We start from the raw sequence: 112,876 nt of genomic DNA, 5'->3' as shown, positions 1-112,876 counted from the left end.
TGGCGTACGCATCGAGGACGACGTGGTAGTGACCAAGCAAGGCTGTGAAATCCTGACCGGCGGCGTGCCCAAGACTGTCGCCGATATCGAAGCGCTGATGGCGGCTGCGCGATGAGCCGGGTCAACCTGGCGATCATCGGCGGCGGCCTGGTGGGCGCCAGCCTGGCACTGGCGTTGCAGGCCGGGGCCAAGGCCCGGGGCTGGAAGATCGTGCTGATCGAACCCTTCGCGCCGGGCGACAGCTACCAGCCGAGCTACGATGCACGTTCGTCGGCGCTGTCCTTCGGCGCCCGGCAGATCTATCAGCGCCTGGGCCTGTGGCAGGACATTTCGCGCCGCGCCGAGCCGATCAAGCAAATCCATGTGTCCGACCGTGGGCGTTTCTCCACCGCGCGCTTGTCTGCCATGGAAGAGGGCGTACCGGCCCTCGGTTACGTGGTGGAAAACGCCTGGCTGGGCCAATGCCTGTGGCAAGGCCTGGACAAAGACGTGGTCAGCTGGCGTTGCCCGGCTGAAGTCACGCGCATGGAACCGCTGCCCGATGGCTACCGCCTGACCCTTAACGATGAAACCGTGTTGGAGTGCGACCTCGCCGTACTGGCCGACGGCGGCCGCTCCGGCCTGCGCGAGCAATTAGGTATCGGCGTAAAGACCCGCCCGTACAACCAGAGCGCGCTGATCGCCAACATCACCCCGAGCGAAGCCCACAACGGCGAGGCGTTCGAGCGCTTCACCGATGAAGGCCCGATGGCCTTGCTGCCGCTGCCGGACAACCGCTGCGCGCTGGTCTGGACGCGCATCGGCATGGATGCGCAGCGCCTGGCCAATCTCGATGAACGCAGTTTCCTCAGTGAATTGCAGGGCGTGTTCGGCTATCGCCTGGGCACCCTCAAACAGGTTGGCGCCCGTCATCTGTATCCGCTGACGCTGGTGGAAGCCGAGGAGCAAGTGCGCTCGCACCTGGCCATCCTCGGCAATGCCGCCCACAGCCTGCACCCAATTGCCGGGCAGGGCTTCAACCTGTCCCTGCGTGACGCGAATGCCTTGGCCGAGGCCTTGCTGGCCGGGCCGCAGGTGCCGGGTGATCTGGCCACCTTGCAGGGCTATCGCGAGCGCCAGCGCCTGGACCAGAAACTCACCGTGGGCTTCTCCGACCAGGTCACGCGCCTGTTTGGCAGCGCCCAACCGTTGGTCGCCCTGGGCCGAAACATGGGGCTGCTGGGGCTGGATTTGTTGCCGCCCGCCAAACGCTGGTTCGCCCGGCAGGCCATGGGCCTGGGCACGCGTCCCGATGCGTAAGTGGTTGATCGCGCGCCTGGGCAAGGCGCGGTTGTTGCGTTGGATCATGACCCTGTACCCGCCGTATCTGGGCGCGGGGGTCAGCGTTCAGCACATGAGCGCCGATTTTCGTCACGTCAAAGTGCGCATGGGCCTGGGCTGGTACAACCGCAACTATGTCGGCACGCAATTCGGCGGCAGCCTGTATTCGATGGTTGACCCGTTCTACATGCTGATGCTGATGGAGAACCTGGGCCGCGACTACATCGTGTGGGACAAGGCCGCGAGTATCGATTTCATTTCGCCCGGCAAAGGCCCGGTGTATGCCGAATTTTCCATCGACGAGGCCTTGCTGGACGAGGTCCGTCGACACACCGAAGGTGGCGAGAAGTACCTGCCCCACCTCAAGGTGCAGATTCATGACGGCTCCGGCACCCTGGTGGCACGGGTCGACAAAACCCTTTACGTGCGGCGCAAGCCGCCAGTGAGACAGGCTTAAAGCATGGACATGCGCGCAGATGTGCTGATTGTCGGGGCCGGAATGGTCGGAAGCGCCCTGGCGCTGGCGTTGCAGGGCAGCGGCCTGCAGGTGCTGCTGCTCGACGGTAGCCCGCTGAGCGTCAAGCCGTTCGACCGTGATGCGGCGTTCGAGCCCCGTGTGAGCGCACTGTCGGCTGCCAGCCAGCGCATCCTCGAACGCCTGGGCGTGTGGGACGGCATCCTGTCGCGCCGCGCCAGCCCTTATGGCGAGATGCAGGTGTGGGACGGCAGCGGCACCGGGCAGATCCATTTTTCGGCTGCCAGCGTACATGCCGAGGTACTCGGGCATATCGTCGAGAACCGCGTGGTGCAGGATGCCTTGCTTGACCGTCTGCACGACTGCGACCTGGGCCTGCTGGCCAATGCGCGCCTGGAGCAGATGCGCCGCTCCGGCGATGACTGGCTGCTGACCCTGGCCGATGGCCGCACGTTGCGCGCGCCGCTGGTGGTGGCCGCCGATGGTGCCAACTCCGCCGTGCGCCGCCTGACCGGCACCGCGACCCGCGAATGGGATTACCTGCATAACGCCATCGTCACCAGCGTGCGCAGCAGCCAGCCGCATCAGCGTACGGCGTGGCAACGCTTTACCGATACGGGTCCGCTGGCGTTCTTGCCGCTGGTGCGGGATGGTCAGGAGGATTGGTGTTCGATCGTCTGGTCGACCACGCCGGCTGAGTCCGAGCGCTTGATGGCGCTGGATGATGAAAGCTTCTGCCGTGAACTGGAGCGCGCCTTTGAAGGGCGACTCGGTGAAGTGATCAGCGCCGACCCACGAGTATGCGTGCCGTTGCGTCAGCGTCACGCCAAGCGCTACGTAGCCGAAGGCCTGGCATTGATCGGCGACGCGGCCCACGTCATCCACCCATTGGCGGGGCAGGGTGTGAACCTGGGTTTCCTCGACGCGGCGGTGCTGGCCGAAGTGCTGTTGGCGGCGACCGAGCGTGGGGAGCGCCTGGCGGATGTGAAGGTACTGAGCCGATATGAGCGTCGGCGCATGCCGCATAACCTGGCGCTGATGGCGGCGATGGAAGGCTTTGAGCGACTGTTCCAGGCCGATCAACTGCCGGTGCGCTGGCTGCGCAACGCCGGGTTGAAGATGGTCGACCAGATGCCCGAGGCCAAGGCCGTGTTCGTGCGTCAGGCTCTGGGCCTGACTGGCGATCTCCCGGACCTTGCGAAACCCTGATATTGAAATGCGATCCCTTGTGGGAGGGGGCTTGCCCCCGATGAGGCCATCAGCCTACAACTAATGTCCGTCATGCAACATCTGGTAACGCCTCTACCAAGCACTACCAAATGTGAGTCCTTATCATTTGCCCTCTTTTTGCAAATGAGAGACCGCACCCATGTTGGCACCCAAGCGCCTCCTGACTGCCCTGGCACTCACCCTGATCGGCAGCACCACCGTGCAGGCCGCCGACGAAGTGGTGGTCTACTCCTCGCGTATCGATGAGCTGATCAAGCCGGTCTTCGACGCCTACACCCAAAAAACCGGCGTGCAGGTGAAGTTCATCACCGACAAGGAAGCCCCGCTGATGCAGCGCATCAAGGCCGAGGGCGCAAACGCAACCGCCGACCTTTTGCTCACCGTAGATGCCGGCAACCTCTGGCAGGCCGAGCAGATGGGGATCCTGCAACCGTTCACCTCCCCGGTGATCGACAAGAACATTCCCCTGCAATATCGCTCGTCAAAACACACCTGGACCGGCTTGAGCCTGCGCGCACGCACCATCGCCTATTCCACCGACCGGGTAAAACCGGGTGACCTCACTACCTACGAAGCCCTGGCCGACAAACAGTGGGAAGGCCGCCTGTGCCTGCGTACCGCGAAAAAGGTCTACAACCAGTCGCTGACCGCCACCCTGATCGAAACCCACGGCGCGGCCAAGACCGAAGAGATCGTCAAGGGTTGGGTCAACAACCTGTCCACCGACGTGTTCTCCGATGACATCGCCGTGCTCGAAGCCATCAACGCCGGGCAGTGCGACGTGGGCATCGTCAACACCTACTATTACGGCCGCCTGCACAAGCAGAAACCGGACCTGGCGGTGAAGCTGTTCTGGCCGAACCAGGGCGACCGTGGCGTGCACGTGAACCTGTCGGGTATCGGCCTGACCCAGCACGCGCCGCATCCGGAAGCCGCCAAGGCGCTGGTCGAGTGGATGACCACGCCTGAGGCGCAGAAGATCTTTGCCGACGTGAACCAGGAGTTCCCGGCCAACCCGGCGGTGCCGCCGTCAGCCGAAGTGGCGACGTGGGGCAAGTTCGTGGCGGACACCTTGCCGGTGGAAGTGGCGGGCAAGCGCCAGGCTGAGGCGATCCGCCTGATGGATCGCGCCGGCTGGAACTGACACACTACGTGGCAAATGTGGGAGGGGGCTTGCCCCCGATAGCGGGATATCAGTTCACTCATCATGGACTGATCCACCGCCATCGGGGGCAAGCCCCCTCCCACATTGGATTGAGTTGAATTAAAGACATTCACTGAGAACTGACTTTGGCCCACCCCGCCCAACGCCGCTGGTACCTGCCGGTCTTCACCGTCGCCGCCCTGGTGCTGCTACCGCTGAGCGTGCTGTTGCTGTCCTGGCAAAGTATCGACAACCAGATCTGGTCGCACTTGTGGGAAACCCAGATGCCGCGCCTGCTGGGCAACACGCTCACCCTGGTGCTGGGCGTCGGTATCGGCGTGACCCTGTTGGGCGTCAGCCTGGCCTGGTTGACCAGCCTCTGCGAGTTTCCTGGTCGGCGCTGGCTGGATTGGGCACTGATGTTGCCGTTCGCCATTCCTGCCTATGTGCTGGCCTTTGTGTTTGTCGGCCTGCTGGACTTCTCCGGTCCCGTGCAAACCCTGTTGCGTGAATGGTTCGGCACCGGCTTGAGGCTGCCACGGGTGCGCTCCACCAGCGGCGTGATCATCGTCCTGGTGCTGGTGTTCTATCCCTATGTTTATCTCCTGGCGCGCACCGCGTTCCTGGCCCAGGGAAAAGGCCTGATGGAGGCCGCGCGGGTGTTGGGACAGTCGCCCTGGCGAGCGTTCTGGCATGTGGCCCTGCCCATGGCGCGCCCGGCGATTGGGGCTGGGGTCGCCTTGGCGCTGATGGAAACCCTGGCGGATTTTGGCGCGGTCTCGGTGTTCAACTTCGACACGTTCACCACGGCCATCTACAAGACGTGGTATGGCTTCTTCAGTCTTTCCAGCGCCGCCCAATTGGCCAGCCTGTTGCTGCTGGTGGTGATGCTGGTGCTGTACGGCGAGCGGCGCGCCCGGGGCGCCAGCCGGCCGAGCAATGAGCGGCCACGAGGCAAGGCGTTGTACCACCTGCGCGGGTTCAAGGCGGCCGCAGCCAGCAGTTGGTGCGGGTTGGTGTTCGCCTGCGCGTTTGTCATCCCGATGCTGCAACTGGTGGTGTGGTTCTGGCAGCGCGGCCGCTTCGATCTGGATGAGCGCTATTCGGGCCTGATCCTCCACACGCTTTACCTGGGCGGCATCGCGGCCTTGATCACGATCAGCGTGGCGCTGGTGCTGGCGTTCGCCAACCGCCTGGCGCCGACACGGACGATCCGCTCCGGCATCAGCCTGGCCAACGTCGGCTATGCCTTGCCGGGCTCGGTGCTGGCGGTGTCGATCATGTTGGCGTTCAGCTATCTGGACCGTGAACTGGTGGTGCCGCTCTCCGGCTGGCTCGGTGTGGCGGGCAAGCCATTGCTGCTGGGCAGTCTGTCGGCGCTGGTGCTGGCGTATCTGGTGCGTTTCCTGGCGGTGGCCTATGGGCCGTTGGAAAACAGCCTGGCGCGTATCCGCCCGTCCTTGCCGGAAGCTGCACGCAGTCTTGGTGTGAGTGGCCCACGACTGTTTTGCAAAGTGTATCTGCCGTTGCTGCTGCCGGGGACCTTGAGCGCTGCACTTCTGGTATTTGTCGATGTGCTCAAGGAAATGCCTGCCACTTTGCTGATGCGCCCGTTCGGCTGGGACACGCTGGCAGTACGGGTCTTTGAAATGACCAGCGAAGGCGAGTGGGCACGGGCCTCTCTGCCGGCGTTGACCCTGGTGCTGGTGGGCCTGTTGCCGGTGATCGGGCTGATCCGACGCTCTGCACGGCAAATCGGTTAGGTGCCAGTCCTACGGCTTGCGGCTACAATGCGCGGCATTCGGTGCGCTTCGTCTTTCGGAGCGGGTCGCTGGACGTGGCTGCAGGCCTTGTAATTCAAGGCGCTCAGCGCGGACAGCAGCTCCGCGCACCTTCGCCAAGCCCGGAAGGAGAAACCCATGGGACAGCGTACGCCTCTGTATGACCTGCATCTCGCCCTCGGCGCGAAAATGGTCGATTTTGGCGGTTGGGATATGCCTCTGCACTACGGCTCGCAAGTTGAGGAGCACCATCAGGTGCGACGCGACTGCGGGGTGTTCGATGTATCTCATATGACCGTGATCGATGTCAGCGGCCCCCAGGCCACGGAATGGCTCCAGCACCTGCTGGCCAATGATGTCGAACGCCTGCACGACTGCGGCTGTGCGTTGTACAGCGCCATGCTCAACGAACGCGGCGGCGTGGTGGACGACATGATTGTCTACCGTACCGAAACCGCTTATCGGCTGGTGGTCAACGCCGCCACCCGCGACCAGGACATGGCCTGGATGCACGCGCAACTGGGCGACTATCAGGTGCAACTGCATGAACGCCCCGAGTTGGCGATGCTGGCTATCCAAGGTCCCCACGCCCGGCAGACGATCGCCGAGCTGGTCACCCAATCGCGCAGCACCCTGATTCACCAACTCAAGCCCTTCGAAGGTCTCGCCGATGGTGACTGGTTTATCGCACGCACGGGTTACACCGGCGAAGATGGCCTGGAGATTGTCCTGCCTGCCGATCAGGCGCCGGGTTTTTTCAACGACCTGGTGGGCGCCGGTATTTCACCCATAGGTCTTGGTGCTCGCGATACCCTGCGCCTGGAGGCGGGCATGAACCTGTACGGCCAGGACATCCACCAGGATGTTTCGCCGCTGGCGTCGAATATGGCCTGGAGCATCGCCTGGGAACCTGCCGAGCGTAATTTCATTGGGCGCACCGCGCTGGAAGCGGAAAAAGCAGCCGGTGTGCAGTTCAAACTGGTCGGGCTGGTGCTGGAAGAGCGCGGGGTTTTACGTGCTCATCAGGTGGTTCGTATCGCCAATGTTGGCGAAGGGGAGATCACCAGTGGTAGTTTCTCTCCTACGCTGAGCAAATCCATTGCCCTGGCGCGTGTGCCGACGGCAACCGCTGATCGGGCCGAAGTGGAAATCCGCGGCAAGTGGTACCCGGTTCGAGTGGTCAAGCCGACCTTCGTGCGCCATGGCAAAACCTTGATCTAACCTATTTCCGGCAGGCCGAAGGCCGCTGACATTACTTCTTGAGGACACAGATTATGAGCGATATCCCTGCCGACCTGCGTTTTGCCGAAAGCCACGAATGGGCACGCCTGGAAGCTGACGGCACCGTGACCGTCGGTATTTCCGACCATGCTCAGGAAGCGTTGGGTGATGTGGTGTTTGTTGAGTTGGCCGAAGTGGGCGCCCAGTTTGACGCTGCTGGCCAGGCGGGTGTGGTTGAGTCGGTCAAGGCCGCCTCGGATATCTACGCCCCGGTTGCAGGCGAAGTGATTGCCGTCAACGAAGAACTGAGTGGCAGCCCGGAGCTGCTGAACTCTGATCCCTACGGCGCTTGGATCTTCAAGCTCAAGCCAAGCAACCCAGCTGACCTGAACAAATTGCTGGATGCTGCCGGCTATAAAGCCGCCATCGGCGAGTAAACACAGGTAGTTGAAACAATACAAATCAATGTGGGAGCTGGCTTGCCTGCGATGCAGGCACCGCGGTGTATCAGTTACGCCGCAGTGATGCCATCGCAGGCAAGCCAGCTCCCACAGTCGATTGCGGTGAGCCGGATTTTTCAGCCTGCTGCCAGTACCGCTTTTACGGCTGCCACCGACCGCTCCACATCCGCCTCTGTCATCGCCGTAAACATCGGCAACGACACGATCAAGCGCCCCACTTTCTCTGCCACCGGGAACATGCCTTCCTTGAATCCCTGTGCCCGATAAAGGCTCAGCAGGTGGATCGGCGGGTAGTGATAGCCAATGCCGACGCCATGGGCCTGCATCTGCTCCATGAACGTGGCGCGGGCCGGCAGACCGTCCTGACGTTCCGGCAGCACCAGTTGGAACAGGTGCCAGTTGCTATTCTCGAAGTCGGCAGGCGGCAGTTGTGCACCGTACTTCTCTTCAAAGTCACTGCCAAAGCATTGGAAGTAGTGCTGCGCCAGGTTCTGGCGGTGAGCGGTGATCTGCTCGATGTGGGCAAATTGCCCCAGGCCAATGGCGGCAGCGATGTCAGTCATGTTGAACTTGCCGCCCAGCACATCTACGTCCAGGCCGTCGAAGCCGGTGCGGGTAACACCCTGCAGGCGGTATTTTTCTGCCAGGCGCGCTTCTTCGGCGTTATTCAACACCAGGCAGCCGCCCTCGGAAGAGGTGATGTTCTTGTTGGCCTGGAAACTGAACGACACAAAATCCCCAGTGGCGCCGATACGCTCGCCATCCCAGCTGGAACCCAACGCCTGCGCTGCATCCTCGATGATGCGCAGGTTGTACTTGTTCGCCAGCGCATAGAGCATCGGCATATCCAGGGGCAGGCCGGCCAGGTAAACCGGGATGATCGCCTTGGTGCGCGGGGTAATCGCCGCTTCCACCTGGGACAGGTCGATATTGCGGGTCACCGGGTCAATATCGGCAAACACTGGCGTAGCGCCCACTTCCAGAATCACGTTGGCCGTGGCTACCCAGGAAATCGGCGTGGTGATGACTTCATCACCTGGCCCGATGCCAGCAATGCGCAAGGCAATCTCCATGGTGCAGGTGCCCGAGTTGAAGGTGCGCACCGGCCGACCGCCAAAGTACTCCGACAACTGAGCCTCGAAGGCCTGCACCTTCGGCCCGCTGGTGATCCAGCCCGAGCGCAGTACATCGCCGACCGCTGCAATGGTGGCTTCATCGATGGTGGGTTTGGAAAACGGCAGGAAGGGCAGTTGGCTCATGACGACGAAGGCATCCGTTTCAGGTTGGCGATGAGTAAGCGAAGTATCAGTACCGGCATGGTTGCACGGCTTGACTGAATATAGCCTGTCATCTGTGAATGAATCGTCACCATTGAGCCGAAGAATGCCACGTCGAAGGCGGCATTCTTCTTGGAAGATCAGAAGGCAAGCCGCGCTTCCAGGAACATGTTCTGCTCCTTGAGTTTGCCTTTGAGTTGCTCGTCCCGTGCATTTACACGGTTGGCAAAGGTGTTGTAGCCAGTTTCGACGTCGCCGAGGGCGGTGTAACGATAGCCAGCCCCTAGAGTGAGTCGCTCGCTGGCCTTGGCTTCCAGCCCAATGCCCAGGCTATAGGCAAGGTTATGTTGGCGGTTGCTGGCAAAACGACGGGTCTCAGTGGTTTGATAACCTTCGGACTCAATGCGTGCGATGCCCACACCGGCCATGCCGTAAAACGATAGCCACTGGTTGATCGGGATATCTTTATAGCCGTTGAGCATCAAGCGCTGGCTCTGCACATGCAGGCTGTTGACGTTGGCATTGAAGGGGGCCCAGTAGGATTTGAAGGTCGAACTGTTTGGCATCGTGTACTCCCCTTCCAGGCGCCAGCCACTGTCAAAGGCATACCCCAGGGCGAAGGACGCGACAAATGACTTGCTGCTATCCGGGGCATCCACCCTGTCGGTGACGCGCGGGCTGGTGAGCAGTGCGCTGGAGAGGTTCTGGCGAGCGCTGTTGAATTTGGCTGATCCGTACCAGCTTTCTGCCTGGGCGTAGGCGGTGGCAAATGCAGAGAACAGCAGCGCGTAGGCAATCTTGTGCATGGGCAGTGAGTCGCTTTATTAAAAAAGGAATCCTTAGCTTGCTGCCCTGCAGAGTGAGGCTCGACAGGACTTCTCTGTATGCAGTTGGGAAAACAGCAATGCTTGCGTAGTGCCCAGCGATGATGACCGTAGGAATTGAGGATAAAAAAATGCCGCTGTTAACAGCGGCATTTTTTTATTGCGCCCGAGTTATTCGGTGACTGCGTTTTTCGCGAGGATAGCGTTGGCCAGCTCCATGTCCGTGGCCTGCAGGCCAGGGTTGTCGGCGCGGACTTTCTGCATCGCGGCTTCCAGGTATGGGCCACGGATGCCGCCATCGCTGGCAACGAAGCTGCCTGCGTCGTCTTGGGCGGCGACCACCAGCTTGTGGTCCTTGAACGTCAGGTACGTCGAGCCGGTAGTGGCGCCCGAGGAAATGACATTGCGCCAGAAACTGTCGGCCATGGCTGATCCGACAGGGAGGGAAAGCACAGCAAGGGTTGCGACAGCATATTTGAGACGCATGATGGGTGACTCCGGGTGGGGTATCTGTACTTTATGATTGTAGTTAGCCCAACCGAGTTCCATCACTGACTAAACAGTTTCAACCCTTAATACCACGCCTTCCTGGCCAATCACCCGTACTTGAGCGCCTACGGGGCTGTCCGGGCCGGTCACCATCCATACGCCATCACCGACTTTTACCTTGCCCCGGCCATCCACAATCGCCTGGTGCACCACGAAGGTGCGGCCGATCAGCTCGGAGCCGCGTTCGTTGAGACCCGGCTGGTCGCTGGCCTTGGCGCTGCTGCGCTGACGCTTCCACCAGTACACCGCCGTCATTATCGACAACACGGCAAATAGCAGAAGTTGCCATTCCAGCCCCAGGGGAGGCACCAGAAACTTGATCACGCCCACGGCGGCCGCAGCGATACCCATCCACAACAGGTAACCGCCAGCGCCGAAGACCTCAAGAATCAGCAGTACCGTGCCCAGTGCCAGCCAATCCCAGAACGACAGATGCTGCAGGAAATCCCACATGGCGCTGGCCTCAGCCCTTCTTGTTGTCGAATGTTGCCTTGACGATCTCGCCGATACCGCCAACCGCGCCGATCACCTGGCTGGCCTCCAGTGGCATCAGGATGACCTTGCTGTTATTGGCCGAAGCCAGCTTGCCCAGGGCATCGATGTATTTCTGGGCGACAAAGTAGTTGACCGCCTGCACGTTGCCCGACGCGATTGCTTCCGATACCACCTGTGTGGCGCGGGCTTCAGCTTCGGCCTGACGCTCACGGGCTTCGGATTCAAGGAACGCCGCCTGCCGGCTACCTTCGGCCTCGAGGATCTGTGCCTGCTTCTTGCCTTCGGCAGTCAGGATCGCCGAGGCGCGCAGGCCTTCGGCTTCGAGGATCTGCGCACGCTTGATCCGTTCGGCTTTCATCTGGCCCGACATGGCGGCCATCAGGTCGGCAGGCGGGCTGATGTCCTTGATCTCGATACGGGTGATCTTGATGCCCCACGGCGCGGTGGCTTCGTCCACGGTCTTCAGCAGTTTTTCGTTGATGCCGTCACGCTGGCTGAGCATGGCGTCCAGCTCCATGGAGCCGAGCACGGTACGGATGTTGGTTTGCAGCAGGTTGCGGATGGCGTGCTCGAGGTTGTTGACCTCGTAGGCGGCCTGGGCGGTGTTGACCACCTGGAAGAAGCACACGGCGTCGATCTGCACGGTGGCGTTGTCGGCGGTGATGACTTCCTGGGGCGGGATATCCAGTACGCTTTCCATCACGTTGATCTTGCGACCGATGCGGTCCATGACCGGGATGATGATGTTCAAGCCAGGCTTGAGCGTGTTGGTGTAACGGCCAAAACGCTCGACCGTCCATTGGTAGCCCTGGGGGACCACCTTGAAGCCCATGAACAGGATGGCGATGGCCAAACCCACGAAAAGAAGCAGTACGGTTCCGATCTGCATAGCGATTCCCTATCTGATGGTGTCAGTGAAACGACGTTGGGCCGATTGTAACGGTGTTGTCACCGATAAGAACGGTTTCACTGCTTAACAAACGAAGGATTTGTTACCGAATCCCCGGGAGTCACCCGCAAGACTTCCGCCATCGTGGTGAGCCCCGCCGCGACCTTCTGCGTGCCGGCCATGCGCAAGCTGCACATGCCGTGGGTAACTGCGGCCTGGCGCAGGGCCTGCACATCGGCCCCAGGCGTGATCAGTGCCTTGAGTGCCTCGTTCAATACCATGATTTCGTAAACGCCGGCCCGCCCCTGATAACCGCTGTGTCGACATTCAAAGCACCCGACCGCTTCATGGGCGTCACCCAGAGACCGCTTGCAGTGCGGGCACAAAACCCGCACCAGACGCTGCGCCATCACGCCGAGCAAGGTGGCTTTGATCAAATAATGCGCAATACCCAGCTCCTGCAAGCGGCTGATGGCACTGGGTGCATCGTTGGTATGCAGGGTCGACAGCACCAGGTGCCCGGTCAGCGCGGCCTGGATCGCCATTTCGGCGGTCTCCTGGTCGCGGATCTCGCCGATCATGATGATGTCCGGGTCCTGGCGGAGCAGGGCGCGGATACCGCTGGCGAAGGTCAGGTCGATATTGTGCTGCACCTGCATCTGGTTGAACGCCGGCTCGACCATCTCGATCGGATCTTCCACCGTGCACAGGTTGACCTCCCGCGTGGCCAATTGCTTGAGCGTGGTGTAGAGGGTGCTGGTCTTGCCTGAACCGGTAGGGCCGGTGACCAGGATGATGCCGTTGGTCTGGCTTGTCATGGCTTGCCAGCGTTGCTGGTCATCAATGGATAAACCAAGCTGGTCAAAGCCCTTGAGCAGCACCTGTGGGTCGAAGATCCGCATCACCAGCTTTTCGCCAAACGCCGTGGGCAAGGTGGACAGGCGCAGTTCCACTTCTGCTCCGGTCGGGCTTTTGGTCTTGACCCGACCGTCCTGGGGCCTGCGCTTTTCCGCCACATTCATGCGGCCCAGGCTTTTGAGGCGGCTGACCACTGCCATCGTGACCTGGGGCGGGAACTGATAGACGTCGTGCAACAACCCGTCGATGCGAAAGCGCACACGGCCCTGTTCTCGGCACGGTTCAATGTGGATATCGCTGGCGCGCTGGCCGAAAGCGTACTGCAACAGCCAGTCGACGATGTTGACGATATGCGCGTCGTTGGCATCCGGCTCCTGGTCGCTGGCGCCGAGGTTGAGCAGTTCGTTGTTGCCCGGTGCCGCAACTTTTTGATCGGCGCCGCTGACGGACTTCGCCAGCCGGTAGAACTCGCCGATACAGCGCGTTATGTCCTTGGGGTTGGCAACCACACGCTTGATCGAGCGCTTGAGCACTTGCGCCAGCCCGGCTTCCCAACTGGTGACGTGGGGCTGGGCGCTGGCGACGGTGACCGTCTGCGCGTCCACCGCCACCGCAAGGATCGAGTGGCGTTGGGCGAACGCGTGTGACATCAGCGGCACGACCGTCGCCACATCGATCTTCAACGGGTCGATGCGCAGGTACGGTTGCCCGGCATGCTGGGCCAGCCATTCGGACAGGGTTTCCAGGCTGGGGCCAAGGGCTGCGATGCGTTCCAGGGGATGCAAGGTGTTGCTGGCCGGCAGCGCCGACAACTGCTGTGCAACTTCTGGGGTGATCAGTCGCCCTTCGAGCAAAGCCGGCAGCAGTTGATGCAGTTCCAAGCGTTGATCAACCGGCATGAAGGTTTTCCTGAGGGCAGTGGGCGTAAATCCCAGGCTAGCCAGCCCCTGAATATCTTCCTCCCGGCGTGTATTGCAGGTTCTTACTGAGCGACCGCCACCACTGCCAGAGGCCCCGCGGCATCAGCCGACCACACGTCCAGCGCGCACACGCTGATCAGGTTTCGAATCTTTTCACCGATCACCTGGGCACGGTGCCAGCTCAGGCCGTCCATCACGATGCCGATGTTCAGCAGGTCTTCTTCGCGGTTGACCGTGACCTGCTGCGGCGTGAGGCATTGCAGGGCGAAGTAGTTAAGTACCCGGCACAGCACATCCGGCTCCGCCTCGGCGACGATCTGGTAATGCGCCTGGCAATGGGCGCTGTTGACGGCCCATGCATCGACGCGGGTAGCGGGGTGGTTGGTTTCGACGGCGTGCATGGGAAAACTCCAGATTCGACTGGAGAAATTTTTACATTCGCGACGGGAGATTTCTTATCTAAGATGGGCCTGTTTTGTCAAAAATTGAATCAATCAATTCAGAATAAGTGCAATAGAGGGTATTTATATGCACAGCGAGTTGGACGCCTACGACCGCCGTATCCTGGCCCTGTTGCAGGAAGACGCTTCTCTCTCCAGCGCGCAGATCGCCGAACAGGTGGGCCTGTCCCAGTCGCCTTGCTGGCGACGTATCCAACGTCTCAAGGAGGAGGGCGTGATTCGCGGCCAGGTGACCTTGCTGGATCGCAAGAAGATCGGCCTCAACACGCAGATATTCGCCGAAGTGAAACTCAACGCCCACGGTCGTTCCAACTTCACCGAGTTCACCGACGCGATTCGCGGGTTTCCGGAAGTGCTGGAGTGTTATGTGCTGATGGGGGCGGTGGATTTTCTACTGCGCATCGTCACCTCGGACATCGAGGCGTATGAGCGGTTTTTCTTCGAGAAGCTGTCGATGGTGCCGGGGATTCAGGAGGTCAATTCGATTGTGGCGTTATCCGAGATCAAGTCCACGACCAGCCTGCCAGTATTGCGCTGACTGGACCGGCCTCATCGGGAGCAAGCCCCCTCCCACATTTGGAATGCATTTCAAATGTGGGAGGGGGCTTGCTCCCGATGGCGATCTCACAGACGCAACAAGGTCTTCCACGCCCGATTCTGATACACCGCAATCGCCTGATGCATCCGCGCGTCCAGCGACTCGTCCGTGATCGGCTGGTTGGCCAGTTGCACCAACTTGTTCAGCTCGCCGTACAAACGGTCCAATTCCGGAATGTCGACCACCTGACGCGCATGGTGCAGCCAGGCCTGGATGCGTTCGATGCGTGGCAGTTGCTCGGCCAGGTCTTCCGGCTGTTGCTGGTAGCGCGGCAGTTGCAGGGCGACGGCATCGTCGGCCAGCAGGCGCGGCAGCCAGTTGGTGATTTGCGCAGCGCCCTGGCGGTTGCCACGCACGTTGCGGTCGGCGGTCCAGGTGCGGGCGAGCAGCCAGCGCGAAGCGTTCAGTGAGAACAGGCCCCAGCGCACGTCGTCCAGTTCTTCGGCGAACTGTTCCGGCGCGGCTTTGCGGATGTCTTCGTCGTCATCACCGGCCTGTACCAGTGGGCGCCAGTCTTCCAGCAGGGCATCGAGTGCGCTGCGCAGTTCGCTGGTGGACTGACGTGGCGCCGCCTGGCCAAGGCTGCCGACCAGGGCACGCAGTTCGCCGAGGTTGTCGACCCAGTCTTGCAGCAGGCGCCAGTGGCCATTGAAACGGTATTGCTCGGCCAGGCGTTGGCTGCTGCCGAGCAGGTGCCACATGATCGCGGCAAACGCGTCGTCCAGCGGCATTTCGGCGTGCAGTTGCGGCGCCGGCAGGCTCAGGGAGTAGCTGCTGGCGTCGTACAGGCGGTAGCCGCGCTCGGCCTTGCTGATATCGCACGGCATCAACGCCAGGGTCGCGGCCAGTTCGGCGGCCAGTTCCAGCAGGGCAGACGGTTCGCCTTCGCGCAGTTCCAGTTCCAGCTCGCAGATTTCTTCTTTCTGCTTGCCGACCACCACGTGGCCCAGGTCCAGGGCGGCTTCGATCACCACCTTGGCCTTGCCACGGCCCCAGGCGATTTCGGCGCGCTCACGCACGAAGTCAGTGGTGAAGATCGGCTTGAGGGTCTTCTTGTCCAGCTCGGCCAGTTGATCGGGCCAGCATTCGCCGTCGAGCTTCTTTACATCGAGCTTGGCTTTGGGCAGTTCCCAGTTGTATTCATTACGTTCCGACAAGCCGGCGACGCTCTGGCCGCGGGTCTTGAGGGTCTGGATGATGTCGTCACCGTCTTTGCGCAGGCGCAGGGCGACTTTGGCCTGGGCCAGGTCGCGCTCGGGGGTGTCGAAGTACTGGTTCATCAACTCACGGCGTTCCCAGCCACTTTTGTTGCGTTTTTTCAGGAGCGGGTGCTCACGCAGCGCGGCGAGGGTCTCGCGGCTGACGCGGAGCTTGATTTCAGTTTCTTTTTGCATGGCCGGAACATCCAGGATCGGGAGCGCAGCCGGGGAAAAGAGTGGCTGCCAAGGTCGTGCAGTGTACAGGACTGAGCCCGGCAACGTGCCGCAACGGTTTATTGTGTCGTGCAGATGGCTCTATAGTGAGGTTCATCCGGGAAGTCGAGAGGCCGAGCATGCCGTTACCGTCCATGAAAGAGCAGTTTGCCGCGCTGATTGCTGCGCCATCCGTGAGCTGCACCCAGGCGTCTCTCGACCAGACCAACCGCCCGGTGATCGACTTGCTCGCTGGATGGCTGGGGGACTTGGGTTTCGCCATCGACATCCAGCCAGTCAGCCCCGGCAAGTTCAACCTGTTGGCCAGCTTTGGCAGCGGCCCTGGTGGCCTGGTGCTGGCGGGGCATAGCGATACCGTCCCCTACGACGCCGCATTGTGGAAGACCGATCCGCTCAAGCTGACGGAAGTTGACGGCCGCTGGGTCGGACTGGGCAGTTGCGACATGAAGGGCTTTTTCGCATTGGCCATCGAGGCGGTGCTGCCGCTGCTGGATCAGCCCTTCAAGCAGCCGCTGTTGATCCTCGCCACCTGCGACGAGGAAAGCTCCATGTCCGGCGCCCGCGCACTGGCCGAAGCAGGCCGCCCGCTGGGGCGCGCAGCGGTGATCGGCGAGCCGACCGGCCTCAAGCCGATTCGCCTGCACAAAGGCGTGATGATGGAGCGCATCGATATTCTTGGCCAGAGCGGCCATTCGTCGGATCCGAGCCTGGGCCACAGTGCCCTCGAAGCCATGCACGACGCCATCGGCGAACTGCGCGGCCTGCGCCTGGCCTGGCAGCGCGAGTACCGCAACCCGCAATTCAGCGTGCCGCAGCCCACCCTGAACTTCGGTTGCATCCACGGCGGCGACAACCCCAACCGCATCTGCGGCCAGTGTTCCCTGGAGTTCGACCTGCGCCCACTGCCGGGCATGGACCCCCAGGTGCTGCGCGACGCCATCCGCCAGAAGCTCCAGCCGTTGGCCGAGCGCCATCAGGTCAAGATTGACTACGCGCCGCTGTTCCCCGAGGTACCGCCCTTCGAGCAACCGGAAGACGCCGAACTGGTGCGGGTGGCGGAACGATTGACCGGCCATCGTGCCGAAGCAGTAGCGTTCGGCACCGAAGCGCCTTATCTTCAGCGCCTTGGTTGTGAAACCCTGGTACTTGGCCCCGGCGACATCGCTTGCGCGCACCAGCCGGGCGAATACCTCGAAATGTCACGCTTGACGCCTACAGTGCGTCTATTGCGGGAACTGATCGAACATTACTGCCTGAAACCTGCATAAATTAACCCCTGCCTGTTCGTACATAGAAGGAGAGTGAGCGTGTCGCCAAGCCTGTTCCGACGATAACCATCAGCCCGCCGTGCGCTTTCACGATTCATCCTTTTTCGGCTGCTTTTTATTACAGGCCCAGGTTCTATGCCCGACTACGTTAACTGGCTTCGTCACGCGTCCCCCTACATCAACGCCCACCGCGACTGCACCTTTGTGGTCATGCTGCCCGGCGACGGTGTGGAGCATCCCAACTTCGGCAATATCGTCCACGACCTGGTGCTGCTGCACAGCCTCGGTGTGCGACTGGTGCTGGTGCACGGTTCGCGCCCGCAGATCGAAGCGCGCCTTGAAGCGCGTGGCCTGACCCCGGCTTACCACGAAGGCTTGCGCATCACCGATGCTGCAACGCTGGAGTGTGTGATCGACGCGGTCGGCCACCTGCGTATCGCCATCGAGGCGCGCTTGTCGATGGACATGGCCTCGTCGCCGATGCAGGGCTCGCGCCTGCGCGTGGCCAGTGGCAACCTGGTGACGGCACGTCCGATCGGCGTATTGGAAGGCGTGGACTTCCACCACACTGGCGAAGTGCGCCGCGTCGACCGCAAGGGTATCAACCGCCTGCTGGACGAGCGCTCCATCGTGCTGTTGTCGCCGCTGGGGTATTCGCCCACCGGCGAGATCTTCAACCTGGCCTGCGAAGACGTTGCGACCCGCGCCGCCATCGACCTGGGCGCTGACAAGCTGCTGCTGTTTGGCGCCGATATGGGCCTGATCGATGAAAATGGCCGCCTGGTACGCGAGCTGCGCCCGCAGCAAGTGCCGGCTCACCTGCAACGCCTGGGCAAAACCAACTACCAGGCCGAGTTGCTTGATGCCGCCGCCGAAGCTTGCCGGGGTGGGGTCGGGCGCAGTCATATCGTCAGCTATGCCGAAGACGGCGCTTTGCTCACCGAGCTGTTCACCCGGGACGGCGGCGGTACGCTGGTGGCCCAGGAGCAATTCGAGCAGGTGCGCGAAGCGGCGATTGAGGATGTCGGCGGTTTGCTTGACCTGATCAGCCCGCTGGAAGAGCAGGGCATCCTGGTACGCCGTTCGCGGGAAGTGCTGGAGCGTGAGATCGAGCAGTTCAGCGTGGTGGAGCGCGAAGGCATGATCATCGCGTGTGCGGCGCTGTATCAGATCGCTGATTCGGACGCGGGCGAGCTGGCCTGCCTGGCGGTGAACCCGGAGTACCGTCATGGCGCACGTGGTGATGTGTTGCTGGAGCGCATCCAGGCCCGTGCCCGGGCGCAGGGGTTGAAGACCTTGTTTGTCCTCACCACCCGCACCGCCCACTGGTTCCGTGAGCGCGGGTTTGTGCCGAGCAGTGTGGACCGCCTGCCGTCGGCGCGAGCGTCCCTGTACAACTATCAGCGCAACTCCAAGATCTTCGAAAAGGCCCTGTAACCCCGGTTTCGGCAACGACTCAGGTCAAACAATGTGGGAGCGGGCTTGCTCGCGAATGCGGTGCATCAGAAACAGGGTCAGTAACTGACACTCCGCTTTCGCGAGCAAGCCCGCTCCCACATGGATCAGTTCACGGACTGATAAATTTGTCGGACACGAAAGCCGAGTAGTCCGGCAACACTGCTTCAACCTTTCCCTGTTCCTTCAAGAACTTCGCTGTTTCCCCAATCGCCTTCGCCGTGCCGCCTTTAAGCAATGCGTCGGTTTGCTGCGCCTGGGCATCCGGGAATGTCGTGCCGGCCAGCAGCTCAGGAATGTCCGCAGCATTTGAACCTGTCAGTTTCGCGATTTTCTGCACCGGCTCCGAATCCACGGTCCAGCCGTCTTTATGCGCCGTATACTCGGCAAACGCATCCAGCGTGACCTTGGCAAACTTGGCCACTACGTCAGGATGTTTTTCCGCAAAATCCTTGCGCGCTACCCACACCTCAAACGTCGGTGCCCCCCACTGACCCACCTGGGCCGCGTCTGTCAGGGTCTTGCCGGTCTTGCGGATTTCTCCCAGGGCGGGTGACCACACGAAGGCCCCGTCGATATCGCCACGTTTCCACGCGGCGGCAATCTCGGCCGGTTGCAGGTTGACGACTTTGACTTGTTTCGTATCCAGGCCCCAGTGCTTCAGTGCACCGAGCAGGCTGTAATGAGAGGTTGAGACAAACGGCGTGGCGATGGTTTTGCCGATCAGGTCCCGGGGTGCGTCAATGTGGCTGCCGTTACGCACCACCAATGCTTCAGAAGTATTGATCTGGGCCGATACGATGAACGCAACGATGGGTAGATTCCGTGAAGCCGCCGCGGCAAGCGGGCTAGAGCCGAGGTTGCCGATTTGCACATCGCCAGACGCGATAGCGGTGACCACTTCCGGCCCACTGTTGAAGCGGCGCCAAGCAATTTTCTCGCCAATGGCCTTCTCATAGAGGCCGTCGGCCTGTGGGACTTTGCTGGGATCGATGCCGGTTTGGTAGCCGATGGTCAAATCGGCGGCTTTGACACCAAAAGAAAGTATTAGTGACACAAAAACTGTAACAAATTGACGGGAGGATGTGCGTTTGGCCATGATGGCGTCGCCTTTTTGATCGTGGGTGACGTATGCAACCGTACGGCCACACTAATCGATCTAAAAAAGCGCTAACAAATACCTTTTAGGCATTAGCTTATGGAGTGGATCGTCTACCCTGTCGGGTCCGCATCATGAAAAGGCTTATTCCTGAATCGTATGAAAAAGAATGAAACAATTCTTTTTGGGTGTATGAAAAACTCATTACCCTGCAGGGACCAAATCAACTGCGCTTAGACGAAGGTAGTAGACACACAAGGTTACGATTGACTTGGTAGTCACTATCTGGCGCTAATCGCGCATCTGTGGATCGAGGGCGTCAGACCCGAGACCAAAGAAATACAAAAATTAGAAATGAGAGGAGCGGTACATGAAGAAGTCAACATTGGCGTTGGCCGTAGCTTTGGCTGCGATTGCCCAGCAGGCAAACTCCGCCGGTTTCATCGAAGACAGTAAGGCAACACTGGGGCTGCGTAACTTCTACATCAACACGGATAACCGTGATGGCGCTCCAGGCACCACCACTCGCAGCAAGAATGCTGAATGGGGTCAAGGCTTTGACCTGCGTTTCATTTCGGGCTACACCCAAGGGACTGTCCAGTTCGGCGTCGACGCCATCGGCCTGTACGGCGTGCGCCTGGATTCGAGCCGCGAAAACCATGGTAACTACAGTGGCACCGCTTCCGGCGGCACCGTGTTCCCAAGCGACGGCAACAAAGCTGTCAACGATTACGCCAGCCTGGGCGTAACCGGCAAGGTCAAGATCTCGCAAACCGAACTGAAGCTGGGCACCTTGCAGCCTAAGCTGCCAGTTATCGTGACCAACGATGGTCGTCTGTTGCCGCAAACCTTCCAAGGTGGCCAGATCACTACCAACGACATCAAAGATTTAACCCTGGTTGCCGGTCAGGTGGAGAAGGCCAAGGGCCGTAACTCCAGCAACAATGAAAACCTGTCGATCGGCGGTGCCAACGGTAGCTCCAACTACAATGCCGGCAAGTTCAGCAACAAGTTCTACTACGCCGGTGGTGACTACAAGCTGACCAAAGACCTGACTGCCCAGTACTACTACGGCAACCTGGAAGACTTCTACAAGCAACACTTCCTCGGTCTGACCCACAACTGGTCGATCGGCCCGGGCGTATTGAAGTCTGACCTGCGTTACTTCAACAGCTCCGACGACGGTGCCAACGGTCACGATTCCGCTTACTTCAGCAACGGTAACTACAACGGTTTCCGCGCGGGTAAAGGCAAGGTTGATAACAACCTGTACAGCGGTTTGTTCCTGTACACCGTTGCAGGTCACACCTTTGGTGGCGGCTACCAGGCGAGCAACGGCAGCAGCGACTTCCCTTGGTTGAACCAGGGCGACGGTTCGTCGGCTTACCTGACCACCGACATGCAAATCCAGAAGTTCGCCCGTGCCGGCGAGCGTACCTGGCAAGCTCGCTACGCCTACGACTTCGCCAAGGTTGGTGTGCCTGGCCTGACAGCCGGTGTTGTGTATCTCAAGGGTAGCAACATCGATACTATCGCCAACACCAATGCTCGTACCGAAACCACTGGCCAATCCGAGTGGGAGCGTGACATCACTGTTGCCTACGTTATCCCGGAAGGTCCGCTGAAGAACCTGGGTGTTGCCTGGAAGAACGCCATGTGGCGTACCGACCTGGCCGGCGTACGTGACCAAGACGAAAACCGCCTGATCGTCAGCTACTCGCTGCCACTGTTCTAGTAGCGTGACGCTGTTGTAAGCCTGTAAAGCCCTGCCCGGTGCAACACCGGGCAGGGTGTCTTGCTTTGAAGTCGGGCCAAACCCCCGCAGGCCCTTCCTGACCCCTCTTTGTACAGCGTCTCAAGGCCTTCTCGAACCTTGAAAACGATGTTGCTCCTCGTCTGCCCCCGCGTCCAATGAACAGATTTTTAATATTCATTTATCGTCTAGATAAATCGATATTTATTCTTTTTAAATCATCCAAAATCCATGCACAGTGGGCTCCATAAGTACTCACCAGGAGCCACACCATGAGCCTAAGACTGGGCGATATCGCCCCCGACTTCGAACAGGATTCCAGCGCCGGCACGATTCGTTTCCACGAATGGCTGGGCGATAGCTGGGGTGTGTTGTTTTCTCACCCGGCGGACTTCACGCCAGTGTGCACCACCGAGCTGGGCTTCACCGCCAAGCTCAAGGACGAATTCGCCCAACGTGGCGTCAAGGCCATCGCCCTGTCGGTCGACCCGGTGGACTCGCACCATAAGTGGATCGAAGACATCAACGAAACCCAGAACACGGTCGTCAACTTCCCGATCCTGGCCGACGCCGATCGCAAAGTGTCCGACCTGTACGACCTGATCCACCCCAATGCCAGTGACACCCTCACCGTGCGGTCCTTGTTCGTGATCGACCCGAACAAGAAAATTCGCCTGACCATCACCTACCCGGCCAGCACCGGGCGCAACTTCCACGAAATCCTGCGGGTCATCGACTCGTTGCAGCTGACCGACAACCACAAGGTCGCCACACCCGCCAACTGGCAGGACGGTGATGAGGTGGTGATCGTGCCGTCGCTCAAGGATGAGGAAGAGATCAAGAAGCGCTTTCCGAAGGGTTATCGCGCGGTGAAGCCGTACCTGCGCCTCACACCACAGCCTAATCGCTAACGCAGGACCTAATGTGGGAGCGGGCTTGCTCGCGAAAGCGGTGTGTCATGAAACGATGCATCAACTGAAAGTGTGCATTCGCGAGCAAGCCCGCTCCCACAGGTGTCCGTATTTCAAGTCTCACATAGCAGGGGTTTTCAGGCCGTTTCGACGGCCTTTTTTTTCGCCTGCATTTTGATATCTCTCATATGCATTTAAAGAATAAACAAATGAAAAAATAAGATTTATAGATATATGAATCTGCTGATAAGGTCTGTTCCATCTTGGCGCCATCGCCACACAGCGAACCGCCGACACCTGCTCAAGGAATTCCTGCATGTTGGTCGTAACACTTGGAGGCAGTCCCAGCCAGCGTTCCCGCTCCGGGGTGTTGCTGGATAAAACCCGTCAGTGGTTGCAAGACAAAGGCGTAGAAGTGGTGAGTTACCAGATACGGGACTTCCCGGCTGAAGACCTGCTGCATGCACGCTTCGACAGCCCGAAGGTCATCGACCTGCTGCAGCAAGTGGCCAACGCCGATGGCCTGGTGATCGCCACGCCGGTGTACAAGGCCTCGTTCTCCGGCGCGCTGAAGACCGTGCTGGACCTGCTGCCCGAACGCGCCCTGGCCCACAAGATCGTGTTGCCGATGGCCACCGGCGGCAGCATCGCCCACATGCTGGCGGTGGACTACGCATTGAAGCCGGTGCTGTCGGCGTTGAAAGCCCAGGAGTTGCTCCACGGCATCTTTGCCGAAGACAGCCAGATCGCGTACGGCGAAGGCAGTGCCCAGGCGCAATTGGTGCCGGTACTCGAACAGCGTTTGCACGAAGCCCTGGAAACACTTTACGGCGCCATGGCCCGTCGCCCGAAACCGCTGGACCCCCATGTGTTGAATGAACGCCTGTTGAGTGCTCGCTGGAGCATCTGAGCCTCACCGATATAAAAGAAACACTCACCTTACTCAGCCGCCAACGGCCAAGCAGGTGCAGCCAAAACCCCTAATCGCATTTTTGGAGAGAGCGCCATGCGCACTGTCATCTTGCGTCGTGGTCTGGTCGCACTGTTTGCTGCGGCTGTGTCCTTCGGCGCCATTGTTCAAGCTCAAGCGGCCGAGACCCTGCGGATCGGCTATCAGAAGTACGGCACGCTGGTGCTGCTCAAGGCCAAGGGCTCCCTGGAAAAACGCCTGGCCGCCCAAGGCGTCAACGTGCAATGGACCGAGTTCCCTGGCGGCCCCCAGCTGCTTGAAGGCCTGAATGTCGGCTCCATCGACTTCGGCGTGACCGGCGAAACCCCGCCGGTATTCGCCCAGGCTGCCGGTGCCGACCTGCTCTACGTGGCCTACGAACCACCGGCGCCGACCAGTGAAGCGATCCTGGTGCCGAAAGACTCGTCGATCAAATCCGTGGCCGAGCTCAAGGGCAAGAAAATCGTGCTCAATAAAGGCTCCAACGTGCACTACCTGCTGGTGCGCGCCCTGGAAGACGCCGGCCTGAAATACACCGATGTGCAAACCGTATTCCTGCCGCCCGCCGATGCGCGTGCGGCTTTCGAGCGTGGCAGCGTGGACGCATGGGTGATCTGGGACCCGTACCAGGCCGCCGCCGAGAAACAACTGCAAGCCCGCACCCTGCGTGACGGCACCGGCATCGCCGACAACCATCAGTTCTACCTGGCGACCAAGCCCTACGCCGAACAACATCCGGAAGTGATCAAGGCGCTGGTGGAAGAAGTGCGTGCGGTGGGCGAATGGTCCAAGGCCAATCCCCAGGAAGTCACCGAACAGGTCGCGCCGCTGCTCGGCCTGCCGGCTGATATCACCCTGACCTCGGTGAAGCGCCAGGGCTACGGCGCGCTGTTCCTGACCCCGGCAGTGGTCGCCGCCCAGCAGAAGATTGCCGACAGCTTCTACCAACTCAAATTGATCCCCAAGCCCTTGAGCATCAAGGACGTGATCTGGACGCCACCCGCCGCCGTGGCCAAAGCGCCGTAATCCGACTTCTTCAGGAGACAACTCCATGAGCCTCAATATTTTCTGGTTCCTGCCTACCCACGGCGACGGCCACTACCTTGGCACCGCCGAAGGCGCTCGCGCCGTTGACCACGGTTATTTGCAACAAGTGGCCCAGGCCGCTGACCGCCTGGGCTTCGGTGGGGTGCTGATCCCGACCGGGCGCTCCTGCGAAGACTCGTGGCTGGTGGCCGCTTCGCTGATCCCGGTAACCCAGCGTTTGAAATTCCTGGTCGCGCTGCGCCCCGGGATCATTTCCCCGACGGTGGCCGCGCGTCAGGCCGCGACCCTGGATCGTCTGTCCGGTGGCCGTGCGCTGTTCAATCTGGTGACTGGCGGTGATCCGGAAGAGTTGGCCGGCGATGGCCTGTTCCTCAGCCATGAGGAGCGTTATCAAGCCTCGGTGGAATTCACCCGCATCTGGCGGCGTGTGCTGGAGGGCGAGACCGTGGATTACGACGGCGAGCACATCAGCGTCAAAGGCGCCAAGCTGCTTTATCCGCCAATCCAGCAACCGCGTCCGCCGCTGTACTTCGGCGGTTCCTCCGAAGCGGCCCAGGACCTGGCAGCCGAGCAGGTGGAAATGGTGCTGACTTGGGGCGAGCCACCGGCCGCTGTCGCGGAAAAAATCGAACAGGTACGGGCCAAGGCCGCCAAGCTCGGGCGTACCGTGCGCTTTGGTATCCGCCTGCATGTGATCGTGCGTGAAACCAACGAAGAAGCATGGAAGGCCGCCGACAAACTGATCTCCCACCTGGACGACGACACCATCGCCCGTGCCCAGGCGTCTTTGGCACGCTTTGATTCCGTCGGCCAGCAACGCATGGCGGCGCTGCACGGTGGCAACCGCGACAACCTCGAAGTCAGCCCCAACCTGTGGGCGGGAGTCGGCCTGGTACGCGGTGGTGCCGGCACCGCGCTGGTGGGCGATGGCCGCACCGTGGCGGAACGCGTCAAGGAATACGCCGCGCTGGGTATCGACACGTTTATTTTCTCCGGTTATCCACACTTGGAAGAGTCGTATCGCGTCGCCGAGTTGCTGTTTCCGCACCTGGATATCGAGCGTCCCGAGCTGCCGAAAAGCGCCGGCTACGTCAGCCCGTTCGGCGAGATGGTGGCCAACGACATCCTTCCCAAAGCTGCGTCACAGAGCTGAGGTCGCACCATGAGCTATGAAAAACTAAGCCAGCGTGTGGCGCCCTGGATTCTGCCGGTGTTATTGCTCGCGATCTGGCAGTTGTCGGTGTCGGCGGGTTGGTTGTCGACCCGCATCCTGCCGGCGCCCAGCGCAGTGATTGCCGCCGGCGTGCATCTGGTTGCCAGCGGTGAAATCTGGACGCACCTGGCGATCAGTGGCTGGCGTGCCGGCCTGGGGTTTGTGATCGGCGGCAGCATCGGCCTGGTCCTGGGCTTTATCACTGGCTTGTCGAAGTGGGGCGAACGCCTGCTGGACAGCTCGGTGCAGATGATCCGTAACGTGCCGCACCTGGCGCTGATTCCGCTGGTGATCCTGTGGTTTGGCATCGATGAGACGGCGAAGATTTTCCTGGTCGCCCTCGGCACGCTGTTCCCGATCTACCTGAATACCTACCACGGCATCCGCAACGTCGACCCGGCGTTGGTAGAGATGTCGCGCAGCTACGGCTTGTCCGGGTTCAGCCTGTTCCGCCAGGTGATCCTGCCGGGCGCGCTGCCGTCGATCCTGGTGGGCGTGCGCTTTGCCCTGGGCTTCATGTGGCTGACGCTGATTGTGGCGGAAACCATCTCGGCGAGCTCGGGCATCGGCTACCTGGCGATGAACGCCCGGGAATTCCTGCAAACCGACGTGGTGGTATTGGCCATCGTCATGTACGCCATCCTCGGCAAACTCGCCGACCTGGCCGCTCGTGGCCTGGAGCGTGTATGGCTGCGCTGGCACCCGGCGTATCAAGTGAATAAAGGAGGTGCGGCATGACAGCTCAACAACCCCCGCGCCTGCTCAAGGGGATCCCCCTGGCAGTACGCAAGTTGCGCAAGGCCTTTGGCACGCGCGAAGTGCTCAAGGACATCGACCTGCACATTCCGGCCGGCCAATTCGTGGCGGTGGTCGGTCGCAGCGGTTGCGGCAAAAGTACCTTGCTGCGCCTGCTGGCCGGCTTGGACAAAGCCAGCGGCGGCGAGCTGCTGGCCGGCTCCGCACCCCTGAGCGAAGCGATTGAAGACACCCGGTTGATGTTCCAGGAAGCGCGCCTGCTGCCGTGGAAAAAGATCATCGACAACGTCGGCCTTGGCCTTAAAGGCGATTGGCGCCCCAAGGCGCTGGAAGCCCTGGAAGCGGTCGGCCTGGCCGAACGCGCCAATGAATGGCCAGCGGCGCTGTCCGGCGGGCAGAAGCAACGCGTGGCCCTGGCCCGCGCGCTGATCCACCAACCGCGCTTGCTGCTGCTGGATGAACCGTTGGGCGCGCTGGATGCCCTGACCCGTATCGAGATGCAGCAACTGATCGAAAACCTCTGGCAAAAGCACGGCTTCACCGTGTTGCTGGTGACCCACGACGTCAGCGAAGCCGTGGCGATTGCCGACCGGGTGATCCTGATCGAAGACGGCGAAATCGGCCTCGACCTGATCGTCGACCTGCCACGCCCGCGTGCCCGGGGCTCACATCGCCTGGCCGCGTTGGAAGCTGAAGTGCTCAACCGTGTGTTGTCCTTGCCGGGCTCGCCACCGGAACCCGAACCTGTTTCACCGCTGCCTACGCAACTGCGTTGGGCTCAATAACTCACTCGTCCCCTGAAGGAAGAACACCATGACTATTAAAGCCATCAACGTGCGTAACCAGTTCAAAGGCACCATCAAGGAAATCGTCGAAGGCGACGTGCTGTCGGAAATCGACGTGCAGACCGCGTCCGGCATCGTGACTTCGGTGATCACTACACGCTCGGTCAAAGAGCTGGAACTGGTGATTGGCAGTGAAGTGATTGCCTTTGTTAAGTCCACCGAGGTGTCGATCGCCAAGTTGTGATTTGCGGCGGTCTTGAGGCCGCCTTCGCGAGCAAGCCCGCTCCCACATTTGAACGCATTCCAAAGTTGTAACTCGGTCAACTGTGGGAGGGGGCTTGCTCCCGATGAGGCCGGCCCAGCCAACACAAAGCTCAGCGCTTGGGCAGGTAGGGCGGCAGGTAAAGCCCCACATACGCATCAAACACGCGCATCCCTTCCTCCGCCATGCGCGGCGTGATCAGCCCATGCTGATGCACCGAGCGCGCATACACGCGGTCGCTCAGCTCCAGCGCCAGCGCAAATACATCCACATCCTTTGGTAGCGTCGGCACTTCAAAGTGACGGTTGAACACGGTGAGCATCAGGTCGCCCAACTCCAGATCATGCTGACGATCCGCCTGGGTTACTTCGGTCAGCCCATGCTGTGCCAGGATCAACTGACGCGCCGCGGCGTCGTGCTCGTAGATGCTGAGCATGCGCTGTTCGACGATGCAGGACAGGTCGCGCCAGTGCTTGAGTGAGTCATGCTCGATGGGGGCCTGGATTGCCGCCCGGAAAGCGGCGTGCACATCGGCAGTCAAGGCTTCCAACAGCGCCGGCACACTGGCGAAGAAGTGATACACCGACGACGGCGGAATCTGCGCCCGCTCGGCCACGCCGTAGATCGACAAACCCGCCACGCCTTCGGCGGCCAGCAAGGTGCGGGCAGCGTCGAGGATCGCGTCGATCCGGGCCTGGCTGCGGGCGCGGGGTTTGCGAAGGGGGGCGGGGCGGGTGGTCATGGAAGTCTCCTACAAGGCAGCGGGCATTGTACGCAGAGGTCCATAGTTGGGAAGAGGGGCTTTTGTGGTGATGCGCAGCGGCCCCAATAAAAACGCCGCATTCTGACAGGCAGAATGCGGCGTCTGGTTTTAGGGCGGCTTCGCCACCCAGCGCGGGGCAAGCCCGCTCACCACATTTGATGCAGCCGTCGTTTAGACGGTATGCAAGTACCAGTTGTACTCAAGGTCGGAGATGGAGTGTTCGAACTCTTCCAGCTCACTTTCCTTACAGGCGACGAAGATATCGATGTATTTAGGGTCGATGTACTTGGCCATCACCTCGCTGTCGTCCAACTCACGCAGTGCATCGCGCAGGTTGTTCGGCAGGCTCTGTTCGTTCTGCTCGTAGCTGTTGCCTTCCACCGGTGCGCCAGGCTCGATCTTGTTGGTCAGGCCGTGGTGCACGCCTGCCAGGACCGAAGCCATCAGCAGGTAAGGGTTGGCGTCGGCGCCGGCCACGCGGTGTTCGATACGTACGGCATCGGACGAGCCGGTCGGTACGCGAATCGCCACGGTGCGGTTGTCCAGGCCCCAGCACGGCGAGTTCGGCACGTAGAACTGTGCGCCGAAACGACGGTAGGAGTTGACGTTGGGGCACAGGAACGCCATCTGGGCGGGCAGGGTCTCGAGCACACCGCCGATCGCGTGACGCAATGCGGCGTTCTGCTCGGGATCCTCGCTGGCAAAAATGTTCTTGCCGTCTTTGTCCAGGATCGAGATGTGTACGTGCAAACCGTTGCCTGCCTGGCCTGGGTAAGGCTTGGCCATGAAGGTGGTGTCCATTTCATGGTCGTAGGCGATGTTCTTGATCAGGCGCTTGAGCAGTACTGCGTAGTCGCAGGCCTTGATCGGGTCGGCCACGTGGTGCAGGTTCACTTCGAACTGCGCCGGGGCACTTTCCTTGACGATGGCGTCGGCCGGGATGCCTTGCTCTTTTGCACCTTCCAGGATGTCCTGGAGGCAGTCGACGTATTCGTCGAGGTCGTCGATCAGGTAGACCTGTGTCGAGTGCGGGCGTTTGCCGGAAATCGGCGAGCGGGGCGGTTGTGGGCGGCCGTTCACGTTCTCCTGGTCGATCAGGTAGAACTCAAGCTCGAAGGCGGCGCAGATGGTCAGACCGAGGTCGTCAAATTTGCTTACAACTTGGCGGAGCACTTCGCGCGGATCGGCGAAGAAAGGTTCACCTTCCAGTTCGTGCATGGTCATCAGCAGTTGCGCGGTCGGGCGCTTTTGCCAGGGTTCATTGCACAGGGTGTCGGGGATCGGATAACAGATTCGGTCAGCATCACCGATGTCCAGGCCCAGGCCGGTGCTTTCCACCGTAGAGCCGTTGATATCCAGGGCAAATAAAGAGGCAGGCAGGTTAATGCCCTTCTCGTAAACCTTGTGGAGGCTGGTGCGTTCGATGCGCTTGCCGCGCACCACACCATTCATATCCGCAATTAGAAGGTCTACGTACAGAACCTCAGGATGATCCTTAAGGAACGCGTTCGCTTCGTTAAGCTGAACGGCACGCGGGGGTACCGACATGATGCAACACCTTTGTTGTTAAAAATATCAATCATTGATCTTTTCTGGTTTCAGTCAACCCGAACGGCATGCCGAAGTCAAGCGAGGCCTTTTTTGCCCTAAAAAAGCGCCACGAAGGCTTTTTTGGGGCCTTTTGGGGCGGTTTTTTGGGTTTGAACGGCTTGGGACTCGCAGGCTTGAGCGGGCCGTGTTGTATTTTTTACGGGGGTGTTGTGTAAAAAAATGAACAAGGCTAAGCTCGATTCAAACCCATAACAGCAATAATACCGGGGTGCTTCATGTTTCACCTGCCGCCCAACGGCGTCTTGGCCTGCTTCAGCCAGGCTGTGTCATCCGTACATTCCTCCCGCGTGATAGCGCGCTCCCCGGCCAATATTCTTGACGCCCGGGCCGACCTCTTCTTTGCCTCTTCATCTGCCACCGAACGGCATGCGCCCAGCATGCTGCTCAAGATTGCGCACAACTTTGGCGTGAGGAATGCAACGCAGCAGCAAATGGCAGGTAAGCTCCTACCCTGAACGAAAAAACGACGCGGATGCTGCGTCAAACAACGCCTGGCCTTTAATGGATGCCAGGAAACCCAGCCCAGAGGCATTTATGAGTAACAACCTCGACCAGCTCACCGATTGGTTGAAAGACCACAAGATCACAGAAGTCGAATGCATGATTGGCGACCTCACCGGTATCACCCGGGGCAAGATCTCGCCGACCAACAAGTTCATTGCCGAAAAGGGCATGCGCCTGCCCGAAAGCGTTCTGCTGCAGACCGTGACCGGCGACTATGTCGAAGACGACATCTATTACGAATTGCTCGACCCGGCCGACATCGACATGATCTGCCGCCCCGATCAGAACGCCGTGTTCCTGGTGCCATGGGCCATCGAGCCGACCGCCCAGGTGATTCACGACACCTACGACAAGCAAGGCAACCCGATCGAGCTGTCGCCGCGCAACGTGCTCAAGAAAGTCCTCAAGCTCTACGCTGACAAAGGCTGGCAGCCCATCGTGGCGCCGGAGATGGAGTTCTACCTGACCAAGCGCTGCGAAGACCCGGACTTCCCGCTGCAACCGCCGATTGGCCGTTCCGGTCGCCCGGAAACCGGTCGCCAATCCTTCTCTATAGAAGCCGCCAACGAATTCGACCCGCTGTTCGAAGACGTCTACGACTGGTGCGAACTGCAGGAGCTGGACCTCGACACCCTGATCCACGAAGACGGCACGGCCCAGATGGAAATCAACTTCCGTCACGGCGATGCCCTGTCCCTGGCCGACCAGATCCTGGTGTTCAAGCGCACCATGCGCGAAGCCGCACTCAAGCACGACGTGGCGGCCACCTTCATGGCCAAGCCGATGACCGGCGAGCCTGGCAGCGCGATGCACCTGCACCAGAGCATCATCGACATCGCCACCGGCAAGAACGTCTTCTCCAATGAAGACGGGACCATGAGCCAGCTGTTCCTCAACCACATTGGCGGCCTGCAGAAGTTCATCCCTGAACTGTTGCCGCTGTTTGCTCCCAACGTGAACTCGTTCCGCCGCTTCCTGCCCGACACCTCGGCGCCGGTGAACGTGGAATGGGGCGAAGAAAACCGCACCGTCGGCCTGCGCGTACCGGATGCCGGCCCGCAGAACCGCCGTGTGGAAAACCGCCTGCCGGGCGCCGACGCCAACCCGTACCTGGCGATTGCCGCCAGCCTGTTGTGCGGCTACATCGGCATGGTCGAAGGCCATAACCCGAGCGCGCCGGTGGTGGGTCGTGGTTACGAGCGACGCAACCTGCGCCTGCCGTTGACCATCGAAGACGCCCTGGAGCGCATGGAAAACAGCAAGACCATCGAGAAATACCTGGGTCAGAAATTCATCACAGGCTACGTCGCGGTCAAGCGGGCCGAGCATGAAAACTTCAAGCGCGTGATCAGTTCGTGGGAGCGGGAATTCCTGCTCTTCGCCGTCTGATGCGCCGGGCGTGCCCTTTAAACGGCGCGCCCTTCACTGAAAAGTCTAGGAGATTGGTATGTCCAGCAACAACCCGCAAACCCGTGAATGGCAAGCCTTGAGCAGTGATCACCACCTTGCGCCGTTCAGCGACTTCAAGCAATTGAAAGAGAAAGGCCCGCGCATCATCACCAAAGCCCACGGCGTTTACCTGTGGGACAGCGAAGGCAACAAGATCCTCGACGGTATGGCCGGCCTGTGGTGCGTGGCGATCGGTTATGGTCGCGATGAACTGGCTGACGCCGCCGCCAAGCAAATGAAAGAACTGCCGTACTACAACCTGTTCTTCCAGACCGCACACCCGCCGGTGCTGGAACTGGCCAAGGCCATTTCCGACATCGCACCTGCCGGCATGAACCACGTGTTCTTCACCGGTTCCGGCTCCGAAGGCAACGACACCATGTTGCGTATGGTCCGCCACTACTGGGCGATCAAGGGCCAGCCGAACAAGAAAACCATCATCAGCCGCAAGAACGGTTACCACGGCTCCACCGTGGCCGGCGCCAGCCTGGGCGGCATGACTTACATGCATGAACAGGGCGACTTGCCGATCCCGGGCATTACCCACATCGCCCAGCCGTACTGGTTTGGCGAAGGCGGCGACATGAGCCCGGAAGAATTCGGCGTATGGGCCGCCAACCAGCTGGAAGAAAAGATCCTGGAACTGGGCGTGGACAACGTCGGTGCCTTTATTGCCGAGCCGATCCAGGGTGCCGGTGGCGTGATCGTTCCGCCAGACAGCTACTGGCCGCGCATCAAGGAAATCCTCGCCAAGTACGACATCCTGTTTATCGCCGATGAGGTGATCTGCGGTTTCGGCCGTACCGGTGAGTGGTTCGGTAGCGATTTCTACGACCTCAAGCCGCACATGATGACCATCGCCAAGGGCCTGACCTCGGGTTACATCCCCATGGGTGGCCTGATCGTGCGCGATGACGTGGTGGCGGTCCTCAACGAAGGCGGTGATTTCAACCACGGCTTCACCTACTCCGGCCACCCGGTGGCTGCTGCGGTGGCGCTGGAAAATATCCGCATCATGCGCGATGAAAAAATCGTTAACCGTGTGCACGACGAAACGGCACCTTATTTGCAGAAACGTCTGAGGGAATTGGCGGACCATCCGCTGGTGGGCGAAGTGCGCGGCGTGGGTATGCTCGGTGCCATTGAACTGGTGCAGGACAAGGCCACCCGCAAACGCTACGAAGGCAAGGGCGTCGGCATGATCTGCCGTACGTTCTGCTTCGAGAATGGCCTGATCATGCGCGCCGTGGGCGACACCATGATCATTTCGCCGCCGCTGGTGATCAGCAAGGCAGAAATCGACGAGCTGGTGACCAAGGCTCGTCAGTGCCTGGACCTGACTTTGGCGGCATTGCAGGGCTAAGTGCTAGGCTCAGAACGCAGCGGCTTTCGGGCGCTGCGTCTGAGTGGATAAAAATGGGGGCATTGGTTGAAAGCCGGCCCTCGAACTTGCCAGACTGTCGCCCTGTTTTGTTGCCCTTTGGCTGGGCCTCGAAACATATGAAGCTTGTGGCCCAAAAAAGAAAAAATTGGAGCATCACCAAATGAAGGCATTAGGTTTGAAGAACGCTGGCAAGACCCTCCTCGCCTTGTCCCTGATGGGCGCAATGGCGGGCGCGGCCCAGGCAGACGATAAAGTGCTGCACGTCTATAACTGGTCCGACTACATTGCACCGGACACCATCGCCAACTTTGAAAAAGAGTCGGGCATCAAGGTGGTGTACGACGTTTTTGACAGCAACGAAACCCTGGAAGCCAAGCTGCTGGCAGGCAAGTCCGGTTACGACATCGTCGTACCGTCGAACAACTTCCTTGCCAAGCAGATCAAGGCCGGTGTCTACCAGGAGCTGGACAAGTCCAAGCTGTCCAACTACGACAACCTGAACAAATCCCTGCTTAAAGCCGTGTCGGTCAGCGACCCGGACAACAAGCACGCCTTCCCGTACATGTGGGGTTCGATCGGCATCGGCTACAACCCGGAGAAGGTCAAGGCCGCGCTGGGCGTGGACAAGATCGATTCGTGGGACGTGCTGCTCAAGCCTGAGAACATCGCCAAGCTGAAAAGCTGCGGCGTAAGCTTCCTCGACTCGCCAACCGAAATGCTGCCGGTGGCGCTGCATTACCTGGGCCTGCCGACCGACAGCCAGAAGAAAGATGATCTCAAGCAAGCCGAAGCGCTGTTCCTCAAGATCCGTCCTTCGATCGGCTACTTCCACTCGTCCAAGTACATCTCCGACCTGGCCAACGGCAACATCTGCGTTGCCGTGGGTTACTCGGGTGACATCCAGCAGGCCAAATCCCGTGCGGCTGAAGCCGGTGGCAAGGTCAAGGTGGCCTACGACATTCCGAAAGAAGGCGCTGGCAGCTTCTTCGACATGGTCGCCATCCCTAAAGATGCCGAAAACGTCGACGCCGCCTACAAGTTCATGAACTACCTGCTCAAGCCGGAAGTCATGGCGTCGATCACCAACAGCGTACGTTTCCCGAACGGTAACGAGAAAGCCACTGCACTGGTCGACAAAGACATCACCAGCGACCCGGGCATCTACCCGCCAGCGGATGTGCAGGCCAAGCTCTACGCGATTGCCGACCTGCCGGCTGCAACCCAGCGTGAAATGACACGCAGCTGGACCAAGATCAAATCGGGTAAGTAAGGCTGTAACTCTGTAGGAGCGAGCTTGCTCGCGAAAATCGTCAACGATGACGCGGGCATTCAAGAAGAACGCGGCGCCAGTGAGTTTTTCGCGAGCAAGCTCGCTTCTACAAATTAAATGACAGAAAGTTTTGCCGGATCGGTTTATCGAGGGTAAGTTGCGCGCCGGTTTTGTTGCCGGGCAACAACTTTAAGGCCCAACTATTTAAGAGGACCTCCACTTGCCAATTTCTTTATTTCGCAAAGCCTTGCTGGTGGGTGCAGGTATCACGCTGACGTTGAGCGTGCAGGCCGCACCGACCGTGCATATTTATAATTGGTCGGATTACATCGGCGACGACACCCTGGCCAACTTCGAAAAGGCCAGTGGCATCAAGCCTGTGTATGACGTGTTTGACTCCAATGAGACCCTGGAAGGCAAGCTGCTGGCCGGGCGTACCGGTTACGACGTGGTGGTGCCGTCCAACCACTTCCTGGGCAAGCAGATCAAGGCCGGGGCGTTCCAGAAACTCGACAAGTCACTGCTGACGAATTACGCCAACCTTGACCCGGAGCTGCTCAAGCGCCTGGAAAAGAACGACCCGGGCAACCAGTACGCCGTGCCGTACCTGTGGGGCACCAACGGCATCGGCTACAACGTCGATAAAGTGAAGGAAGTGCTGGGCGTCGACCATATCGACTCCTGGGCGGTGCTGTTCGAGCCTGAGAACATGAAGAAGCTGGCGACCTGTGGCGTGTCGTTCATGGACTCGGCGGACGAAATGCTGCCGGCAGTGCTCAACTACATGGGCCTGAACCCTAACAGTACGAACCCGGATGACTACAAGAAGGCCGAAGAGAAGCTGCTGAAAGTGCGGCCCTACGTGACCTACTTCCATTCCTCCAAGTACATCTCGGACCTGGCCAACGGCAACATCTGCGTGGCGGCCGGGTTCTCCGGTGATTTGTTCCAGGCCAAGGCTCGCGCGGCCGAGGCGGGCAAGGGCGTGAACATCGCCTACGCGATTCCGAAGGAAGGCGGCAACCTGTGGTTCGACGTGCTGGCTATCCCCAAGGATGCCACCAACGTCAAAGAGGCCCACGCCTTCATCAACTATTTGCTGCAACCTGAGGTGATCGCCCAGGTCAGTGATTACGTCGGTTACGCCAACCCTAACCCAGGGGCGGACAAACTGATGAAGCAATCGATACGCACGGACGAAGCGGTTTACCCACCGCAGGCGGTACTCGACAGGACCTTTGTCAACTTCGAGCTACCCCCGAAAGTGCAACGCTTGATGACCCGTAGCTGGACCAAGGTCAAGACGGGCAAGTAAGGCTCAAACTATCCTGGGTTCGCCCGCCTCGGGCGCACCGCACTCTTTTTTTTCTGGGAGTTTCGTAAATGGCAGTTGCCTCCGGCGCCTATAAGAAAGCCCTCGAAGGGGACCAGACACCGAAGAAGGTGCTGGTCAAAATCGACCGGGTCACGAAGAAGTTCGACGAGACGATTGCCGTGGACGATGTGTCCCTGGAAATCAAGAAGGGCGAGATCTTCGCCTTGCTCGGCGGTTCGGGTTCGGGCAAGTCCACCTTGCTGCGCATGCTCGCAGGTTTCGAGCGCCCGACCGAGGGCCGTATCTACCTCGACGGCGAGGACATCACCGACATGCCGCCCTACGAGCGGCCGATCAACATGATGTTCCAGTCCTACGCCCTGTTCCCGCACATGACCGTGGCGCAGAACATCGCGTTCGGCCTGCAACAGGACAAGATCCCCAAGGCCGAGGTCGATGCCCGCGTGGCCGAGATGCTCAAGCTGGTGCAGATGAGCCAGTACGCCAAGCGCAAGCCGCACCAGTTGTCCGGTGGCCAGCGTCAGCGTGTGGCCCTGGCCCGTTCCCTGGCCAAGCGTCCGAAACTGCTGCTGCTCGATGAGCCCATGGGCGCCCTCGACAAGAAGCTGCGTTCGCAGATGCAACTGGAGTTGGTGGAGATCATCGAGCGCGTGGGCGTGACCTGCGTGATGGTGACCCACGACCAGGAAGAGGCCATGACCATGGCCGAACGCATCGCGATCATGCACCTGGGCTGGATCGCCCAGATCGGCAGCCCGATCGACATCTACGAGACGCCCACCAGCCGCCTGGTGTGCGAGTTCATCGGCAACGTCAACATCTTCGACACCCAGGTGGTCGATGACGCCGAAGGCCACGCGGTACTCAAATGTGCCGACCTGGACCGCGACATCTATGTGGGCTACGGCATCGCCACCTCGGTGGAAGACAAGTCGGTGACTTACGCGATCCGCCCGGAAAAACTGCTGGTCACCACCGAAATGCCGACCTGCGAGCACAACTGGTCCAGCGGCAAGGTGCACGACATTGCCTACCTGGGCGGCCATTCGGTGTTCTACGTCGAACTGCCGAGCGGCAAGCTGGTGCAGTCCTTCGTGGCCAACGCCGAACGTCGCGGCCAGCGGCCGACCTGGGGTGACCAGGTGTACGTGTGGTGGGAAGACGACAGCGGCGTGGTACTGCGCTCATGAACATGAAGAAGCTCAAGCGCCGCCTGCAACGAATAACGCCCAGTGGCCGTCATGCGGTCATTGGCATTCCCTTCCTGTGGCTGTTCCTGTTCTTCATGCTGCCGTTCTTCATCGTCCTGAAGATCAGCTTTGCCGAAGCCGACGTGGCGATCCCGCCGTACACCGAGATCTACACCTTCGTTGAGCAGAAACTGCAATTGGTGCTCAACCTGGGCAACTACGCGATGCTCGGCGACGACGAGTTGTATATCGCCGCCTACCTGGGCTCGCTGAAAATGGCGTTCTTCAGCACGTTGCTGTGCCTGTTGATCGGCTACCCGATGGCCTATGCCATCGCCAGTGCGCGCAAAGAGATGCAGACCGTGCTGGTGCTGCTGATCATGATGCCGACCTGGACCGCGATCCTGATCCGCGTGTATGCGTGGATGGGCATCCTCAGCAACAACGGCCTGCTCAATGGCTTCCTGATGTCCATCGGCTTGATCAACGAGCCGCTGCAGATCCTCAACACCAACATTGCGGTGTATATCGGCGTGGTCTATTCGTACCTGCCGTTCATGATCCTGCCGCTGTACGCCAACCTGGTGAAACACGACCAGAGCCTGCTGGAAGCGGCGTCGGACTTGGGTTCGAGCACCTTCAACAGCTTCTGGAAGATCACCGTGCCGCTGTCCAAGAACGGCATCATTGCCGGCTGCATGCTGGTGTTCATCCCGGTGGTGGGCGAGTTCGTGATCCCGGAACTGCTCGGCGGCCCGGAAACCCTGATGATCGGTAAAGTGTTGTGGCAAGAATTCTTCAACAACCGTGACTGGCCGGTGGCCTCTGCCCTGGCGGTGGTGATGCTGGCGATCCTGATTGTGCCCATCATCCTGTTCAACCGCAGCCAAGCCAAAGAGATGGAGGGCAAGATATGAAGCGCTTCAGTTTCTCGAGTTTCATGCTGGTGGCGGGGTTGTTGTTTATCTACCTGCCGATGCTGATCCTGGTGATCTACTCGTTCAACGAATCCAAACTGGTGACAGTGTGGGGCGGTTGGTCGATCAAGTGGTACGTGGGCCTTTTGGACAACACCCAGTTGATGGGCTCGGTGGCGCGCTCCCTGGAAATCGCCTGCTACACGGCGGTGGCGGCGGTGGCGCTGGGTACGTTGGCGGCCTTCGTGCTGACGCGCATCAGCCAGTTCAAGGGCCGCACGCTGTTCGGCGGGCTGGTGACGGCGCCGTTGGTGATGCCGGAAGTGATCACCGGTCTGTCGCTGTTGCTGCTGTTTGTGGCCATGGCGCAGATGATCGGCTGGCCCCAGGAGCGTGGCATCGTCACCATCTGGATCGCCCACACCACGTTCTGTGCGGCGTATGTGGCGGTGGTGGTGTCGGCGCGCTTGCGTGAGCTGGACCTGTCGATCGAAGAAGCGGCAATGGACCTCGGCGCACGGCCGTGGAAGGTGTTCTTCCTGATCACCATCCCGATGATCGCGCCGTCGCTGGCGGCGGGCGGCATGATGTCGTTCGCGTTGTCCCTGGATGACCTGGTACTGGCCAGCTTCGTGTCGGGGCCGGGTTCGACGACCCTGCCGATGGAAGTGTTCTCAGCGGTGCGCCTTGGGGTCAAACCCGAGATCAATGCCGTGGCCAGCCTGATCCTGCTGGCGGTGTCGCTGGTGACCTTCCTGGTGTGGTTCTTCAGCCGGCGTGCCGAAGAGATGCGCAAGAAGGCCATTCAGCAGGCCATCGAAGAAGCAGCGGCGGATGGCTGGCAGCAGCCGGACAAGCGCCGGGCGGCTGCACCGGTCTAAAGACTGGTGTGGGGCAATGTGGGAGGGGGCTTGCCCCCGATAGCGGTGTATCAGTCAATTGATTGGATGACTGACACACTGCCATCGGGGGCAAGCCCCCTCCCACATTTGATTGCATTTCAAGTCAACTATGCGACCCACGGCGACTTGCGGATCACTTCAACAAAATTCATCGGCTTGAACCCCGGCTCCTGATCCACCAGCACATCTGTCTTCACGTTGCCAAATGTGGTCTGCGGACGATGGCGCAAGCCGTCGGCAAACGCGCAGATGATGCACTCCTTGAACCCTTCACCGCGTGGATGCGCATGCACCACGGCTTCGCGCTGCACGCTGGAAAACGCGGCATAGTCCATGCCCAGCACGTCCATTTCCACACCGGCCGTCACCAGCGCCACGGTCGGGCGCAAATGTTGCGGCACACCCGGCGTGGTGTGCAGGGCGATGGACAGCCACACCTGTTCAATATCGTCATCGCTCAGCCCGTACGGCTTGAGGAACGCGGCCGCAGCGTTGGCACCGTCGACTTCGAAGCGCTCGTTGTCACTGCGATGGCCTTCCACCAGGCCCAGGTCATGGAACATCGCGCCGACGTAAAGCAACTCCGGGTTGTAGGCCAGTTGTTTGCGTTCACCGCTCAAGGCGCCGAACAGGAACACTCGGCGCGAGTGGTGGTAGAGCAGGTCGGATTCGACGTCGCGGATGTATTCGGTGGTGGCCTTGGCCAGGGCGCTGTCCGGGATCTGGATGCCGGCGATGGTGGTGTTCATGGTCGTTCTCCTCTGGAAAGATTCCAGTCTGGTCTTGTGCCAGCGAAGGGGCCATTGCGGCGAGGGAGCAATCCCGGCCAATGTGGTTGTACATCGTGCCAAAGGTGTATTCGGTCAAATGTGGGAACTGGCTTGCCTGCGATAGCATCGACTCGGTATACCTGAATGATCGAGGCGTCTGCATCGCAGGCAAGCCAGCTCCCACAGGGGTTCTGTGTTTATCCAGTTAGAGAAGGTGTGCCTGCTCATGAGCAAAACCGTCGCCATCCTGATCTTCCCCGGCGTCCAGTCACTGGACGTGACCGGTCCCATGGACGTGTTCTGCGAAGCCAACCGTTTTCTGCCGTCGCAGGACCATTACCAGTTGGAGGTCATTGGCGTTGGCCACGGCAGCATGGCCGCCTCCAACGGCCTTTCATTGCAGGCCCACCGGCATTACAGCGATGCCCTTGAGCCCTATGACCTGCTACTGGTGGCGGGCGGCCCGCAGTTGCCCTTCGAAGATTTCGGCGCCGAGTTCGATGCTTGGCTGCGGGGTGCCACGGCCCGTGCGCAACGTTTCGGCTCGATCTGCAACGGCGCCTTCATGCTGGCTCGCGCCGGGCTGCTGGACGGGAAAACCGTCACCACCCACTGGAACGATGCGGCGGATCTGGCGCGCCTGTGCCCCACGGCCCAGGTCGAAGCCGACCGCCTCTACGTGCAGGACGGTAATCTCTACACCTCGGCCGGGGTCACGGCGGGCATTGATCTGTCGTTGTATCTACTGGCCCAGGATCATGGGCCGGAAGTCGCGCTGAGCGTGGCCAAGCGCCTGGTGGTGTTCACCCAGCGGTCGGGTGGGCAGTCGCAGTTTAGCCCGTTTCTGACGCCCCATGCCGAAACCACCTCGGCGGTGGCGCTGGTGCAGTTGTACGTGTTGGCGAACCTGACCGGGGACCTGACCATCGCCGACCTGGCCAAGGCCGCGAACATGAGTGCGCGCAACTTTTCCCGGGTGTTTGCCCGCGAGGCGCGGATCACGCCGGCGGAGTTTGTCGAGCGCGCGCGGGTGGACGCGGCGCGGGTGATGCTCGAAAGTAGCCCCGCCCCGCTGAAGACCGTGGCCTATCAATGCGGCTTTCGTGACGCCCAGCACATGCGCAGTGTGTTCAACCGCCGGCTGGGCGTGACGCCGCAACAGTTCCGGCTTAACTTTGCGGCGCCGGTTTGAGCGTGTCGTAGGCTTCCAGCGCCCGCAGCGAGTAGATGTACGCCGCGCCGGCATTCAGCGAGATCGCGGTGGCCAGCGTGGCAGCGACTTCTTCGCGGGTGGCGCCAGCCTTGATTGCCGCGTCGGCATGCACGCCGATGCAACCGTCGCAGCGGGTGGTAATGGCCACGGCGATGGAAATCAGTTCACGGGTCTTGGCATCGAGGACGTTGTTTTCCTCGGCAGCTTCGCCCAGCGCCATGTAGGCTTTGACCATCTTCGGGTTGCTCTTGCCCAGCGCGCCAAAGGCTTTCTTCACGGTAGGCAGCAAGTCGGACCAGTTATTGAACATTGCGGTAACTCCTCAACGGGTTGGGTGGTGTGGAGCCAGTGTCTTCCGTTCGGGGGCGGCGTTATTGTTCAATCCGCTCATGTTTTTGACCGATGCTCGCAAATGAATTCGATCGACACGCTTATCGCGCTGGCTAACCTGCGCGGCAGTCTGGATCTGCGCTGCCAATTCCAGGGCGACTGGGCCTTGGACCATGCGCCGGAAAGTTTTGGCGTGGCGCCCTATCACATTGTGCTCAGTGGCATTTGCCGCGCCGAGTTGTCGGGTGGGCAGCAAGTGACCCTGGAGCAGGGCGATATTTTGCTGATGCCCGGCGGTGCCACGCACTTGCTGCGCAGCCAGGGCGCGCGGATCCGGCCGATGCAACCCAAGGTCATCGAAGGCGGTGTGCTCACGGTGCACCGCCTGGGCGGTGACCAGCCGGACCTGGACATGCTCTGCGGCAGCTTTCACTACAACCGCCAGTCGCTGCTGCTCGGCGCGTTGCCGGAATACCTGGTGGTGTCCAGCCGCGAGTGGCAGGGCGACGGGCAACTGGCGGCGTTGATCGCGTTATTGCGCAGCGAAGCGGACGGCCAGCAACTCGGCGCCCGCGCGTTTATCGATGCGTTGTCATCGGCGCTGTTTACCCTGATCCTGCGCGCCTGGCTCGCCCGTCAGGCCCCGGTCGCCGGCACTTTCGCGTTGCTTACCGACAAGCGCCTGAGCAAGGCCTGGCAAGCCATGCTGGCCGATCCAGGGTATGAGTGGACCATCGACAGCCTGGCGGCCGCTGCGACGATGTCACGCGCCACCTTCATGCGGGCCTTTGTGAAAGTCGCGGGCGTATCGCCGTGGGTGCTGCTGACCCAATTGCGCATGGAGCTGGCGTTCAACCTGTTGCGCCAGTCACACCTGAGCCTGCTGGATATCGCCGCCCAGGTGGGTTACCAGTCCCAGGCGGCGTTCAGCAAGAAGTTCAAGGAAACCTACGGCGAGGCGCCGGGGCGGGTGCGGGCACGGTAGCCGCTGTAGCGTATATCCAATGTGGGAGCGGGCTTGCTCGCGAATGCGGTGTGTCAGTCACTTGTGATGTAACTGATCCACCGCATTCGCGAGCAAGCCCGCTCCCACAGGTTGACCGCGTTTTAAGCGGTTATCTGGCGGGCAACAGCTTTAGCGTCCCGCGCGTATTGGCCGTCACTTCCTCATCGGTGAAGTGCGCCTGCTCGTAGCCCCCTTCGATGTAGGTTTCGGCCTGGTCGCTGTAGTGTCGGTCAAACGGCACGCCACTTTGCCCGACCGGGTTGATGGTCAACGCGTGGGCCACATCGGCGAAATCGATCAGGCGGCGGGTCGAGGGGCCGTAGGTGACCGGCCATGGCGCCGGGCCGATCATGGCCGACTGGTTGTTCGGCACTTCATGGGTGCCCGGCGCAGGGAACGGGCCGACGTTGAACACCTTGTCCAAAGGCTTCTGCATGCCCAGCGGATGAACGTGGGTCAGGGTATGTGCGGTGCCCCACTGCCATTGGCTCGGGTCATCGCCAAGGGTGGCCTTGAGGTGCGCGAGGCTGTTGTCCCAGGCGAGCTTGACGGCGTCGGCGCGCTTGCCGTCCCACCACGGTGAGTCCGGCGTGGCGGCCAGGCGTGGCAGGGCGGCGTCAATCACACGGGTGGTGAGCAGGGTCTTGAACATGCTGTCGCCGAGTTTCGGGTGGAAGGCTGCGTCCGCGAGGTTGAACAGGAACTGGTTGAACAGCGTGGCGCTGGTGGAGTCCAGCGGGTAGTCACCCTTCCAGCTGGCAAGCTGCTCCACCAGTTTCAGCTGCGCCGGGTCCTTGACCACCTCACGCAGTACCGGCAGCAGCGGCGCCAGCAGGCGCGGGCCGAAAGCCGTGGTGGTGCCCAGTTGCAAGGCCTGGCTGTTGTTCACATCCCATTTCACGCTCTTGTCGCTCAACTGTGCATTCAACTGCTGGCCACGGTCGGCCAGGTTGTAATAGCCGGGGATCTCCATGCCGGTGGGCGACACGGGCTGAGCGTTGGCTGACACCACATAACCGCGTGCCGGATTCTCTTCCTGGGGGTTGGCGGTGAAGGGGTAGAAGCCCAACTTGTCGGCTTGTTCGGTACTGCCATCGAGGATGAAACCGGGGTTGGCTCCGGCCGGGCGGATCGGCAATTGCGCCGCTGCCCACCAGCCGATATCACCCTTGGCGTTGGCCCACACGATATTCAGGCCCGGCGCGGAGACCTTGGCTGCTGCGGCTCGCGCTTTGGCCAGGGTGTCGGCGCGGTTGAGCTGGTAGAAGCCTTCGAGGATCGGGTTCTGGGTGTCGAGGAACGCCCACCACATGGCAATCGGGGTCTTGCCGGCGTTTTCGCCGAGCACGTCATTGATGATCGGGCCGTGGGGTGATTGGCGTAGGGTCAATGTTACCGGCGCCTGGCCCTTCACCGCGATCTGTTGCTCGGTGCGGGTCATGTCGACCCACTGGCCGTGGTACCAGACCTGGTTGGCGTTGTCTGGGTTGACCTTCTCGGCTATCAGGTCGAGGTCGTCGTTCTGGAACATGGTCAGGCTCCAGCCGAAATCCAGGTTGTGCCCCAGGAAAGCCATCGGCACCAGTGCATTGTGATAGCCATACAACTCGAAACCCGGCGCCGACAGCTGCGCCTCGTACCACACCGATGGCACCGAGAAACGAATATGCGGGTCACCCGCCAGCAACGGCTTGCCGCTCTTGGTGCGGTTGCCGCTGATGGCCCAGGCGTTGCTGCCTTCGATCTGCGGCAAGCCGTTGTCGGCCAGGGCCTGTTCGCTCAGTGAGGCGAGGGCGCCGAGGGTCTGCCAATCGCTGGCGGCGAGGTTGAGGGCGCCCTTGGGCTGCCAGTCGAGGTCGAAGACTTTCAGGTAGTCGCTGCCCAATTGGTCGCGTACGTAAGTCAGCAAAGGCTCAGTACGAAACGCGGCGGCAAAGCTGTAGGCCATATACCCGGCGACGCTGATGGTGTCTTCGGCGGTGAACGGCCGCTTGGGGATGCCCAGCACGTCGAACTCCATCGGGCGGGCGTGGCTGTCCTGATACTGGTTGATCCCGTCCAGATAGGCTTGCAGGGCCTTCCAGTGCGCAGACTCATGATCCAGTTGCGCCACATAGGTCGCGGCGCGGTCGCGAATGCGCAGGCTGCGAAACAGCTTGTCGGTCTCCAGCACTTTGGGGCCGAGCACTTCGGCCAGTTCGCCACGGGCCAGGCGCCGCATGATCTCCATCTGGAACAGACGGTCCTGGGCATGCACATAGCCGAGGGCGCGGTACAGGTCGGTTTCGTTCTCGGCGCGGATATGCGGCACGCCACGGTCGTCATAGCGCACCGTGACGGAGCCTTGCAGGTTGGCCAGCGTCACCGTGCCCTGGCGGGTGGGCTGTTTGCTATAGACGTACGCGCCTGCGCCAAGGGCAGCCAGCACGACCAGAACCGCGAACACCTGCAAGACGCGCTTCATGAACATTCCTTACCAAGAGAGAGGCGGGTTACGAGCCTTTTGGCCACGAACAATAGCAGCCCACTGCCAGGGTGTGAGTAGCATTTATCTGGCGTCCCGCGTCTAGGGCCTTGAGGATCGGCTCAATGAAGCTGTTGCTGGAGTTGCACGTGAGGCCCTCGCTGTAGGGGCCGAAATACGCGAGCTTGCCTGTGCGATCCCAGATCCCCACGGCTGGGCTGGCCGGCACCTGGTCGGCGCCGGGCAGGGCGCTGAGGGTTTTCATCGTGCGCAGGTTGTCGGGCAGTTGGCCGTGGCTGCCGGGTTTTTGCAGGGCATAGAACTCGACGCCTTGGGGTGCGTATTGCTCGATCAGCTCGCCCAGGTGCTGCTGGTTGCCGACGTTGCACGGGCAGGCCGGGTCCCAGAAGTGCACCAGGCGGATCGGGCCGGGGCCGGCGAGGTCGGCGGGCAGCTTCAATGGGTCGCCGGAAAACACCGCAGTGTGTTCGCTGAAGGCGCGCAGGTAGCGGCCCTGGAACCAGTCATAGGCCGCCCACAGCACGCCGGCGCAGATAACCAGGATCAGGCTGGCGAATAGGGCGGTGCGGTAGGGCGGTCGCATTCAGATGTATCCTCGAAGGTCGCGTAGCTTGCCATGCTTGTCCTGACAGATGAATATCGCAGCTCGATATTCATCTTCGCCGCCAGTCTGGAAGCCTTTATGCCCGTTACCTTTGACCCCGATCATCTGCGCGAAAGCTTGCAGCCCCTGGTGGATGCGCAACCGCTTTCAGCCGAGGCACGGGTCTACCAGCGTTTCTACGGGCTGGACCAGGCCGTGAGCCGCCTGGGGCGCTTCGAGGTGGACGGTTTCGAGGTGGTCGCGCAAGTGTGGTGGCCGCCCAAGCCTGTGGCGACGCTGTTCATGTACCACGGCTTCTACGACCATATGGGCCTGTACCGCCATGTGGTGAAGTGGGCGCTGGACCAGGGTTTTGTGGTGATCGCCTGCGATCTGCCAGGGCACGGGCTGTCCAGCGGCGCGCGCGCCAGCATCGATGATTTCGCGGTGTACCAGCACGTGCTGCAGGCCCTGTTTACCCAGGCCGAAGCCCTGCAGTTGCCGCAACCCTGGCACCTGTTCGGGCAAAGCACCGGCGGCGCGGTGGTGGTGGACCACCTGCTCAACCACGGCGCCGACAGCCCGGCCCAGGGCAAGACCTTCCTGCTGTCCCCCCTGGTGCGCCCGCGTGCCTGGGGTTGGTCGCAGCTCAGCTATTACCTGTTGCGCCCGTTCGTCAAAGGCATTGCGCGGCGGTTCAGCGAAAACACCAATGACCCCGCGTTCAAACCGTTCCTTGAAGCCGACCCGCTGCAACCGCGCCAGTTGCCCACTGCCTGGGTGGGGGCCCTGGCGCGCTGGATCAAACGCATCGAAGCCGCACCGCACAGCCCTCGGCGACCGGTGATTGTGCAGGGTGAAGAGGATATGACTGTGGATTGGCAGCACAACCTGCAGGTGTTGCGCAGCAAGTTCGACCAGCCGGAGGTGTTGATGCTGCCGCGTGGCAGGCATCATTTGGCCAATGAGATTCCGGAGATTCGTGAGCAGTACTTCAGCTATCTCACCCAACACCTGAACTAACGCGAGCCAAATGTGGGAGGGGGCTTGCCCCCTCCCACATTTTTTACTGCGTAAGGCTGGAAGTGCTTTGCCCGACCGCCAGCCCGGCGCGGATGGCTGCAAGCGCCGCCTGGTAATACGCCTTACCCTCCGGCGACTCCGCAAACGTCGCGAATTCTTCCAGCTCCGGGTCGGACAGATCCCGATAAACGTACAGCAGTGTGTTGTTCAGGTCCTTGTCGATCTGCTGCATCAACCGCTCGCGTTGGCCATTCAACATACCCTGGGCCTGGCCGCCGCCCAGCAGGCCGGGGATCATCTGGCTCAGGCTGTCGGCCGCCACGCCGGCAATCGCCAGGCTGACTTCCGCGCCGGCTTCGCGCGCCGGCAGGGCCTGGGCCAGGTGGCCGATGATCAGGCTGCGGGTGGCGTCGGCTTCGATTTTCGGCAAACCCTGGGCGTTTTTCGCCAGTTGGTCGCGGCGGGTGGCGAGCAGTTCGGCGGCAACAATCTTGCGGCCCAGGGGCGATTGGAAAAACGCCAGGGCTGGCTTAGGGTCCGCCAGGTGCTTGCGCAGCTGTGCTTCGGCACGCTGGTCCACCGCCTGGGCGGCAAAGCGTTTACTACTGTTGTCCACCAGCGCCTGGTACACCGCTGGCGGCAGGCTATTGCGGTAGCGTTGCTGGGCGGCACTGAGGGCGTCATTGAAATGCGCACGTTGTTCGGCCCAGCCGGCGACCTTGTACAACTGGTCATAGCCGTCTGCCCAGGCGGGCAAAACGCAGAACATCAGCAAGGAAAAAAACAAACGACGCATAGGGACTCCTGTCAGTCGGCCACTATTGTCCGTGTCGGGCGTAGGATTTGTCGAGAAGTCCTATCAGTCACCTGACTAAAGTACATTCAGACGCTCGGCGGCTCTGTCGGATTCACAGGCGTATGGATACTATGCGCGCCATGCAAATACCCCTCGATCACCCCTTGCTGCAACGTATTGTCGACGACCTGGCCGAAAAGGGCTGGTCCCGACAGGACGGCTTCCTGCCCCAGGCTCTGACCCTGGAACTGGCGGCTGAGTGCCGTAAACGCAAGGCCGAAGGTGAGCTGGCCCCGGCGGCGGTAGGGCGCGGCCCGGCCCAGGAGATCCGCGAAGGCATTCGCGGTGACCACATCCAATGGTTGGAAGAGGGCGATGCGGCAGTCTGCGACACCTATATGGCGGTGATGGACAGCCTGCGCCTGGCGATGAACCGTGGCCTGTTCCTGGGCCTGGAAGACTTCGAGAGCCACTTCGCGATGTACCCGCCGGGGGCGTTTTACCTCAAGCACCTGGACCGTTTCCGCGACGATGACCGGCGCATGGTCTCGGCGGTGATCTACTTGAATGACGCCTGGCTGCCCGAGCATGGCGGCCAGTTGCGCATGTACCTCAAGGACGGCGTCGAATACGACGTGGTGCCCACAGGCGGTTGCCTGGTGGTGTTCCTGTCGGGCGAGGTGCCCCACGAAGTCATGCCCGCCACGCGCGAACGCCTGTCCCTCACCGGCTGGTTTCGCCGGCGGGGCAACGAGCCGTTTTAAACATGGAAAAGATTCTGATCAGCCGCTGCCTGCTCGGGCACAAGGTGCGTTACGACGGCGGGGCCAGCGGGCCGTTCGACCAATTGGCAGCGTGGCAGGCCGAGGGGCGTGTGGTTGCGATCTGCCCGGAAGTGTCGGGTGGTTTGCCAACGCCACGACCTGCCGCCGAGATCCCCGGCGGGCAGGGTGTGGATGTGTGGGAGGGGCGTGCCCAGGTGCTGACGGCCGAGGGCGAAGATTTCAGCGCAGCGTTCCTTGATGGCGCCCGCCAGGCACTGGCGCTGGTGCAACGCCACGATATCCGCATCGCGGTGCTCAAGGCCAATAGTCCATCCTGCGGCAACCTGCTCACCTATGACGGTACCTTTACCGGCGTGAAAGTGAGTGGCGAGGGCGTAACCGCGGCGCTGCTCAAGCGGCACGGCGTGCAGGTGTTCAGTGAGCTGGAGCTGGCTGAGGCTGCGCAGGCACTGGCGCAGCTGTAGTCGGGGCTTCTCCCTCAAACCACTTCTGCGACAGCGCCTTTAACCGGCCATCCTCCTTCAGCCGTTTCAGCGCGCCGTCCAGGCTCGTCTTGAACGCCGGGTTACCCTTTTGGAACGGGATCGCCAAATCGGGCTTCTCGCGATAAACCTCGCTGAAATCGAACTGATCCTCAAGGTCGGCAGTCTTAGCGATATGGTTGATGGCCACGTCGTACTTGCCGGTTGCCACCCCTGGCAGCAAGTCGGCGTCATCGGTGGTGATGAACGAGGAGCGCACGTCCATTTCCTTGGCCAGAAGTTCACCCAGTTCCACTTCAAAACCGGTGAGTTTGTCGCCGTCCTTGAAGTTGAACGGTGGCGTATTGGCTTCAAGGGCGATGCGCAGTTCGCCACGATCGAACACATCATCGACCAGTTCGGCGTGAGCCAGTGGGCTCAGAAGGGGAAGCAGCAGTAACAGGCCAGGCGAAAAGCGCATGGTCACTCCTAGAGAATTTTTATGTGCGAGGCGCCGGTCAGCATCGCTTTGCTATGGTGTTGAGTGCCTTGGACAGCAATTTGTCGCGAAGTTGTCATAACCCTACAGATTTCACAGAAAAACTGGAGAAGCGAATGAAAGCCCTTTTGTCCCGTGCCACCCTGGCCTCCCTGATGCTGGGTGCTTCGATGTTGGCGAATGCTGCTGATGTTCCGCGCACCCCCGCCCCCAAAGGCGCCGAGGTGTTTATCGTATCGCCCAAAGATGGCGCGACCGTCGACAAGACCTTCACCGTCAAATTTGGCGTGAAGGGTCTGGACCTGGAACCGATCGACAAGCAGGTGCCCGGTGCCGGTCACCATCACCTGCTGGTCGACCAGGACGTAACGTCGCTCAAAGCAGACGAGGCTATCCCGGCCACTGCCACCTCGATTCATTTCGGCAAGGCGCAAACCGAAACCGAGCTGACACTGACCCCAGGCAAACACACCTTGCAGCTGGTAGCGGGCGATAACGTGCACCGCCAGTTCGAGCCCACTGTAGCCTCGAAAGTCGTCACGGTTAACGTCAAGTAAGATTTGTTCAGATGCAAAAAAGGGAGCCTCTAGGGGCTCCCTTTTTCGTGGTGCGGTTGAAACCTTAGAACAACACGCGGCTACGGATAGTGCCGTTGATGTGCTGCAGCTTCTCTTGCGCCAGGTCCGAGTACTCGGCGTCGACGTCGATCACCACGTAGCCGACCTTCTCGTTGGTCTGCAGGAACTGACCGGAGATGTTGATGCCGTTTTCCGCGAAGACCTTGTTGATCTCCATCATCACGCCAGGGATGTTCTGGTGGATGTGCAGCAGACGGTGCTTGCCAGGGTGAGCCGGCAGGGCCACTTCCGGGAAGTTCACGGACGATACCGAAGTACCGTTGTCGCTGTACTTGACCAGCTTCTCGGCCACTTCCAGGCCAATGTTGGCTTGGGCTTCAGCGGTGGAACCACCGATGTGCGGGGTCAGGATCACGTTGTCCAGGCCACGCAGCGGGCTTTCGAAGATGTCGTCGTTGGAGCGAGGCTCGACCGGGAACACGTCGATGGCGGCGCCGATCAGGTGCTTGTCCTTGATCGCGTCGGCCAGGGCGTCCAGTTCGACCACAGTACCGCGTGCCGCGTTGATCAGGATGCCGCCCTTCTTGATGGCGCGGATTTCCTTCTCGCCCATCATCCACTGGGTCTCAGCGGTTTCCGGAACGTGCAGGGTCACGATGTCGGACATACCCAGCAGCTCGGTCAGGCTGGCCACTTGGGTGGCGTTGCCCAATGGCAGCTTGGTCAGGGTGTCGTAGAAGAACACCTGCATGCCCAGGCCTTCAGCCAGGACCGACAACTGGGTACCGATCGAGCCGTAGCCGATGATGCCCAGCTTCTTGCCACGGATCTCGAAGGAGTTGGCCGCGCTCTTGATCCAGCCGCCACGGTGGCAGGAGGCGTTTTTCTCGGGAATGCCGCGCAACAACAGGATGGCCTCGGCCAGCACCAGCTCCGCAACGGAACGGGTGTTGGAGTACGGTGCGTTGAACACCGCGATGCCGCGCTCGCGCGCAGCAGACAGGTCGACCTGGTTGGTGCCGATGCAGAAACAGCCGACCGCCACGAGTTTCTTGGCGTGATCGAAGATTTCTTCGGTCAGCTGAGTGCGGGAGCGAATGCCGATAAAGTGCGCGTCGGCGATCTTTTCCTTGAGCTGGGCTTCCGGCAGAGAACTGGTGATGTACTCAATGCTGGAGTACCCGGCGGCCTTCAGAACTTCGACGGCCGATGGGTGGACGCCTTCCAGAAGAAGGAACTTGATCTTGCTCTTATCGAGAGAAGTCTTGCTCATCTGCGTAAACCTGTATCCCGGAGAAAAATGGCAGGGAATCGGATCACATAAGCTGACCCGGACGGCAGGAAAGCCGTCACCGCAGAAACGCCCTTGGGCTCTGTCCTGCGGGGGCGGTATGCTAGCATACGCGCCCCGCTAAACACTCATTCCTGCGACGTGAAGCGTTCTCAGGATGACCATGAATTGTTCGAGAGTTCTGTCGATGACCCATCCTGCCCTGATTGATGAGCTAAAGACCCTGGTTGAGCCCGGCAAAGTGCTGACCGATGCAGACTCCCTGGAGGCTTACGGCAAGGATTGGACCAAGCACTTCGCACCCGCGCCGACCGCCATCGTCTTCCCCAAGACCACTGAGCAGGTCCAGGCCATCGTGCGTTGGGCCAATACCCACAAGGTCGCGCTGGTGCCATCCGGTGGGCGTACTGGCCTGTCGGCCGCTGCCGTGGCGGCGAATGGCGAAGTGGTGGTGTCGTTCGACTACATGAACCAGATTCTCGACGTGAACCTCACCGACCGCACCGCCGTGTGCCAGCCGGGCGTGGTCACCAAGCAATTGCAGAACGTCGCCGAAGAAAAAGGCCTGTACTACCCGGTGGACTTCGCGTCGTCGGGTTCCAGCCAGATTGGCGGCAATATCGGCACCAATGCCGGCGGAATCAAGGTGATTCGCTACGGCATGACCCGCAACTGGGTGGCCGGCATGAAGGTCGTTACCGGCAAGGGTGATGTACTGGAGCTGAACCGCGACCTGATCAAGAACGCCACCGGCTACGACATGCGTCAACTGTTCATCGGCGCCGAAGGCACCCTGGGCTTTGTGGTCGAGGCCACCATGCGCCTGGACCGTGCGCCGAAGAACCTCACCGCCATGGTGCTCGGTACGACTGACTTTGATTCGATCATGCCGGTATTGCACGCGTTCCAGAGCAAACTGGACCTGACCGCCTTCGAATTCTTCTCCGACAAGGCCCTGGCCAAGGTCATGGGCCGTGGCGACGTGCCGGCGCCGTTCGAAACCGAATGCCCGTTCTATGCGCTGCTGGAATTCGAAGCCACCACCGAAGAAGTCGCCAACCACGCGCTGGAAACCTTCGAGCACTGCGTAGAACAGGGCTGGGTGCTGGACGGCGTGATGAGCCAGAGCGAAACCCAGCTGCACAACCTGTGGAAACTGCGCGAGTACATCTCCGAGACGATTTCCCACTGGACCCCATACAAGAACGATATCTCGGTGACTGTCTCCAAAGTACCGGCGTTCTTGAAGGAAATCGACGCGATCGTCGGCGAACACTACCCGGACTTCGAAATCGTCTGGTTCGGCCACATCGGCGACGGCAACCTGCACCTGAACATCCTCAAGCCGGAAAACCTGAGCAAGGACGAGTTCTTTGCCAAGTGCGCCACCGTGAACAAGTGGGTGTTCGAAACCGTCGAGAAGTACAACGGTTCGATCTCCGCCGAACACGGCGTGGGCATGACCAAGCGTGACTACCTGACCTACAGCCGCTCGCCGGTGGAAATCGAGTACATGAAGGCCGTCAAAGCGGTGTTCGACCCGAACGGGATCATGAACCCTGGCAAGATCTTCGCTGTTTAATCGCCCTGAAGGAGTCGTTCCATGAGCTACCAGCACAAGTATGTCGACGGCACCAACATCCACTTTCCGGTCGGGAAAGTGGTGTGTATCGGGCGTAACTACGCCGAACACGCCAAGGAACTGGACAACCCGGTGCCGACCGAGCCGTTGTTGTTCATCAAGCCGGGCAGTTGTGTGGTGCCGCTGGAAGGCGGTTTCAGCATCCCGACCGAACGCGGTTCGGTGCATTACGAAGCGGAAATCGCGGTATTGATCGGCAAGCCGTTGTCGAACAAGCCCAGCCGTGAAGAAGTGCTGGATGCCATCTCCGGCTTCGCCCCGGCCCTGGACCTGACCCTGCGTGACAAGCAGGCTGAGCTGAAAGCCAAGGGCCTGCCGTGGGAAATCGCCAAGTCCTTCGACGGCGCGGCGGTGATTGCACCGTTCGTGGTGGGCAGCACGTTTGCCGACGTGACCGACATCGGCATCCGCCTGAGCATCAATGGCGAAGTGCGCCAGGACGGCAACAGCGCGCAGATGCTCAACCCGATCATCCCGATGATCCAGCACATGGCCGGCTGCTTCTCGCTGCAGGCGGGCGACGTGATCCTCACCGGCACCCCGGCCGGAGTGGGCCCGCTGAATGTGGGGGATGAGTTGGTGCTGGAATTGGCGGGTGTGAACCGCTTCGAAAGCAGCGTGCGCTGAAACGCAGTTCAAAATGTGGGAGGGAGCTTGCCCCCGATAGCGGTTTATCAGTCAAACATCTGTTGCCTGACACTCAGTAATCGGGGGCAAGCCCCCTCCCACATTGGTTTTGTGTATGCCCGAAACTCCCAGGCTTTTGCATTTTTTTCACACACCATCCGGATAATCCGCAGCCTCTTGCGCGCAGGCCCGTTGTTCCTGTGCTATCACCTAACGCTGACTTTCCGGAAAAAGCGCCCAATGGCCGTGTCCCTGCCCTCCGCTTCACCCAAGCCGCGTTCCCGTTTTGCCATGCGCTGGTATTCCTGGCTGTTGCTGACAGGGGTGATCCTGTATGGCGTGGCCTTGGCCATGCACTGGGACGACCGCGGTGTGCTGTGGTTGCTGGAGCGCTTTGAGACGCCGGCCGAACGCCAGCAGAGCGTATGGCTGCCGGATTACCATGCGGTCATCGATGGCAAGCTTTTGCCGGGGATGGAGAAGGACGAAGCTTCGGACGTCTCCTACAGCCCACAGACCAAAACCCTGTTTTCCGTGATGGGCAAAAACCCGTTCCTGGCCGAGTTGAGCCTGCAAGGCGATGTGCTGCGCAAGATGCCGCTCAACGGCTGGGACAACCCGGAAGGCGTGACGGTGATGGAGAATGGCCTGTTGGCGGTGGTCGACGAGCGCCAGCACACCCTGACCATCGTCAAGGTCGATGCGAGCACCACCCAACTGAACAAGGCCGACTTCACCAGCTATGACCTCGGCCCGTCCAAGGACCAGAACAAGGCCTTCGAAGCCATCACCTGGGACAAGCGCAACCAGCAGTTGATCCTTGGCGAAGAGCGCCCGCCCGCGTTGTTCACCTGGAAAAGCGACGGCGGCCCGACCCTGGCGGGCGATAAACAAAAGCTGGCGAGCAAAGAACTGGACATGCGCAACCTCTCGGCCCTGGCTGTTGACCCGCGTACCGGGCATTTGCTGGTGCTGTCGGCCGACTCCCACTTGCTGCTGGAGTTGGACGAGAAGGGCCAGCAAGTCAGCTTCATGACCTTGCTCGGCGGTTTCAACGGCATCAAGCACACCATTCCCCGTGCCGAAGGGGTGACCATGGACGAGGAGGGCACGCTGTACATCGTCAGTGAGCCCAACCTGTTCTACCGGTTCGAAAAGCAGAAATAGCACACCGATTACGTCAGATAGGTCTCTGTGAGCGGCATCTGCCAGACATCCGGGCGTGTTTAAGTTTAAATTCAGACGGGCGTGATATTCATTCGCCACTTTTGACTTTGAGCCCGCCCGATGCAACGACTAGCCCGCCCCAAACCCCTGTTTATCATGCTGGCGCTGATCACCCTGGTCAGCGCCGGGGCCGTTGCGCAGCATTTTCGCCTGTTCGAACGTGCCTGGTTCAATTGGCAAGTGTGGCGCCAGCCGGCCGATGAACGCTCGATCGGCCTGGCGGACTACCAGGTAACGCTGGAAGCCAAGGTCATCGAGGGGCTCGACGACGATGTGTCGGCCCTGACCTACGACCCGGTGCGCAAAAGCCTGTTCACCGTCACCAATAAAAACGCCGAACTGATCGAGTTGTCCCTGGAAGGCAAGATCCTGCGACGCATCCCCTTGATCGGGTTTGGCGATGCCGAAGCTGTGGAGTTCATCAGCGACAACATCTATGTCATCAGCGATGAGCGCCAGCAGCGGCTGATCAAGGTGCATGTGGATGACGACACCCAGTTCCTCGACGCCGTCGATGCGGAGCAGATGACCCTGGGCCTGCACGTCGGTGGCAACAAGGGCTTTGAAGGCCTGGCGTATGACTCGGTGGGCAAGCGCCTGTTCGTGGCCAAGGAGCGCGACCCGATGCTGATCTACGAGGTGCACGGCTTCCCGCATTTCAAGCCGGAAAAAACCTACTCGGTGCACGTGATCAACAACCCCAAGCGCGATGCCGGGTTGTTTGTGCGTGACCTGTCGAGCCTGCAATACGATGAACGCAGCGGCCATCTGCTGGCGCTGTCGGATGAATCGTTCCTGGTGCTGGAACTGGATATCGACGGTCGCCCGCTGAGCAGTCTGTCACTGCTCAACGGGCGTCATGGCCTGACGAAGCGAGTGCCGCAGGCCGAAGGGATCGCCATGGATGACGAGGGCGCGTTGTACCTCGTCAGCGAGCCGAACCTGTTCTACGTCTTCAAGAAGCCCCGCTGAACCAATGTGGGAGGGGGCTTGCTCCCGATAGCGGTATATCAGCCAAGCATCCGTTGACTGACACTCCCTCATCGGGGGCAAGCCCCCTCCCACCTTAGCTCAGCGGTGTTCTCAGGCCTTGAGGGTTTTGACGCCTTCGGCGGTGCCCAACAGCAGTACATCGGCCGGGCGCGCCGCGAACAGGCCGTTGGTGACCACGCCGACAATCGCGTTGATCTGGGTTTCAAGCTCCACCGGGTTGGTGATCTGCATGTTGAACACGTCGAGGATGATGTTGCCGTTGTCGGTCAGCACGCCTTCGCGGTACACCGGGTCGCCGCCCAGCTTCACCAGCTCGCGGGCCACGTGGCTGCGGGCCATCGGGATCACTTCCACCGGCAGCGGGAAGGCGCCGAGTACCGGCACCAGCTTGCTGGCGTCGGCGATGCAGATGAAGGTCTTGGCCACGGCAGCGACGATCTTCTCGCGGGTCAGGGCTGCGCCGCCGCCTTTGATCAGGTTCAGGTGTTCGTCGCTTTCATCGGCGCCGTCGATGTAGAACTCCAGGTCGCTCACGGTGTTGAGCTCGTACACCGGAATGCCGTGGCCCTTGAGGCGTGCGGCGGTGGCTTCGGAGCTGGCCACGGCGCCATCGAATGCGCCTTTGTGCTGGGCCAGTGCATCAATAAAGCAGTTGGCAGTGGAGCCGGTGCCGACACCGACGATGCTCTTGTCGTCGAGTTTAGGGAGGATTAAATCGACGGCGGCCTGGGCCACTGCCTGTTTGAGTTGATCCTGGGTCATGCGGGCTCCGGAACGGGCGGGGAGTTATCGAGGGGCGCGAGTATAACCCAACAAAACCTCTGGATTCGTGTGGTCGCCCGCCCAAACGCTGGGTTAGACTCCTTGGCCCTGCCCAACCCGCCCAGTGATATCCGCCGATGCTTGAACAGTACGTCAAAAAGATCCTCACCTCGCGCGTTTACGACGTTGCCGTAGAAACCCCGTTGCAGACCGCCCGCCAGCTCTCCGAGCGGCTGGGCAACCAGGTCTGGCTCAAGCGTGAAGACTTGCAGCCGGTGTTCTCGTTCAAGATTCGCGGCGCCTATAACAAGCTGACCCAACTGAGCGCCGAAGAACGTGCGCGCGGCGTGGTCACCGCGTCGGCCGGCAACCATGCCCAGGGCCTGGCCCTGGCGGCGAAGGTGCTGGGGGTCAAGGCCACCATCGTGATGCCCAAGACCACGCCGGAAATCAAGGTCGAAGGCGTGCGCTCCCGCGGCGGCAAAGTAGTGCTGCATGGCGATTCCTTCCCGGAAGCCCTGGCCTACTCGCTGAAACTGGTCGACGAAAAAGGCTACGTCTATATCCACCCCTACGATGATCCACACACCATTGCCGGGCAGGGCACCGTGGCGATGGAGATCCTGCGCCAGCATCCAGGGCCGTTGGACGCGATTTTCGTACCAGTGGGCGGCGGCGGGCTGATTGCCGGTATTGCGGCGTACGTGAAATACCTGCGCCCCGAGATCAAGATCATCGGCGTCGAGCCGGACGACTCCAACTGCCTGCAAGCCGCCATGGCTGCTGGCGAGCGCGTGGTGTTGCCGAGCGTGGGCCTCTTTGCCGATGGCGTGGCGGTGGCGCAGATCGGCCAGCACACCTTCGACATCTGCAAGGACTATGTGGATGAAGTGATCACCGTGAGCACCGACGAGATCTGTGCGGCGATCAAGGACATCTACGACGACACCCGTTCCATCACCGAGCCGGCCGGGGCATTGGGCGTGGCTGGGATCAAGAAGTACGTCGAGACCCGTGGCGTCACCGGGCAGACCCTGGTCGCCATCGACTCCGGTGCCAACGTCAACTTCGACCGCCTGCGCCATGTGGCCGAGCGCGCCGAACTGGGTGAAGGCCGCGAAGCCATCATCGCCGTGACCATCCCCGAGAAGCCCGGTAGTTTCAAGGCGTTCTGCGAGGCTGTGGGCAAGCGCCAGATCACCGAATTCAACTACCGCTACCACTCCGGCAGCGAGGCGCACATCTTCGTCGGCGTGCAGACCCACCCGGAAAATGATCCGCGCAGCGCACTTATCGCCAGCCTGACCAGCCAGGGTTTCCCGGTGCTGGACCTGACCGAGAACGAACTGGCCAAGTTGCACATTCGCCATATGGTCGGCGGGCACGCGGCCAAGGTCAGCGATGAAGTGGTGTTGCGCTTCGAGTTTCCGGAGCGTCCGGGGGCGTTGTTCAACTTTCTTAACAAATTGGGCGGGCGCTGGAACATCTCGATGTTCCACTATCGCAACCACGGCGCAGCAGACGGCCGTGTGGTCGCCGGCCTGCAAGTGCCGGCGGATGAACGTCACCTGGTACCGGCCGCCCTGGAAGCCATCGGCTACCCGTACTGGGATGAAAGCGATAACCCGGCCTACAAACTGTTCCTCGGTTGAGCGACTACGCTGAGGGGGCGGCCTTTAAGGAAAACGACACATGGAAACCCTGACCACCCTGAAAGTTATCCACATGGCAGCCACCGTGGTGTTACTGCTCAGCGGCCTTGGCCTGGCATTGCTGGCCTGGCGCAAACGCAGCGCCGGCCCGGCGGTGACCGTGCAACGCCCGTGGGCCTTTGTTTGGTTGCTGATGGGCGTATGCGTGATCAGCATGCCGTTTACCGGCTGGTGGCTGGTGCACCTGGTGGGCTGGCCGCTGGGCCAGACCTGGATCCTGGGTTCCAGCATCCTCTATACCGTGGCGGCGCTGGCCTGGTTCTGGCTGGTGGCGCGGCTCAATCGCCTGCGCAAAGGCGAGGGCGGTAGCCTGAACTTCACGCTGGTACTGGCGGTGGTCAGTCTGGTGGGGTTTGTGGCGATTGCGGGGCTCATGGGTGCAAAGCCGGTTTGAGGCTTTAGACCGAGTCGCCTGCATCGGGGGCAAGCCCCCTCCCACATTTTGACCTCATTCTCATGTTGGAACTCGGTCGAGTGTGGGAGCGGGCTTGCTCGCGAAGGGGCCATCAGCCACGCAAAGTAATCACCGGCCATCCACGCTTCTCGGCCTCGGCCCGCAGATTCGGATCCGGATCCACCGCCACCGGGTGAGTCACCTGCTCCAGCAGCGGCAGGTCATTCATCGAGTCACTATAGAAGTAGCTGTCTTCCAGGCTGTACCCGGTTTCTTCCAGCCAGCGGTTCAAGCGTGTCACCTTGCCTTCACGGAAGCAGGGCACATCGGTGCTGCGCCCGGTGTAACGGCCGTTTTCCATTTCGCACTCGGTGGCGATCAGGGTTTCCACGCCCAGGCGTGCGGCAATTGGCGCGGTGACGAAACGGTTGGTGGCGGTGATGATCACCAACTTGTCACCGGCGGCGCGGTGCTTGGCCAGCAGCTCAATGGCCAGCGGCAGGATGATCGGCTCGATGCAGTCGCGCATATAGTCGTTGTGCCACTCGTCCAGCTGGGCCATCTCGGTGCGGCCGAGGATCTCCAGGCAGAAGTTCAGGTAGGCGGCATTGTCCAGCTTGCCGGCCAGGTAGTCCTGGTAGAACTCGTCGTTGCGGGCCTTGTAGGCCACCGGGTCGAGAATCCCGCGTTCACAGAGGTAATCGCCCCAGGCGTGATCGCTGTCACCGCCGAGAAGGGTGTTGTCCAAGTCGAATAAAGCCAGGCGCATTGCAGTTACTCGCTGAAAAGTCTGTAAAAAGGCGTCCAGAATACGGTCTTTTCACAAGAGTGCACATAAGGTACGAAGCCTCGTTGCCGCTTCATCAACCTTTGTGGAACAATGCGGCGACATGCGTTTGCGAGGTTGTTGCCGTGATCGACCCCGATGGTTTCCGTCCTAATGTCGGGATTATTCTTACGAATGATGCCGGACAGGTGCTATGGGCTCGCCGAATCAACCAAGATGCCTGGCAGTTTCCTCAAGGTGGAATCAACCCCGACGAGACCCCTGAAGACGCCTTGTACCGCGAGTTGAACGAAGAAGTCGGCCTTGAGCGCGAAGATGTGCAAATTCTGGCCTGTACCCGTGGCTGGTTGCGCTATCGTTTGCCGCAACGCCTGGTGCGTACCCACAGCCAACCGCTGTGCATCGGCCAGAAGCAGAAATGGTTTCTCCTGCGCCTGATCTCCAACGAGCAGCGGGTGCGGATGGATTTGACCGGTAAACCGGAGTTCGATGGCTGGCGCTGGGTCAGCTATTGGTACCCGTTGGGCCAGGTGGTGACATTCAAGCGCGAGGTTTATCGTCGCGCGCTCAAAGAGCTTGCCCCGCGCCTTTTAGCGCGCGACTGACGACGGAGTTCGACCCCGAGCCATGCTCAATACGCTGCGCAAGATCGTCCAGGAAGTTAACTCCGCCAAGGATCTCAAGGCGGCGTTGGGGATTATTGTGTTGCGCGTCAAGGAAGCCATGGGCAGCCAGGTCTGCTCGGTTTACCTGCTGGACCCCGAGACCAACCGTTTTGTGCTGATGGCCACGGAGGGCTTGAACAAGCGCTCCATCGGCAAGGTCAGCATGGCGCCCAATGAAGGTCTGGTGGGCCTGGTGGGGACGCGTGAAGAACCCCTGAACCTTGAAAACGCGGCCGATCACCCGCGTTATCGCTACTTTGCCGAAACCGGTGAAGAACGTTACGCCTCGTTCCTCGGTGCACCGATCATTCACCACCGCCGCGTCGTCGGTGTGTTGGTTATCCAGCAAAAAGAGCGCCGCCAGTTCGACGAGGGTGAAGAAGCCTTCCTCGTGACCATGAGCGCACAGCTCGCCGGGGTTATTGCCCACGCTGAAGCCACCGGCTCGATTCGCGGCCTGGGGCGCGAAGGCAAGGGTATCCAGGAAGCCAAGTTCGTTGGTGTGCCCGGTTCGCCAGGTGCTGCGGTCGGTACGGCGGTGGTCATGCTGCCGCCGGCGGATCTGGACGTGGTGCCGGACAAGACCGTCACCGACATCGATGCTGAAATCAAACTGTTCAAGACCGCCCTGGAAGGCGTGCGCGCCGACATGCGCAACCTGTCGAACAAGCTGGCCACCCAACTGCGTCCCGAAGAGCGTGCGTTGTTTGACGTGTACCAGATGATGCTGGATGACGCGTCGCTGGGTAACGAAGTCAAGACCGTGATCAAGACCGGCCAATGGGCCCAGGGCGCGCTGCGCCAGGTGGTCACCGATCACGTCAACCGCTTCGAGATGATGGATGACGACTACCTGCGTGAGCGGGCCTCGGATGTGCGCGACCTCGGTCGCCGTCTGCTGGCGTACCTGCAGGAAGATCGCACCACCAATATGGTCTTCCCCGACAACACTATCCTGGTCAGTGAGGAACTGACGGCAACCCAGCTTGGCGAAGTGCCGGAAGGCAAGTTGGTGGGTCTGGTCTCGGTACTGGGTTCGGGCAACTCCCACGTCGCTATCCTGGCTCGTGCCATGGGCATCCCGACGGTGATGGGCCTGGTGGACCTGCCGTACGCCAAGGTCGACGGCATCGACATGATCGTCGATGGTCATCGCGGCGAAGTTTTCACCAACCCCAGCGAAGTGCTGCGCAAGCAATACGCCGAAGTGGTTGAGGAAGAGAAACAACTGGCGCTGGGCCTTGATTCATTGCGCGAACTGCCGTGCGTGACGACTGATGGCCATCGTGTACCGTTGTTGGTCAACACCGGCCTGCTGGCTGACGTGGCCCGTGCGCAACAGCGCGGCGCTGAAGGTGTGGGGCTGTACCGCACTGAAGTGCCGTTCATGATCAACCAGCGTTTCCCGAGCGAGAAGGAGCAGCTGGCGATTTATCGCGAGCAACTGCAGGCCTTCCACCCGTTGCCGGTGACCATGCGCAGCCTGGACATCGGCGGCGACAAGTCACTGTCGTATTTCCCGATCAAGGAGGACAACCCGTTCCTCGGCTGGCGTGGCATTCGCGTCACACTCGACCACCCCGAAATTTTCCTGGTACAGACCCGCGCCATGCTCAAGGCCAGCGAAGGCCTGAACAACCTGCGCATCCTGCTGCCGATGATCTCCGGCACCCATGAGCTGGAAGAGGCGTTGCATCTTATCCACCGCGCCTGGGGCGAAGTACGCGACGAAGGCGCCGACGTACCGATGCCACCGATTGGCGTGATGATCGAAATCCCGGCGGCGGTGTACCAGGCCAAGGAGCTGGCGCGGCAGGTGGACTTCCTGTCAGTGGGTTCCAACGACCTGACTCAATACCTGCTGGCCGTGGACCGTAACAACCCACGGGTGGCCGACCTCTACGACTACCTGCATCCGGCGGTGCTGCAAGCCCTGCAACATGTGGTGCGCGACGCCCATGCCGAAGGCAAGCCGGTGAGCATCTGCGGAGAAATGGCTGGTGACCCGGCGGCGGCAGTGTTGTTGATGGCGATGGGCTTTGACAGCCTGTCGATGAACGCCACCAACTTGCCGAAGGTGAAGTGGATGCTGCGCCAGGTTGAACTGAGCATGGCCAAGGAGCTGTTGGCGGAGTTGATGACCATCGACAACCCGCAAGTTATCCACAGCTCGTTGCAGTTGGCCCTGAAGAACCTGGGGCTGACGCGGATGATCAACCCAGCTTCCGCAAAAACCTTGTAGGAGCGAGCTTGCTCGCGAAAAAACGTCAACGATAACGCGGGGAGTCTGATTCCCCGCGGCGCTCTCAGGTTTTTCGCGAGCAAGCTCGCTCCTACAGGTTTAATTCGACTTCGCCAAGCCGTCCACCATGGGGCCCAAAACTACGCTCTACCATCAGCCGCGTCCCATCCGCACTCACAATCAACGCCGTACTCGCCCGAGTCCCATAACTTGGACTGGCAATAAACACGCTTGATAGCAGGCTCTCCGTCGCCAACCCCACCCCGGTGTCCGGCAAGTCCGCAAACGGCGCGGTCTGCGGGTCACTCAAAATATCCAACAGCGCCTCTGGTTGCGGATCATCCAGCACCGCGCCCAACGCCGCCTTGGCCTTGAGCAGCTTGGGCCACGGCGTATCGAGCCCCGCATTGGATAATCCATACACCCCGGCCGCCAGCCGCGTCGGCTCGGTGTGATTAGCGTTGTAATGCCACAACTCATCCCGCGTGCCCACCAGCAGGTTAAATCCGGCATATTCAATTGAACGGCCGTTAACGTCGGCTAAATACTCATCAATCGGCAGCGAACCGTTGAGAAATCGCGCAACCAGCTCTCCCCGTGACTTACGGGCCGGTGGCTGATGCGGATCACGGATATTGGTCAGGGCGGCAAAGCGCCCATCGGCATTCACGCCCAGCCAAGTGCCACCGGCTTCCTGGTCCCGGCCAGCGTACACCTCAGGCGCATCCGGCCACTGGGCCAGCGGCAGGCTGGGGCGGGCGTAGAACTCGTCACGGTTGGCCGCGACGATCAGCGGCTGGGCGTGGCCCGGCCGCCAGGCAAAAACAATCAGGCACATCAGGCGATCCCTTTTGTGTTTTTTGTCACTCTACTCATACAGCGGCAGGCGTTCCATCGTATCGAAGTTGGGCGGTACGCCTTCCATCCGTTAACATGCCTGGCGTTTCGGTGCGTGTGAACTTCTTAATTTGAAACAGCGGCTGTAACGCAGGCTTAATCGCACACCGGCATGGTCCGCACGCCTAACGAATGATTTAACGAGGAGTCGCAATGCTGCCTTACCCGCAGATCGACCCGGTGGCCCTGGCCATCGGTCCGCTGAAAATCCACTGGTACGGGTTGATGTACCTGATCGGCATCGGCGGTGCCTGGTTTCTGGCCTCTCGACGCCTGAACCGGTTCGACCCGACCTGGACCAAGGAGAAACTCTCCGACCTGATTTTCTGGCTGTCGATGGGAGTGATCGTCGGCGGGCGACTCGGCTATGTGCTGTTCTACGACCTTTCGGCGTATATCGCTAACCCGACACTGATCTTCGAAGTGTGGAAGGGCGGCATGGCGTTCCACGGTGGGTTCATCGGTGTAATGATCGCCGCCTGGTGGTTCGGTCGCCGCAACGGCAAGTCGTTCTTCCAGTTGATGGACTTCGTTGCGCCGATGGTGCCGATCGGCCTGGGCGCCGGGCGTATCGGCAACTTCATCAACGCCGAGTTGTGGGGCAAGCCGACCGACGTGCCGTGGGCCATGGTGTTCCCGCCGTTCAGCGACCCGGCACAACTGCCGCGCCATCCGTCGCAGCTTTACCAGTTCGCGTTGGAAGGCGTGGCACTGTTCCTTATCCTCTACATCTTTTCGCGCAAACCGCGCCCGACCATGGCGGTTTCCGGCATGTTTGCGCTGTTCTACGGGATCTTCCGCTTTATCGTCGAGTTCGTGCGCGTGCCAGATGCACAACTGGGCTACCTGGCGTTCGGTTGGGTGACCATGGGCCAGATCCTCAGCCTGCCGATGATCATCGGCGGCCTGGGCCTGCTGTGGTGGGCGTACAACCGCCCGCAACCTCTGAAGAACACCGCGCTTTAAATTCGAATGCCCGGGCCGTATGGTCCGGGCTTCAACGATACGGGTACCAACATGAAGCAATATCTCGAACTACTGAACGACGTCGTGACCAATGGATTGACCAAGGGCGATCGCACCGGCACCGGCACCAAGGCCGTGTTTGCCCGTCAGTATCGGCATAACTTGGCCGACGGCTTCCCGCTGCTGACCACCAAGAAGCTTCATTTCAAAAGCATCGCCAACGAGCTGATCTGGATGTTGAGTGGCAACACCAACATCAAGTGGCTCAACGAAAACGGCGTGCGCATCTGGGACGAATGGGCCACCGAAGAGGGTGACCTCGGCCCGGTGTACGGCGAGCAGTGGACGGCCTGGCCGACCAAGGACGGCGGCACGATCAACCAGATCGACTACATGGTCCACACCCTCAAGACCAACCCCAACAGCCGCCGCATCCTGTTCCACGGCTGGAACGTCGAGTACCTGCCCGACGAAACACAGAGCCCGCAGGAAAACGCGCGCAACGGCAAACAAGCCTTGCCACCGTGCCACCTGCTGTACCAGGCGTTCGTGCACGACGGTCACCTGTCGATGCAGTTGTACATCCGCAGCTCCGACGTGTTCCTCGGCCTGCCGTACAACACCGCCGCGCTGGCCTTGCTCACCCATATGCTGGCCCAGCAGTGCGACCTGATCCCCCATGAGATCATCGTCACCACCGGCGACACCCACGCCTACAGCAACCACATGGAACAGATCCGCACCCAGCTGGCGCGCACGCCGAAGAAGCTGCCGGAGCTGGTGATCAAGCGCAAACCGGCGTCGATCTACGACTACAAGTTCGAAGACTTCGAGATCGTGGGCTACGACGCCGACCCAAGCATCAAGGCTGACGTCGCGATCTAACGACTGTCCTGGTCTTAAGGTGTGGGCTTGTGTGGGAGGGGGCTTGCCCCTGATAGCGGTGGATCAGCTAAGTATTGGGTGGCTGGAACTCCCGATCGGGGGCAAGCCCCCTCCCACATTTGAACCGTGTTCGTTTGAGTTAATGGCCGTGGCTTCTGCCCACATGGGAAGGCTCAGCCTCACTGGCCAACACACTGCCGCTGACTTCCAGCCGCTGCAGAATCCCGCACTGATCCCCGCCACCACAGCGCTGGCGCAAGTCCAGCAGTTGCTCCTGCAACGCCAACAGCCCATCGATCCGCGCCTTCACATGGTGGATATGCTCGTCGATCAACGCATTCACGCTTTCGCACTGGTCCTGGGGGCTGTCCCGTAGGCCCAGCAGGCTCCGGATTTCTTCCAGGGTCATGTCCAGGCTGCGGCAGTTGCGGATAAACACCAGCCGCTCGGTGTGTGCCTGGGTGTACACGCGGTAGTTGGCGTCGGTGCGCGCCGGGGGCGGCAGCAGGCCTTCCTTCTCGTAGTAACGGATGGTTTCCACCGGGCAGTCGGTCAGTTTGGCCAGTTCGCCGATCTTCATCGCAGCAATCTCCAAATGGGTGCTTGACCCTATAGTGGCTACAGGGTCTTTACTTGGCAACAGGCACCCTTACGGACGCGACAGAATGAGCGATTCCATCCACACCCCGCACAAGCACAAGCACGATCACGATCACGACCATGATCATGGCCCGAAGAAATTGACCCCTGTGCATGACCACGGCCACGGCGGCTCCTGCTGCTCCGGCACGCCGGTCCCGGCATTGGTGCAATTGGGCGAAGCGCCCACCGCCGGCTCGCGGCTGAGCACCTTCCGCATCGAAGCCATGGACTGCCCTACCGAGCAGACGCTGATCCAGAACAAACTGGGCAAGCTTGCGGGTGTGCAGCAACTGGAATTCAACCTGATCAACCGCATCCTCGGCGTCACCCACGACCTGCCGACGACCGCGCCGATCATCGACGCCATCAAGTCCTTGGGCATGCAGGCCGATCCCATCGAAGAAGGCACCCCCGCCGCCGAACCGCCCGCCAAGAAACATTGGTGGCCGCTGGCGTTGTCCGGCATCGGCGCGTTGGGGGCGGAAGTGCTGCACTTCACCAACGCCGCGCCGACCTGGGTGATTGCCATCGTGGCGCTGGTATCGATCCTCAGCGGCGGCCTCACCACCTATAAAAAGGGCTGGATTGCCCTGAAAAACCTCAACCTGAACATCAATGCCTTGATGAGCATCGCGGTGACCGGTGCAATCCTGATCGGCCAGTGGCCGGAAGCGGCGATGGTGATGTTCCTGTTCACCGTGGCCGAGTTGATCGAAGCCAAGTCCCTGGACCGTGCGCGCAATGCCATCAGCGGCTTGATGCAGATGACGCCCGAGCAGGCCACGGTGCAGCAGGCGGATGGATCGTGGGCGGAACAAGAGGTGAAAAGTATCGATCTTGGCGCCATCGTGCGGGTCAAGCCTGGCGAGCGCATTGGCCTGGACGGTGAAGTCACCGCTGGCCAATCCACCATCGATCAGGCACCGATCACCGGTGAAAGCCTGCCGATCGAAAAGACCGTGGGCGACAAAGTTTTCGCCGGCACCATCAACCAGGCCGGCTCCCTGGAATATAGGGTCACTGCCGCCGCCAACAACTCCACCCTGGCGCGCATCATTCACGCCGTGGAACAGGCCCAGGGCGCACGGGCTCCGACGCAGCGCTTCGTTGACAGCTTCTCGAAGCTCTACACCCCGGCGGTGTTCCTGTTTGCCCTGGGCGTGGCGTTGATCCCACCGCTGTTCATGGCCGGCGCCTGGTTCGACTGGATCTACCGTGCCCTGGTGCTGCTGGTGGTCGCCTGCCCGTGTGCATTGGTGATTTCCACCCCGGTGACCATCGTCAGCGGCCTCGCGGCAGCGGCGCGCAAAGGCATCCTGATCAAGGGCGGCGTGTACCTGGAGGGCGGTTACAAGCTCGACTACCTGGCCCTCGACAAGACCGGCACCATCACCCACGGCAAACCGGTGCAAACCGATTACCTGGCGCTGTTCCCCAACGTCGAAGACAGCGCACCGGCGCTGGCCGCCAGCCTGGCGGGGCGTTCCGATCACCCGGTGTCGCTGGCCATCGCCAACGCGGCTGTGGATAAAAGCCTGCCCACCCACGTTGTGGATAACTTCGCGGCGCTGGCCGGTCGCGGCGTGCGTGGCGAGATCAACGGCGAAACCTACCACCTGGGTAACCACCGCCTGGTGGAAGACCTGGGCCTGTGCTCGCCGGAGCTGGAAGAGAAACTCTTCGCCCTGGAAAAACAAGGCAAGTCCGTGGTGTTGCTGCTCGACAAATCCGGCCCGCTGGCGCTGTTCGCCGTGGCCGACACGGTCAAGGACAGCAGCCGCGAAGCCATCCAGCAGTTGCACGAACTGGGCATCAAGACCCTGATGCTCACCGGTGACAACACCCACACCGCCCAGGCGATTGCGGCCCAGGTTGGCATCGACCAGGCCCAGGGTGATCTGTTGCCGACCGACAAGCTGCAAGCCATCGAAACCCTCTACGGCCAAGGCCACCGCGTTGGCATGGTTGGCGACGGCATCAACGACGCCCCGGCCCTGGCTCGCGCCGAGATAGGTTTTGCCATGGCCGCAGCGGGTACTGATACGGCCATCGAGACCGCTGATGTGGCCTTGATGGACGATGACCTGCGCAAGATTCCGGCTTTCATTCGTCTGTCGCGGCAAACGTCGAGTATCCTCAAGCAGAACATCGCCCTCGCATTGGTGATCAAGGCGATCTTCCTGGCGGTCACCTTCCTGGGCATGGCCACCATGTGGATGGCGGTGTTCGCCGACATGGGCGTGAGCCTGCTGGTGGTGTTCAATGGCCTGCGCCTGTTGCGCAAATAAACGATGAGAGGGTGGTGTGCTGAGCGCCGAGTTAAAGGCTTTTTTCATGGTCGCCCGCCTGGGCAGCATTACCCAGGCGGCGAAAAAACTCGGCCTGAGCCAACCCACGGTCACCACCCAGATCCGTAACCTGGAAAGCCAATACGGTGTTGAGCTGTTCTACCGTGGCGGCCGTCGCCTCACCGTCAGCGACGAGGGCGCGCGGCTGCTGCCGATGGTCAAGGCGCTGTTGCAGCAGGAAGCCGACATCGAGTTCTTCCTGCGCAACAACGGCCAGGTCCAAGGCGCACTGAGAATTGCCGCGACGGCGCCGTACTACATCCTCGACCTGGTCAAAGCCTTTCGTGAACGCCTGCCGCAGGTGGAGGTATCGGTGGAAATCGGCAACTCCCAGCAGGTGCTCGAAGCCTTGGACGACTACCGCGTCGACGTCGCCGCCTCCTCGCAACTGCTGGAAGACCCACGCCTGATTCGCCGTGTGCTGGGCACCGACCCGCTGGTGCTGGCGGTGCATTGCAACCATCCGTTGGCCAAGCTCGACCATGTGCCGCTGAGCGCTTTGGCCGGGCACACCTTGCTGATGCGTGAAGCAGGCTCAACTACGCGGCGCCTGACTGAAGAACTCTTGCAAAGCGCCAACGTGAGCTATGGCCCGTTGCTGGAGATTGGCAGCCGTGAGTCGATCCGTGAGGCGGTGTTGCGCAACATTGGCATCAGCATCATTGCGCGGCAGGAAGTGCCCCATGACCCGCAATTGCGCGTGCTGACTATCGAGAACGCGCCGCAGATTCCGGAGTATCTGTACTGCCTCAAAGAACGAAAAAGTGCTCGCCTGCCGGCGGCGTTTCTGGGGTTGGCGCAGGAAATGTCGCCGCTCTGAAGCGTGGTGATCGCCTTGAGGGCCAATCGGGGGCAAGCCCCCTCCCACACTTGACCGAGTTCCAACATGAGAACGGGGTCTAATGTGGGAGGGGGCTTGCCCCCGATAGCGATAGACCAGGCAACTCAGCGCTGAGAGCCCTACCCAAATCCACCAATACCACTATCACCGGGTTTTGCCTTTCTGCCACACCAGGGACGCATTGCCTCCCTAGCATGGCCTTCATCCGTTCGATGAGGTGCCTTGCATGAACACAGCCCTGACCCAACCCGGCGCGCCCATGAAGGTGCGCGGTATCCAGAAACGCTTCGGCGCGTTTACCGCGCTGGATAACGTCTCGCTGGACGTCGCCGCCGGCGAGCTGGTGTGCCTGCTGGGCCCGTCCGGTTGCGGCAAGACCACCTTGCTGCGCTGCATCGCCGGCCTGGAACGCCAGGACAGTGGCGAGCTTTACCTGGGCAACCGCGATGTGTCCCGGCTGCCGCCACAGGCCCGGGACTACGGCATTTTGTTCCAGTCCTACGCGTTGTTTCCCAACCTCACCGTCGAAGCGAACATCGGCTACGGCCTCACCGGCAGTGGTCGCGATGAAGTGCGCCAGCGCGTCGGACAGATGCTTGAACTGGTCGGCCTGGTCGGCAGTGAAAAGAAATACCCCGGCCAGCTGTCTGGCGGCCAGCAGCAGCGCGTCGCTTTGGCGCGTGCCTTGGCGCCCGCGCCGTCGTTGTTGTTGCTGGATGAACCGATGTCGGCCCTCGACGCCCGCGTGCGTGAGCATCTGTGCACCGAGCTGCGCCAACTGCAACGGCGCCTGGGTATCACCACGCTGATGGTCACCCACAATCAGGACGAAGCCATGCTGATGGCCGACCGCATCGCCGTGATGAACAACGGCAAGGTCGAGCAATACGCCACGCCCCAGGAGATCTACGACCGTCCGGCCACGCCGTTCGTGGCGGAGTTTGTCGGCCAGGGCAATTGGCTGCCGTTCAGCCGCAACTGTGCCAGCCACGCCCAGGTCGGCGGGATGAACATGCGCCTGGCCGACGATGCCGGCGTGGCCAAGTCCGGCCGTCTGTTTTGTCGCCCGGAAGCGATCAGCGTCAACCCGGCGGTGCATGAAGAAAACCTGTTCCCGGCCAAGGTCCGCGAGATCACCTTCCTCGGCAACCGCTGCCGCATGAGCTTTGAGCTGGAGCAATTGCCCGGCCACCCGCTGCTCGCCGAACTGGCTCCGGAAGCCATGCCGCGCCTGGGCGCACAGGACATCTGGGTGGCCTTGCCGCCGCGCAGCCTGCAGGTGTTTGCCTGAGATGGCCGCTGTCATGACCCTGCCACGCCAGGTTTCCCGCGCCGAAACCGGCGACAGAATTTTCGTCGTCGGCGGCAAACTGCTGTGGCTATTGCTGCTGGGCATCGCTGTCTTGATGCCGTTGCTGGCGATCTTCTGGCGGGGTTTCAGCAGCGAGGCCGGACAGGGCGGTGGCTGGGTGGCGGCACGGGAACTGGTGACCAGTGCCAATTTCCACTGGCTGTTGGGCAATAGCCTGAAAGTCTCCCTCAGTGTGGCGGCCATCGTCGTACCGCTGGCTTACCTGTTTGCCTACGCCCTGCAACGCACCTTGATTCCCGGCAAGGTGATCTGGCGCGGTATGTCGCTGCTGCCGCTGATGGCGCCGTCGATGCTGCCGGGCATTGCGTTGGTCTACCTGTTCGGTAACCAGGGCATGCTGCGTGGGTTGCTCTCTGAGAATATCTACGGTTTCTGGGGCATTGTGCTGGGGGAGGTGATCTACACCTTCCCACATGCCTTGATGATTCTACTGTCGGCGTTGTCCCTGGCGGATGCACGCCTGTTCGATGCCGCCTCCAGCATGGGCGCCAGCCCGGCCCGGGCGTTTCGCAGCATTACCTGGCCGGCCACGCGCCAGGCGGTATTCGCCGCGTTTTGCCTGGTGTTCACCCTGACCATCACCGACTTCGGCGTGCCCGTGGTGGTGGGTGGCGATTATCAGGTGCTGGCCCTGGAAGCCTACAAGGCCGTGGTCGGCCAGCAACAGTTCGGGCGCGGTGCATTGATCGGCATGGTGTTGCTGCTGCCGGCGCTGTTCAGCTTTGGGGTGGATGCCTGGCTGCGTCGTCGTCACGGCGACTCGATGAGCGGGCGCGCGCAAGTGTTTCAACCAGCGCCATCGCGTTTGAGGGACGCCTGCTACCTGGCCATCGTGTTGCTGATCTGCGCGGTGTTGTTGCTGGTGTTCGGCATGGCGGTGTATTCCTCGCTGGTGAAATTCTGGCCGTACAACCTGTCGCTGTCCCTCAACCATTACCAGTTCGAAGACACGGCCGGCGGCGGCTGGCTGGCTTATCGCAACAGCCTGACCCTGGCCCTGTGCACCGCATTGATCGGCAGCGTGCTGATCTTCACCGGCGCCTACCTGATGGAAAAAACCAAGGGCCAGAAGGGCCTCAACCTGGCCCTGCGCATGCTCAGCTTCGTGCCGATGGCCGTGCCGGGCCTGGTGCTGGGCCTGGGCTACGTGTTCTTTTTCAACCTCAACGGCAACCCGCTGCATGTGTTCTACGGGACCATGACCCTGCTGGTGGTGTGCACCATTGCGCATTATTTGACCACTGCACAAATGACCGCGACTACCGCACTGCGCCAGCTCGACGCCGAGTTCGAAGCCGCTGCGCTGTCGCTCAAGGCACCGCTGTACCGGCATTACCTGAAAGTGACGGTGCCGATCTGCCTGCCGGCGCTGCTGGATATCGTGCGCTATCTGTTCGTGTCGGCGATGACCACCGTGTCCGCCGCGATCTTCCTCTACAGCCCCGACACCATCCTCGCCGCCGTCGCCGTGTTGAACATGGACGACGCCGGCAATGTGGGCGGTGCGGCGGCGATGTCGACCCTGATCCTGTTCACGTCGGCCGGCGTCTCGCTGCTGCTGGCGTGGGCCTCACGTGGCGCACTGCGCCGCTCCCAAGCCTGGCGCCAGACCGCGCCCGGCCAATAATCCTGAAGGAGGTGTTCCATGTTCAAGCCCCTGGCGCTGGTCGCTGCCGTACTGACTGCATTCAGCCTGAATGCCTTCGCCAAGACCGAGTTGACCGTGTACACGGCCCTCGAAGCCGAGCAATTGAAGACCTACAAAAAGGCCTTCGAACAGGCTAACCCCGACGTCGAGATCAAATGGGTGCGCGATTCCACCGGCATCATCACCGCCAAGCTGCTGGCCGAGAAAGACCGCCCGCAAGCTGACGCAGTCTGGGGCCTGGCCGCGTCCAGCCTGGCGATCCTCGACCAGCAAGGCATGCTGGACAACTACGCGCCGAAGGACCTGGACAAGATCGGCAAGAACTACCGCGACGCCGCCAACCCTCCGGCCTGGGTCGGCATGGACGTATGGGCCGCGACCATCTGCTTCAACACCGTTGAAGCAGAGAAACAGGGCCTGACCAAGCCGGTGAGCTGGCAGGACCTGACCAAGCCGGAGTACAAGGGCAAGATCGTCATGCCCAACCCGGCCTCGTCCGGCACCGGTTTCCTGGACGTCAGCGCCTGGTTGCAGACCTTCGGCGAGAAGCAGGGCTGGCAGTACATGGACGACCTGCACCAGAACATCGGCCAGTACGTTCACTCCGGCTCCAAGCCGTGCAAGCTGGCGGCTTCCGGTGAGTTCCCGATCGGCATTTCGTTTGAGTACCCGGCTGTACAGCTGAAACGCCAGGGCGCGCCACTGGACATCATCTTGCCGAAGGAAGGCTTGGGCTGGGACATCGAAGCCACCGCCGTGATCAAAGGCACCGCGCACAAGGACGCCGCGCAGAAGCTCGCCGACTTCTCCGCCAGCCCGGCGGCCATGGACCTGTACAAGGACAACTTTGCCGTGCTCGCCCAGCCGGGTATCGCCAAGCCGCAGACCGAATTGCCGGCCGACTACGAGCAGCGCTTGATCAAGAACGACTTTGCCTGGGCGTCGAAGAACCGCGACAGCATCTTGACCGAGTGGCGCAAGCGTTATGACGGCAAATCGGAGAAGGTTGCCGGTCAGTAAGGTTTTTCGTTAGCGCTACTGGCCTTATCGGGGGCAAGCCCCCTCCCACATTTTGAACTGTGAACACTTTCAAGTGTGGGAGGGGGCTTGCCCCCGATGGCGGTCTGGAAAACAGGACATCACGATATGACACACCACAGCGATCTGCTGATCATCGGCGCCGGCATCCTCGGCCTATCCCACGCCTTTGCTGCCGCCAGGCGCGGCCTCAAGGTCAAGGTGTTCGAACGCAGCGCCACGCCCCTGGGCGCCTCGGTGCGCAACTTCGGCCAGGCGCTGGTGACCGGCCAGCCGCCGGGGCCGATGCTCGATCTGGCGCGTGAAAGCCGCGAGATTTGGGGGCACTGGGCCCAGGTCGCCGGGCTGCAACTCAAGCGCAACGGTTCCTACCTGTTCGCCCGTACCGAAGCCGAAGAGCATTTGCTGAAAGCGTTCTGCGCTGGCCGTGCGCAGGAACACGGCTACAACGTCGAGTTGCTGCAAGGCTCCGCGATGAAGGACCTGTATGGCGGCCAGTTCCGCCATCACCGCGCTGCGCTGCACGGCAAGGATGACCAGCAGCTGTATTCGCGTGAAGCGATCCCAGCGCTGATCAACTACCTGGCGCAAGAGCTGAAGGTGGAGTTCTACTTCTCCACCCTGGTGCGCGACGTTGAACCGGGCCAGTTGCACAGCACAGCGGGCAGTTTTCGCGGTGAGCAGATCATCGTGTGCTCCGGCCACGACTACCAGACCCTGCTGGCCGAAGCGATGGCCGAGCTCAACCCGAGCATCTGTCGCCTGCAAATGCTGCGCGCGCGGCCAGCGGTGAACCTGAACCTGCAACACGCCTTGCTCACCGGCTTGAGCTGCGTGCACTACGGCGCTTTCGCCGATCTCCCGGAAGCCGCGCCTGTGCAGACGCAGATCCTGCGTGAAGCGCCACACCTGCACGAGCACGGCATCCATTTGCTGATCAGCCCCACGCCCCATGGCGAACTGATCATCGGTGATTCCCATGACTACGGCAGCGATGCATCGCCGTTCAATGCCGAGCAGGTCGATGACTGGATGATCGAGTTGGCCGAGCAGACCCTGGGCTGCAAGATCCAGGTGGTGGAGCGTTGGCAGGGCGTGTACGGCTCGCGCGGGCCGGCGCCGTTTTCGTTCCTGCGGGCGGCGCCGGGTGTGAGCGCGGCGTTGATGCACACGGGTGTGGGCATGAGCGTGGGGCCGGCGATGGCCGAACGTAATATCACAACCTTGTGGGGGGCGGCGTGATGAACCCTGAGCAGACCATCGCCGAGGTCTTCGGCTTATACGAACAGCACGGCACGGCGGATTACATTGGCGAACCGGTGTCGCAGATCGAGCACATGTCCCAGGCCGCGCAGTTGGCCATGGCCGAAGGCTTCGATGATGAAGTGGTGCTGGCGGCGTTTTTCCACGATATCGGGCACTTGTGCGGCGAGGGCGGCGACAACATGGGCGGCTATGGCGTGGTCAGCCATGAGCGGCTCGGCGCCGATTACCTGCGTCGTGCAGGCTTCAGCGAGCGCATGGCCAAGCTGGTGGAATATCACGTGCAAGCCAAGCGCTACCTGACCTTCAGCCAGCCAGACTATTACGCCCGCCTGAGCGAAGCCAGCCGCCGTACGCTCGGATACCAGGGCGGTGTAATGACCCAGGAAGAAGCCCAGGCGTTTGAGCAAGACCCGCTGTGTGAGGTCAGCCTGCGCATGCGCCATTGGGACGAACAGGCCAAGGTAATGCACGTGCCGGTGCTCGACCTTGAGGTGCTCAAGGCCAAGGCGCGGCAAGTGCTGGAGGCTTAGGTTTCGTCGAGGCGCCGGGCCAGTGCTTCGACCTGTTCCTGGCGCTCGGCCTGGCTGAGCTTGGGGTGAGGGTTGAGCGACGACCATTGTGGATGGGCGCGGGCTTTGTGCAACGCGTCCGGCAACTTGCCTTCGCGCCAGGTTTTGTCCTGGGGCGTGTCGACCTTGATGCTGTGCATCGCCGCATGGCCGCGCAGGTCCAGGGCCTTGAGCAACTGGCGTTGGCGCAGGGCGAGCAGGCGCAATACGCTGTCGTCGACGGTGAGTTCGCGCTGGCCTTTGATCTTGCCCAGCAACCGGCTGCCATAGCTGCGTGCGGTTTGCAGCGCGCCTCCGGCAATGGCGCCGGCCAGGGCGGCGGCGCCCAAGGTCAGGCCGCCGACCAACAGATCCACACCGGCACCCGCCGCCGCGCCTGCGGCGATCCCGCCACCGACCCGCACGCCGAGTTGCTTGAGGGTTTCCGGGTTGAACAGGTCGTCGCCCCAGCGCCCGTCCAGCAGCGGCAGGTCACTGGCGGCGGCATCCTGCGGGCGGAAGCCGAACAGCTTGAGCAGCGCTTCCACACATTTTTGTTCACGTTGGCGCACGGCTTTGCGCAGGTCGCCGATGGCGTGTTGCTCATCTTCGGTGACCACACTGCGGCGGCAGGCGGCGCAGTCGATCAGCAACTCGGCGATCAGCCGGGCGGCGCTTTGCTGACGGGCATGACGCTGCGCCTCTTGATCCAGGATCAGCCGTTCCAATTGCGGCCGCGCGTTTTCCAGCAGCAGGGCCAGGCTTTCATACAGGCGCCGTTCGCCGTCTTCCGGCGGTGCCACGCTGTCGAAGCGCACCAGCGCGTGCAGGCCAAGCCGGGCCAGGGCTTCGCGCCAGTCCGGCTCGCGGTGGTCGCTGCTGCTGACAAAGTTGAGCACCGGCAGCAACGGTTTGCCGCAGCTGGCCAGCACTTGCAGCTCATCGCGGTACTTGGCCAGTACCGGCTCGCGGGCGTCGATCACATACAGACCGGCGTCGGAGGCGAGCAGTTGGCGCAGCACCTTGGCCTCTTGTTCGAAACGCTGGCGCGCTTCGCTGCCTTCCAGGAAGCGCGCCAGGCGGGCCGGGCCGTCGAGGCGTTCGCCGGGGCGATCCAGGCGCTCCAGGTAATCGAGCAAGGCGATGGCGTCTTCCAGGCCGGGGGTGTCGTACAGCTCCAGCAAGGCTTCGCCGTCGACCGACAAGCGCGCGCCTTCCACATGCCGTGTGGTGCTGGGACGATGGGACACTTCGCCGAAACCGACGTCTCGCGTGAGGGTGCGTAGCAGCGAGGTCTTGCCGACATTGGTGTGGCCGACCACGGCGAGTTTCAGGGGCTTAGTCATGACCGGTCTCCAGCCAGTTCAGCGGCGCGCAGTCGGCAAAGGGCAACTCAAGCTGTTGCAGTGCGGCGTGCCAGTCGCCCAGGCGTTCGGCGTCCAGGGCCTGGCCGGGCGGGGCCTGCAATAACCACACGCGGGTGGCGGTGGCGCTGCGGGCGAGTTCGGCGATCAGCGCCAGGCTGCCGCGATCCGGCGAGCGACGCGGGTCGCAGGCGATGGCCAGGCGGGCGGGCGGAAAACGCGTGAGTTGCTCCAGCAGTTTGTTGCGTGATTCGCGGCTGTCGAGGATGCCGGCGTTCTTCACGTTGTGCGGCAGTTTGGGCGGCCAGGAGTGCTGGTCGTCCAGTTCGATGGCGACCAGTAGCGCGCCGTCGCTTTGCAGTTCGCTGACGCCGCCGCTGACGTGATGCAGTTGTTCGGGCGCCGCATCATTGACCCCAAGGCGCTCGCTGCTCGGCATCAGGCGTTCGCGCAATTGGCTGTAGCCGGGCAGGTTGAGGTCCAGGTGCAGCGCGGCGCGCCCACGCTTCCAGCGCCATAAGCACAGCAGGGCGAGGATTAAGCGGGGCAACAGGCCATAGACCAGCAGCACGCCCACCAGCCAGGCGGCCCAGGCTTGGCGGGCGCTTTCGATATTCAGCGCGGAATCGCCGCTGGCACGGATCATCTCGACGCTCGGTACATTGAAGCCCAGCAGGGCGGGCAGGGTGCCGAGGGCCTGGGTCACGGCGACGAAGGTGTCGGCGCCGAGGATGGTGGTTTCCCACACGAAGCCGTAGCGGCGGGTGGCAAGTAGCGTAAGAAGAATCACCAGGGCGCTGAGCAACGCCAACAACCACAGGCTATTGACCAGCACACCCACAGCCCAGCGATTGAGTTTCTGGCGTTGCAGCAATAGCAGGAGCGCGGGCGCCAACTGCGCAGCCTTGGCGTCACGGGCAAGCTTCTCACTGAGCCATAACCACAGTCGCCCGAGGCTGGCGCTGTGTTCGCCGGCAAACAGCAGGCCCAACGCCCAACTGATCAGCAGGATCAGGTTCAAGCCGAGCAAGCTGCCCAAGGCCCAGAACACATTCACCGGGCTCAGCCCGTTGCCCAGCGCGGCAAAGGCCAGGCCCGCGCCGCTGATCACGGCGATGACCACCAGCAGCACCAGCGCCAGGCGTGCACCTTGCAACCAGCGGGTGAGGGCGGTCTTGAGCCCATCGCGCTCGGCCAGGTGCAGGGCACGCTGCTGGATACGCGTCGGCAGATCGCCCCCTGCCGAGCGGGCCAGGCGATTGGCTTCCAGGTCTTCCAGGGGGCCGGCGTGTTCTTCACGCAGGCGCACGGTTTCTGTCAGCCAGAGAGTGTGCAGAGGAGTCACGCGTTGTCCTGTCGTGTTTGTGAGCCTGGAGCATAACCCCTGGCTCGGGGCTCTGGTATTCTCGTCGCCATGAAAAAAACTCTCCCTTTAAGCCTGATCGCAGCCCTCGGTGAAAACCGTGTGATCGGCGTCGACAACAGCATGCCCTGGCATTTGCCGGGGGATTTCAAATATTTCAAGGCCACCACGCTCGGCAAGCCGATCATCATGGGGCGCAAGACCTGGGATTCTCTGGGCCGACCGCTGCCGGGGCGCTTGAACATCGTGGTCAGCCGTCAGACCGATCTGGCGCTGGAAGGTGCGGAAGTTTTTCCGTCACTGGAGGCCGCGGTTGAACGTGCCGAGGCGTGGGCGCTGGCGCAGGGCGTGGATGAGCTGATGCTGATCGGCGGCGCGCAGTTGTATGCGCAGGGGCTGGAGCAGGCGGATCGCCTGTATTTGACGCGGGTGGCGCTGAGCCCGGAGGGGGATGCGTGGTTTCCGGAGTTTGATTTGAACCGGTGGAGGCTGGTGTCGAACCTCGAGAATGCAGCTGAGGGCGACAAGCCTGCGTACAACTTCGAAGTCTGGGAAAAAGCCTAGTCGGAACCGGACAAGCCGTACTTGCAGAAGAGGCCATTATGCGTCACCGTAATGACTAATGTCTTTACAGTGAGGGCTGCCCCATGGCTTCTATTAACGTACGTATCGACGACGACCTTAAGGCTCGCGCTTATTACGAGTTGGAAAAGCTCGGCGTCACCCCATCGGAATTGATGCGCCAAGCATTGCAGTATGTGGCAGAGCGCGGCCAGTTGCCCTTCAAACCTGTGCTCATGACTGAAGATGATGAGGCTTTGTTCGTAACCGTCCGGGAGCGGTTGGCTGCGCCTCAGCGAGTGAAGGTCTCATTGGATGACCTATGAGCTTGATTTCGATGCACGCGCTTTAAAGGAATGGCACAAACTTGGCGACACCGTTCGCCAACAGTTTAAAAAGAAGCTGGCTGAGATATTGATCAACCCACGTATTGAAGCCAGCCGTCTACATGGCTTGCCCGATTGCTACAAGATCAAGCTTCGCAGCAGCGGCTATCGGTTGGTGTATCAAGTGATTGAGCAGGAAATTACGGTATTTGTCGTTGCCGTCGACAAGCGTGAGCGTGAAGACGTTTACCGGAAGGCTGCCGATCGGTTGAGCTAGCAGGGAGCTAGATCCCTGCTAGCTGATTTCGTTATGACGGCGCTAATTCCGCATGCTCATCGGCATTCAACAACGCCTTATCCGTCTGCCCCATGACCTGGCTGGTAATCGCCCCCGCCGTCATCGAACCATTCACGTTCAACGCCGTACGGCCCATGTCGATCAGTGGCTCTACGGAAATCAGCAGCGCCACTAGTGACACCGGCAAACCCATGGCCGGCAGCACGATCAGCGCGGCGAAGGTTGCGCCACCGCCCACGCCGGCTACGCCTGCCGAACTCAAGGTCACAATTGCCACCAGGGTCGCGATCCACAGCGGGTCCAGCGGGTTGATGCCCACGGTCGGCGCGACCATCACCGCCAACATCGCAGGATAAAGACCGGCGCAACCGTTCTGGCCGATGGTCGCGCCAAACGAGGCGGCAAACCCGGCGATGGACTGCGGGATGCCCAGGCGACGGGTCTGCGCTTCAATGCTCAGCGGGATCGCCGCGGCACTGGAGCGGCTGGTGAAGGCAAAGGTCAGCACCGGCCACACCTTGCGGAAGAAACGCAGCGGGTTGATCCCGGCCAGGGACAGCAGCAGGCCGTGCACCACGAACATCAGGCCCAGGGCCAGGTACGACACCACCACAAAACTGCCGAGCTTGATGATGTCCTGCAGGTTGGAGCCGGCGACTACTTTGGTCATCAGCGCCAATACGCCATACGGCGTCAGCTTCATCACCAGGCGCACCAGGCGCATTACCCAGGCTTGCAGGGTGTCGATGGCGTTGAGGACTTTCTGGCCTTTTTCCACGTCATCCTTGAGCAGTTGCAGCGCGGCAACCCCCAGGAATGCGGCGAAAATCACCACGCTGATGATCGAGGTCGGCTTGGCTCGGGCCAGGTCGGCGAACGGGTTGGCCGGCACGAACGACAGCAGCAGTTGCGGGATATTCAGGTCGGCGACCTTGCCCGCGTAATCGCTCTGGATCACTTGCAGGCGCGCCATTTCCTGGGTGCCGGCCACCAGGCCCTCGGCGGTGAGGCCGAACAGGTTGGTCAGGGCGATGCCGATCAGCGCCGCAATCGCAGTGGTGAACAGCAGCGTGCCGATGGTCAGGAAGCTGATCTTGCCCAGGGACGAGGCGTTGTGCAGGCGTGCCACGGCGCTGAGGATCGACGCGAACACCAGCGGGATCACGATCATTTGCAGCAATTGCACGTAACCGTTGCCGACCAGGTCGAACCAGCCGATGGAGGCCTTGAGCACCGGGTTGCCGTCACCGTAGATCGTGTGCAGCACGGTGCCGAACACCACGCCAAGGACGAGGGCAAACAGCACCTTCTTGGCCAGGCTCCAGTTTGTGCGACGGGTTTGTGCCACGCCCAGCAACAGGGCCACGAACACCAGTAAGTTGAGAATCAGGGGCAGATTCATTGAAGCTCCGTTGAGAAGGCAGCCAATCGCGCGAGCCTGCGATTGCGAACCGGAAAGCCTAACAGCTTGAAATATATTGATTTAATACCGATATGGAATGGTGACTGTCGTTTTTGGAATAAGCCGTTGACGCTCAGGCACATGCGATTGGCGCGATCACGACGCAAGCGGTCGTGCTCGGGCGATAACTGTCACAGGGATTTGTTAGCGTCGATGTTTTTCACTCAGGGAGAAAACACATATGAAGCTCGCTTCGAGATTGTTTGCCGCCGCGCTGTGCCTGGGCCTTGCCGGGCCAACCATGGCCGCCACCGAGTTGAAACACTGGCCGGCCCCGGCTGCCGAGCAACTGAACAAAATGATCGCCGCCAACGCCAACAAGGGCAATTTCGCGGTGTTCGACATGGACAACACCAGCTACCGCTATGACCTCGAAGAGTCCCTGCTGCCCTACATGGAAAACAAGGGCCTGATCACCCGTGACAGCCTCGATCCGTCGCTCAAGCTTATGCCGTTCAAAGACACCGCCGACCATAAGGAAAGTCTGTTCAGCTACTACTATCGCCTCTGCGAAGTGGACGACATGGTCTGCTACCCGTGGGTTGCCCAGGTGTTCTCGGGGTTTACCCTCAAGGAACTCAAGGTGCAGGTCGATGAGTTGATGGCGTCCGGCAAACCCGTGCCCGTCACCTATTTCGAAGGTGACGCGGTTAAGAAGTCCGAGGTGCAACCGCCGAAAGTCTTCACCGGCCAGGCCGAGCTGTACAACAAGCTGATGGAAAACGGCATCGAGGTGTATGTGATGACCGCCGCTTCCGAAGAGCTGGTGCGCATGGTCGCCGCCGATCCGAAGTACGGCTACAACGTCAAACCCGAAAACGTCATCGGCGTCACCACCTTGCTCAAGGACCGCAAGACCGGCGAGCTGACCACCGCGCGCAAACAGATCACCGCCGGCAAGTATGACGAGAAGGCCAACCTCGGCCTTGAACTCACCCCCTACCTGTGGACCCCGGCGACCTGGATGGCCGGCAAGCATGCGGCGATCCTCACCTACATCGACGAATGGAAAAAGCCGGTACTGGTAGGCGGCGATACGCCGACCAGCGATGGCTACATGCTGTTTCACGATGTAGACGTGGCCAAGGGCGGCGTGCATTTGTGGATCAACCGCAAGGACAAGTACATGACCCAGTTGAACGGCATGATCGCCAAGCATGCGGCGGCGCAGGCCAAGGAAGGGTTGCCGGTGACGGCGGACAAGAACTGGGTGATCGTCAAGCCTGACGAGATCCAGTAAGTCCGAGGTGGCTTTGATCGGGGGCAAGCCCCCTCCCACATTTCGACAGTGTGAACTCGGTCAACTGTGGGAGGGGGCTTGCCCCCGATAGCTATCTGATTGACACCCCAAAGGTCACAGCAAAAATAGATATCAATTGCGAACCAATCTCATCCTCTGCTAGCGTGCGCACTTCCTGAACCCTCCGTTCTTCTCAAGGTAGTGCTGTGTCCTCCTGGAATTCGCAGATCGCGCGCCTGTTCGCGGAGCAGAAGAAAGCCCTCGAAGCCTTCGTCACCCGCCGCACCGGCAGCGCCCAGGTGGCCGCCGACCTGACCCAGGAGTCGTTCCTGCGCCTGGCACGCCTGGACTCCGGCGAGAAGATCGACAACCTGCCCGCCTTCCTCTTCACCATCGCCAGCAACCTGGTGCGCGATCACCAGCGCCAGGCCATCCGCCGTGAGCGCCTGGATGCCGGCGAGCCCAGCGAAGAGCTGCCGTGCGGCAACCCCGGTGCCGACGAACAACTGGCCGCCTACCAGCAGGAGCAACTGATGCAGGACGCTATCCTGGCGTTGCCCGAGGCGACTCGGCAGATCTTCCTGCTCTATCATGTCGACGAACTTTCCTACCGCGAAATTGGCGAACGCCTGTCGATCAGCCCGCGCAGCGTGGAATACCAACTGCGTCGCGCCTTGATTGAATGCCGCGCCTACATCAAGACGCGGCTCGCCTGCGATACACAAGGACGTCGGCCATGACTGTTTTACCTACTGCCGACGCGTTGTTCGAAGAAGCGTCCGCCTGGTATTTCCGCTTGCAGGCCGAGGACGTGACCCCGGCCGAGATGGACGCCTTTGCCGCCTGGCTCGGGCAGGGCCAGCCCCAGGACGACGCCTGGCAGGAAGTGCAGGCGATGCTCGGCGGTTTGCGTAAACCGGCACGGCTGATCCGCCGCGCCGAGCAGGCCGCGTGGCGCAAACCCGCGCGGCGCTGGGCTTATGCCGCTGCGGTGCTGCTGACGGTTGGGTTGACCGTGCAGCACACGCCCTGGCTCGACCGCCTGCGCGCGGACTATGCCACCGGCACCGGCGAGTCGCGCACGGTCGAGTTGGCCGATGGCTCCCAGTTGCAGCTCAACACTGACAGTGCTGTTCAGGTACGCATGAGCGGCGGTGAGCGTCAGATCCGCCTGTTGCGCGGGGAAGGTTTTTTCAGCGTGACCAAAGACCCGGCGCGGCCCTTCGTGGTGCAGTCCGGCGAGGGCTGGGTGAAGGTGGTCGGCACCCAGTTCAGCGTGGCAAGGCGGGATGCGCAGACGCGCGTGCAAGTGGCGCAGGGCAAGGTGCAGGTCAGCGCGGGCGCCGGTGAGCCGGTCTACCTGGAGCCGGGACGGGCCGTGGAATATCAGGGCCAGCGCCTTGCCGAGGTGCACGGTTTCGATGCGGCCAGCGGTTTTGCCTGGCGCCAGCGACAACTGGTGTTCCGCCAACAGCCGCTGTCGGAAGTGGTCAGCGAGTTGAACCGCTACTGGCCCGGCACGACCCTGGTGCTGGGCGATGCGCTGCGTAATCGCGTGGTGTCCGGCGTGTTCGAGATCGACAAACCCGATGCCGTGATCAAAGCGCTGGAATACACCCTCAACCTGCGCGCTGAGCACTACACCCCGTATTTACTGGTGTTGCGTGAAGGCAAAGCCTCTTAGCGGCAACTTTTGCAAAATATTTTCAGGGTTTCCCCGCAAGCCATCGTCCTTGATCACTGAGGCGTAAATAGTAAGCACTCTCAAGTAGTGCGGCGCCGATCACAGACTTTTTTGCACCGGGGAGCACCATCCATGGCACACCGATTCGCCGCACGGCCCTTGCTGGCACTGGCCATTTCCATGGCCTGCGGCACTGCGCCGCTGTACCTGCAGGCCGCCGAAACCACCCAGGCCCAGACTTACCGATTCGACATTCCGGGGCAGAGCCTGGACGGCGCGCTGGCGGCATTTTCGGCAGTGACACGGGTGCAGGTGCTGGTGAACGGTGAGTTGACGCAGGGGGTGGTGTCGCCGGGGGTAAAGGGCAACCTGGGGCAGCGTGAAGCCTTGGGGCAACTGCTCGGCGGCACGGGGTTGAGCGCGGCGTTTATCAACGCCGATACCGTCACCCTGGAAAAGCGTGTGGATGCCGGTGGCGCCCTTGAAGTCGGCGCCACCACCATCAGCGCTGAACGCCTGGGCGTCACCACCGAAGGCACCGGCTCCTACACCACGGGTGCCGTGACCATCGGCAAGGGCGAGCAGAAACTCAAGGACATCCCGCAATCGGTCAGCGTCATGACCCGCAAGCAGATGGACGACCAGAACACCACCAAGCTGTCCGACGTGGTCAAGCGCACCCCCGGCCTGACGGCGACCAAGTCCCCCGGCCCCGGCATGTTCATCTTTTCCCGGGGTTTCGAGATCGGCACCCTGCAGTACGACGGCGTAGGCATCCCGCGCAACACTTACACGCTGGGCAGTTACCTCACGGAAAACATGGCGATCTACGACCGCGTCGAAACCCTGCGTGGCCCGGCCGCCTTGTTGCAAGGCGCGAACAGCCCCGGCGGCACCATGAACCTGGTGCGCAAGCGTGGCCAGCAGGCGCCGACGGTGACCATCACCGCCAAGGCCGGCTCGTGGGACCACTACGGCACCCAAGTCGATGCCGGCGGCCCGCTCAACCCAGAAGGCACCTTGCGCGGGCGGTTTGTGGCGGATTACGACACCACGAACTCTTTCGTCGACTACGCGGGCGGCTGGAATCAGACCGTCTATGGCGCCGTCGACTACGACTTCACGCCAGACACCACCGTGGGCGTCGGCATCAGCAACCAGAAAGGCCACTCACGCCCCAACTTCATGTCGTTGCCCCGCTACGCCAATGGCAGTGATATCGGCCTGCCGCGTTCGACCTTTGTCGGCGCCAGTTGGAACCGTGCCGTCAACAACCAGACCCAGGTGTTCGCCGACCTGGAGCATCGTTTCAACGATGACTGGAAAGTGAAGGCCGCGCTGGTGGCAATGGACGAGCATAACGACGCGACCTACCAGGCGACGTGGGACACCGTCCCCAACCCCGGCGACACGGGCAATGTGCGCTACATCGACTGGGTGACCGACTTCAATACCAAAAGTCGCGGCGCGGATGTGTATGTCAACGGCAAGTTCGACGGCCTGGGTTTCCAGCAGGAAATGGTCCTGGGCGCCAACTATTCCAAACTCACCACCGACGACCAGTGGGCGCGGGCGGCAACGAATGGCGCGGATATTTTCAACATCGACCACAACCGTGTGCAGCGCGACAAATACCAGTTGTTCCAGGCCGGGAACGCCTCGAAGAGCTGGTATGACATTCGCCAGAAAGGCCTCTACGGCACCTGGCGCGTCAAGGTGCTGGACCCACTGACCCTGATCCTCGGCGCGCGCACCAGTTGGTACGAATACTCCTACATCGGCCAGAGCGGTCGCCAGGGCGTGTACGGCGCCGCCGAGGAAAGCACCACGCAAACCTCCGGCAAGGTCACCCCGTATGCCGGCCTGGTCTATGCCCTGAACGATCAGTGGTCGGCCTACGCCAGCTACGCCGATGCGTTCGAGCCGCAAACCAACCTGACCACCTCCGGCTCTCTGCTCAAGCCTATCGAGGGCAAGAACTACGAGCTGGGCATCAAGGGTGAACTGGCCGATGGCCGCCTCAACACCTCGTTTGCGATCTTCCGCTACGACCAGGAAAACCGTGGCGTCCAGGACCTGCAAGGGCCGATGAACTGCAATGGCTGGTATTGCTCGGTGGCCTCGGGCAAGGTCCGCAGCCAGGGTTTTGAAGCCACATTGGGCGGTGAAGTGCTGCCGGGTCTGCAACTGGTCTCCAGCTATACCTACAACACCACCAAGTTCCTCAAGGACGACACCTACGAAGGCAAGGTCTTCAGCACCTGGACGCCCAAGCACCTGCTCAAGGTGTGGGGCGACTACCAATTGCCAGGGGACTGGCAGAAGGTCAGCGTCGGCGCTGGCGTGACGGCGCAAAGCAGCACCGTTGCCTACGATCGCACCTTCAGCGTGCCGGGCAATGCACTGTGGGATTCGCGGGTGGCCTACAAGATCAACCAGGAATTCACCATCGCGGCGAACCTGAACAACATGTTCGACAAGAAGTACTACATCCCGGCTTACAACGCGAACTGGGGCAGCAACTACTATGGCGACCCGCGCAATGTGATGTTCACCATGACTTACACGCCGCAGTTCTGAGTGCCACTGGAATAAAAATGCCCCGCACGTGGCGGGGCATTTTCATGGGCTCAAACAACCCACGCTATCGCGCGTCACTTCACCGATTTCAAATGCCAGTTCCATTGCGCAACCAACGCGTTCTCATGCAGTTTGATGAACAGCCCATAGTCGCTCAGGTAGGCTGCCTGATAAGTCCAACCTTTCATCTGAACGCAGTCGAGTACCTTGGCTTGTCCCTTCAGGTCCGGGGTGAGGGTGGCAGCCGGGATTTCCCGAGCGACCTTGCAGGTCACGGTTCTTGGCTCGCTGTTCTCTGGCGAAGGACTGCCATCGGGGTTGATGGATTTTGACCATGTCTGGGTGTAGCCCACCTCACTGGCGAGGGGCAAGTTACGCCAATCGCCTTGAAAGCTCAGGCCAACCAAGAGGCGGGTCTTCACCTTGTCACTGCCGGTTTTGCGGTCCAGACCTTGGCTGTCCAGATCGAATAGGCCTTGGAAGGTCAGCTCCTGGTTAAAGCCGAGTGCCGAGTCGCGCGTTTGTACCAGCGTCTGGCCCGATGCGTTGTCGACACTGATGAATGTCTGTTTGGTCTGGTCGCCCACGCGGGTGTTGTTGAAGAGCACGGCGTCATAGTCGTAGGCCAGCTCGCTCAGGGTGCGGGTTGGCGCAGGCAGGCCGAGCGCTCGGATGGCCGCCAGTACGGCTGGGTTGGCATTCGTTGCGCTGGCAGCGGGTGGCAATGCCTGGCGCGCCTTGAAAGCGGGTAACTGGGCCAGCTCCACCGGCGCCTGGCACAGAGCCTTGAAGAGCTGGGCATGTTCGCCGGAAGCTTGCTCCAAGGCTTGCGGCTTGAATTGTCGACGGATTTCGCCGTTGATCATCTGGCGCGTTTCATCGAGGTTGAACTGGCTCATCAACGTAATGGTGCGTTGTGTGCAATCCAGCGTCAGCCGCTCCTGCCGTTGAGTGAACAACGATGCGTTCTTGGCGACCTGATAGTGCAGGTAATCCTCTGCGACCCAGGCGGATATCTGACTGCCTTGCTGCTGCACGCTGTTACGGTCGATCAGCAGCCAGCCCTGATCGGCAGAGGTTTGCAGCACCCGCCAGTCGGGTACGGGGCGTGCCTTGCATACGCTCTGCAATTGAGCGCTTTGCTGCAGTTGTTGGGCCTGTGCCGCCGGCAGGTCGAAGCCTGTTGCCGGTGAGGGAGTAAATGCCCGCAGGCCCGTGCGCGTGGGGTAGAGCATCCTTCCAGGACCTTGTGTGCAGTAGGCGTCGAACTGCACAGAGATCGGGTTTTGCTGCAAATCGACGGAGTACGCGACTCTGTCGCCGTTGCGCAGGATGGTGTAGTCGAGCGCCGGCAGTGTCATGGCTTCGTTGAAGAGTGCCAGGCCTGGGTCCACCTGAGGCTTTTGCAGCGAGCTGCAACCGGCTAACGCCAATAGGGAAAGCGCCCATGCAGCTGGGCGTAGAGCGGTAGAGCGGGCATCCATGCGGGTAAGTTCCTTGAGAATACAGATGCGCCTGTTATCGGCCGGCGTATGAAAAACTACAGCGTCAGAACACCAGGCAAAAAAATGCCCCGCACTTGGCGAGGCATTTTCATGGGCGAGGCTTACAGGCCGTCGAGCATCGCTTTGTTACGCACCGCACCCTTGTCGGCACTGGTGGCCAGCAGGGCATAGGCTTTCAATGCGGTGGTGACTTTGCGCGGACGCTTCTCCACCGGCTTCCAGCCTTTCTTGTCCTGCTCGACCCGGCGTGCCGCCAGTTCTTCATCGCTGATCAACAGGTTGATCGAACGGTTCGGAATGTCGATCAGCACCTTGTCGCCGTCCTGTACCAGGCCAATCGCGCCACCGGCAGCGGCTTCCGGTGAGGCGTGGCCGATGGACAGGCCCGAAGTACCGCCGGAGAAGCGGCCGTCGGTCAGCAAGGCGCAGGCTTTGCCCAGGCCCTTGGATTTCAGGTAGGAGGTCGGGTACAGCATCTCCTGCATGCCCGGGCCGCCTTTCGGGCCTTCGTAGCGGATGATCACGATGTCGCCTTCTTTCACTTCGTCAGCGAGGATGCCGCGAACCGAGCTGTCCTGGCTTTCGTAGATCTTGGCGCGGCCTTCGAACACGTGGATGGACTCATCCACACCGGCGGTTTTCACCACGCAGCCGTCCAGGGCGATATTGCCGTACAGCACGGCCAGGCCGCCTTCTTGGGAGTAGGCGTGCTCGACACTGCGAATGCAGCCGTTTTCACGGTCGTCGTCCAGGGTGTCCCAGCGGGTCGACTGGCTGAACGCGGTTTGTGTCGGGATACCGGCCGGGCCAGCCTTGAAGAAGGTGTGCACGGCTTCATCGTCGGTCTGGGTGATGTCCCACTTGGCGATGCCTTCGGCGATGGACTTGCTGTGCACGGTCGGCAGGTCGGTGTGCAGCAGGCCGCCACGGGCCAGCGAACCGAGGATCGAGAAGATCCCGCCGGCGCGGTGCACGTCTTCCATGTGGTACTTCTGGATATTCGGCGCAACTTTGCACAGTTGTGGCACGTGGCGGGACAGGCGGTCGATGTCGCGCAGGTCAAACGCGATCTCGGCTTCCTGGGCGGCGGCCAGCAAATGCAGGATGGTGTTGGTGGAACCGCCCATGGCGATGTCCAGGGTCATGGCGTTTTCGAACGCCTTGAAGTTGGCAATGTTGCGCGGCAACACCGACTCATCGTTCTCGCCGTAGTAACGCTTGCACAGCTCGACGATGGTGCGGCCGGCCTGCAGGAACAGCTGCTCGCGGTCGCTGTGGGTGGCCAGGGTGGAACCGTTGCCCGGCAAGGCCAGGCCCAGGGCTTCCACCAGGCAGTTCATCGAGTTGGCGGTGAACATGCCGGAGCACGAACCGCAGGTCGGGCAGGCGCTGCGCTCGTATTCCGCGACCTTCTCGTCAGAAGCGCTGGAATCGGCGGCGATGACCATCGCGTCGACCAGGTCGAGGCCGTGGGAGGCGAGCTTGGTCTTGCCGGCTTCCATCGGGCCGCCGGACACGAAGATCACCGGGATGTTCAGGCGCAGGGCGGCCATCAGCATGCCGGGGGTGATCTTGTCGCAGTTGGAAATGCACACGATGGCGTCGGCGCAGTGGGCGTTGACCATGTACTCCACGGAGTCGGCGATGATCTCGCGGCTCGGCAGGGAATACAGCATGCCGTCATGGCCCATGGCGATGCCGTCGTCCACGGCGATGGTGTTGAATTCTTTGGCGACACCGCCGGCGCGTTCGATCTCGCGGGCGACCAGTTGGCCCAGGTCCTTGAGGTGGACGTGGCCGGGTACGAATTGGGTGAACGAGTTGGCAATCGCGATGATCGGCTTCTTGAAGTCGTCATCTTTCATCCCCGTGGCACGCCACAGTGCGCGGGCGCCGGCCATGTTGCGGCCGTGGGTGGATGTTTTCGAGCGGTAATCTGGCATGGAGCACTCCGGGCGGCTAATCAAGTACTAAAGGGGAGTGAGCTTCTATTTCACTACTGGAACACCCGAAAAATGGCCGTGTGTCCGGAAGTTGCCACTCGCGTCGCGGGATCGCCGCTTGCGTGGGCCTCGAGCTCATAAACCCGCCGGGGGATGACTGGCGATGAATAGGCCGATTCTACACCGCTGGCGGCTGGAGGGAATGGCCGAAACCGTGAAGATAGCGGCTACGGGACGTGCGGGTGGGTCAGCGTCCGGTTCTGGCATTGGTCAGCCAGCCCCACAGGCTGAAGACGATGAAGCTCAGGGCGATGCTCATCAATAGGTTGGATCCGGTTTGCGCCAGGGCGGCACTGCTGATGGCGGCGGTCAGGAACATGATGCTGTTACCCGCCGAGGCGGCAGTGCCCGCGCTGCTCGAGAACAGCAGCATCGCCGCCGAAATCGCCGCCGGGCGAACCAGGGTCACGGCCAGGGCGCTGATCAACATCGGGATGAGCAACGTCACAGTGGTAATGGCATCGAGGCTGACGATCAGCGTTAACAGCACGCCGGCGACGAGTAGCAGCCCCAGGCCGATATTGATTTGCCGGGACAGCGCAATGCGCTTTTGCAGGTACGAGGCTGCAACGCCGCCCAGCAGATAGGCCACGCCGTACACCATCAGCACCAGCGCGTACTGGTATTCGGAGAGCTTCAGCGCATCCATGAAAATCAGCGGTGTCACGCTGATCAAGGCGAAATAACACGCGAATACCAATGCGGCGATCCACCAGTAGCGCAGGAAGTCGCGGTTGCGGGCGACGGCTTTCAGCGTGCCGATGATCGACACCGACATGCGGTGCGGGCTGGCGGACTTGGACGGCAGGATGCAGAGGGCATGGACCAACATGCCCAGTGCCATCACGGCGAACCCATAAAAGCTGCCTTGCCAGTCGAAGGTGGCTTGCAGCCAGGAGCCGATCAACGGCGACAGCGCGACGAATGAACCGCTCAGGGTCATGTAATAGAGGCGCACGCGGGCGCGGTCTTGTTCCTCGAACAGGTCTTCCACCAGGGCGTGGCCCAATACGAAGAAACCGCACCCCAGGGCCTGGACGCTGCGAAACAACAAGAAGGTCAGATAGTCTGGCGCCAGTGCACAACCGATCGCTCCCAGGATCGACAGTGTGATGCAGCCGAGCAGGACTTCCTTGCGCCCCCATTTATCCGAGAGCGGGCCAGTGATCAGTTGGGAGATGGAAAAGACCAGTGTGAACAGGCTGATGGACAGCGCCACATCGGCGGTGGGTGTATCGAACCTTTCAGCCAAGGCGGGAAAGGAGGGCAGCAGGATGTTGATCGGGAAGAAGCTGATAAGCGAGATGCAAGTAATGAGGATGAAGCGTGAGAGTTGGTGGCGTTTTATCTCGCGGCTGAGTAAGGGCGAGCAGGAAGGCTCAGACATTGTATTTGTTATCCGGTGGGGTGCCAAAAACCGATATTAGCCTTGGGTGGCGAGAATTCAATCAATAAAGGTGGAGTCATTCTCTTCCCAAGGCATGCTGTAATGGGCTGCATCGCCAAGGCCTCAATCAGTCCTCAAAAGCTTTTCGAATTCATCGCTGAAAACCTGACCGTCGCTGTAACCGGCGCCTACGAAAAGAACTAACTGCTCTTTAATGCCCTGTATGCCAAGGACTTTCTCGATCTTGGTGTCGTTGAGAGCGGAGGACAACCAAGTGTTAAGCCCCATGGCGGTTGAAATGAGCTGAGCTGTTTGTGCGATGTGTCCGGCTTCTATCAGGGCAACTCGGTAGGCTCTGGAGTGTGGGTACTTCCACCACAGTTTGTCGAATCGCGAGGTAATAAAAATACCAAAGGGAAGATTGTCAATGAAATGCTGGCCGTTAAGGTAGTTTCCAAGTGGCTCTTGTATTCGGCGAATCAGCCTGAGTGCGTGTAGCTCCGGGTGGTAATAATAAAATCCGGGGTTTACGCCTCTTATGTTGTGCGCATAAATATAACCTTCGCTGGAGCTTAATCCACCACCTGACGGGCTGCTTCGTCTAGCGCGGAAAGAGGAGGGCGTTAAATGTGAGGTGTCTTGCAGGCGTTCTTTTAAGTGTCCTAGAGATAGGTAGAGCAGCGTACTTAGGTCTTCTAAAGAAATGCTTTTGTTTAAATAGGTGCGGCAGGTTTTTCGCTTAATTAACGTGTGTTGCAGTAACGGGTATGTTCTGAGAGATTCGTTTGGTGAAGGTTGCGGTAGACTGATAAAGTCTTCTGGTTGGAGATGGGCGAACCGATTCGAATCAGGAGGACTCGTGCGCATTACGCTCTGGCAGTGGGCCAAATAATGAGCGGCCCAACTGACGCTGTCTGTAGGTTGATCAGCGTCTGATAAGTCTTTTGTACCAATGTGGAATATCCTCGACAATTCATCCCATCCCCACTGGTTATCTAACGTTGGCGCACCTTGTTGAATAATTGCATGGTGAGTGAATGTCGAGTCGATCTCAAACTCAGGGTCATAAAGCGAAAGGTCGTATATTAGCTCTAGCAGTCGCTGCGAGTGCGCGCGATCTAATTCAAATTGCTCATGAGTTTTGTAGTTCCAGATAATCAGATGTTGTGATTTGGTTAAGAAAAATAAGTTGGGATTTATTTGCATTGTTTTCTTCCCGTTCTTAGGGCTGGGTTGGCGTACACCCCAGCTCGTAATCAACGACTTATTTAGGCATTCCGATCAATGCGAATGCTGCCAGTGCTTTTGACTCAAGAACGATTGCGTTCATATCAGCTCTCCATTTCATTAAGTTAAATAGCTGTCACACAATTTGATTGTGACGGAAACTAGGCTAGGCGCTGGTTTTAAATATATCTAGTCAGGAGGGGTAGGAAGATTCTGGTGGCGTTGTAGTATGTTTTTGCTGTAACGATGAAGCTATATGTGGTTTTTGACTTTGTACAAAAAATTAAAAAGTTTGCTTTTATATGAAGGGTCGGCTTTGTGAATTGATGCTGCCCGGAGCCAGTCGGGCAGCATCGCGGGAAAAAACTCAGCTATTGGGCAACAACCGGCACGTAATGCTCTTGATATACCGCGTCTCGGCAATTGCCGGGTGCACCGGATGATCTGGCCCTTGGCCGCCACGCTCCAGCATCTGGATATTACGGTCCAGGTGACGGGCGCTGGTCAGCAGGATGTTTTGCAGGTCGTCTTCCGGCAGGTGCATGGAGCACGACGCGCTGACCAGAATGCCGTCCTTGCTGAGCAGGCGCATGGCTTGCTCGTTGAGGCGGCGGTAGGCGCCTTCGCCGTTCTTCATGTCTTTCTTGCGTTTGATGAAGGCCGGTGGGTCGGCGACGATCACGTCGAAGCGTTCTTCGCTGGCTTTCAGTTCTTTCAAGGCTTCGAACACGTCGCCTTCGATGCAGGTCATCTTCTCGGCAAAGCCGTTCAGCGCGGCGTTGCGCTCCACGCCGTCGAGGGCGAAGGCGGAGGCGTCGACGCAGAACACTTCGCTGGCGCCGAAGGCTGCGGCTTGCACGCCCCAACCGCCGATGTAGCTGTACAGGTCCAGCACGCGCTTGCCCTTGGCATACGGGGCCAGGCGGGCGCGGTTCATGCGGTGGTCGTAGAACCAGCCGGTTTTCTGGCCCTGGATTACCGGGGCTTCGAATTTCACGCCGTTTTCTTCCAGCGCCACCCACTCCGGCACCAGGCCGAATACGGTTTCGACGTAGCGGTTGAGGCCTTCGGCGTCGCGCGCGGCGGAGTCGTTCTTGAAGAGGATGCCGCTTGGCTTGAGCACTTGGGTCAGGGCGGCGATCACGTCTTCTTTATGCGCTTCCATGGTCGCCGAGGCGATCTGCACCACCAGAATGTCGCCGAAACGGTCGACCACCAGGCCCGGCAACAGGTCGGAATCGCCGTAGACCAGGCGGTAGAACGGCTTGTCGAACAGGCGATCGCGCAGGGACAGGGCGACGTTCAGGCGGTGCACCAGCAGCGACTTGTCCAGCGGCAACTTGATGTCGCGCGACAGCAGGCGGGCGCAGATCAGGTTGTTCGGGCTCATGGCCACGATGCCCAGGGTCTTGCCGCCGGCCGCTTCGAGGATGGCCTGGTCGCCCGCCTGGAAGCCGTGAAGTGGGGTGGCGGCCACGTCGATTTCGTTGCTGTAGACCCACAGGTGGCCGTTGCGCAAACGACGATCGGCGTTGGCTTTGAGACGCAGGCTTGGCAGGGACATGACGTCGCTCCGGAAAAAAGAGCGGGAGTATACCGTGTTGTGTAGGAATTGGCGGCGCCGCCGGACATGTGGGAGCGGGCTTGCTCGCGAAGGCGGTGGGTCAGTCGACAACTCCAGTGACTGGCACTCCGCCTTCGCGAGCAAGCCCGCTCCCACATTTGATCACATTCCAATCCGGTTTTTGAGGTGTCGGTCAGGTTCCTATAGAGGGTAGAATCCCCGCCTAGCCCAGAGTGTGTACTTATGTCCCAAGAGCTTTCCGCCGAACAGATCCAACAGGCCCTGCAAGGCATCAGCGTGCCGCCCCAGCCGCAAATCATGGTGGATTTGCAGATGGAGCAATACATGCCCGACCCAGACCTGGAAGTGATCGCGCGGCTGATTTCCCAGGACCCGGGCCTATCCGGCGCGTTGCTGAAGATCGTCAACTCGTCGTATTACGGCCTGAGCAACAAGATCGCCTCGATCCAGCGCGCGGTGAACCTGTTGGGCAGCCGTTCGATCATCAACCTGATCAACGCGTTGTCGATCAAGGGCGAAATGAGCGACGACACCATCGTCACCCTCAACCGCTTCTGGGACACCGCCCAGGATGTGGCCATGACTTGCCTTACCCTGGCCAAGCGCACCGGCGCCCAGGCGGTGGACGAGGCCTATGCCCTGGGGCTGTTCCACGATTGCGGCGTGCCTCTGATGCTCAAGCGTTTCCCCAACTACATGGCGGTGCTGGAGCAGGCGTATGCCAATGCCGGCCCCGATTGCCGCGTGGTCGACACCGAGAACAACGCGTTCAACACCAACCATGCGGTGGTTGGCTACTACACCGCCAAGTCCTGGCGCCTGCCGCAGCATGTGACTGACGCCATCGCCAATCACCACAACGCCCTGGCGATTTTCAGCGATGAGTCAGCGCGCAATTCGCAACTGAAGAACCTGCTGGCGATCCTGAAAATGGCCGAGCATATCTGCTCGTCCTACCGCGTGCTGGGTAACCAGGCGGTGGACCATGAGTGGAACGCCATCGGCCACCTGGTGCTGGATTACGTGGGGCTGTCGGACTACGACTTCGAGAGCATGAAGTTGTCGATCCGCGAACTGGGCGCCCACTGACCCTTCCTTAAAGAGGCACACATGCCCGAGTTACCAGAAGTCGAAACCACCCGGCGCGGGATTGCGCCGCACCTGGAAGGCCAGCGGGTCAGCCGCGTGGTGGTGCGCGAGCGACGCCTGCGCTGGCCGATCCCGGAAGACCTCGATGTGCGCCTGTCCGGGCAGCGCATCGTGCTGGTGGAGCGGCGGGCCAAGTACCTGCTGATCAATGCCGAAGTGGGCACCTTGATCAGTCACTTGGGCATGTCGGGAAACCTGCGCCTGGTGGAGGTGGGCATGCCGGCGGCCAAGCATGAACATGTGGATATCGAACTCGAATCAGGCCTAGCCCTGCGCTACACCGACCCTCGGCGGTTTGGCGCCATGCTCTGGAGCCAGGACCCGCACAACCATGAACTGCTGCTGCGCTTGGGGCCGGAGCCGCTGACCGACCTGTTTGACGGTGAGCGGCTGTTCCAGCTGTCCCGTGGGCGCTCGATGGCGGTGAAGCCCTTTATCATGGACAACGCGGTGGTGGTGGGCGTGGGTAATATCTATGCGACGGAAGCGCTGTTTGCGGCGGGGATTGATCCGCGTCGCGAGGCCGGCGGTATTTCGCGGGCGCGTTATTTGAAGCTGGCGATCGAGATCAAGCGCGTGCTGGCTGCTGCCATCGAGCGCGGCGGCACCACGTTGCGCGACTTTATCGGCGGCGACGGGCAGCCGGGCTATTTCCAGCAGGAACTGTTCGTCTATGGCCGGGGCGGCGAGGCGTGCAAGGTCTGCGGGAGCGAGTTGCGCAATGTGGTGCTGGGGCAGCGCGCGAGTGTGTTTTGCCCCAAGTGCCAGCGCTGATCTTGTGTGATGGCTGATGCCGCCTTCGCGAGCAAGCCCGCTCCCACATTCGACCGCATTCTCATATTGGAACTCGGTCAACTGTGGGAGCGGGCTTGCTCGCGAAGAGGCCCTTAAGCCTTACCGGTAATCTTCCGGTATTTCTCCATCAACTGCTCTTCCGTCTCGGGATGGGCTTCATCCAATGGAATGCAATCCACCGGGCACACCTGCTGGCATTGGGGTTCGTCATAGTGGCCGACGCACTGGGTGCACAGGTTCGGGTCGATCACGTAGATCTCTTCGCCTTGGGAAATCGCAGCGTTCGGGCACTCGGGTTCGCAGACGTCGCAGTTGATGCAATCGTCGGTGATGATCAGGGACATGGAAACTCCTGCCAGGGCTGTCAGCCAAGGCATCTGAAAACTAATGCGCGCAATTGTGCCGCATTGGCGCCCGCAGCGCGAGCAGGCGCCGATTGGGGGCTTATTTCTTGAAGCGCAGTGTCAGCGCATCCGCCACAGCCGGGTGCACGAACTTGGTGATATCTCCGCCCAAAGCGGCGATTTCACGGACCAACGTCGAGGAAATGAACGAATAGCGCTCCGACGGCGTGAGGAACAGGCTTTCCACGTCCGGCGCCAGTTGGCGGTTCATGTTGGCCAGCTGGAATTCGTATTCGAAGTCCGACACCGCACGCAGGCCGCGCAGGAACACATTGGCGTTCTGCTCCTTGGCGAAATGCGCCAGCAGTGTGGAAAAGCCCACCACTTCCACATTGGGCAGGTGTTTGGTGACCTCACGCGCCAGCTCCACGCGCTGTTCCAGGGGAAACAGCGGGTTTTTCTTGGGGCTGGCCGCGACCGCGATGATCACATGGTCGAACAAGCGTGAGGCACGTTCGACCAGATCGCCATGGCCTTTGGTAATCGGGTCGAAGGTACCTGGGTACAACACTCGGTTCATCGCGTCGTCCTGGCGGAGTCCGTTGGGGAACCGGATGGTATCGCAGCCGTCCCGGTCGGGAAAGTCAACTTATGCAGAAGAAAGCACTATAGACACGGCGAATACCGTGTTTTTTCACGCTGTTTTCAGACGTTCGGCCAAGGCTGTCGCCAGTTGGGCGGTCAAACCGTACACCGATAATTGTGGATTGGCCCCAATGCTGGTGGGGAATAGAGAACCATCGTGGATCGACAGATTGCGCAACTGATGATGGCGACCCAGGCTGTCGGCCACTGCATTTTTCGGGTCTTCACCCATGGCGCAGCCGCCCATCACATGGGCGCTGCCCAGGGTGGTTCGGTGCAATTCCAGGTTCAACCCGTCAATCACGCGGCGTGCCTCGGCCAAGGTGTTCACGAACCGCGCGTCGTGGTGCAGCGGCTTGACCGACTTGGCGCCCGCCGCGAACTGGATCTCGGCCATGCTGTGAAACGCCCGGCGCAGGCCGTCCCAGGCATAGGGTGAGACCTGATAATCGAGCACCGGCGTACCGTCACCGCGTAAATCCACGCTGCCGCCCTGGCTGTCGGGGTGAAAACCGTCACGCAACAGCGCAAGCATGGCGTGGGTATGCGGCAATTGGCTCATGTCCAGAGCGTTCTGCGTGCCATAGCCGCCAAACAAGGTGCTGGCTAAGCCTGGATGCAGGGGCGGTGCTTCCAGCTTGTAGGACATTTTGCCGGTCGTCCCGTCCTGCCATTGAAAGTGATCGGAATAGATCGACTGCGGCGCGCCGTAGAACGGGTTGATCACCTCGTCGAACAGCCCGGCGGAGAAGTTCACCAGATGCAGAAAGGTACGCTTGCCCAGCCGCGAGTGCGGGTCGGGCGCGTCCGAGCGCATCAGCAGCGCCGGGCTGTTGATGCCGCCGCCGGAGAGCACGTAATGCCTGGCCTTCACCGTGATCTTGCGTCCGGTAGGCGCCACGCAACGCTCGTCCATCGCCACGCATTCCAGGCTACTGATAGCGTCGCCTTTATAGACGAGGCGCTCGGCGCGGGCCAGGTACAACAGCTCGCCGCCTTTTTCCAGGGTCGACGGGATGGTGGTCACCAGCATCGACTGCTTGGCATTGACCGGGCAGCCCATGCCGCAATAACCCAGGTTGAAGCAGCCACGCACATTGCGTGGGATCACGTGCCAGCTGTAGCCGAGCTTTTCGCAGCCTTTGCGGATGACATCGTTGTTGGCATTCGGGGGGATAGCCCACGGTGCGATGCCCAGGCGCTGCTCCATTTTTTCGAACCACGGTGCCATCTCGGCGCTGCTGTGGCCCTTCACCGCGTATTCGCTGGCCCAGTGGGCGAGGGTGGCGTCCGGGGTGCGGAAACTGGACGTCCAGTTGATCAGCGTGGTGCCGCCCACCGCCCGGCCCTGCAGGATGGTGATGGCGCCGTCCTTGCTCATGCGGCCGATGCCTTCCTGGTACAGGCTGGCGTAGGCCTCGTCTTCCAGCAGTTTGAAGTCGCTGCTGGTCTTGAGCGGGCCTTCTTCGATCAGCAGCACCTTGTAGCCGGCGGCGCTGAGAATCTCGGCAGTGGTGCCGCCTCCGGCGCCGCTGCCGATGATCGCCACATCGGCTTCCAGGGTCAGGTCGTTATCGAGCGCGGCGCCATTGTGGGTCTTCCAGCCACGGGCCATGCCGTCGCGGAACAGGTCGGGTACGGGCATCAGGGTCGTCTCTTGTTTTTATGGGGGGGCGGCGAATCAAATCTTTGGCGGGCCGGGGTAACCGCAATGCGCCCAGGACGCCGGCTGGAAATACCAGGCCATGATCACCAGCTTGAGCAGCGAGCCCTGGCCCATGCGCAGCAGGTTCAGGTAGCTGTTTTCCCAGCGGTGCAGGAAGTTGCGGATCTGCTCGGCGCTGGCGTTTTCCCAACTGCCCCAGATCCCGGTCAACGGCCCACGGGTGACGCCCATGCCCAATACGTCGAACAGTTGCTGGGTGAGCTTGAACATCTGCGGCGACAGGTGTTGCAGGCTGTAGTCGAGTTTTTTCAGCGTGTCTTCAATCCCGGCGGCCACGTCCTGGGCGCTGGCGACGCCTTCGAGCAGCACCGGGATCACCGCGCGCAGGAACGGCAGGTCACTGGCTCGCAGCATGGCAAAGCCGCTGGCCGGCGTGCTGCTGGAGCAACCGCTGAGGCTGGCGCCCAGCCCGGCGGTCGCCAGGAAGGCGCTGGCGCACAGGCCAATCTTCAAGACGCCGCGCCGCGACAGCGCGGGTGAATCAGTCAGGCTAGGGTTCATTGTTATTGTTATCCCGTGGTTGGCGGTTTCAGCGAACGAACAGCTTCTGGATCAACTTCTGGATAGCTTTGCCGTAGGGCGGATAGATCAGCTTCGCTGCGTTCAGGCGCTGCTTCACCAGTACACCCTTGGCTTTGCTGAACGTCAGGAAGCCCTCGTGGCCGTGGTAGTGGCCCATGCCCGACGGGCCGATGCCGCCAAACGGCATGTCGTCCTGGGCCACGTGCAGCAGCGTGTCGTTCAGGCATACGCCGCCGGAGTGGGTCTCATGAAGTACCCGGTCCTGCTCGCGCTTGTTGTAGCCGAAGTAATACAGGGCCAGTGGGCGAGGGCGTTGGTTGATGTAGGCAAAGGCCTGGTCGATACCCCGATACGGCACGATAGGCAGCACCGGGCCGAAGATCTCGTCCTGCATCACGGTCATGTCATCGCTGACATTCAGCAACAGGCTGTGGGCCATGCGCCGCGCCTGACCCTGGTCGTACAGCGGAATCAGGGTGGCGCCCTTGTCGGTGGCGTCCTTGACGTAGGCATTCAGCCGGGCCAGTTGCCGTTCGTTGATGATGGCGGTGTAGTCCGGGTTGTCGGCCAGGGTCGGATAAAACCCGCGAACAGCCTGGGTGTAGGCCTCGACGAAACCGTCGACGCGGTCTTCCGGCACCAATACATAGTCGGGCGCCACGCAGGTTTGCCCGGCGTTCAATGCCTTACCGAAGGCGATACGCTCGGCTGCGTCCTTGAGCGGTACATCCGCAGACACGATGGCCGGCGACTTGCCGCCCAACTCCAGAGTGACCGGCGTGAGGTGTTCGGCCGCCGCACGCATCACATGCTTGCCGATGCTGGTGGCGCCGGTGAACAGCAGGTGGTCGAAGGGCAGCTTGGAAAACGCCATGCCTACCTCGGCTTCACCCAGCACCACGCACACCAGGTCTTCCGGGAAGATTTTCGCCAGCAGCGCCTTGAGCAATTCGCCGGTAGCGGGTGTGGACTCACTGAGCTTGAGCATCACCCGGTTGCCGGCAGCGAGGGCGCCGACCAACGGGCCGATGGCCAGGTACAGCGGGTAGTTCCAGGGCACGATCACCCCGACCACGCCCAATGGTTGATAGATGACTTTGGCCGAGGCCGGTTGGAACGCAATGCCTACAGCCCGCCGCGAAGGTTTCATCCAGCCCTTGAGGTGTTTGCTGGCATAGTGAATGCCATGCAGGCTGGGCATCAGTTCGGCGAACAGTGTCTCGTCGGCACTGCGGTGGCTGAAGTCCTGGCTGATCGCGTCGATCAGCGCCTGGCGCTCGTCGCTGAGCAGATCGCGCAGGGCCTTGAGCCATTGCTGGCGCTGCGCGGCTGGCGGCATCGGGTTGGCGGCGTAGGCGCGGCGCTGGGTATCGAACAGGTGCTGGAGCTGGTCCAGTGCCTGGGAATCTTGCAGGTAGGCAACGTTGGCAGACATGGCGGCGTTCCCGATTGTTATAGGTCTGCCTGGATTTTTAGAGTCATTACTCTAAATTGTCAAATAACATTGCAGCAACATCCGGTTTTATCCGTGCAAGGATAGGCCGTAAGATGCCTTATCACGTGTACAGAAGCTGATCCCCTATGGCACCACGAGTAAAGACCAGCGAGCGCATTGTGCAAACCAGCCTGGAGCTTTTTAACCAGCAGGGCGAGCGCAGTGTGAGCACCAACCACATTGCCGCCCACATGGAAATTTCGCCGGGCAACCTGTACTACCATTTCCCCAACAAGCAGGCGATCATCGCCGTGCTGTTTCGTGAATACGAAGCCCTGGTGGACAGTTTCCTGCGCCCACCCCAAGGCCGCGCCGTCACCGTCGAAGACAAGCGTTTCTACCTGCAGGCCGTGCTGGCCGGCATGTGGCGCTACCGTTTCCTGCACCGCGACCTCGAACACCTGCTGGAAAGCGACCCGGAACTGGCCACCGGCTACCGGCGTTTTTCCCAGCGCTGCCTGACCCAGGGCGGCGCCATTTACCAAGGGTTTGTCGACGCTGGCATCCTCAATATGGACCCGGTGCAAACCGAAGCCCTGACCCTCAATGCCTGGATCATCCTCACCTCCTGGGTGCGGTTTCTGTGCACCACCAATGAAAACTCTGCACATTTGAGCGCCGAGGCGATCAAGCGCGGGGTGTATCAGGTGCTGGTGCTGGAGGCGGGGTTTGTCACGCCCCAGGCGAAGGAGGCAGTCGATGCGTTGTTCAAAGAGTTTTACGTGCCGTTGAATCAGGCATTGGAAGAAGTGAAGTAGGACCTTTCCCGAATCTGTTCATAGGAGTCCGTCATGCCGCTCGCCCAATTGATCAGCCCCCAGCAACTGGCCGAGCGCCAGAAGTCGGCCGGGCTGGTGATCCTCGATTGCCGTTTTGCCCTGGAAGACCCGGACTACGGGCTCTGCAGTTATGCTGAGGGGCATATCGAGGGCGCGCAGTACGCTGACCTGGAACGCCACCTCAGCGGGACGGTGACCAAGGGCGTGACCGGTCGCCATCCGTTGCCGGCGGCAGATACCTTCGCCGAGCAATTGCGAGCCTGGGGGATCAAAACCGACACCGATATCGTGCTGTATGACGACGGCCCCGGTGCCTATGCCGCACGGGCCTGGTGGTTGCTGGCGTGGCTGGGCAAGCGTGATGGCGTCTTTATTCTGGATGGTGGCCTCAAGGCCTGGCATGCGGCCGGTTTTCCGCTGAGCCTGGACGCACCGGTGGTTGAGCCAGGCACCTTCGTCGGTACGCCGGACAATCACCTGGTGCTGGATGCCGAGCACCTGCAAAAACGCCTGGGCCAACCCGGCCTCACCCTGATCGATGCCCGTGCCCAACCACGCTTTCGTGGTGAAGTGGAACCCATCGACCCGATTGCCGGGCACATCCCTGGGGCGCAGTGCGCGGCGTTCAACGAAAACCTGGGTGCTGACGGCCGCTTCCTGCCCGCCGACCAACTCAAGCAACGCTTCGCCGAAAAATTGCAGGGGCGCTCGCCGGATGAACTGGTGGCGTATTGCGGTTCAGGGGTGACGGCGTGCCACAACCTGTTCGCCCTGAGCCTGGCGGGTTACCCGTTGGGCAAGTTGTATGCCGGGTCGTGGAGCGAGTGGATCACCGATCCGGCGCGGGCCATCGCTACCGGCGACTGAGTTATCCGTCGTGTAAACCCAATCCAAATGTGGGAGCGGGCTTGCTCGCGAATGCGGTGGACCAGTCAATGACGTGTTGGCTGACCCACCGCATTCGCGAGCAAGCCCGCTCCCACATTATTAACCGCGCTGTGTCAGCAGCCATTCGGGGATGCGGCGTTCCAAGTAGTAACTTGGGCGTTTGAGTGAGCCGTCGACAAACCCCACATGCCCACCCTTGGCCAGCAGCTCAAATTCCGTATTCGTCGACAGCTCACTGGCCTCGGGCAGGCTGTGGGCAAACACAAACGGGTCATCGGCGGCCTGGATGATCAGGGTGGGCGTGCGGATGCCACCCAGGTAATAGCGGCTCGAAGCTCGGCGGTAGTAGTCCTCGGCACTCAAAAAACCGTGCAAAGGCGCTGTGACCCGACCGTCAAAGTCCCAGAACGTGCGCATCTTGTCCAATGAGCCCAGGGCCTCAAGCGTCTTCAATCCGTCCGCCCGGCCGTCCTGTAGAAAGCGGCTTTGCTTGACGCGGATATACGCCAGCATTTCCCGCATGAAATGCTTCTGATAGACCCGCGAAAAGCCGAGGCCGATGCGGTCTGCGCATTGGTCCAGGCGAAACGGCACCGACACTGCCGCCGCGCCTTGCAGCCCCGATGCCTCGCCGGTTTCGCCCAAATGCTTGAGCAGCACATTGCCGCCCAGTGAGTAACCCACCGCATACAGCGGCGCCAGCGGCCGCTTGGCCCGCAGATGGGCAATCGCCGCCGCCAGGTCTTCGCTTGCGCCGGAGTGATAGCTGCGCGCCAACAGGTTCGGCTCGCCCGAGCAGCCACGCCAGTTCAACGCCGCGCTGGCCCAGCCTTGCGCGGCCAGGGCTTTTTGCAGGCCGGCCACGTAGGGCGAGTTGGAGGAACCGGTCAACCCGTGCAGCGCCAGCACCAACGGTGCTTGCGCGTCATGGGGGCCATGCCAGTCGAGGTCGAGGAAGTCGCCGTCTTCCAGCCACAGGCGTTCGCGTTGGCGTTCGATGTGGGTGGTGGGGCGCCACAGCGGCCCCCACAGTGTTTGCAGGTGGGGGTTGCCGAGGCCGAAGGCGGGGGTGAACAGGTCGCAAGAAGACGTCATGAAATGCTCTGTGCCGGACGGGGCTGCCCAAATCCCTGTAGGAGCGAGCTTGCTCGCGAAAAACGTAAGGGCGCCGCGTTTATTCAGGATGCCAGCGTGATCGTTGTCGATCTTCGCGGGCAAGCCCGCTCCTACAGTGAACCAGTGTGTGCAGTTCGTTGCCACAACGCGTAATACACCCGTCCGGACTTCTGCTCCCTGTGCAGCCGCCAGGTGGCCGGCAAGCCCAGGGTAGAAGGCGCGGTCTCGCTTTCAGTGTAGATCCACGAATCCGCCGCGAGCCATTGGCGTTCTTCCAGCAACGCGCACACGGTCGGCAGCAGGTTCTGGTTGAACGGCGGGTCGAGGAACACCACGTCGAATTCGCTGGCCGGCTGGGTTTCGAGATAGCGCAGCGCGTCGGCGGTTTGCACCTGGCCGGTGGTGCAGCGCAGGGTGCCCAGGTGTTCCTTGAGGCTGGACACCGCCACATTGCTGGCGTCCAGCGCCTGGCCCAGGGCGGCGCCACGGGACAGCGCCTCCAGGAACAGCGCACCGCTGCCGGCGAACGGGTCCAGCACCTTGGCGCCCGCGATGTACGGGGCCAGCCAGTTGAACAGGGTTTCACGCACGCGGTCCGGCGTCGGGCGCAGGCCTACGACGTCGGGGAAGCTCAGCTTGCGGCTGCGCCATTCGCCGCCAATGATGCGCAGTTGGCCCACACCGTTATGCACGTTGTGGACAGGTTTTTTCGGGCGAGATGAACTGGCCATTAATGCTCCGGAACCCCGAGCGGCTGCTCGGCGGGTTTATCAGTGGGGGGCGGTAGTGGCTTTTGCGCAATCGTCGGGCCGGCGGTCACGATGACCATCTTGTCGGCGCTCAAGTGTTTATTCATTGCAGCCTTGACCTGCTCTACGGTCAGGGCCTGGGATTGTTTCATGAAATCTTCCAGATAGCTCAGCGGCAGGTTGTAGAAACCCATCGCTCCCAACTGCCCGACGATATCGGCGTTGCTGGCGGTCGACAGCGGGAAGCTGCCGGCCAGCTCGCGCTTGGCGTCATCCAGCTCTTTTTGCGTCGGGCCGGTCTTGAGGTAGTCGGCCACCACATCCTCGACCAGGCGCAGGGTGCCGCCGCTCATTTCGGCGCGGGTCTGCAGGTTGATCATGAACGGGCCGCGTACCTGCATCGGCGAGAACCCGGAGTACACGCCGTAGGTCAGGCCGCGTTTTTCACGCACTTCGCTCATCAGGCGAGTGCCGAAACCGCCGCCGCCGAGGATCTGGTTACCCAGGGACAAGGCGGCGTAGTCCGGGTCGGCGCGGTCGATGCCCAGTTGCGCGAACAACAGATGCGTCTGCTTGGATGGGAACTCGATATGGCTCAGGCCCGCCTTGGGTTCGGTCGGCTGGGCGATCTTCGCCAGCGCCGGGCCCTTGGGCAGCGACGCCGAAACCTTGGCTGTCATGGCTTCGGCTTCGGCGCGGGTCAGGTCACCCACTACCGCAATCACCGCGTTGCCCGCTGCGTAAGCCTTGGCGTGGAACGCCTGCAACTGCGCGAGGGTAATCTTCGGCACGCTTTCAGGCGTACCTTCGCTTGGGTGTGCGTACGGATGATCGCCATACAGGCGCTTGAACAGTTCAAGACTGGCCAGCTTGCCTGGGTTCTGCTTCTGGTATTCGAAGCCGGCGAGGATCTGGTTCTTGATCCGCGCCAGGGAGTCGGCGGGGAAGGTTGGTTTGCCGATCACCTGGTCAAACAGGCTCAGGGCGGCGTCGCGTTTGTTGCTGTCGCTGAGGCTGCGCAAGGACACCAGCGCCATGTCGCGGTAAGCGCCATTGCCGAAGTCCGCGCCCAGGCCTTCGAAGTCACGGGCGATCTGGCTCACATCCTTGCCCGGCACGCCTTCGTTGAGCATGGCGTTGGTCATCAGCGCGAGGCCCGGTACGTTGCCGTCCTGGCTGCTACCGGCGGCGAACAGGATGCGCATGTCGAACATCGGCAGTTCATGGGCCTCGACGAACAGCACCTTGGCGCCTTCGGCGGTGGTCCATGTTTGAACGTCGAGCTTACGGTTGGTTGGTGCCTTGTCGTCCAGTTCAGCCAGGGATTGCAGCTTGCTGCTCGATTGGGCTTTTTCCAGGGCCTGGCTGGCGACGGACTCGCTCGGACGCAGGAAATACACGGCACTGGCTGCCATCAGTGTGACGACGATCAGGCCGGGAAAAATCAGGCGGCTGCTTTTGCGATCACTCATGAGCGGTCTCCTCAGGCAAAACATGGGCGACGCTCAGACGTTCGCGGGTGAAATAGGTGCGCGCGGCTTTCTGGATATCTTCCGGGGTCACGCTTTGCAGGTCGGCGAGTTCCGTGTCCATCAGTTTCCAGGACAGGCCGACGGTCTCCAGGGAGCCAATGGCCGTGGCCTGGCTGGTGATCGAGTCACGCTGGTAGACCAGGCCGGCAATGACCTGGGCGCGGATGCGTTCCAGTTCTTCGGCGGTCGGCGGCTTGGCCTTCAACTCTTCCAATAGACGCCACAGACCGGCTTCGGCTTGGGCGACGGTTTTCTTCTTCTGCTGATTCGGCGTGGCGCTCAGCATGAACAGGGTATCGCCACGGGTGTAGGCGTCGTAGTTGGTGGAGGCAGCGGAAACCAGCTCTTCACCACGCTCCAACTGTTCGGAGATGCGGGCGCTGTAGCCGCCGTCCAGCAAGGCCGAGATCAGGCGCAGGGCCTGCACCGAACGCTTGTCTTCGGCGGTGGCCAGGCCCGGCACGTTAAAGCCCAGCATCACGCTCGGCAATTGGGTTTTCACATGCAGCGTCAGCAGCCGCTCGCCGGGCTCGGCCAGTTCCATCGGGATCTTGGCCGGTGGCACGTCACGCTTGGGGATCGGGCCGAAGTAGCGCTGGGCCAGGTTCTTCACTTCGTCCGGGGTGACGTCGCCGACCACCACCAATGTGGCATTGTTCGGCACGTACCAGGATTGGTACCAGTGGCGCAGCTCTTCGACTTTCATGCGGTCCAGGTCGGCCATCCAGCCGATGGTCGGCGTGTGGTAGCCGCTGGCCGGGAAGGCCATGGCCTTGAAGCGCTCGTAGGCCTTGGACATCGGGTTGTCGTCGGTGCGCAGGCGGCGCTCTTCCTTGATTACCTCGATTTCGCGGCTGAACTCGTCGGCCGGCAGGCGCAGGCTGGCCATGCGGTCGGCTTCCAGCTCGAAGGCAACGCCCAGCCGATCACGGGCCAGCACCTGGTAATAAGCGGTGTAGTCATCGCTGGTGAAGGCGTTCTCTTCGGCGCCCAGGTCGCGCAGGATCAGCGAGGCTTCGCCGGGCCCTACCTTGGCGCTGCCCTTGAACATCATGTGTTCCAGGGCGTGGGACAAACCGGTCTGGCCCGGGGTTTCGTAGCTCGAACCGACCTTGTACCAGACCTGGGAAACCACCACCGGCGCGCGATGGTCTTCGCGTACGACCACCTTGAGGCCGTTGTCCAGGGTGAATTCATGGGTGGGTTGTGGGTCGGCAGCCAAGGCTGAAAGAGGCAGACAAACTGTGCTGAACAGCAGGCCTGCGGCGCGGCGGGCTAGAGCATTCATTCGTTTTTAAACCTGTTGGGCTGCCCGCTTGGTCTTAGCGTCGGCGGGCGAGGAGGTGCTAGGATACTGGTCGGATTTACGGACGGCCACTGCGGCAGTCTTGTTTAGGCCCTATTTAGGCCTTACAAAATGTTGCGCATGAACGAGCTGGCTAAAAAACAGTCTGTTACGCATCGAATATTATTTACCGAAGCGCCCCTTGGCGCGTCGCTACCTTGAGATAGCCGTCTCCATGTTTGGTTCCAACGACGACAAGAAGACCCCAGCTGCGGCTGGTGAGAAGAAAGGCCTGTTCGGATGGCTGCGCAAAAAGCCGCAGGAAACCGTCGACGAACTGCCGCAGGTTCAACCTGAACCTATCCCAGAACCCATAGTAGAAGCCGAGCCGGTTGCCGAAACCCCTGCGCCGGTGGTGTTGCCGATGGCCGAGCCGGTGTTGCAGCCGGTCGTCGAGGCTGTCCCGGAACCTGAGCCGGAACCCGAGCACAAACCGTGGCCGGAACTGCCGGTGGCCGAAGAACCCGTGGCGCTGGTTGAAGATGTGCAGGCTGAGCACGTCACCCCGCCGATTCCGGTTGTGGCCGAGGTGGCCGTGCCTGCGGTGATCGAGCCGGAGGCAGTCGTCGCCCCTGCCGAAACCAGCAAGACCGGCTTCTTCGCCCGCCTCAAGCAAGGCCTGAGCAAAACCAGCGCAAGCATCGGCGAAGGCATGGCCAGCCTGTTCCTCGGCAAGAAGGTCATCGATGACGAACTGCTGGAAGACATCGAAACCCGCCTGCTCACTGCCGACGTGGGCGTTGAAGCCACCGCCGTGATCATCCAGAGCCTCACCCAGAAGGTCGCGCGCAAGCAACTGACCGACGCCGACGCGCTGTACAAATCCCTGCAGGCCGAGCTGGCCGCCATGCTCAAGCCGGTGGAAGCGCCGCTGGTGATTACCCCGAAGAGGCCGTTCGTGATCCTGGTGGTGGGCGTCAACGGCGCCGGCAAGACCACCACTATCGGCAAGCTGGCCAAGAAGCTGCAGTCCGAAGGCAAAAAAGTCATGCTCGCAGCCGGCGATACGTTCCGTGCCGCTGCGGTGGAACAGCTGCAGGTGTGGGGCGAGCGCAACAAGATCCCGGTCATCGCCCAGCACACCGGCGCCGATTCCGCCTCGGTGATCTTCGATGCTGTGCAGGCCGCGAAGGCCCGTAACATCGACGTGCTGATCGCCGATACCGCCGGTCGCCTGCACACCAAAGACAATTTGATGGAAGAGCTGAAAAAGGTTCGCCGCGTGATCGGCAAGCTCGACGCAGACGCGCCGCACGAGGTTCTGTTGGTGCTGGATGCCGGGACTGGCCAGAACGCCATCAGCCAGGCCAAACAATTCAACCAGACGGTACAACTGACCGGCCTGGCATTGACTAAGCTCGACGGCACGGCCAAGGGCGGCGTGATCTTCGCCCTGGCCAAACAGTTCGGGTTGCCGATTCGTTATATCGGCGTTGGTGAAGGCATCGACGACCTGCGCACCTTTGAAGCCGAACCCTTTGTACAGGCACTGTTTGCCGAGCGGGAGCGTTCATGATTCGTTTCGAACAGGTCGGTAAACGCTACGCCAACGGGCATGTCGGCTTGCATGAGCTGAGCTTTCGAGTGCGTCGCGGCGAGTTTCTATTTGTAACCGGACACTCCGGCGCCGGCAAAAGTACCTTGTTGCGCCTGCTGCTGGCCATGGAACGCCCGACCACTGGCAAGTTGCTGCTGGCGGGCCAGGACCTGGCAACTATCAGCAATGCGCAGATTCCGTTCCTGCGCCGTCAGATCGGCGTGGTGTTCCAGAATCACCAGTTGCTGTTTGATCGCACCGTGTTCAATAACGTGGCGCTGCCGTTGCAGATCCTCGGGCTGTCCAAGGCCGAGATCGTCAAGCGCGTGGACTCGGCCCTGGAGCGCGTGGCGCTGTCGGACAAGACCGATCTCTACCCCGGCGACCTGTCCACCGGCCAGCAACAGCGCGTCGGTATCGCCCGCGCCATCGTCCACCGCCCGGCGCTGCTGCTGGCGGACGAACCCACCGGTAACCTCGACCCGCGCCTGGCGGCCGAGATCATGGGCGTATTCGAAGACATCAACCGCCTGGGCACCAGCGTGCTGATCGCCAGTCACGACCTGGCGCTGATCGCACGCATGCGCCATCGCATGCTGACCCTGCAACGCGGCCGCCTGATCGGTGACGGGGAGGCCGGCGTATGAGTGCAACACGCAGCCCTAAAGTCTCCGAACGCGTGGCGCCGAAACCGGCCGACCCGCAACCGCCGAAGAAAAAACACGACCATGATGACGACGGTCCGGATTTCAGCACCTTGCTGCGCGCCTGGATCGAGAGCCATCGCGCCAGTCTGATTGACAGCCTGCGCCGCCTGGGCAAGCAGCCGATCGGCAGCTTTTTCACCTGCCTGGTGATGGCAGTGGCCCTGAGCCTGCCGATGGGCTTGTCGCTGCTGCTTAATAATGTGGAGCGCCTGGGCGGTTCCTGGCAGCGCGCAGCGCAGATCTCGCTGTACCTGAACATCGATGCCAGCGCCAAAGACGGCGAATCCCTGCGCGATGACATCAAGAACATCCCCGGCGTGGCGGATGCCGAGTACATCAGTCGCGATCAGGCACTGGAAGAGTTCCAGCAACAATCCGGCCTGGGCGAGGCGCTCAAGGAGCTGCCACAGAACCCGCTGCCGGGCGTGGTCCTGGTGACGCCGAACGAGGTGGACAAGCCGGCGCTGGAAGCCCTGCGACAAAAACTCGCAGAAATGCCCAAGGTGCAACAGGCGCAACTTGATCTAGTCTGGGTAGAGCGCCTGGCGGCGATCCTCAAGCTGGGCGACCGCTTTGTGTTCGGCCTGACGGTGTTGTTGGTGTCTGCATTACTTTTGGTGATAGGTAATACCATTCGTCTTCATATTGAAAACCGTCGCACCGAGATAGAAGTGATTAAACTGGTCGGCGGTACGGACAGCTATGTGCGTCGGCCTTTTCTGTACATGGGCGCGCTTTATGGCTTTGGTGCCGGGATTTTGTCCTGGGGCGTGCTGGCTTTTGGCCTGGACTGGCTGAACGACGCGGTTGTCGGGCTTGCCGGACTCTACGGCAGTGATTTCGCCCTGGCTGGCGTGCCGGTAGCCGATGGTCTGAGTCTCTTGCTTGGCGCGGTATTGTTGGGGTATATCGGTGCGTGGATTGCGGTCGCTCGTCATTTACGTGAGCTGGCACCGAAGTAGTTAATGTCAGATTAATGTGGTTTCGTTTGTATTGACCGTATCGGTGGTTTAGGGAACTTGTCCTACGGTTCCCGGTCAATTTTCGCAGTGCTTCACTGCACGAGTTATGTGAGTCGGAGGTTTTTTCGTATGACCACTTCTTTGCAACCTGCTTATGCCTTGGTCCCTGGTGCGAACCTGGAAGCCTATGTGCACACGGTCAACAGCATTCCATTGCTGACGCCCGAGCAGGAGCGTGAACTGGCCGAGAGTCTCTACTATGAGCAGGATTTGGGGGCGGCTCGGCAGATGGTGCTCGCCCACCTGCGTTTTGTCGTACATATCGCCCGTAGCTATAGCGGCTATGGCCTGGCCCAGGCTGACCTGATCCAGGAAGGCAACGTCGGCCTGATGAAGGCTGTAAAGCGCTTCAACCCTGAGATGGGTGTGCGTCTGGTGTCGTTTGCCGTGCACTGGATCAAGGCGGAAATCCACGAGTTCATCCTGCGCAACTGGCGCATCGTGAAAGTGGCGACCACCAAGGCCCAGCGCAAACTGTTCTTCAACCTGCGCAGCCAGAAGAAACGCCTGGCGTGGCTGAACAACGAAGAAGTCCACCGCGTGGCCGAAAGCCTTGGTGTGGAACCGCGTGAAGTGCGCGAGATGGAAAGCCGCCTGACCGGCCATGACATGGCCTTCGACCCCGCTGCTGAAGCGGACGACGACAGCGCCTTCCAATCGCCGGCCAACTACCTGGAAGACCACCGGTACGATCCGGCGCGTCAACTGGAGGATGCGGACTGGAGCGATAACTCCAACCACAACCTGCACGAAGCGCTGGAAGTACTGGACGACCGCAGCCGTGACATCCTCTACCAGCGCTGGCTGGCGGAAGACAAGGCCACGCTGCATGACCTGGCGCAGAAGTACAACGTGTCGGCCGAGCGGATTCGTCAGCTTGAGAAAAGCGCGATGAACAAGCTGAAGCTGTCGATCGCCGCCTAAAACGCGGTTGCGAAAACCACGCGATCGAATGTGGGAGCGGGCTTGCTCGCGAATGCGGAGTGTCAGTCACCGAAAATGTTGACTCAACCAACGCGTTCGCGAGCAAGCCCGCTCCCACAGTCGTTTTTGTGTTGTGTCAGTCGGACCAGGGGGCCTTCCTGGAGTTGTTCAGTTCGACCAGGTAACCGTCTCCACCCAACTGACTCATCTGCTGCCGAATCCAGGCCGCGCGCCTTGCCACATACGCCGTCGGATGGCTTGCACTCCACACCCGTGGGTTGGGCAAAACAGCCGCCAGATAGCTGGCCTGCTGCCGCGATAGCCCCTTGGCACTCACCCCAAAGTGATGCCGAGCCGCCGCTTCCGCCCCAAATACCCCTTCGTCCCACTCCACGCTATTGAGGTACACCTCAAGAATCCGCTGCTTGGGCCACAACACCTCGATCAACCCGGTAAACCAGGCTTCCAGGCCTTTGCGCAGATAACTGCGGCCGGCCCACAGGAACAGGTTCTTCGACACTTGCTGGCTCAACGTGCTGGCACCGCGAATCGAGCCGCCGCGCTCGTTGTGCAGGATCGCCGCCTGGATCGCGCTGAAATCAAAGCCCCAATGCTGCGGGAAGCGTTGGTCTTCGCCAGCCATCACCGCTACTTTGAGCTCGTCGGAGATCTCGTCCCACGGCACCCAGGTGCGCTGCAGGTCAATGGGCTCGCCGTCGAACCAGGATTCGACCTTGCGCTCCACCATCAGCGCGGTGAAGGGCGGCGGGATGACACGAAACAGCAGCACCAGCAGCACACTGCCGATGGCAAACCATTTGACGACGTTGAGAAAGCGTTTGAAGAGGAGACGCAGCATAGAGATGGCTTGGCCGAACCCGTTGAGCGGGCCATTATACAGACCCTGCCCTATGAGTCTGACTGGAGTTCCTCATGCTGCGTGGCTTTCTGATGTTGGCTGCCTTTTTCGGCTTCACCGGTGTCGCCCTTGGCGCCTTCGCCGCCCACGGCCTGAAAAACCGCCTGAGCGCCGAGTACCTCGCAATCTTCCACACCGGCGTCACCTACCAACTGGTGCACACCCTGGCGCTGTTCGGTGTGGCGCTGCTGGCGGCGCATATCCCTGGCCGCTTGGTCAGTTGGGCGGGCATCTCGTTTACCGTCGGCATCCTGCTGTTCTCCGGCAGCCTGTATGTGCTCACCCTGACCGGCATCAGCAAACTCGGGATCATCACGCCGTTTGGCGGCCTGGCTTTCCTGCTCGGCTGGTTCTTCCTGGGCCTGGCGGCGTGGCGCTTGCAGGTGGCCTGACCAAGGGACTTGGGCCGGCAACCTCAATCGGGCTAGAATGCCGACCCCTAAAAACGATGGCGGCCCGTGGCATGCGCATTCAGTTGAACGGCGAATCCTTTGAACTGCCCGACGGTGAAACCGTTGCGGCCCTGCTGACCCGCCTGGACCTGACCGGGCGTCGCGTCGCAGTGGAACTCAACCTGGATATCGTCCCGCGTAGCCTGCACGCCGAGACCGCGCTCGCCGAAGGCGACCAGGTTGAAGTAGTCCACGCCATCGGCGGCGGCTGATCGCGTAGCTTCCTGAATTCTGCAGAACCTCACCCCATTTCGAGGATTTCCCATGAGCATCGTTCGTAGCGACAAGCCCTTCGTCCTGGCGGGTCGTACCTACCAGTCCCGCCTGCTGGTCGGCACCGGCAAGTACCGCGACATGGAAGAAACCCGCCTGGCCATCGAAGCCTCGGGCGCCGAGATCGTCACCTTCGCCGTGCGCCGCACCAACCTCGGCCAGATCGAAGGCGAGCCGAACCTGCTCGAAGTGCTGTCGCCGGATCGCTACACCTTCCTGCCGAACACTGCCGGTTGCTACGACGCCATTGAAGCCGTGCGCACCTGCCGCCTGGCCCGTGAGCTGCTCGATGGCCACAACCTGGTGAAGCTGGAAGTGCTGGCCGACCAGAAAACCCTGTTCCCCAACGTGATCGAAACCCTCAAGGCCGCCGAAACCCTGGTCAAGGAAGGTTTCGACGTGATGGTCTACACCAGCGATGACCCGATCATTGCGCGCCAACTGGCGGAAATCGGCTGCATCGCGGTGATGCCACTGGCGGGTCTGATCGGTTCCGGCCTGGGTATCTGCAATCCGTACAACCTGCAGATCATCCTCGAAGAAGCCAAGATTCCGGTGCTGGTGGATGCAGGCGTGGGAACGGCCTCCGACGCAACCATCGCCATGGAACTGGGCTGCGACGCGGTGCTGATGAACTCGGCCATCGCCCACGCCCAGCAACCAATCCTGATGGCCGAAGCCATGAACCACGCCATCGTCGCGGGCCGCCTGGCCTACCTCGCCGGCCGCATGCCGAAAAAACTCTACGCCAGCGCCTCCTCGCCGCTGGATGGTCTGATCAAGTAAGAGCCATTGATGACTGAATCAAACGAAACGCCGAACACCCTGGAAGCCGGCGACGAGTCCAAGCACCGCCGCATCAAGAGCTTTGTGATGCGCGCCGGCCGTATGACCGAAGGCCAGCAAAAGGGCCTGGAGCAAGGTACGCCGTTGTTCGTGTTGCCATTGGCCGACGCGCCGGTGGACTACGACCAGGTGTTTGGCCGTTCGGCCCCGCGCTCCCTGGAAATCGGCTTCGGCATGGGCCACTCCCTGCTGGAAATGGCCGCCGCTGCGCCGGACCAGGATTTTATCGGCGTGGAAGTGCACCGCCCAGGTGTCGGTGCGCTGCTCAACGGTGTGTTGACTCAAGGGCTGACCAACCTGCGGGTCTATGACTGCGACGCGATCGAAGTGCTCAACCGCTGCATTGCCGACAACAGCCTCGACCGCCTGATGCTGTTCTTCCCGGACCCCTGGCACAAGGCCCGTCACCACAAGCGCCGCATCGTCCAGGCCTCCTTTGCGGAA

The 112,876-nt window shown here is 61.1% G+C and carries 108 protein-coding genes (2 of these 108 only partly in view); 68 read left to right on the top strand and 40 right to left on the bottom strand.

Going from position 1 to position 112,876, the window contains the following annotated elements:
- The 8 genes from pepP to gcvH all read left to right on the top strand — a co-directional run.
- Positions 1–115, top strand: partial view of a Xaa-Pro aminopeptidase gene (gene pepP / locus BLR69_RS20220; protein WP_071494555.1) — the 3' portion only. 1,208 nt of this gene lie to the left of the window's left edge; the window shows 115 of its 1,323 coding nt (coding positions 1,209–1,323); its start codon lies off the left edge, out of view; its stop codon occupies positions 113–115.
- Positions 112–1,299, top strand: a complete 1,188-nt coding sequence (gene ubiH / locus BLR69_RS20215; RefSeq protein WP_065880228.1) for a 2-octaprenyl-6-methoxyphenyl hydroxylase — start codon at positions 112–114, stop codon at positions 1,297–1,299. Before pepP ends, ubiH begins: the two co-directional genes overlap by 4 nt.
- Entirely contained in the window at positions 1,292–1,777 is a 486-nt protein-coding gene (locus tag BLR69_RS20210; protein WP_071494554.1) for a DUF4442 domain-containing protein, read from the top strand. Before ubiH ends, BLR69_RS20210 begins: the two co-directional genes overlap by 8 nt.
- A gap of 9 nt (positions 1,778–1,786) precedes the next feature.
- Positions 1,787–3,004, top strand: a complete 1,218-nt coding sequence (locus tag BLR69_RS20205) for a 2-octaprenyl-3-methyl-6-methoxy-1,4-benzoquinol hydroxylase (RefSeq protein ID WP_172832161.1) — start codon at positions 1,787–1,789, stop codon at positions 3,002–3,004.
- Between the two features lie 160 nt (positions 3,005–3,164).
- A complete protein-coding gene (locus tag BLR69_RS20200; protein WP_071490448.1) occupies positions 3,165–4,169 on the top strand; it encodes an extracellular solute-binding protein in 1,005 nt (334 codons plus the stop codon).
- 146 nt (positions 4,170–4,315) lie between these two features.
- Positions 4,316–5,932, top strand: coding sequence for an ABC transporter permease (locus BLR69_RS20195; protein ID WP_071494552.1), 1,617 nt, complete (start codon positions 4,316–4,318; stop codon positions 5,930–5,932).
- Between the two features lie 156 nt (positions 5,933–6,088).
- Entirely contained in the window at positions 6,089–7,171 is a 1,083-nt protein-coding gene (gene gcvT, locus BLR69_RS20190; RefSeq protein WP_071494551.1) for a glycine cleavage system aminomethyltransferase GcvT, read from the top strand.
- 53 nt (positions 7,172–7,224) lie between these two features.
- Positions 7,225–7,608 (top strand): glycine cleavage system protein GcvH, encoded by a 384-nt coding sequence (gene gcvH, locus BLR69_RS20185; protein WP_071494550.1) that lies wholly within the window; start codon positions 7,225–7,227, stop codon positions 7,606–7,608.
- Between the two features lie 140 nt (positions 7,609–7,748).
- On the opposite strand, the gene BLR69_RS20180 is transcribed toward gcvH, so the two are convergent.
- From BLR69_RS20180 to BLR69_RS20150, 7 genes are all read right to left on the bottom strand, one after another.
- On the bottom strand, positions 7,749–8,891 hold the full coding sequence (locus BLR69_RS20180) for a DegT/DnrJ/EryC1/StrS family aminotransferase (protein ID WP_071494549.1): 1,143 nt from the start codon (positions 8,889–8,891) through the stop codon (positions 7,749–7,751).
- Positions 8,892–9,049: 158 nt separating this feature from the next.
- Positions 9,050–9,715 carry an outer membrane protein gene (locus BLR69_RS20175; RefSeq protein WP_071494548.1) on the bottom strand — a complete coding sequence of 222 codons (666 nt, stop codon included), beginning with the start codon at positions 9,713–9,715 and terminating at the stop codon, positions 9,050–9,052.
- Positions 9,716–9,904: 189 nt separating this feature from the next.
- A complete protein-coding gene (locus BLR69_RS20170) occupies positions 9,905–10,219 on the bottom strand; it encodes a DUF2388 domain-containing protein (protein WP_003176799.1) in 315 nt (104 codons plus the stop codon).
- A 69-nt stretch (positions 10,220–10,288) separates the two neighbouring features.
- Entirely contained in the window at positions 10,289–10,735 is a 447-nt protein-coding gene (locus BLR69_RS20165) for an NfeD family protein (protein WP_071494547.1), read from the bottom strand.
- Positions 10,736–10,745: 10 nt separating this feature from the next.
- Positions 10,746–11,666 carry an SPFH domain-containing protein gene (locus BLR69_RS20160; RefSeq protein WP_010207363.1) on the bottom strand — a complete coding sequence of 307 codons (921 nt, stop codon included), beginning with the start codon at positions 11,664–11,666 and terminating at the stop codon, positions 10,746–10,748.
- A gap of 77 nt (positions 11,667–11,743) precedes the next feature.
- Complete coding sequence (locus tag BLR69_RS20155) at positions 11,744–13,423, bottom strand: GspE/PulE family protein (RefSeq protein ID WP_071494546.1); 1,680 nt, start codon at positions 13,421–13,423, stop codon at positions 11,744–11,746.
- Between the two features lie 83 nt (positions 13,424–13,506).
- Positions 13,507–13,845 (bottom strand): hypothetical protein, encoded by a 339-nt coding sequence (locus tag BLR69_RS20150; RefSeq protein WP_071494545.1) that lies wholly within the window; start codon positions 13,843–13,845, stop codon positions 13,507–13,509.
- Between the two features lie 127 nt (positions 13,846–13,972).
- Here BLR69_RS20150 and BLR69_RS20145 point away from each other — a divergent pair, with 127 nt between their 5' ends.
- Complete coding sequence (locus BLR69_RS20145; protein ID WP_010207358.1) at positions 13,973–14,443, top strand: Lrp/AsnC family transcriptional regulator; 471 nt, start codon at positions 13,973–13,975, stop codon at positions 14,441–14,443.
- 86 nt (positions 14,444–14,529) lie between these two features.
- Here the strand turns inward: BLR69_RS20145 and BLR69_RS20140 are convergent, their stop codons facing one another.
- The gene (locus BLR69_RS20140; RefSeq protein WP_071494544.1) at positions 14,530–15,897 is read right to left on the bottom strand and encodes a CYTH domain-containing protein; all 1,368 of its coding nucleotides are present in this window, start codon (positions 15,895–15,897) and stop codon (positions 14,530–14,532) included.
- Positions 15,898–16,055: 158 nt separating this feature from the next.
- Between BLR69_RS20140 and argE the strand changes: the two genes are divergently transcribed.
- Both argE and argA read left to right on the top strand, forming a co-directional pair.
- Complete coding sequence (gene argE / locus BLR69_RS20135; protein ID WP_071494543.1) at positions 16,056–17,204, top strand: acetylornithine deacetylase; 1,149 nt, start codon at positions 16,056–16,058, stop codon at positions 17,202–17,204.
- A 135-nt stretch (positions 17,205–17,339) separates the two neighbouring features.
- Positions 17,340–18,641, top strand: a complete 1,302-nt coding sequence (gene argA, locus BLR69_RS20130) for an amino-acid N-acetyltransferase (protein ID WP_071494542.1) — start codon at positions 17,340–17,342, stop codon at positions 18,639–18,641.
- Between the two features lie 130 nt (positions 18,642–18,771).
- Here the strand turns inward: argA and tauA are convergent, their stop codons facing one another.
- Positions 18,772–19,758, bottom strand: coding sequence for a taurine ABC transporter substrate-binding protein (tauA, locus tag BLR69_RS20125; RefSeq protein ID WP_071494541.1), 987 nt, complete (start codon positions 19,756–19,758; stop codon positions 18,772–18,774).
- Positions 19,759–20,128: 370 nt separating this feature from the next.
- Here tauA and BLR69_RS20120 point away from each other — a divergent pair, with 370 nt between their 5' ends.
- The 8 genes from BLR69_RS20120 (at position 20,129) to BLR69_RS20085 (ending at position 27,416) form a co-directional block, all read left to right on the top strand.
- Positions 20,129–21,493 carry an OprD family porin gene (locus BLR69_RS20120; protein WP_071494540.1) on the top strand — a complete coding sequence of 455 codons (1,365 nt, stop codon included), beginning with the start codon at positions 20,129–20,131 and terminating at the stop codon, positions 21,491–21,493.
- Positions 21,494–21,783: 290 nt separating this feature from the next.
- A complete protein-coding gene (locus tag BLR69_RS20115) occupies positions 21,784–22,422 on the top strand; it encodes a peroxiredoxin (RefSeq protein ID WP_058426478.1) in 639 nt (212 codons plus the stop codon).
- A gap of 316 nt (positions 22,423–22,738) precedes the next feature.
- Complete coding sequence (gene ssuE, locus BLR69_RS20110) at positions 22,739–23,332, top strand: NADPH-dependent FMN reductase (RefSeq protein WP_058426479.1); 594 nt, start codon at positions 22,739–22,741, stop codon at positions 23,330–23,332.
- Positions 23,333–23,428: 96 nt separating this feature from the next.
- Positions 23,429–24,397, top strand: a complete 969-nt coding sequence (locus BLR69_RS20105; protein ID WP_071494539.1) for a sulfonate ABC transporter substrate-binding protein — start codon at positions 23,429–23,431, stop codon at positions 24,395–24,397.
- Between the two features lie 25 nt (positions 24,398–24,422).
- Positions 24,423–25,571 (top strand): FMNH2-dependent alkanesulfonate monooxygenase, encoded by a 1,149-nt coding sequence (gene ssuD, locus BLR69_RS20100; RefSeq protein WP_071494538.1) that lies wholly within the window; start codon positions 24,423–24,425, stop codon positions 25,569–25,571.
- Between the two features lie 9 nt (positions 25,572–25,580).
- Positions 25,581–26,369, top strand: a complete 789-nt coding sequence (gene ssuC, locus BLR69_RS20095; protein ID WP_071494537.1) for an aliphatic sulfonate ABC transporter permease SsuC — start codon at positions 25,581–25,583, stop codon at positions 26,367–26,369.
- Positions 26,366–27,172 carry an aliphatic sulfonates ABC transporter ATP-binding protein gene (ssuB, locus tag BLR69_RS20090; protein ID WP_071494536.1) on the top strand — a complete coding sequence of 269 codons (807 nt, stop codon included), beginning with the start codon at positions 26,366–26,368 and terminating at the stop codon, positions 27,170–27,172. The genes ssuC and ssuB overlap by 4 nt, the downstream gene beginning before the upstream one ends.
- A 28-nt stretch (positions 27,173–27,200) precedes the next feature.
- The gene (locus BLR69_RS20085) at positions 27,201–27,416 is read left to right on the top strand and encodes a TOBE domain-containing protein (RefSeq protein WP_003213899.1); all 216 of its coding nucleotides are present in this window, start codon (positions 27,201–27,203) and stop codon (positions 27,414–27,416) included.
- A 130-nt stretch (positions 27,417–27,546) separates the two neighbouring features.
- On the opposite strand, the gene BLR69_RS20080 is transcribed toward BLR69_RS20085, so the two are convergent.
- Both BLR69_RS20080 and BLR69_RS20075 read right to left on the bottom strand, forming a co-directional pair.
- A complete protein-coding gene (locus BLR69_RS20080) occupies positions 27,547–28,176 on the bottom strand; it encodes a TetR/AcrR family transcriptional regulator (RefSeq protein ID WP_058426484.1) in 630 nt (209 codons plus the stop codon).
- Between the two features lie 192 nt (positions 28,177–28,368).
- The gene (locus tag BLR69_RS20075) at positions 28,369–29,745 is read right to left on the bottom strand and encodes a glutamine synthetase family protein (RefSeq protein ID WP_003213894.1); all 1,377 of its coding nucleotides are present in this window, start codon (positions 29,743–29,745) and stop codon (positions 28,369–28,371) included.
- 597 nt (positions 29,746–30,342) lie between these two features.
- On the opposite strand from BLR69_RS20075, the gene BLR69_RS20065 reads away from it, so the two are divergent.
- From BLR69_RS20065 to BLR69_RS20035, 7 genes are all read left to right on the top strand, one after another.
- The gene (locus tag BLR69_RS20065; protein ID WP_003176780.1) at positions 30,343–31,701 is read left to right on the top strand and encodes a glutamine synthetase family protein; all 1,359 of its coding nucleotides are present in this window, start codon (positions 30,343–30,345) and stop codon (positions 31,699–31,701) included.
- A 58-nt stretch (positions 31,702–31,759) separates the two neighbouring features.
- Positions 31,760–33,124 (top strand): aspartate aminotransferase family protein, encoded by a 1,365-nt coding sequence (locus BLR69_RS20060; RefSeq protein WP_071494535.1) that lies wholly within the window; start codon positions 31,760–31,762, stop codon positions 33,122–33,124.
- A gap of 196 nt (positions 33,125–33,320) precedes the next feature.
- Positions 33,321–34,415, top strand: coding sequence for a polyamine ABC transporter substrate-binding protein (locus BLR69_RS20055; protein ID WP_071494806.1), 1,095 nt, complete (start codon positions 33,321–33,323; stop codon positions 34,413–34,415).
- Positions 34,416–34,635: 220 nt separating this feature from the next.
- A complete protein-coding gene (locus BLR69_RS20050) occupies positions 34,636–35,730 on the top strand; it encodes a polyamine ABC transporter substrate-binding protein (protein ID WP_071494534.1) in 1,095 nt (364 codons plus the stop codon).
- Positions 35,731–35,798: 68 nt separating this feature from the next.
- On the top strand, positions 35,799–36,941 hold the full coding sequence (locus BLR69_RS20045; RefSeq protein WP_033897564.1) for an ABC transporter ATP-binding protein: 1,143 nt from the start codon (positions 35,799–35,801) through the stop codon (positions 36,939–36,941).
- The gene (locus BLR69_RS20040) at positions 36,938–37,858 is read left to right on the top strand and encodes an ABC transporter permease subunit (RefSeq protein ID WP_016979002.1); all 921 of its coding nucleotides are present in this window, start codon (positions 36,938–36,940) and stop codon (positions 37,856–37,858) included. Before BLR69_RS20045 ends, BLR69_RS20040 begins: the two co-directional genes overlap by 4 nt.
- A complete protein-coding gene (locus tag BLR69_RS20035) occupies positions 37,855–38,739 on the top strand; it encodes an ABC transporter permease subunit (RefSeq protein WP_058426490.1) in 885 nt (294 codons plus the stop codon). Before BLR69_RS20040 ends, BLR69_RS20035 begins: the two co-directional genes overlap by 4 nt.
- Positions 38,740–38,867: 128 nt before the next feature.
- Here the strand turns inward: BLR69_RS20035 and BLR69_RS20030 are convergent, their stop codons facing one another.
- Positions 38,868–39,509, bottom strand: a complete 642-nt coding sequence (locus tag BLR69_RS20030; RefSeq protein ID WP_071494533.1) for an HD domain-containing protein — start codon at positions 39,507–39,509, stop codon at positions 38,868–38,870.
- A gap of 247 nt (positions 39,510–39,756) precedes the next feature.
- Between BLR69_RS20030 and BLR69_RS20020 the strand changes: the two genes are divergently transcribed.
- A complete protein-coding gene (locus BLR69_RS20020; RefSeq protein WP_071494532.1) occupies positions 39,757–40,722 on the top strand; it encodes a GlxA family transcriptional regulator in 966 nt (321 codons plus the stop codon).
- Here the strand turns inward: BLR69_RS20020 and BLR69_RS20015 are convergent.
- A complete protein-coding gene (locus BLR69_RS20015) occupies positions 40,700–41,053 on the bottom strand; it encodes a carboxymuconolactone decarboxylase family protein (protein WP_016973032.1) in 354 nt (117 codons plus the stop codon). The two genes, BLR69_RS20020 and BLR69_RS20015, sit on opposite strands and share 23 nt — an antisense overlap.
- Before the next feature lie 102 nt (positions 41,054–41,155).
- On the opposite strand from BLR69_RS20015, the gene BLR69_RS20010 reads away from it, so the two are divergent.
- Positions 41,156–42,058, top strand: coding sequence for an AraC family transcriptional regulator (locus BLR69_RS20010; RefSeq protein WP_071494531.1), 903 nt, complete (start codon positions 41,156–41,158; stop codon positions 42,056–42,058).
- A 130-nt stretch (positions 42,059–42,188) separates the two neighbouring features.
- Here the strand turns inward: BLR69_RS20010 and BLR69_RS20005 are convergent, their stop codons facing one another.
- Positions 42,189–44,543: a penicillin acylase family protein gene (locus BLR69_RS20005; protein WP_071494530.1), complete on the bottom strand. Its 2,355-nt coding sequence runs from the start codon at positions 44,541–44,543 to the stop codon at positions 42,189–42,191.
- Between the two features lie 28 nt (positions 44,544–44,571).
- The gene (locus BLR69_RS20000) at positions 44,572–45,147 is read right to left on the bottom strand and encodes a DUF6436 domain-containing protein (protein ID WP_071494529.1); all 576 of its coding nucleotides are present in this window, start codon (positions 45,145–45,147) and stop codon (positions 44,572–44,574) included.
- Positions 45,148–45,246: 99 nt separating this feature from the next.
- Between BLR69_RS20000 and BLR69_RS19995 the strand changes: the two genes are divergently transcribed.
- On the top strand, positions 45,247–46,170 hold the full coding sequence (locus tag BLR69_RS19995; RefSeq protein ID WP_071494805.1) for a phospholipase BipL: 924 nt from the start codon (positions 45,247–45,249) through the stop codon (positions 46,168–46,170).
- Between the two features lie 43 nt (positions 46,171–46,213).
- Here BLR69_RS19995 and BLR69_RS19990 read toward each other — a convergent pair whose 3' ends face one another.
- A complete protein-coding gene (locus tag BLR69_RS19990) occupies positions 46,214–46,966 on the bottom strand; it encodes a DUF2059 domain-containing protein (RefSeq protein WP_071494528.1) in 753 nt (250 codons plus the stop codon).
- A 131-nt stretch (positions 46,967–47,097) separates the two neighbouring features.
- Here BLR69_RS19990 and BLR69_RS19985 point away from each other — a divergent pair, with 131 nt between their 5' ends.
- Positions 47,098–47,730: a 2OG-Fe(II) oxygenase gene (locus BLR69_RS19985; RefSeq protein ID WP_071494527.1), complete on the top strand. Its 633-nt coding sequence runs from the start codon at positions 47,098–47,100 to the stop codon at positions 47,728–47,730.
- Positions 47,731–47,732: 2 nt separating this feature from the next.
- Entirely contained in the window at positions 47,733–48,215 is a 483-nt protein-coding gene (locus BLR69_RS19980; RefSeq protein ID WP_071494526.1) for a DUF523 domain-containing protein, read from the top strand.
- Here BLR69_RS19980 and BLR69_RS19975 read toward each other — a convergent pair.
- Positions 48,166–48,693 (bottom strand): transporter substrate-binding domain-containing protein, encoded by a 528-nt coding sequence (locus BLR69_RS19975; RefSeq protein ID WP_071494525.1) that lies wholly within the window; start codon positions 48,691–48,693, stop codon positions 48,166–48,168. The genes BLR69_RS19980 and BLR69_RS19975 overlap by 50 nt on opposite strands.
- 134 nt (positions 48,694–48,827) lie before the next feature.
- Here BLR69_RS19975 and BLR69_RS19970 point away from each other — a divergent pair, with 134 nt between their 5' ends.
- Positions 48,828–49,268 carry a DUF4399 domain-containing protein gene (locus BLR69_RS19970; protein ID WP_071494524.1) on the top strand — a complete coding sequence of 147 codons (441 nt, stop codon included), beginning with the start codon at positions 48,828–48,830 and terminating at the stop codon, positions 49,266–49,268.
- 64 nt (positions 49,269–49,332) lie between these two features.
- Here the strand turns inward: BLR69_RS19970 and serA are convergent, their stop codons facing one another.
- A complete protein-coding gene (serA, locus tag BLR69_RS19965) occupies positions 49,333–50,562 on the bottom strand; it encodes a phosphoglycerate dehydrogenase (RefSeq protein WP_058426502.1) in 1,230 nt (409 codons plus the stop codon).
- Positions 50,563–50,767: 205 nt separating this feature from the next.
- On the opposite strand from serA, the gene BLR69_RS19955 reads away from it, so the two are divergent.
- The 4 genes from BLR69_RS19955 (at position 50,768) to BLR69_RS19940 (ending at position 55,048) form a co-directional block, all read left to right on the top strand.
- The gene (locus tag BLR69_RS19955) at positions 50,768–52,162 is read left to right on the top strand and encodes an FAD-binding oxidoreductase (RefSeq protein WP_016979015.1); all 1,395 of its coding nucleotides are present in this window, start codon (positions 50,768–50,770) and stop codon (positions 52,160–52,162) included.
- Between the two features lie 21 nt (positions 52,163–52,183).
- On the top strand, positions 52,184–52,849 hold the full coding sequence (locus tag BLR69_RS19950) for a fumarylacetoacetate hydrolase family protein (RefSeq protein WP_071494523.1): 666 nt from the start codon (positions 52,184–52,186) through the stop codon (positions 52,847–52,849).
- Positions 52,850–53,089: 240 nt separating this feature from the next.
- Positions 53,090–54,016, top strand: a complete 927-nt coding sequence (locus BLR69_RS19945) for an SdiA-regulated domain-containing protein (RefSeq protein ID WP_071494522.1) — start codon at positions 53,090–53,092, stop codon at positions 54,014–54,016.
- A gap of 120 nt (positions 54,017–54,136) precedes the next feature.
- On the top strand, positions 54,137–55,048 hold the full coding sequence (locus tag BLR69_RS19940) for an SdiA-regulated domain-containing protein (protein ID WP_071494521.1): 912 nt from the start codon (positions 54,137–54,139) through the stop codon (positions 55,046–55,048).
- Between the two features lie 111 nt (positions 55,049–55,159).
- Here BLR69_RS19940 and rpiA read toward each other — a convergent pair whose 3' ends face one another.
- Positions 55,160–55,831, bottom strand: a complete 672-nt coding sequence (gene rpiA, locus BLR69_RS19935) for a ribose-5-phosphate isomerase RpiA (protein WP_071494520.1) — start codon at positions 55,829–55,831, stop codon at positions 55,160–55,162.
- A 137-nt stretch (positions 55,832–55,968) separates the two neighbouring features.
- On the opposite strand from rpiA, the gene ilvA reads away from it, so the two are divergent.
- Together ilvA and BLR69_RS19925 are read left to right on the top strand one after the other, a co-directional pair.
- Positions 55,969–57,483, top strand: a complete 1,515-nt coding sequence (ilvA, locus tag BLR69_RS19930) for a threonine ammonia-lyase, biosynthetic (protein WP_071494519.1) — start codon at positions 55,969–55,971, stop codon at positions 57,481–57,483.
- Positions 57,484–57,523: 40 nt separating this feature from the next.
- Complete coding sequence (locus BLR69_RS19925) at positions 57,524–57,937, top strand: DUF2269 family protein (protein ID WP_071494518.1); 414 nt, start codon at positions 57,524–57,526, stop codon at positions 57,935–57,937.
- Between the two features lie 112 nt (positions 57,938–58,049).
- On the opposite strand, the gene BLR69_RS19920 is transcribed toward BLR69_RS19925, so the two are convergent.
- The gene (locus BLR69_RS19920; protein WP_071494517.1) at positions 58,050–58,706 is read right to left on the bottom strand and encodes a histidinol-phosphatase; all 657 of its coding nucleotides are present in this window, start codon (positions 58,704–58,706) and stop codon (positions 58,050–58,052) included.
- Between the two features lie 143 nt (positions 58,707–58,849).
- Between BLR69_RS19920 and BLR69_RS19915 the strand changes: the two genes are divergently transcribed.
- Positions 58,850–59,329, top strand: coding sequence for an RNA pyrophosphohydrolase (locus BLR69_RS19915; RefSeq protein WP_003176750.1), 480 nt, complete (start codon positions 58,850–58,852; stop codon positions 59,327–59,329).
- A gap of 22 nt (positions 59,330–59,351) precedes the next feature.
- Positions 59,352–61,631 (top strand): phosphoenolpyruvate--protein phosphotransferase, encoded by a 2,280-nt coding sequence (gene ptsP, locus BLR69_RS19910; RefSeq protein WP_071494516.1) that lies wholly within the window; start codon positions 59,352–59,354, stop codon positions 61,629–61,631.
- 91 nt (positions 61,632–61,722) lie between these two features.
- On the opposite strand, the gene BLR69_RS19905 is transcribed toward ptsP, so the two are convergent.
- Positions 61,723–62,469 carry an NRDE family protein gene (locus BLR69_RS19905; RefSeq protein WP_071494515.1) on the bottom strand — a complete coding sequence of 249 codons (747 nt, stop codon included), beginning with the start codon at positions 62,467–62,469 and terminating at the stop codon, positions 61,723–61,725.
- Positions 62,470–62,681: 212 nt separating this feature from the next.
- On the opposite strand from BLR69_RS19905, the gene lgt reads away from it, so the two are divergent.
- Positions 62,682–63,494: a prolipoprotein diacylglyceryl transferase gene (gene lgt / locus BLR69_RS19900; protein WP_058426513.1), complete on the top strand. Its 813-nt coding sequence runs from the start codon at positions 62,682–62,684 to the stop codon at positions 63,492–63,494.
- A gap of 51 nt (positions 63,495–63,545) precedes the next feature.
- Entirely contained in the window at positions 63,546–64,379 is an 834-nt protein-coding gene (locus BLR69_RS19895) for a thymidylate synthase (RefSeq protein ID WP_071494804.1), read from the top strand.
- A gap of 139 nt (positions 64,380–64,518) precedes the next feature.
- Here the strand turns inward: BLR69_RS19895 and cadR are convergent, their stop codons facing one another.
- Positions 64,519–64,959: a Cd(II)/Pb(II)-responsive transcriptional regulator gene (gene cadR, locus BLR69_RS19890; protein ID WP_071494514.1), complete on the bottom strand. Its 441-nt coding sequence runs from the start codon at positions 64,957–64,959 to the stop codon at positions 64,519–64,521.
- Between the two features lie 85 nt (positions 64,960–65,044).
- On the opposite strand from cadR, the gene BLR69_RS19885 reads away from it, so the two are divergent.
- From BLR69_RS19885 to BLR69_RS19855, 7 genes are all read left to right on the top strand, one after another.
- Positions 65,045–67,309 (top strand): heavy metal translocating P-type ATPase, encoded by a 2,265-nt coding sequence (locus tag BLR69_RS19885; RefSeq protein ID WP_071494513.1) that lies wholly within the window; start codon positions 65,045–65,047, stop codon positions 67,307–67,309.
- A gap of 16 nt (positions 67,310–67,325) precedes the next feature.
- Entirely contained in the window at positions 67,326–68,189 is an 864-nt protein-coding gene (locus BLR69_RS19880; RefSeq protein ID WP_071494512.1) for a LysR family transcriptional regulator, read from the top strand.
- A gap of 247 nt (positions 68,190–68,436) precedes the next feature.
- Positions 68,437–69,501, top strand: coding sequence for a putative 2-aminoethylphosphonate ABC transporter ATP-binding protein (locus BLR69_RS19875; RefSeq protein ID WP_071494511.1), 1,065 nt, complete (start codon positions 68,437–68,439; stop codon positions 69,499–69,501).
- 1 nt (position 69,502) lies between these two features.
- The gene (locus tag BLR69_RS19870) at positions 69,503–71,209 is read left to right on the top strand and encodes a putative 2-aminoethylphosphonate ABC transporter permease subunit (RefSeq protein WP_071494510.1); all 1,707 of its coding nucleotides are present in this window, start codon (positions 69,503–69,505) and stop codon (positions 71,207–71,209) included.
- Positions 71,210–71,227: 18 nt separating this feature from the next.
- Positions 71,228–72,250 carry a putative 2-aminoethylphosphonate ABC transporter substrate-binding protein gene (locus BLR69_RS19865; protein WP_071494509.1) on the top strand — a complete coding sequence of 341 codons (1,023 nt, stop codon included), beginning with the start codon at positions 71,228–71,230 and terminating at the stop codon, positions 72,248–72,250.
- Positions 72,251–72,376: 126 nt separating this feature from the next.
- The gene (locus tag BLR69_RS19860) at positions 72,377–73,510 is read left to right on the top strand and encodes a TIGR03364 family FAD-dependent oxidoreductase (protein ID WP_071494508.1); all 1,134 of its coding nucleotides are present in this window, start codon (positions 72,377–72,379) and stop codon (positions 73,508–73,510) included.
- Positions 73,510–74,064, top strand: coding sequence for a phosphonate degradation HD-domain oxygenase (locus tag BLR69_RS19855; protein ID WP_071494507.1), 555 nt, complete (start codon positions 73,510–73,512; stop codon positions 74,062–74,064). Before BLR69_RS19860 ends, BLR69_RS19855 begins: the two co-directional genes overlap by 1 nt.
- On the opposite strand, the gene BLR69_RS19850 is transcribed toward BLR69_RS19855, so the two are convergent.
- Together BLR69_RS19850 and BLR69_RS19845 are read right to left on the bottom strand one after the other, a co-directional pair.
- A complete protein-coding gene (locus BLR69_RS19850) occupies positions 74,061–75,428 on the bottom strand; it encodes a DUF3482 domain-containing protein (RefSeq protein ID WP_071494506.1) in 1,368 nt (455 codons plus the stop codon). The genes BLR69_RS19855 and BLR69_RS19850 overlap by 4 nt on opposite strands.
- Positions 75,421–76,791, bottom strand: coding sequence for a DUF2868 domain-containing protein (locus BLR69_RS19845; protein ID WP_071494505.1), 1,371 nt, complete (start codon positions 76,789–76,791; stop codon positions 75,421–75,423). Before BLR69_RS19845 ends, BLR69_RS19850 begins: the two co-directional genes overlap by 8 nt.
- A 69-nt stretch (positions 76,792–76,860) precedes the next feature.
- Here BLR69_RS19845 and BLR69_RS19840 point away from each other — a divergent pair, with 69 nt between their 5' ends.
- The 3 genes from BLR69_RS19840 (at position 76,861) to BLR69_RS19830 (ending at position 77,973) form a co-directional block, all read left to right on the top strand.
- Entirely contained in the window at positions 76,861–77,373 is a 513-nt protein-coding gene (locus BLR69_RS19840) for a dihydrofolate reductase (protein WP_071494504.1), read from the top strand.
- A gap of 83 nt (positions 77,374–77,456) precedes the next feature.
- The gene (locus tag BLR69_RS19835; RefSeq protein WP_071494503.1) at positions 77,457–77,696 is read left to right on the top strand and encodes a type II toxin-antitoxin system RelB/DinJ family antitoxin; all 240 of its coding nucleotides are present in this window, start codon (positions 77,457–77,459) and stop codon (positions 77,694–77,696) included.
- Positions 77,686–77,973 carry a type II toxin-antitoxin system RelE family toxin gene (locus BLR69_RS19830; protein ID WP_071494502.1) on the top strand — a complete coding sequence of 96 codons (288 nt, stop codon included), beginning with the start codon at positions 77,686–77,688 and terminating at the stop codon, positions 77,971–77,973. Before BLR69_RS19835 ends, BLR69_RS19830 begins: the two co-directional genes overlap by 11 nt.
- Positions 77,974–78,004: 31 nt before the next feature.
- On the opposite strand, the gene BLR69_RS19825 is transcribed toward BLR69_RS19830, so the two are convergent.
- The gene (locus tag BLR69_RS19825) at positions 78,005–79,396 is read right to left on the bottom strand and encodes an L-cystine transporter (protein WP_071494501.1); all 1,392 of its coding nucleotides are present in this window, start codon (positions 79,394–79,396) and stop codon (positions 78,005–78,007) included.
- A gap of 241 nt (positions 79,397–79,637) precedes the next feature.
- Between BLR69_RS19825 and BLR69_RS19820 the strand changes: the two genes are divergently transcribed.
- From BLR69_RS19820 to BLR69_RS19805, 4 genes are all read left to right on the top strand, one after another.
- Positions 79,638–80,696, top strand: coding sequence for a phosphorylcholine phosphatase (locus BLR69_RS19820; RefSeq protein ID WP_071494500.1), 1,059 nt, complete (start codon positions 79,638–79,640; stop codon positions 80,694–80,696).
- A 206-nt stretch (positions 80,697–80,902) separates the two neighbouring features.
- On the top strand, positions 80,903–81,436 hold the full coding sequence (locus BLR69_RS19815) for an RNA polymerase sigma factor (RefSeq protein ID WP_071494499.1): 534 nt from the start codon (positions 80,903–80,905) through the stop codon (positions 81,434–81,436).
- Positions 81,433–82,380 (top strand): FecR family protein, encoded by a 948-nt coding sequence (locus tag BLR69_RS19810; protein ID WP_071494498.1) that lies wholly within the window; start codon positions 81,433–81,435, stop codon positions 82,378–82,380. Before BLR69_RS19815 ends, BLR69_RS19810 begins: the two co-directional genes overlap by 4 nt.
- Before the next feature lie 132 nt (positions 82,381–82,512).
- Positions 82,513–84,960: a TonB-dependent siderophore receptor gene (locus tag BLR69_RS19805; RefSeq protein WP_071494497.1), complete on the top strand. Its 2,448-nt coding sequence runs from the start codon at positions 82,513–82,515 to the stop codon at positions 84,958–84,960.
- 74 nt (positions 84,961–85,034) lie between these two features.
- Here the strand turns inward: BLR69_RS19805 and BLR69_RS19800 are convergent, their stop codons facing one another.
- The 5 genes from BLR69_RS19800 to BLR69_RS19780 form a co-directional block, all read right to left on the bottom strand.
- Positions 85,035–86,444, bottom strand: a complete 1,410-nt coding sequence (locus BLR69_RS19800) for a surface-adhesin E family protein (protein WP_134434897.1) — start codon at positions 86,442–86,444, stop codon at positions 85,035–85,037.
- Positions 86,445–86,566: 122 nt separating this feature from the next.
- Positions 86,567–88,408, bottom strand: a complete 1,842-nt coding sequence (ilvD, locus tag BLR69_RS19795; RefSeq protein WP_071494495.1) for a dihydroxy-acid dehydratase — start codon at positions 88,406–88,408, stop codon at positions 86,567–86,569.
- Between the two features lie 247 nt (positions 88,409–88,655).
- Positions 88,656–89,855, bottom strand: a complete 1,200-nt coding sequence (locus tag BLR69_RS19790; protein WP_071494494.1) for an MFS transporter — start codon at positions 89,853–89,855, stop codon at positions 88,656–88,658.
- Positions 89,856–89,978: 123 nt separating this feature from the next.
- On the bottom strand, positions 89,979–91,061 hold the full coding sequence (locus tag BLR69_RS19785) for a SagB/ThcOx family dehydrogenase (RefSeq protein WP_076955240.1): 1,083 nt from the start codon (positions 91,059–91,061) through the stop codon (positions 89,979–89,981).
- 388 nt (positions 91,062–91,449) lie between these two features.
- Positions 91,450–92,646, bottom strand: coding sequence for a class I SAM-dependent rRNA methyltransferase (locus BLR69_RS19780; protein ID WP_003195152.1), 1,197 nt, complete (start codon positions 92,644–92,646; stop codon positions 91,450–91,452).
- Positions 92,647–92,943: 297 nt separating this feature from the next.
- Between BLR69_RS19780 and BLR69_RS19775 the strand changes: the two genes are divergently transcribed.
- Both BLR69_RS19775 and mutM read left to right on the top strand, forming a co-directional pair.
- Positions 92,944–93,756 (top strand): HDOD domain-containing protein, encoded by an 813-nt coding sequence (locus tag BLR69_RS19775; protein WP_172832160.1) that lies wholly within the window; start codon positions 92,944–92,946, stop codon positions 93,754–93,756.
- 21 nt (positions 93,757–93,777) lie between these two features.
- Positions 93,778–94,590 carry a bifunctional DNA-formamidopyrimidine glycosylase/DNA-(apurinic or apyrimidinic site) lyase gene (mutM, locus tag BLR69_RS19770; protein WP_071494492.1) on the top strand — a complete coding sequence of 271 codons (813 nt, stop codon included), beginning with the start codon at positions 93,778–93,780 and terminating at the stop codon, positions 94,588–94,590.
- Positions 94,591–94,703: 113 nt separating this feature from the next.
- Here the strand turns inward: mutM and BLR69_RS19765 are convergent, their stop codons facing one another.
- From BLR69_RS19765 to BLR69_RS19745, 5 genes are all read right to left on the bottom strand, one after another.
- A complete protein-coding gene (locus BLR69_RS19765) occupies positions 94,704–94,955 on the bottom strand; it encodes a YfhL family 4Fe-4S dicluster ferredoxin (RefSeq protein WP_003195146.1) in 252 nt (83 codons plus the stop codon).
- A gap of 100 nt (positions 94,956–95,055) precedes the next feature.
- Positions 95,056–95,535 (bottom strand): pantetheine-phosphate adenylyltransferase, encoded by a 480-nt coding sequence (gene coaD, locus BLR69_RS19760; RefSeq protein ID WP_003176711.1) that lies wholly within the window; start codon positions 95,533–95,535, stop codon positions 95,056–95,058.
- Between the two features lie 114 nt (positions 95,536–95,649).
- Positions 95,650–97,245, bottom strand: coding sequence for a GMC family oxidoreductase (locus tag BLR69_RS19755; protein WP_071494491.1), 1,596 nt, complete (start codon positions 97,243–97,245; stop codon positions 95,650–95,652).
- Positions 97,246–97,281: 36 nt separating this feature from the next.
- Positions 97,282–97,827, bottom strand: a complete 546-nt coding sequence (locus BLR69_RS19750; protein ID WP_071494490.1) for a twin-arginine translocation pathway signal protein — start codon at positions 97,825–97,827, stop codon at positions 97,282–97,284.
- A gap of 28 nt (positions 97,828–97,855) precedes the next feature.
- Positions 97,856–99,283, bottom strand: a complete 1,428-nt coding sequence (locus BLR69_RS19745) for a coniferyl aldehyde dehydrogenase (RefSeq protein ID WP_058426536.1) — start codon at positions 99,281–99,283, stop codon at positions 97,856–97,858.
- A gap of 146 nt (positions 99,284–99,429) precedes the next feature.
- Between BLR69_RS19745 and BLR69_RS19740 the strand changes: the two genes are divergently transcribed.
- Both BLR69_RS19740 and BLR69_RS19735 read left to right on the top strand, forming a co-directional pair.
- Positions 99,430–100,101: a TetR/AcrR family transcriptional regulator gene (locus BLR69_RS19740; protein WP_016976019.1), complete on the top strand. Its 672-nt coding sequence runs from the start codon at positions 99,430–99,432 to the stop codon at positions 100,099–100,101.
- Between the two features lie 33 nt (positions 100,102–100,134).
- Positions 100,135–100,989, top strand: coding sequence for a sulfurtransferase (locus tag BLR69_RS19735; protein WP_071494489.1), 855 nt, complete (start codon positions 100,135–100,137; stop codon positions 100,987–100,989).
- A gap of 120 nt (positions 100,990–101,109) precedes the next feature.
- On the opposite strand, the gene BLR69_RS19730 is transcribed toward BLR69_RS19735, so the two are convergent.
- The 4 genes from BLR69_RS19730 to BLR69_RS19715 all read right to left on the bottom strand — a co-directional run bounded on the left by BLR69_RS19730 (position 101,110) and on the right by BLR69_RS19715 (position 105,695).
- On the bottom strand, positions 101,110–102,105 hold the full coding sequence (locus BLR69_RS19730; protein WP_071494488.1) for a hydrolase: 996 nt from the start codon (positions 102,103–102,105) through the stop codon (positions 101,110–101,112).
- Between the two features lie 131 nt (positions 102,106–102,236).
- Complete coding sequence (gene rsmD / locus BLR69_RS19725) at positions 102,237–102,857, bottom strand: 16S rRNA (guanine(966)-N(2))-methyltransferase RsmD (protein WP_071494487.1); 621 nt, start codon at positions 102,855–102,857, stop codon at positions 102,237–102,239.
- On the bottom strand, positions 102,857–104,347 hold the full coding sequence (locus BLR69_RS19720; protein ID WP_071494486.1) for a M16 family metallopeptidase: 1,491 nt from the start codon (positions 104,345–104,347) through the stop codon (positions 102,857–102,859). Before BLR69_RS19720 ends, rsmD begins: the two co-directional genes overlap by 1 nt.
- Positions 104,340–105,695 (bottom strand): M16 family metallopeptidase, encoded by a 1,356-nt coding sequence (locus BLR69_RS19715; RefSeq protein ID WP_071490381.1) that lies wholly within the window; start codon positions 105,693–105,695, stop codon positions 104,340–104,342. The genes BLR69_RS19720 and BLR69_RS19715 overlap by 8 nt, the downstream gene beginning before the upstream one ends.
- A 232-nt stretch (positions 105,696–105,927) precedes the next feature.
- Here BLR69_RS19715 and ftsY point away from each other — a divergent pair, with 232 nt between their 5' ends.
- The 4 genes from ftsY (at position 105,928) to rpoH (ending at position 109,942) form a co-directional block, all read left to right on the top strand.
- Positions 105,928–107,268, top strand: a complete 1,341-nt coding sequence (ftsY, locus tag BLR69_RS19710; protein WP_071494485.1) for a signal recognition particle-docking protein FtsY — start codon at positions 105,928–105,930, stop codon at positions 107,266–107,268.
- Positions 107,265–107,936, top strand: coding sequence for a cell division ATP-binding protein FtsE (gene ftsE, locus BLR69_RS19705; protein WP_003234627.1), 672 nt, complete (start codon positions 107,265–107,267; stop codon positions 107,934–107,936). The genes ftsY and ftsE overlap by 4 nt, the downstream gene beginning before the upstream one ends.
- Positions 107,933–108,958 (top strand): permease-like cell division protein FtsX, encoded by a 1,026-nt coding sequence (gene ftsX / locus BLR69_RS19700; protein WP_071494484.1) that lies wholly within the window; start codon positions 107,933–107,935, stop codon positions 108,956–108,958. Before ftsE ends, ftsX begins: the two co-directional genes overlap by 4 nt.
- A 129-nt stretch (positions 108,959–109,087) precedes the next feature.
- Positions 109,088–109,942 (top strand): RNA polymerase sigma factor RpoH, encoded by an 855-nt coding sequence (rpoH, locus tag BLR69_RS19695; RefSeq protein ID WP_016972967.1) that lies wholly within the window; start codon positions 109,088–109,090, stop codon positions 109,940–109,942.
- Between the two features lie 136 nt (positions 109,943–110,078).
- On the opposite strand, the gene mtgA is transcribed toward rpoH, so the two are convergent.
- A complete protein-coding gene (gene mtgA, locus BLR69_RS19690) occupies positions 110,079–110,801 on the bottom strand; it encodes a monofunctional biosynthetic peptidoglycan transglycosylase (protein ID WP_071494483.1) in 723 nt (240 codons plus the stop codon).
- A 74-nt stretch (positions 110,802–110,875) separates the two neighbouring features.
- Between mtgA and BLR69_RS19685 the strand changes: the two genes are divergently transcribed.
- The 4 genes from BLR69_RS19685 to trmB all read left to right on the top strand — a co-directional run.
- Positions 110,876–111,253 carry a DUF423 domain-containing protein gene (locus tag BLR69_RS19685; protein ID WP_071494482.1) on the top strand — a complete coding sequence of 126 codons (378 nt, stop codon included), beginning with the start codon at positions 110,876–110,878 and terminating at the stop codon, positions 111,251–111,253.
- A gap of 71 nt (positions 111,254–111,324) precedes the next feature.
- On the top strand, positions 111,325–111,525 hold the full coding sequence (gene thiS, locus BLR69_RS19680) for a sulfur carrier protein ThiS (protein WP_058426546.1): 201 nt from the start codon (positions 111,325–111,327) through the stop codon (positions 111,523–111,525).
- Positions 111,526–111,577: 52 nt separating this feature from the next.
- The gene (locus tag BLR69_RS19675; RefSeq protein WP_058426547.1) at positions 111,578–112,372 is read left to right on the top strand and encodes a thiazole synthase; all 795 of its coding nucleotides are present in this window, start codon (positions 111,578–111,580) and stop codon (positions 112,370–112,372) included.
- Between the two features lie 9 nt (positions 112,373–112,381).
- On the top strand, positions 112,382–112,876 hold the 5' portion of the coding sequence (gene trmB / locus BLR69_RS19670) for a tRNA (guanosine(46)-N7)-methyltransferase TrmB (RefSeq protein ID WP_058426548.1). Its footprint extends 231 nt past the window's final position; 495 of the gene's 726 nt are visible here — the first part of the coding sequence; it begins with the start codon at positions 112,382–112,384; the stop codon falls past the right edge of the window.

It is taken from the genome of Pseudomonas azotoformans, assembly GCF_900103345.1.
Taxonomy (GTDB): Bacteria; Pseudomonadota; Gammaproteobacteria; order Pseudomonadales; family Pseudomonadaceae; genus Aquipseudomonas; species Aquipseudomonas azotoformans.
Note: the sequence above shows the minus strand (reverse complement) of the source record. Positions and strands in the feature narration are given on the sequence as shown.

Coding starts and splice junctions, on each gene's coding strand:
- BLR69_RS20175 (WP_071494548.1), bottom strand. CDS start 9,715: ATGCACAAGATTGCCTACGCGCTGCTGTTCTCTGCATTTGCCACCGCC.
- BLR69_RS19945 (WP_071494522.1), top strand. CDS start 53,090: ATGGCCGTGTCCCTGCCCTCCGCTTCACCCAAGCCGCGTTCCCGTTTT.
- BLR69_RS19950 (WP_071494523.1), top strand. CDS start 52,184: ATGAGCTACCAGCACAAGTATGTCGACGGCACCAACATCCACTTTCCG.
- BLR69_RS20105 (WP_071494539.1), top strand. CDS start 23,429: ATGCGCACTGTCATCTTGCGTCGTGGTCTGGTCGCACTGTTTGCTGCG.
- BLR69_RS19745 (WP_058426536.1), bottom strand. CDS start 99,283: ATGTCTGCCAACGTTGCCTACCTGCAAGATTCCCAGGCACTGGACCAG.
- BLR69_RS19855 (WP_071494507.1), top strand. CDS start 73,510: ATGAACCCTGAGCAGACCATCGCCGAGGTCTTCGGCTTATACGAACAG.
- thiS (WP_058426546.1), top strand. CDS start 111,325: ATGCGCATTCAGTTGAACGGCGAATCCTTTGAACTGCCCGACGGTGAA.
- ilvA (WP_071494519.1), top strand. CDS start 55,969: ATGCTTGAACAGTACGTCAAAAAGATCCTCACCTCGCGCGTTTACGAC.
- BLR69_RS19790 (WP_071494494.1), bottom strand. CDS start 89,855: ATGTCTGAGCCTTCCTGCTCGCCCTTACTCAGCCGCGAGATAAAACGC.
- ssuB (WP_071494536.1), top strand. CDS start 26,366: ATGACAGCTCAACAACCCCCGCGCCTGCTCAAGGGGATCCCCCTGGCA.
- serA (WP_058426502.1), bottom strand. CDS start 50,562: ATGAGCAAGACTTCTCTCGATAAGAGCAAGATCAAGTTCCTTCTTCTG.
- BLR69_RS19875 (WP_071494511.1), top strand. CDS start 68,437: ATGAACACAGCCCTGACCCAACCCGGCGCGCCCATGAAGGTGCGCGGT.
- BLR69_RS19970 (WP_071494524.1), top strand. CDS start 48,828: ATGAAAGCCCTTTTGTCCCGTGCCACCCTGGCCTCCCTGATGCTGGGT.
- BLR69_RS19860 (WP_071494508.1), top strand. CDS start 72,377: ATGACACACCACAGCGATCTGCTGATCATCGGCGCCGGCATCCTCGGC.
- BLR69_RS19785 (WP_076955240.1), bottom strand. CDS start 91,061: ATGCAAATAAATCCCAACTTATTTTTCTTAACCAAATCACAACATCTG.
- BLR69_RS19955 (WP_016979015.1), top strand. CDS start 50,768: ATGACCCATCCTGCCCTGATTGATGAGCTAAAGACCCTGGTTGAGCCC.
- gcvH (WP_071494550.1), top strand. CDS start 7,225: ATGAGCGATATCCCTGCCGACCTGCGTTTTGCCGAAAGCCACGAATGG.
- argA (WP_071494542.1), top strand. CDS start 17,340: ATGCCCGACTACGTTAACTGGCTTCGTCACGCGTCCCCCTACATCAAC.
- ssuC (WP_071494537.1), top strand. CDS start 25,581: ATGAGCTATGAAAAACTAAGCCAGCGTGTGGCGCCCTGGATTCTGCCG.
- cadR (WP_071494514.1), bottom strand. CDS start 64,959: ATGAAGATCGGCGAACTGGCCAAACTGACCGACTGCCCGGTGGAAACC.
- BLR69_RS19675 (WP_058426547.1), top strand. CDS start 111,578: ATGAGCATCGTTCGTAGCGACAAGCCCTTCGTCCTGGCGGGTCGTACC.
- BLR69_RS20160 (WP_010207363.1), bottom strand. CDS start 11,666: ATGCAGATCGGAACCGTACTGCTTCTTTTCGTGGGTTTGGCCATCGCC.
- BLR69_RS20000 (WP_071494529.1), bottom strand. CDS start 45,147: ATGCGACCGCCCTACCGCACCGCCCTATTCGCCAGCCTGATCCTGGTT.
- BLR69_RS19920 (WP_071494517.1), bottom strand. CDS start 58,706: ATGCGCCTGGCTTTATTCGACTTGGACAACACCCTTCTCGGCGGTGAC.
- BLR69_RS19750 (WP_071494490.1), bottom strand. CDS start 97,827: ATGAACCCTAGCCTGACTGATTCACCCGCGCTGTCGCGGCGCGGCGTC.
- BLR69_RS19740 (WP_016976019.1), top strand. CDS start 99,430: ATGGCACCACGAGTAAAGACCAGCGAGCGCATTGTGCAAACCAGCCTG.
- BLR69_RS20065 (WP_003176780.1), top strand. CDS start 30,343: ATGAGTAACAACCTCGACCAGCTCACCGATTGGTTGAAAGACCACAAG.
- BLR69_RS20120 (WP_071494540.1), top strand. CDS start 20,129: ATGAAGAAGTCAACATTGGCGTTGGCCGTAGCTTTGGCTGCGATTGCC.
- BLR69_RS19975 (WP_071494525.1), bottom strand. CDS start 48,693: ATGCGCTTTTCGCCTGGCCTGTTACTGCTGCTTCCCCTTCTGAGCCCA.
- BLR69_RS19810 (WP_071494498.1), top strand. CDS start 81,433: ATGACTGTTTTACCTACTGCCGACGCGTTGTTCGAAGAAGCGTCCGCC.
- BLR69_RS20040 (WP_016979002.1), top strand. CDS start 36,938: ATGAACATGAAGAAGCTCAAGCGCCGCCTGCAACGAATAACGCCCAGT.
- BLR69_RS19870 (WP_071494510.1), top strand. CDS start 69,503: ATGGCCGCTGTCATGACCCTGCCACGCCAGGTTTCCCGCGCCGAAACC.
- BLR69_RS20020 (WP_071494532.1), top strand. CDS start 39,757: ATGAGCAAAACCGTCGCCATCCTGATCTTCCCCGGCGTCCAGTCACTG.
- BLR69_RS19905 (WP_071494515.1), bottom strand. CDS start 62,469: ATGTGCCTGATTGTTTTTGCCTGGCGGCCGGGCCACGCCCAGCCGCTG.
- BLR69_RS20180 (WP_071494549.1), bottom strand. CDS start 8,891: ATGAGCCAACTGCCCTTCCTGCCGTTTTCCAAACCCACCATCGATGAA.
- BLR69_RS19850 (WP_071494506.1), bottom strand. CDS start 75,428: ATGACTAAGCCCCTGAAACTCGCCGTGGTCGGCCACACCAATGTCGGC.
- BLR69_RS19995 (WP_071494805.1), top strand. CDS start 45,247: ATGCCCGTTACCTTTGACCCCGATCATCTGCGCGAAAGCTTGCAGCCC.
- lgt (WP_058426513.1), top strand. CDS start 62,682: ATGCTGCCTTACCCGCAGATCGACCCGGTGGCCCTGGCCATCGGTCCG.
- BLR69_RS20035 (WP_058426490.1), top strand. CDS start 37,855: ATGAAGCGCTTCAGTTTCTCGAGTTTCATGCTGGTGGCGGGGTTGTTG.
- BLR69_RS19730 (WP_071494488.1), bottom strand. CDS start 102,105: ATGACGTCTTCTTGCGACCTGTTCACCCCCGCCTTCGGCCTCGGCAAC.
- BLR69_RS20015 (WP_016973032.1), bottom strand. CDS start 41,053: ATGTTCAATAACTGGTCCGACTTGCTGCCTACCGTGAAGAAAGCCTTT.
- BLR69_RS19805 (WP_071494497.1), top strand. CDS start 82,513: ATGGCACACCGATTCGCCGCACGGCCCTTGCTGGCACTGGCCATTTCC.
- BLR69_RS19800 (WP_134434897.1), bottom strand. CDS start 86,444: ATGGATGCCCGCTCTACCGCTCTACGCCCAGCTGCATGGGCGCTTTCC.
- argE (WP_071494543.1), top strand. CDS start 16,056: ATGCCGTTACCGTCCATGAAAGAGCAGTTTGCCGCGCTGATTGCTGCG.
- BLR69_RS19765 (WP_003195146.1), bottom strand. CDS start 94,955: ATGTCCCTGATCATCACCGACGATTGCATCAACTGCGACGTCTGCGAA.
- BLR69_RS19885 (WP_071494513.1), top strand. CDS start 65,045: ATGAGCGATTCCATCCACACCCCGCACAAGCACAAGCACGATCACGAT.
- BLR69_RS20005 (WP_071494530.1), bottom strand. CDS start 44,543: ATGAAGCGCGTCTTGCAGGTGTTCGCGGTTCTGGTCGTGCTGGCTGCC.
- tauA (WP_071494541.1), bottom strand. CDS start 19,758: ATGGCCAAACGCACATCCTCCCGTCAATTTGTTACAGTTTTTGTGTCA.
- ftsY (WP_071494485.1), top strand. CDS start 105,928: ATGTTTGGTTCCAACGACGACAAGAAGACCCCAGCTGCGGCTGGTGAG.
- BLR69_RS19985 (WP_071494527.1), top strand. CDS start 47,098: ATGCGCGCCATGCAAATACCCCTCGATCACCCCTTGCTGCAACGTATT.
- BLR69_RS20150 (WP_071494545.1), bottom strand. CDS start 13,845: ATGCACGCCGTCGAAACCAACCACCCCGCTACCCGCGTCGATGCATGG.
- BLR69_RS19980 (WP_071494526.1), top strand. CDS start 47,733: ATGGAAAAGATTCTGATCAGCCGCTGCCTGCTCGGGCACAAGGTGCGT.
- BLR69_RS19825 (WP_071494501.1), bottom strand. CDS start 79,396: ATGAATCTGCCCCTGATTCTCAACTTACTGGTGTTCGTGGCCCTGTTG.
- BLR69_RS20085 (WP_003213899.1), top strand. CDS start 27,201: ATGACTATTAAAGCCATCAACGTGCGTAACCAGTTCAAAGGCACCATC.
- BLR69_RS19830 (WP_071494502.1), top strand. CDS start 77,686: ATGACCTATGAGCTTGATTTCGATGCACGCGCTTTAAAGGAATGGCAC.
- BLR69_RS20145 (WP_010207358.1), top strand. CDS start 13,973: ATGCACAGCGAGTTGGACGCCTACGACCGCCGTATCCTGGCCCTGTTG.
- BLR69_RS19840 (WP_071494504.1), top strand. CDS start 76,861: ATGAAAAAAACTCTCCCTTTAAGCCTGATCGCAGCCCTCGGTGAAAAC.
- BLR69_RS19895 (WP_071494804.1), top strand. CDS start 63,546: ATGAAGCAATATCTCGAACTACTGAACGACGTCGTGACCAATGGATTG.
- BLR69_RS19865 (WP_071494509.1), top strand. CDS start 71,228: ATGTTCAAGCCCCTGGCGCTGGTCGCTGCCGTACTGACTGCATTCAGC.
- BLR69_RS20205 (WP_172832161.1), top strand. CDS start 1,787: ATGCGCGCAGATGTGCTGATTGTCGGGGCCGGAATGGTCGGAAGCGCC.
- BLR69_RS19685 (WP_071494482.1), top strand. CDS start 110,876: ATGCTGCGTGGCTTTCTGATGTTGGCTGCCTTTTTCGGCTTCACCGGT.
- rpoH (WP_016972967.1), top strand. CDS start 109,088: ATGACCACTTCTTTGCAACCTGCTTATGCCTTGGTCCCTGGTGCGAAC.
- BLR69_RS19820 (WP_071494500.1), top strand. CDS start 79,638: ATGAAGCTCGCTTCGAGATTGTTTGCCGCCGCGCTGTGCCTGGGCCTT.
- rpiA (WP_071494520.1), bottom strand. CDS start 55,831: ATGACCCAGGATCAACTCAAACAGGCAGTGGCCCAGGCCGCCGTCGAT.
- BLR69_RS20200 (WP_071490448.1), top strand. CDS start 3,165: ATGTTGGCACCCAAGCGCCTCCTGACTGCCCTGGCACTCACCCTGATC.
- BLR69_RS19835 (WP_071494503.1), top strand. CDS start 77,457: ATGGCTTCTATTAACGTACGTATCGACGACGACCTTAAGGCTCGCGCT.
- BLR69_RS19715 (WP_071490381.1), bottom strand. CDS start 105,695: ATGAATGCTCTAGCCCGCCGCGCCGCAGGCCTGCTGTTCAGCACAGTT.
- BLR69_RS19990 (WP_071494528.1), bottom strand. CDS start 46,966: ATGCGTCGTTTGTTTTTTTCCTTGCTGATGTTCTGCGTTTTGCCCGCC.
- ftsE (WP_003234627.1), top strand. CDS start 107,265: ATGATTCGTTTCGAACAGGTCGGTAAACGCTACGCCAACGGGCATGTC.
- BLR69_RS19780 (WP_003195152.1), bottom strand. CDS start 92,646: ATGTCCCTGCCAAGCCTGCGTCTCAAAGCCAACGCCGATCGTCGTTTG.
- BLR69_RS20075 (WP_003213894.1), bottom strand. CDS start 29,745: ATGTCGGTACCCCCGCGTGCCGTTCAGCTTAACGAAGCGAACGCGTTC.
- ftsX (WP_071494484.1), top strand. CDS start 107,933: ATGAGTGCAACACGCAGCCCTAAAGTCTCCGAACGCGTGGCGCCGAAA.
- ssuD (WP_071494538.1), top strand. CDS start 24,423: ATGAGCCTCAATATTTTCTGGTTCCTGCCTACCCACGGCGACGGCCAC.
- BLR69_RS20030 (WP_071494533.1), bottom strand. CDS start 39,509: ATGAACACCACCATCGCCGGCATCCAGATCCCGGACAGCGCCCTGGCC.
- gcvT (WP_071494551.1), top strand. CDS start 6,089: ATGGGACAGCGTACGCCTCTGTATGACCTGCATCTCGCCCTCGGCGCG.
- BLR69_RS20045 (WP_033897564.1), top strand. CDS start 35,799: ATGGCAGTTGCCTCCGGCGCCTATAAGAAAGCCCTCGAAGGGGACCAG.
- BLR69_RS20080 (WP_058426484.1), bottom strand. CDS start 28,176: ATGACCACCCGCCCCGCCCCCCTTCGCAAACCCCGCGCCCGCAGCCAG.
- ilvD (WP_071494495.1), bottom strand. CDS start 88,408: ATGCCAGATTACCGCTCGAAAACATCCACCCACGGCCGCAACATGGCC.
- BLR69_RS20210 (WP_071494554.1), top strand. CDS start 1,292: ATGCGTAAGTGGTTGATCGCGCGCCTGGGCAAGGCGCGGTTGTTGCGT.
- ubiH (WP_065880228.1), top strand. CDS start 112: ATGAGCCGGGTCAACCTGGCGATCATCGGCGGCGGCCTGGTGGGCGCC.
- BLR69_RS20165 (WP_071494547.1), bottom strand. CDS start 10,735: ATGTGGGATTTCCTGCAGCATCTGTCGTTCTGGGATTGGCTGGCACTG.
- ssuE (WP_058426479.1), top strand. CDS start 22,739: ATGTTGGTCGTAACACTTGGAGGCAGTCCCAGCCAGCGTTCCCGCTCC.
- BLR69_RS20140 (WP_071494544.1), bottom strand. CDS start 15,897: ATGCAAAAAGAAACTGAAATCAAGCTCCGCGTCAGCCGCGAGACCCTC.
- BLR69_RS20115 (WP_058426478.1), top strand. CDS start 21,784: ATGAGCCTAAGACTGGGCGATATCGCCCCCGACTTCGAACAGGATTCC.
- rsmD (WP_071494487.1), bottom strand. CDS start 102,857: ATGGCCAGTTCATCTCGCCCGAAAAAACCTGTCCACAACGTGCATAAC.
- BLR69_RS19940 (WP_071494521.1), top strand. CDS start 54,137: ATGCAACGACTAGCCCGCCCCAAACCCCTGTTTATCATGCTGGCGCTG.
- ptsP (WP_071494516.1), top strand. CDS start 59,352: ATGCTCAATACGCTGCGCAAGATCGTCCAGGAAGTTAACTCCGCCAAG.
- mtgA (WP_071494483.1), bottom strand. CDS start 110,801: ATGCTGCGTCTCCTCTTCAAACGCTTTCTCAACGTCGTCAAATGGTTT.
- BLR69_RS20155 (WP_071494546.1), bottom strand. CDS start 13,423: ATGCCGGTTGATCAACGCTTGGAACTGCATCAACTGCTGCCGGCTTTG.
- BLR69_RS19755 (WP_071494491.1), bottom strand. CDS start 97,245: ATGCCCGTACCCGACCTGTTCCGCGACGGCATGGCCCGTGGCTGGAAG.
- BLR69_RS20060 (WP_071494535.1), top strand. CDS start 31,760: ATGTCCAGCAACAACCCGCAAACCCGTGAATGGCAAGCCTTGAGCAGT.
- BLR69_RS20170 (WP_003176799.1), bottom strand. CDS start 10,219: ATGCGTCTCAAATATGCTGTCGCAACCCTTGCTGTGCTTTCCCTCCCT.
- coaD (WP_003176711.1), bottom strand. CDS start 95,535: ATGAACCGAGTGTTGTACCCAGGTACCTTCGACCCGATTACCAAAGGC.
- BLR69_RS19735 (WP_071494489.1), top strand. CDS start 100,135: ATGCCGCTCGCCCAATTGATCAGCCCCCAGCAACTGGCCGAGCGCCAG.
- BLR69_RS19720 (WP_071494486.1), bottom strand. CDS start 104,347: ATGAGTGATCGCAAAAGCAGCCGCCTGATTTTTCCCGGCCTGATCGTC.
- mutM (WP_071494492.1), top strand. CDS start 93,778: ATGCCCGAGTTACCAGAAGTCGAAACCACCCGGCGCGGGATTGCGCCG.
- BLR69_RS20010 (WP_071494531.1), top strand. CDS start 41,156: ATGAATTCGATCGACACGCTTATCGCGCTGGCTAACCTGCGCGGCAGT.
- BLR69_RS19925 (WP_071494518.1), top strand. CDS start 57,524: ATGGAAACCCTGACCACCCTGAAAGTTATCCACATGGCAGCCACCGTG.